Origin of the sequence: Hydrogenovibrio marinus, from assembly GCF_013340845.1 — a bacterium.
Taxonomy (GTDB): domain Bacteria; phylum Pseudomonadota; class Gammaproteobacteria; order Thiomicrospirales; family Thiomicrospiraceae; genus Hydrogenovibrio; species Hydrogenovibrio marinus.
This window is the reverse complement of sequence record NZ_AP020335.1, coordinates 115,343-230,685: the sequence shown is the minus strand read 5'-3', so window position 1 is coordinate 230,685 and position 115,343 is coordinate 115,343. Positions and strand designations below refer to the sequence as shown.

Here is a 115,343-nt window from a genome sequence, read left to right as displayed (position 1 = left end):
ACTTCCGCTGCTTTTGTCATCGCATCTGCTGCTTCAATCGCTGGAACCAAACCACGGGTTTCGATCATACCCAATGCAATACCGTATTCACTCATAACATTTCTCCTTAATAAGGTATAAGTTTTTGATCGCTCTTAGTTCTGAAAACACAACGTTTCGGGGCGTTGCATTTTCAGTGGTTCAGAGCGTTCGAATTATTTGCTTTCAATTGTTAAAACTGGTTCAACTTCTTTGTGTGGGCGAGCGATGATGTGCGCTGCTACTAAACCATCACCAACACGTTCACAAGCATCTGCTCCTGCACGTACTGCTGCGTTTACCGCACCGGTTTCGCCACGTACCATTACTGTTACGTAACCACCGCCAACGAACTCACGACTTACCAAACGTACTTCCGCTGCCTTTGTCATCGCATCAGCCGCTTCAATCGCAGGTACCAAACCACGGGTTTCGATCATGCCTAAAGCAATACCATATTCCGTACTCATAGCCTTTCTCCTTTTAAATAAAGAACTAACTTATTTCTCAATCATTAAAACTGGTTCAACTTCTTTGTGTGGGCGAGCGATGATGTGCGCCGCTACCAAACCGTCTCCAACACGTTCACAAGCATCTGCTCCTGCACGTACTGCTGCGTTTACCGCACCGGTTTCACCACGTACCATTACTGTTACGTAACCACCACCAACGAACTCACGGCTTACCAAGCGAACTTCTGCTGCTTTAGTCATTGCATCCGCTGCTTCAATTGCAGGCACCAAACCGCGGGTTTCGATCATGCCTAACGCAATACCGTAATCACTCATAACTTTCTCCTTTGAGTTGCTGACTTTTTTAAAACTTACTTCTATTCTGGCTGCCAGTCATCGATGATGCCGCCAACCGTTAAATCCGTTAATAATCGTTTGTCTCCCGCTGCATCTCTTGCCGCGGAGTTGGCGATGGTAAAAACCCAATCACCTGGCTTAACGTCTATCGGGTCCATTGCCACTAAGGTGGCGCCGGTAGATAGACTTTTTAAAACCTTAATTGGTAAATGCCCTAAGTCTTCCAAACGACTGGTCAGTACCAATGCTTGCTTAACTTGATGAATTTCCATCTTCAGGCATCTCCCACTTATCAATAATCCCGACAATCGTCAGATCACTGGGATAACCTTTAATCCCTACTGCGTCACGTGCGGCGGAACTCCCGACACATAAGACCCAGTCTCCAGGTTTGCAACCGATCGGATCGACTGCAACCTGAGGTGTGCCACCATCTTTCTCACGGACCACCAGTAGAGGTTTGTGCTCCATCATCGAGATGCGGCTGGTGGAAACCAATGTCTTATCGACTTTAAAAATTTTCACCCTTAACCTCCTTTCTAAGCGGTTCTTTGCGAGGCAGAAGAATCTGCCAGGTTGGGTAGTTTTTCAGCCGGCTTACAACCGGTAAAATCTCTTAGGGTCGGCATGGTTTGTAACAAGCCTGATACCGACAACTCCTGATAACGATTATGTAAAGCTTTCTCTATGCGTATGGCTTTTGCTTCCGCTCTATCTTTAGAGCCTGGAACACGTCCGTCATAATCACAGCGAACAATGATTGGAATCGGTAAGCCTTTTTTGACATTCAGACCTTTAAAGATCTTGATACCGACATCCACGTCATTCACACCTTCTTCAACCGTATCAAGGAAGCTGTAATAGCTCAGATTGCGAAGTTGTACTTCATCAAAGCCATTACCCACCCCAATAAACCTTTCTGCATGGCCAATATCGCTGTAACAACCGTTTTCAAAGCGATTGACGTATGCAATCTGCGAAAAGTTATTCGCAATCAACCAAGCAATCAGCGCGTTCACGCCAGGCTGTGGTGTGGTTGAACTTTGGTTGAGATTACAATCATCGATTACTTTCTCAATCGCTTGCTTTGCCTGTTCTGCCGACAAACCAGCCGTTTGCTGATATAACTTGTCGGTTTCAACAAAGCGGTTCAAACACACCTTGCCTTGTTCGTTTGGAATATGGATCTTCAAACTGTCGTCATCGGTATTCATACCAATCAACAAGGTTTGAACTGTTGACCCACAACCGAAACGGTTTTCAATTGCCTGTCTAAAATCTTTGAGTTTTGTTAATGCAGCCTCCGCTGCTTTTTGGTCATCACTCCCGTGTGCTGCACAACCCTGATGTGTTGGGTCGGCTTTCGAAAAGTGATACACCGCAATCTTTAAGTAACGCGTCGGTTCTTCAGCCGAATTTGGCTTACCTTCTCTGAACCGCGTGTGTTCTATAAACACCCAGTTTCTAACACTTTCGCTGATGTCGAACAAAGCACCCGCATGGGCCTTTCTTCTGACCGCATCGTAAGGCAGTCTGAGTACATAACTAATCAAATGCGCAAGACGTCCATCCGCACAAGGTGCAACACCTACTGCGTGAAATCCCGCTTGTTTAAAAATGCGTTCGGCTTCTTGAGTTCTCTGACCCGCAAGAGGATCATTGATATAGAAGTCTTCCGACATTCTTAAAAATTGTGCAAAGAGGGTTTTGGCATACAGCGTCTGAAACGCTTTCTGGGATTGCATATTCAATCCAGACAACCATTCTTCTTCTGTAAGCTTTACACCCAACTTTGCAAATAATTGTTGGTTAGCCCAACCAGCAAAATCCGTTTTGCCTTGCTGCGCCAAAATCTCTTTCAGAACACCTTCGATATCATCGAAACGTGCTTTGATTTCAACTTCGTAGCGACGCAACAATTCGTTTTGTGCTTCATTAACCAAAGCATGGGTGCCTGCCAATGTCATCGAAGCTTGAACTCTATCCTCAGCTACAATCTCAGTCGCACCATGAGCAGTTTGTGGTTGCGCCTGCTTTTGTAGCCATTGAGGGTTTGGAGCAATCGGCTTCCAAAACAATGACCTTTGACGATGTGTTTGTTTCAACTTGTTCATCAATACACCCAATTTCTAGTTATGCTCTTGCACCACCGGACAAGGTAACTTTTGCACCCGTTTCCGTGTTACCAGATGAACCGGTAATCGGACTCATAGGTACTTCACTCATCACGCCAGCGTTGAACTGTGCTGCACCCATCGGTGACTGTCTCACTGAACCTTTGATTGACGCGTTACGCTGCGCCGCCCAAGGGCCGTCTGTTCCTGTCACTTTTGAGCCTCTGTCCCAGCCGTCACCGGTAATTTTCGTACCTTGTTCAGCTGGAGCTTCAACCATTGGTTCTGCTGCCGCTTGTGCCATTGTCATCGGAAAATCCGACTCCCCTGGCTGAGCTGCGCTTGAAGGACCACACAACATAGCTGTCTGATCAGTTCCTTGGTAATAGGTTCCTGTTACCAATTCACATGCACCCTTCTGCGCACCGGTTAGACCTACTGGTCCTGGCTGTACACCTGAGATAGAAGGATTCATCCCTCTTGGTTGGCGTACTTTCATCTCATTTTGCTGATCTACCGAGCAAAATTGAGATTGTTCCGAACCGGTATATGGCGTTCCTGTAATCGCTTGACAGTCACCTGCTTCCGCACCAGTCATACCGTAGTATGCACCGCTGCGATCACCAGTTACTTTCTGTCCACCGCGGGTTCCAGAAGCCGTTACCTTTGTTGCCGTATCGACTGCAGGCATCTTGCATAGCGTTTCTGCCTCTTCCACACTTTGGTAACCAGTCCCAGTTACTGATTTACAGGCACCTTTATCGCCCCCAGTTACTGTTTCCAATCGACCAACTTGCGTTCCAGTCGTGGTATTGCCTTTTGCAGTTTGCGAAGACATTACCTTTTGTGGTGCTTTCGCTGGTGCTTTCGGTTTAATCGTTATCGATTGAGACTTACGACTACCGCCACCAGTGATTTTTTCACCGCTTTTCTGTGCTGGCTGAGACATTACCGAGAAGCCGGCTGCCTTAGCTTTTACAGAGGCTGTGCCACAAAACGTTTGGCCTTGATCCGCTGGTAAGTACTCTGTACCGGTTACCGCTGAACAAGTTCCAGGCTCATTGCCCGTCATTTTTTCAGCACGACCTACGCCTGTTGAACCGCTAACAATCTGCCCACGAGTGGTTTGTGTTTGCGTCACTTTTGCAGGTTTGGCTGCTGGTTGAGAACTACAGTTAGTGTTGAACTCTTCCGCACCCAAGTACTCTGTACCGCTTACCAATTGACATGCACCTGTTTCTGCACCTGTCATTTTTTTCTTGCCTTGACCCACTTGCGTACCAGAAACGGTTTGACCACTTAGGGTTTCAGACTCACCAACTTTTTGTGGCAACTCTGTGTTTCTTGGTGGACGAGTTGGTCTCGAAGCGCCTGTTGAACAGACTTTGCCTCGTGAACATTTCTCAGCACGAATTTGCTTCGCAATTTCGCGTGAAGAAGCGTCCGGATTAGCTAACTTCGCTTTGGCTCCTGACTGACTACCGCCCTTAGATTTGAACGCAGTTTGGCCAACCTTACCTTTCACTTGTGCCTGACGGTATGCCTTCGATTGAAGACGACCGCTGGATTGCACTGTAGCTTCCGGTTTTACTGCCGTACGACGCTCTTGTCGCTTGGCTGGTTGTTCCGATCTAGTCTGACGAGGTTCGACAATCGGCTCTTCAGACTGTTGCTTTGCTCTAGTCTTAGGGTGAGGCGTCGGCTTTGCTGCTTGTGTTGCGCTTTTCCCGCTCTTCTGCTGCTGCCTCTTCTGCTTCGCCGCGTCGCGTCCCGCTGCAGATGCCGGAGCAGATGCAGCTGAAGACACTTCACGACGAGGACGAGATGGCTGCGAAGGTGCAGGAGCTGCCGCAGTCACAATCGGTTCTGGCGCAGGTGCTGGTTGACGCGTCGCTACCGGAGTAGCTGATGCTTGAACACCCTTTCCTTTTACCTGTGCTTTGCGGCGCGCAATGGCTGCAGCTCGACCGCTTTGAGCATTGTTACTCATGCTAAAGCCTCCTATTTCGTCTTTATGACTCGTTTAATCACTCGTTATTCGTTCCGTGCGAATTACATTCCGCGAGGACGGTAAACTACAAAGTTATGCCCTTGGCACTGAGTGTAGTTGTCATAACCGATCAAACGAATCATGTGATTTGGGTAAGCTGCACGACATTGGTCGATTTCAGCTAGTACCGCGTTTGGATCACGTGTACCAAACATTGGAAGTTTCCACATACCCCAGTAGTGAGAAGAAGCAGCTTCAGGCGCTTCATGCTCAAGAGCAGGTGTCCAACCTTGGTTGATGATGTAAACGATTTGGTCGTAGATTTCATCAGCCGTGAACTCTGGAAGGAACGAGAACGTTTCCAGTGTGTACTTTGTACGGTAATCATCTGTTTGAATTGACATCTTAATCTCCTTGTATTTTTTAGGATCAATCTAGCTCTGAACGCTCTTATTGAACGTCCAATTTGTCAACGGTATCGAACTCGAACTTGATCTCTTTCCAAGTTTCTAGAGCTACTGCCAGTTCTTTACTCGTACGAGCAGCTTCTCTCAAGATGTCTCCACCTTCTCTTTCTAGATCACGACCTTCGTTACGTGCCTTAACACAAGCTTCCAACGCAACACGGTTAGCAGCCGCACCAGCAGCGTTACCGCCTGGGTGACCTTGTGTACCACCACCAAACTGAAGAACTGAGTCATCACCAAAGATGTTAACCAATGCTGGCATGTGCCATACGTGGATACCACCTGAAGCAACCGCCATAACACCTGGCATTGAACCCCAATCTTGGTCGAAGAAAACACCACGTGAGCGATCTTCTGGAACGAAAGATTCACGAAGTTGGTCAACGAAACCTAGCGTAGAAGCGCGGTCACCTTCCAACTTACCAACAACCGTACCTGTATGTAGGTGGTCACCACCTGACAAACGTAGACACTTAGCCAATACACGGAAGTGAATACCGTGAAGAGGGTTACGGTCGATTACGGCGTGCATTGCACGGTGAATGTGAAGCAACATACCGTTCTCACGACACCAGTTAGCCAAAGTCGTGTTAGCTGTGAAACCAGCAGTCAAGAAGTCATGCATGATGATTGGTTGACCTAGTTCCTTAGCGAACTCAGCACGTTTCATCATTTCTTCAACAGTACCTGCAGTAACGTTCAAATAGTGACCTTTACGCTCACCCGTTTCCGCTGTTGCTTTGTCTACTGCTTCTGCTACGAATTCAAAACGATCTCTCCAACGTTGGAATGGTTGAGAGTTGATGTTTTCATCATCTTTGGTCAAATCTAGACCGCCACGAAGACACTCATAAACCGCACGACCATAGTTCTTAGCTGAAAGACCTAGTTTTGGCTTGATAGTACAACCCAACATAGGACGACCGTATTTGTTCAACTTATCACGCTCAACTTGGATCCCTGATGGTGGTCCACCGCAAGTTTTGATAAACGCGATTGGGAAACGCAAATCTTCAAGACGAAGAGAGCGAACCGCTTTAAATCCGAATACGTTACCAACCAATGAAGTCAATACGTTAACCACAGAACCTTCTTCAAATAGGTCTAGTGGGTAAGCGATGAATGCATAGAATGCGTTCTTATCACCAGGTACGTCTTCGATTCTGTACGCACGACCTTTGTAGAACTCCATGTCTGTCAACAAGTCAGTCCAAACTGTCGTCCAAGTACCAGTTGATGATTCTGCCGCTACAGCCGCTGCTGCTTCTTCACGCGGTACACCTTCTTGTGGGACAACTTTGAAACACGCCAATAGATCTGTATCTAGAGGAGTGTAGTCTGGTGTCCAATAAGTCAGCTGGTAATCTTGTACACCAGCGTCAAACGTTTTACTTGCCATAAAATGCTCTCCTTGTTTTTGGAGTTGAAATAAATTCAAGTGCAATGTTATGAACAAGCCAACCTATTGACTAATTGAAAGAAACGATAGAAAAGATTGAGCGACCTCTATATATAAACGAAGTCGAATAAAGATAACCTATTGATTTGGAAAGAGAATCAATCCATAGATTCAAAAGGATAATTGAGTCAAAAATGCGTGATTTTTGGTAATTTTTTTTGCGGTTTTTAAATTTTTTTTGAAAAAAAGTCTCGACCGACGACAATTTTAGTTGCCGCTTGCATGACAATTTCACAACTAAACGGTGCAAAAATCTGCCTGAAAAACATCAAATTACACAGTTCGTAATCACATCACTTTAAGAAAATTCTTTATCAAATGGCGAATAAAAACAAATAGAAAATCTCAGTAACAGGCGTTCCATGCATTAAAAAACACTATGGATCATACTTCGTCTGATGACAAAACCAAGATTGCCCGAAGCTTTTGCTGACCGAAGCGAGCCATTTCCATAAACATTTTCCGCGTGATGGGAATCTGCTGAAAGTCCGTCTGGCTAAGGTGCGGCTGGTCATTGTGATCTGGATCATTGATATAGACAAACCCCTCATCTGCGGCAGTAACGTAAACCCAGTGCGGTGCCTTGTTACGATTCAACCGCCAAGTACTGATCAACGCCAATACCGGTAAACCTTGTCCAAGAATATCCATCAAGTCATGCGCTTCAAGCTGTTTGACGGTCAAGTCGATATCGGTTTCCGAAATCTGACGGATGAAATCGTTGTGCACCAGCTCAATGACCGCTTTTTTATGTTCATCACGCACACCATCGACAAAAGGCACGCCTTCTATGTTGGTATAAAGATGCACTTTCAAACCTCGTCGCCAAGCACTCAGCGCCAAACCATGGGGTGAGCAACCGCCATGACCCGAAGTCATGAAGATGGTGGTGGCTTCACGCCATATCTGCAACTCTTCGGCGCGAGACATTTCATAGTCAGGCTTTAAGGTTTTGAGCGCCATCATCAAAGACGACGGGCCACAAGTGAAGTCCGTCGTTTGCTCGTAATAGGGTTTCGGCGGCATGGTTTTCAACGCCTTTGCCACCAAACGTTTTTCCATACGGAATGCATCTTCACCATCTTCGTAATATTGAGGAATGCGATTCAGGTGTTTGTAACCACGCTGTTCATAGAGTTTCAACGCTGCCTGGTTGGTAACTTTGACCTCCAATCTCAGATAAACACATTGACGTTCTTCGGCCTCGTTTTCCGCACTTTCCAATAACATTTTGGCCAAGCCTTTCCCTTGCTGTTGCGGATGCACGGCAATTGAATAAAGCCTCGCCAACTGGGTACCGGTGCGATAAAGCATCAACACATACCCCAATAGTTCCCCGTCCTGCTCTAACACCAAACAACTATGTGGCCCGGGCTTGAGCAAGTTGACAAAACTACGCCGCGATAAACGATCTTCGGTAAAACAAACCTGCTCTAACCTCAGCAACGCGTCTAAGTCCTTCGGAATCGCAGCGCGGATTGTCGGTCGATTGTCAGACATTATTGCTCACTCCCCAACACGCCTTGCAACGCCATATTCACTACTTGTCTGCCACGGAACAATACCTGTTGCTGCCAACTACTTTCTCGTGGGTAAAAGAACGCCTGCATCAGCCTCACAGGCTCTGCCTTGATATTTCTCTCCACTCCTTGGGGAAGCGTGTTTTGGTAAATTTGTTCTCTTAATAGTTCACTAATCAATTTATCCACCGAATAGGTACCGAACTCCAAGGTGACAAAGCACCCTCGACCGCCAATCACTTTTTGCCAATGGTAGTCAATCAACCCGGATTTTGGTGCCGAACAGGATTCTCCCAACAATGCCGCGCAGGCATTCGCGCCATACAGACGGTTGACCCAATCGAACCCTGCCGTATTTGGAAAATGATCATTAATCACTTCACCATAACCATATGGCCCTAGCCCTGTGTGACAGTCAATAACATTAATGTTGTGCGCCGACTCAAAAACCGCATGTCGGGTGATGGTTTCCAGCACTTGCCGTGACCAGCTAGGCGCATTTCCGCCATAAAACAACCCGGTTGGGTCTTGATACTGCCCGCGTGTAATCTGCTCGATGAAGTCAGCAAACGATACCCCTTGCCACAAACCACTGAAATCAGACACTTCCAACCAACGTGCTTCGTGCAGCTGACTTTGATATTGGGCGTAGTCTTCATTCATCGGTACCGGCTGGTCAAAATCAATGAAATTTCGGTTTAAATCTATCCCTTGGTGATCACCACGGCGCACCCAAGCGAATCCCCACGGGTTCATCGCATGAATCAGCATCACCCCCAACCTGGCAGATTTTTGCAACACATCCACCAACAAAGGCAAGATGTCCGCTTGTATCGCCGAGCCGGTTACCCCTTCTACACCATGGGTTCCGGAAATCACAACCAAAATCGTTTCCGGTTGCTCGCTCTGGCTGAGCAGCACGGTTTCGCATGCCAGCTCTTCGCCTGCCGGCCCAGTCAATGGATGCACGAAACGCTCCGACTGCTTGATGAGTGATTGCGGAATATCAGCCAGTGTTTGCTGAAAGCATTCGCGAGCGTCCAAATAACTGTTTTTGAAAACCGACAACACCATCGGCGCTTGTAAATCGAGTAACGGATGAGACATGAAAACCTCAACAAAAAACCGAGAAATGGCTTAAAAAAATCGACGGGAACGAGACCTAGTAATCGAAAGAAAAAATCTTTCGTTTCAGATGCAATTATCTATTTTATTTTGAAAAAAAGCGCGTAAAATTTTGCACATCTAGCAACTCTTTTTTAGTGCGATTTTCTTCGCTACAACCAACCCTAAACAAGCCAATCCATTTACGCGTTTTTCTTCAGGAGAAGATTAGCCCATGAGTCATTTTTACGTTGTCGTCGAAAACCTTAAAGACTGGCAGCCCTACTATCCGACACCCGACGTCATTACGTTTGACGACTACTTGCAGCGCGTCAAGGAATCCTCCAAAAAGCGCATTCGTGTCATCAACCTGTGTCGTGATTACCGTTACCTGAAAACCGGGTACTATTGCTCGTTGCTGGCCGAAGCCCGCAACCACCATGTATTGCCGTCGGTAACGACCATCAACAACCTTGGCAACAAATCGCTTTCCAAACTGCTACTCGACAACACGCAGAAGGCGATGTCGTCTTTGCCAAAAGGAGAGGAAGGCGAAACCAAAACCTTCCGTTGCTGGTTTGGCAAAACCAGCGAGAAAAGCACGGTGAAATTGGCGCAACTCATCTTCGAAAAACTGCCTTCGCCTTTGCTGGAAATCACGCTGACATTCAAACACCAATGGCAAATCAAACAGATCAAACCCTTGGCTTTGAAAGCCCTGACCGATCCTGCGGAGCAGGAAGCTTTTGCACAAGCGTTCGAACAGTTCAGCTTGCAACTTTGGCGTAAGCCGAAAGCGCGTAAACAATACCGTTACGACATGGCGATTTTGACCAATCCGGACGACCCTTTACCGCCAAGCGACCCGCAAGCGCTTGCGCAGTTTGTGAAGGCCGCCAAAAGTTTGGGCATCAGCACCGAGTTTATCACCAAGAAGGACTATGTCCGCCTTGCTGAATTCGACGCCTTGTTTATCCGTGAAACCACCTCGGTCGACCACCACACTTATAAGTTCGCCAAGAAAGCAGAGGCGGAAGGACTTGTCGTAATCGACGACCCAACCTCTATTTTGCGGTGTACCAACAAGGTTTATCTGGCGGATTTATTGAACAATCACAAGGTGCCGACACCAAAAACGCTGATTCTCAGCCATGCAACCGAAAGCAACTTGAAAGAGCTGGCAACGGAAATCGGCTTTCCGATGGTATTGAAAATTCCAGACGGGTCTTTCTCCCGTGGCGTAATCAAGGTCAAGGACGAGCAGGAGCTAGACGTTGAAGCCAAACGCTTGCTGGCAGAGTCTTCATTGCTGCTTGCCCAAGAATATATGTACACCGAATACGATTGGCGCATCGGCGTATTCAACAACAAGCCGTTGTACGCCAGCCGCTACTATATGGTTCAAGGACATTGGCAGATTTACAATCATGGCGAAGGCGAAACCGAGTCGGGTAACTTCGACACCCTGCCAACCTATGAAGCGCCGAAAAAAGTGATTGATGTCGCACTGAAAGCCACCAAATTGATTGGTGATGGCTTCTACGGCGTGGACTTGAAGCAGAGCGGCGACAAAGTGGTGGTGATTGAAGTCAATGACAACCCAAGTATCGACTCAGGCGTGGAAGACCTGTTTCTCGGCGAACAGCTCTATTTGGAAATCATGAAAGAAATCCTTCGACGTTTGGAAGAGCAAGGCAAGTAACCTCGCTCAAACGCCCCCAACCTGGTAGTTTTTTGTCTAAAATCTGCCAGGTTGGGGTAAGCATTAATCTAGACCTTAACGCGATACCACAGTGCGTAAAGTGCAGGGATAAACAACAGCGTCAATAATGTCCCAACACCAATCCCGCCAATCAACACGAATGCCAATGGCCCCCAGAAGGTATTGGTGGTGAGTGGAATAAACGCCAATATCGCTGCCAAGGCGGTCAACAACACGGGGCGAGCACGTCGTAACGTGGCATCAATCAAGGCTTCTTTTGGCTCCATCCCTTGTTTCTGGTTTTCATTGATTTGCCCGACCAAAATCAGGGTATTGCGCATCAGAATCCCAGCAAGACCAATCATCCCCAAGTTGGCAACAAAGCCAAATGGTTGAGAGAAAACCAGCATGGCGGCGACTGCGCCAATCAAGCCAAGTGGTGCGGTAATCAGCACCATGAAGGTTCCCAGGAAGCTTTGCATATTGAGCATAATCAAAGTCACCATCAAGAAGACCATCACCGGCATCATTTTTTGGATAGAGGCTTGAGCCTTACCAGACTCCTCGACCGATCCACCGATTTCTATATGATAGTCCGCTGGCAGGGTCTTAATCATCGGCTGCAACTCTTTCCAAATCGCCATGGTGACATCCGGCGGTTGTGCACCTTCCACTTCGGCATTGACGTTGATAAACTGCGTACGGGTACGGCGCTTCAATACTGGGTCTTCAAAGCCGATTTTGACGGTAGCGACTTGCTCCAAAGGCAGTTTCTTGCCTTGAGCGGTTTCCACCGTGATACTCTTCAAACGAGACAGCAATGCCTGGCGCTCTTGCGTGGAATAACTCGTCAAGTCGATACGACGAGTCCCTTCAAATGCATCGGCTTGAATCTCGCCTTGCAAAGCCCCTTGTAGCTGTTGTGACAAGCTGATCGGTGTCAGCCCTAACTTCGCCATACGATCCAGGTTGTATTGCAAATCAACCACTGGCGTTTTATTGCCCCACTCCAGATTCGCGGTACGGATGTTCGGGTTCTTCGCCATGATTTGACGCACCTGCTCACCCAGTTTGCGCAACTCATCAACATTGTCCCCCATCACTCTGAAGGTGACTGGCCAAATAACCGGTGGCCCATAAAGCAATGCATGCACCCTAACACGTGCGGCACTGAAATGACCTTGCTCCACGTAGGCTTCCAGTCTGTGTCTTAGCTTTTTGCGTTCTTCGGCATTTTTCGTGACCACAATAATCTTGGCAAAAGCCGGATCCGGCAGTTCAGGATTCAATGCCATAAAGAAACGCGGTGCGCCCTGCCCGATGTAACTTGAAAGCGTTTTGACTTCCGGCTGTTGCTTAACATAGTCTTCAACCTTCAATGCCATGGCATTGGTCACTTGTTGACTGGTGCCTTCCGGCAGGTTGATGTCTATCAAAAGCTCAGGGCGGTCTGAGGTCGGGAAGAACTGTTTTTCCACCTTAGTCGCCATACCGACCACAGACAGAATGAAAAGTGCGACGGTAATCAACACCACCTTTTTGCGGTTCCCCACGCACCAGACAACCATCGACGATAAACGGCGACTGAACACATTGTGTGGCAGCGAGTTTTCGGTATGCAGTTTTTTCGGTTCTGGCAATAGCTTATAGCCGAGGTAAGGCGTGAACGTCACCGCCACCAGCCAAGACAGCAGCAAAGAAAACGCGAGTATCCAGAAAATATTCTCGGTGTATTCCCCAACATTGGATTGCGCAAACCCAATCGGCACAAACCCCATAATCGTCACCAAGGTACCGAACAACATAGGCGATGCCGTCACTGTCCAGGCAAAAGCCGCCGCTTTGATACGGGCCATGCCCTCTTCCATCTTCACCAACATCATTTCAATGGAGATAATGGCATCATCCACCAACAGTCCCAGCGCCAAAATCAAAGCACCCAAGGTGATGCGGTCAAGGTTCTTACCGGTCAATTGCATCAGGAAAAAGGTCAGTGCCAAGGTTAGTGGAATCGCCAAGGCAACCACTACACCTGCTCTCATCCCCAAGGTCAGGAAGCTCACCGCCATGACAACCAGTACGGCAATCAGGAACTTCAACTGGAAGGTATTGACCGCGAGTGAAATAGCATCGCCTTGGTTGGTCACTTTTTCCAGTTTCACACCTTTAGGTAGGTTTTGTTCCCATTGCTGTGAAAAGCTACTCAGATTATCCGACAACGCCAATCCATTTCCGCCGGGTTTCATCACCACGCCGAGCATCAATGTTTGCTTGCCTTCGTTGCGGATAATATAGGGGCTTGGCGAAACAAACCCTTTGGTGATCTTGGCTAGGTCGCCTAGGTGAATGACTTGTCCCTGTACGGCAATTGGTAGCTTTTTAAGCTGATCAACAGATTGAGCCATAGCGCCACTACGGACATAGACTCTTGGGCCTTGGGTTTCAATAAACCCGGATGCCACCACTGTTTGGTACTGCGGCAATACCGATAAAATTTGTGATTGCGTCAAGCCTAGCTTGGCGAGTTTTTTGGTATCGAACTCAATCGAAATCTGTTGTTGTTGCTCACCGAGCAGTCGTACTTTCTCGACACCCGGCACTTTCAGTAGCGCGTTGCGTGTTGATTCAGCGGTTTTCACCCAGTCGGAATAAGAAAGATTGCCTTGCGTCAGGGCATAGAGCGTGAAATAGACATCAGCGAAATCATCATTAACGAAAGGACCTTGCACTCCTTTAGGAAATTGACCATTCAGGTCAAGCATGCGCTTTCGCACCTGATAGAAAAGGTCATCGACCTTTGAAGGCGGCGTATAGTCCTTAAACATCACCAGCATATTGACCTCACCGGGTCTTGCCGTGGTTTCCACCTTGTCGAAATAATCTATCTGCTGGAGTTTACGTTCAATCAAGTCCGCGACCTGATTCTGCATCTGTTCAGGCGTCGCACCCGGCCATTTGGCAGACACCACCGCCATTTTCAGCGTAAAACTCGGGTCTTCTGCACGACCCAATTTGAAAAAGGCCAAGGTACCGATAATCAGAGAAACGATAATGAAATACAGCGTCAGCGTTTTGTGCCTAACGGCTAACTCCGATAGATTCCATTTCTGCATCATTACATTGCCTCAACCAACCCGGAGTCGGCATTTTCGACATTGTCTGCAACAATCTTAACGGCAGAACCTTCCGTCAGAAGATGAACGCCATCCGCCACGACCTGAGAACCCAAAGGCAAATCCTGCGGCTGCAATGCTTGAATCACGGCAAACTCTGCGCCCATGGAGACCACTTTGACCGCAACACCATATACCTTGTTGTCTTTGATCAACCAAACTCTCGGTTGGTTACCACTATCAATCAGCGCGCTCACCGGCACTTGCATCAAATCGTTCAACTGCTGTTTTACGTTCAACTCAACCACCGCGCCCAAAGGCAAGGTCTGAGTACAGTCTTTCAAAGTGAAATAGGCTTTGTACTGCAAAGTGTCGTTATCGTTTACAGGGGTTTTCGCTCTCAACACCGCCTTACAGGTTCCGGCTTGATCGACCCCTTCCACTTCCACAGAAGACAAGTCGGCATGCAAACGGTTCGCAGGTAGGTAAACCACCGCTTCATGCGCGCCCGTTGCCAAAGTAAACAGTGCTTGCCCGGCAGAGACCACCTGACCTGCTTCGACATTCACATTTGTCAGCACACCGTCATCCGGGGCTTTAAGCTGACTGTAATTCAGCTGACGTTGTGCCAGCTCAAGTGCCGCCTGCATCGCCAACACGGATTGTTTGGCTGCTATTTCCGTTGTCTCGGCGCGTTGCAAATCCTGCTCACTCACCAGCTTATTCGCATACATCTTGGTCAAACGCTTACGCTCGCGTTGGGCGTTATCATAGTCTGCTTTCGACTTGCTTAGGTTGGCTTGTGCCTGTTGAAAAGTCAGTTTCAAATCCGCCTTATCCAAACTGGCAAGTACTTGATCCTTAGCCACCTTTTCACCGACTTCAACCGTTTTCGACTCTACCTGTCCGCCCACACGGAAACTCAAGGGAATGGCGTAGCGACTCTCGACTTGACCGGTCAGCTGCCAACTCTGCGGAGATGCAGGCGCCACCTTAACCGCGGCAACGGCTTGAACATGCTCGGTACTACTGGCATAAACGGTGTTCGAAAATAAAAAAGAAAAGGCGACAATCGCCACGGATGCGCTGAGTGCGTGATGAACTGCGAAGTTCTTGAGTAGTCGTTTCATAGTGGCCACTTTGTTTTATGATGTTAAGTAATCACAGATACGTAGAAATTTAAGTTTTCACATTCTAGCATAGGGGATTTGAGGAGGCGCTCTCAATATAAGAAATTTCTTATCGTGACCTCTTATATTCTCTTTATTTTTAGCTGTATAATTCGTCGCCTTTTGTTGGAGTCTGAAGATACCTTGGTTCTTCCGCATTCCCTACCAGATACAATTGACTTTGACTGCCCGTCTGTCGTATGTTCTCTACATCGACGACACTCGTTTTTGAAGGATCGCCCATGAAAATTGCCATTTTATCCCGTGAACCGGAACTTTACTCCACGCAGCGCTTGGTAAAAGCCGCTGAAGAACGTGGACATGAAGTCGAGGTTATCGATGCGCTACGTTGTTATATGAACATCACGTCTAACAACCCGCACATCCACTACCAAGGTCGCGTGTTGGACGATTTCGACGCGGTGATTCCGCGTATCGGCGCTTCCATCACTTTTTATGGCACGGCGATATTGCGTCAGTTTGAAATGATGGGGGTTTATCCCTTGAACGAATCCGTTGCCATCGCGCGTTCCCGCGACAAACTTCGTAGTCTGCAATTACTTTCCAGAAAAGGCATCGGCTTGCCGGTCACAGGATTTGCACACTCGCCGGATGATGTCGACGACCTGTTGCAGGAAGTTGGCGGTGCGCCGGTAGTGATAAAACTATTGGAAGGTACGCAAGGCGTTGGCGTGGTACTGGCAGAAACCCATTCTGCGGCGCAAAGTGTTATTCAGGCATTCCATGGTTTAAAAGCGAACATTCTGGTACAGGAATTCATCTCTGAAGCCAAAGGCGCGGATATCCGCTGTTTCGTGGTGGGTGGCAAAGTGATTGCCGCCATGAAGCGCCAAGGAAAAGAAGGCGAATTCCGCTCAAATCTTCACCAAGGCGGTTCTGCGACGCTGGTTCGCATCACGCCGGAAGAAAGAGCCACTGCCATTCGCGCCGCAAAAGTCATGGGCTTGAATGTCTGCGGTGTTGACTTGCTTCGCTCCAATCATGGCCCTCTGGTAATGGAAGTCAACTCTTCTCCCGGATTGGAAGGCATAGAAACCTCTTCCGGAAAAGATGTCGCCAGTATTATCATTCAATTTATTGAAAAGAACGCCAAGCCTCACAACACACGTACCAAAGGCAAGGGTTAACCGTAACGATAGCATCGTAAGAGGTTTAACGACCGTCATGCAAAAGAACAACCCGATTACGCTGGGCGGCGTCACCGTCCAACCAGGCGAACGCAAAACCATCGACTTGGTGGTCGGCAAACTTTATACCCACAGTGAGCTGACCATGCCAGTACAAGTTCTCTGTGGACGCCAATCCGGCCCGGTGTTGTTCGTCAGTGCTGCGATTCATGGCGATGAATTGAATGGGGTGGAGATCATCCGCCGCCTGCTCAAGGTCAAATCGCTCAATCGATTGAAAGGCACTTTGATTGCCGTACCGATTGTCAATTTACACGGGTTTATCCACCATAGCCGCTACCTGCCGGACAGACGTGATTTGAATCGCAGCTTCCCCGGCTCCGAAAAAGGCTCGGTCGCCTCCCGCATGGCACATTTGTTTTTGAAGGAAGTGGTTGCACAGTCGACTCATGGCATCGACATACATACTGGCGCAATCAACCGCACCAACCTACCACAAATTCGTGCCACGCTGGATGACCCGGAAACCTTTGCTCTGGCACAGGCATTCGCTGCGCCGTTGATGATCAACAGCGATTTGCGCAAAGGGTCATTGCGTGCCGCTGCCGTGAAAAACAATATCCCTCTGCTACTTTATGAAGCGGGGGAAGCTTTGCGATTCGACGAGGTCTCGATTCGTGCTGGTGTACGCGGTATCATCAATGTAATGCGCGAACTCAACATGATCGCCAAATCCAGAAAAGTGCCCTCGACACGTAGCGCAGTGGTAGCGCGTTCCAGCTTCTGGATGCGCGCACCTCACAGCGGTATTTTCCGCTCGGTAGTAGCGGATGGCAAACGCGTCATCGCCAACCAAACGCTAATGGGCGTAATTTCAGACCCATTCGGTGAATCCGAAATCGAAATCTATGCACCGAACAACGGCATCGTTATCGGCCAAATGCGCCTACCACTGGTGAACGAAGGGGAAGCCTTGTACCATATTGCTAAGTTCGCACGTAGTGATATCGCCGCCGAAGTCGTTGATGAATTTACCGAAGAAATCTCCGACGACCAACCTTATGCTGACGATTTTCCGGTGATTTAACCCGAAAAACCTCCAGAAAGACAGGACAAGAAAAATGACACTGACAATGACACTTTCCGACCTTCCTTATACCAAAATGCTGCTGAGTGCCATCGTTCTCGTTGGCTTGGCGGTCACCAACTGGACAATCGGTAAAATCCTGTTTACGCTCGGTAAAAGCAAAAAGGTGCCTAATCTTCGCGTGGCGCATGTGCGCAAATATTTCCGCATTATCGCGGCGATCGTTGCGGTATTGTTGCTACTGACGATTTGGGGGGTAGATTATCGCGGACTATGGGTTTTTGCCTCATCCATTTTGGCGGTATTGGGCGTGGCATTGGTGGCGCAATGGTCGATTTTGTCGAACATCACCGCAGGGGTCATCCTGTTTTTCGCCTTACCGGTTCGCATTGGCGATGAAGTGGAAATCATTGATGGCGCCAACAGCCTGAAAGGCAGAATCATCGAAATCAATATCTTCCAGGTTCTGTTGAAGGACAGTGACGGCAATCTACTGACTTATCCGAATAGTTTGATTTTGCAACGTCCTATTCGCAAAATCGCTTCCGAACCCGCCAAGGAACAAGGCATTTTAAAAACGTCAATGGCGAAAATCCAAAACCGCCTGCATCAGCGTAAAGAACGCTAGCACCTCCTTTCCTACCCCAACCTGGCAGATTTTCGCCATCTGCCAAGCTGAACCACAAAAGCATCTTCTCGTTTAAAGCACTTCTTCACCGTAGTATTTACGGTAATAACGGATGACGAACATTTTGACGAAGTCATTGAATACGAACCAAACTGCAGCATAAGCCCAAACCGCCAACGCCCATTCCCAACCAATAGGTGCCATCAGGTCGAACCCATAAACGGCGAGCACCGTACCAAACACCGCACTGGCAAAACTCGCCCAGAAGAGTTGTTTGGAAGGTCTAGGTTGTTTATAGAACCAGTCGTCGAGACGGGTATTGAAAATCGTACCATGTCCGGCCACCACCAACTTCAGGAAGAACAGGGTTTGGATGAACTCCAGTGTCAGATGCATTTGCGTCATGGTGATCCAGAACAGCATGAAAGATGACAGCACCCCTGCCATCCCCATCCAGAAAGACAGTACCAACACCTCTTTCATATCCCAGCGCACCGGCTGCGTCCGTACCTTGGTATTGTCGTAGGCAATGGTCAGGATCGGAATATCGTTGAGCAACGCCAGCATGATAATCATTAAGGCGGTAATCGGATAGAACTGGAACACCACGATTGCCAACGTCATGAAGATGATGACTCGAATCGTCTCCGCAATACGGTAGATGGTATAGCTCTTCATTCGTTCGAAAGTGACACGTGCCTGCATAATCGCATCATTGATAACACCAATCCCCGGCGCGGTCAGAATGATGTCAGCCGCGGCACGCGCTGCATCGGTAGCATTGGGCACGGCAATCCCGCAGTCGGCTTTTTTCAGAGCGGGCGCATCGTTGACGCCATCTCCGGTCATCCCGACAATATGATTGGCCTTCTGCAAGGTATCGACGATTTTGTACTTGTCTTCGGGAATGACTTCGGCAAAGATGTCGACCCGTTCAATCATTTCCAGAATGCTGGATTCATGCGTGTGGAGTAATTCTTTGTCCAGCTGCGAGGTATCGAACTCCTGCTGCAAATCTGCCATGACCTGCTCGGCAAACGCTTCGGATGCCTGTTTGTCCGCCAAGGGCGTCAAACGGTGGTAAATTGCCTCGGTCAAAGTTGTCAGCAAGTTTCTCAGCGTATCTTCGGTCGCACCCGTCAACTGCTTGGCTCGAATAGATTGTTTTGGAAACCCTAGAATCGCACCGGTTTCACGAGCAATGGCAAGGTTATCACCCGTGACCATTTTGGGGTGGACGCCATGCGCACGCATACTTTGCAAGACCTCTTCCGAATCATCTCTCGGCGGATCATATAGTGGAATCAACCCAAGGAATTGCCAGCCTTCATCCTGCTTCAAGGTCTCCATTTCAGCATGAATGGCGGTTTTGGCGACTGCCAGTGTGCGATAACCCTTCATTGCCAGCTCGTCAATCGTCTGGTTGATTTTCGCTTGATCGGCATCGCCCAAACCGCACATTTCCAATAGAATCTGTGCCGCGCCCTTGGAAACTTTTTGGTAACCGTCTCCCGTGCGCACCATCGCTTCCGTACGTTTACGAACCGGGTCGAATGGAATGAAATTCACCTGCTCGAACTGCGCCAAATCGACTTGAGTGAACTCCGCCGAGAGATAGTCGAATATCGGCACTTCAATGGCATCATTGTTTTCTCTTTTCGACGCTAAGGCTGCGGTTAAAAACAACGATTCTTCGGGAATTTCTTTGTAAGTGATCGGTTGCACCACCGACATTTTGTTTTGAGTGAGGGTGCCAGTCTTATCCAAACAGAAAACATCGACCCCCGCCAACTCTTCTATGGCAACCAAGCGACTGACAATGGCTTGTTTACGCGCCAAATTCATCGCCCCAACTGCCAATGTCACCGACAACACCGCTGGCAAGGCAACCGGAATCGCCGCCACCGTGAGCACCAGCGCAAATCGCACCACTTCGAGCATATTTTCATGATTTAAAAAGGCGGAAACCAAAATGATGATAATCATCAAAACGGTAATACCGATGAGGAAGTTCCCGACTTTAATGACCATTTTCTGGAAGTGGCTGACCTCATGCATTTGTGCATTGGCAACCAAAGCAACCACATTATAGAAATTGGTATGGTTCGCTGTGTTCACCACAACGGCAAGCATTTCACCTTGTTTAACCACCGTATTGGAATAGGCGATTTCCCCTGCCTTTTTCGCGACGGGCAGAGACTCTCCGGTAAGCGTCGATTGGTCGACGGAAATGAAATCTCCGTCGATTAGCTGCACGTCGGCTGGCACCACATCACCGATTTTCAGTTTGATGATATCGCCCGGCACCAGCTCCTTGAACAATACCTGTTTGAACTGACCATCTCGGCGGGTAAGGATTTTATTCTCAAGACGCTGCTTAAGCGCACTGATGGCGTTCATCGCCCGATATTCCTGGAAGAAATCGATAATGGCGTTGACGAATAGCAAGATGGTGATGATGGTGAAATCTTCCCACTTCTGGACGATGGCGGACATCAATGCCGCAGCCTCAATCATCCAAGGAATAGGCCCCCAAAAGCGCTTCAAAAAGCGTTTATAGGCACTTTCGGTTTTTTCTTGAATGGCATTGTAGCCGTAGGTTTGCAACCGCCTTGCAGCTTCGTCTTCAGACAAGCCTGTTTTCAGCGAGGTCTCTAATTCTTGGAGGGTTTGAACAAAATCTTGTGAGTCGTAGTCATTGGTCGTTTTCATGATATGCCGCCTTTGCTGAAAACTATCATCCAGATACGCTTAGCCAACCGCGTCAGACTAATACTACCGCAAAACTTGTAAGGAAATGAAGGGGAAAAGTGAATAGAAAATGGAACTTTTGATTACCCCGGCACAATCCGGGGCAGAAAAAGCGGCAAGCCCATAAAGGCAACAGGCTCGCCATAAGGTGTTGTGATTGCTATGGGTTAAAAATCATCCCACTCGTCATCCGCTGATTTCGCAGGTTTGGAAGGCAAAACTGGAACGGAAGTTTTCGCAGGTGCTGCAAGTGTTGCAGTCTTAGCAGGTTTTACAGGTTCTGCTACTGAAGCACTGACTTGCTTAACTGTCGAACTAGAAGCTTTAATGGCTTTTCCGGTTTTGAAGTAAGACATATCTTTCGTCAATACTTCAGCCTGATCACTCATACTTTCAGCAGCAGCGGTGGTCTCTTCCACCAGTGCCGCATTTTGCTGTGTGACCTGGTCGATCTGGCTGATGGCTTGATGCACCTGACTAACACCATTCGCTTGCTCTTCAGACGCCTTGGCTATCTGCTCAACCATTTTAGTCACCGAATCGATAGACTCGTTAATCACACTCAATACTTCACCAGATTGAGAAGCCAGATCTGTACCTTGGTTAATACGATCAACACTCTCTTCAATCAACTTCTTGATGTCTTTTGCCGCTTCCGCCGATTTTTGAGCCAAAGAGCGTACTTCACCGGCAACCACAGCAAATCCACGACCATGTTCACCAGCTCTGGCTGCTTCAACCGCAGCATTTAGAGCCAAGAGGTTAGTTTGGAAGGCAATCCCATCAATTAGGGTCACGATATCTGCGATTTTATGACTGGATTCCTGAATCATTTGCATGGCACCAATGGTTTGGTGCATGACTTCCGTTCCGTGAGACGATTTCTCCTGAACATCGTGCGCCAGCTTCGCCGCTTCCTGTGCGTTTTCGGTATTCGCTTGTACCGCTGAATTCATCTCATCCATCGTGGCTGAAGTCTCTTCCAAAGCTGCCGCCTGCTCTTGTACACGCTGGCTCAGATCGGTCGCCCCTTGAGACACTTCAGACGCCGCCGTACTGACGATGCCTGCCGCCTGTACAGCCTGCCCGACAATGCCGCTCAATTTCGCTACGGATTGATTCATGGCATTGGATAGGGTTTTCAAATCTCCTCTAAAATCGCCCTGACAATTCTGCGTCAAGTCACCTTCCGACTGGGCAAGTACCACTTTAGCGATAATATCCATCGCTTGCTTCAAGCGCTTCATTGAGTCGTTGATAGCTTGCTTCATCTGCAACAACTCCCCTCTGGCTTCCACTTCCACTTGATGGTCAAATTGACCTTCATTCATCGCCGCCATCACTCGGCTGATATCTGAAATGACGGCATTCATCGCATTCATCGACTTATCGACCATTTCACGGAAGGCCGCCTCCACACGGTTATCCATGCGTACGGAGAAGTCTCCGTCATACAGCCCTTCCATCACCTTCTTCAACTCAGACATGGTGAAAGCGACACTTTCAGCACTGGCATTTACGCCTTCTTTCAGAACCGCCAAGTCGCCTTTGAAGTCCGCCTGCACTCTTTGAGCGAAATTCCCTTTCGCAATCGCCTGCACCACATGATTGGCTTCGCTGATTGCCGTCTGGGTGTTCGCTAACATGTCATTGACAGAATGTGCCATTTCACCGATTTCATCTTGACGGCTGTCATCCGCACGAATTGAGAAATCTCCCGTTTTAGTGATTTCAGCCAAGCGAGATTCAATGGAGTGTAGCCCTCTCGAAACCGAACGGGGAATAAAGATACCTATCAACAACGCGATTAACGCTATGATCAGTGACACCACAATGGAAAACTCAATAATCTCTTGGTTCAACGTGGTGATATGAGAGCCGATTTGACCTTGTTCATCACGAATAGACACCTTTACTTTCTCTGCCATTTCGGCAATGTGCTCACCCAATTTGTCCAATTTATTCTGACTCAAGTCATCTATTTCTTTTGTCAGGGCGATGAGTTGGTTTATATGATCAGCATAACTTTCAGATTCCGCCGCCAAAGACGATGCGTCTTGTAGATCAGTTTCATTGAGATAGGATTTCAGACTCGCCATATCCCCATCAAACGCTTTTAGATAGCTGAGGCTGGCGTCCACATCTTTTTGTTGTCGACTTTTCAAATACTTTGCTTCATTCAAACGCATCATCAATAAATGATGCATTGCCGACGTCGCAATAAATGTGGCTTGGTCGTGATGCATTTTTTCTACTGACAACAACAATGACTTCATTGTGTGCGTCATCTGTTCGCCTTGGCTTTCAATGGTCTCGTTTAAAGTATTTTTCTGAGTTGAATCGCCCTTAACCTTTTCAAACCCTTGCTTGTATTGATCTAAGTCGATATCAATCGCCTTAATAGATTCTAAGCGCTCAGGGTTGTGAATGCGTTGATGCGTATTGGTAAGCAGGCTGGAGGCTTTCTGAAAAGCATCCTCAAAGGCTGCTATTTTGGAAGAATTATTCTGATCTAGATAATCTTTGACCGCTAAACGCATATCCAACACATGTGCCTGAATGCGTGCTGCCAAGACTGAATGTTCTGAAATCTTACGATACTCACTGAATCCGCCCGCGGATTCATCAATTTCACTGACACTAAAAATGGAAAGGCCAACGATCAGGATCGTTAATAGGGAAAAGCTCGCGATTAGCTTCGCTTTGATGGTCTTAAGCATCTAGTTACTCCGGTTTATTTATATTGGGGCTTAGGAAGCAAAACAACTAAATTGGGTCGTTCCTAAGTAATTTTAAAAGTATTTTGTATAGGTCATTATGACGGTGATTGAAACGGAATTCCGTTTCTTTCAAATGATAATAAAAGGTATGTTTTGGCACGCCTTTAAATTTCATCAGCCTTGCTTTAGCAAAGCTCCAAAATGACTCTATACCATTAATATGTTGATGACCTTTTGCAAACTCATTCTCGCCATGATGAACGCGATAATGTTTTTCAAAACCAACATCAACTAAACCATTGTAACCACGCCAGCCATCGGTATTGATGATGCTATCAATGGATACGTGACCTCGTACAACCCTTGATAAACTGGCACTTGAGGCATCTGAAACGATTTCGGTGTAAACTTTATCGTCACGTTTTAAGATGCCAAACACAATGGTTTTACCTTTGGCACCGCGACCTCGTTTTCCACGAATGCGTTTAGGGCCAAAGTAAGATTCATCTAATTCGATCACGCCAGAGAATGGGGTTTGTTTTTCACATTCGTTGGCTAAAAGATATCGGATTTTGATGTAAATATTATTAATGCTTCTGACAGAAATTCCAGTTAAACGGGCTGTGTCAGAAGCGGTTAAATCGAGTGCGAAATAACGGAGAATTTCTCTAAATTTTCTCTCTGAAATTTTACCGCACTTTTGATAACGATTTTTATAAGGCATATCAGAAGCTTACACGACTTTTTATCGTTTTTGCTTCCTAAGCCCCTTATATTTTATATTTGCGTTCCTTGCCACCTCTCCTCTTTGAGCTTATTAACATCCTGTCAGGAGGTTAAGTATAAAGGCTCTAAAGTCAGAAGTGCTGAAAGATACCGGCTAAGGGGCATTCAAACAGATTCTACATAAGTGGTTGATTATAATTAATGAAGAGATAATGACTGAATGATTGTCGGAGCAGGGTAACTGCCCGCCATGATAGAACTCACAGCGTGGCAATGATGCGAATGAAGTTAACGTTCGATTTGAATTAAAGGGGTGTTCTCTTTGTAAACAGTCGTGCCTTTAGGCGCGTCGATTTTTTTGATGCGGCCACTCACTGGCGCATTGATAACAAAGTATCTAGCCCAAGCTTGGTAATACGCCAAATCCGCTTTGGCTTTCTCAAAGGTTTGATTGGCTAAGTCATAAGCCAGCTGAGCAGCATCACGCTCGCGTGTTGCCGTTACCGTACGGTCATATAAATCCAGCGCCTGATCCAAGTTGATTTTCTGGTCGGCCAGCTTCAATTTCGCCATTTGCAGAGACGCTTCCATAGAGCGTAATTTTGCTTGATAGCGTGTGTCGTCTATCTTCATCAGCAACTGCCCTTTTTTGACATGCTGACCTTCCTTGACATGAACCTCAATCACCTGCCCGGCGACCAAAGAACCGATTTTAACGGTCTGAGCCTGTGCCGAAAACGTAAACCCTACCCAAATAAAGGTGGACCAGGTCAAAATTTTCAATAATGGATGGTTAAACACTTTCATAGAAAGATCCTTTGTTCATTTGCCCATTTGAGCTGTCTGATTCTTAACGATATTTGTCGAGGTCTACAGGTTTGCCTGTCAGATAATCCAATTTCGCCCAATCCAACGTATATTGGAAAGTCGTCATAATGTTTTGATAACTGGCTTCCGATAAACGCACCATGGAATCACCCAAGTCGGTCTTAGCTTCATTTTCGTAAAGCCCTCGGCTATAGTCCAAATACAAATCCGCATAATTCGAAAATGCCGCATTCTGTTTGCGCTGTGCTTTGTTGAGTTGCAGCTTGAAGTAGATTTCCGCCACTTGGTCACGTAAAGACTGCTCCATGGCCTTCAACTCGGCTTGAGCTTGTTGAATTTTCGCTCTGGCTTGGCTCATTTTGGCTGACTGGCTACCACTATCATACAAAGGATAGTCCATGCTCAAATCAAAACGCCAGCGACCTTCTCTTTGATATTCATAGGTCGACAACTTCCCGCCCCATGCATCAACACGGAAACTGGGTTTATCATCAGCATCCTGACTTTCCAACTGGTAATTCGCCGCCTTCAGTTTAAGCTTCATACTTTTTAGCTGAAGGTTGTTTTCCAGTGCTTCTTTTTGGTATTCCTCAAGCGGCTTCAGATTACGCGCCAACAGACCTTTCAAGTTTGGGAAGGTCAATTTATCCGGCAGGTTTTGAGGTTGCCCAACAAGGTTTGCCAGACTGGTACGGGTTTGTCTTTGGTCAAACTCGGCTTTCATGCGTTTGACATAAGACTTTTCATAATCCGCTTCCAAACGGCTGAATTCCACATCAGAGATTTGCCCCAACTCATGGCGGTCACGTGCTTTATCCATGGTGACATAAACTGTCGCCATATCTTCGTTATCCACACGATATTGATAGTCCGCCAAAATGACATTAAAGAAGCTTTGCATTAAACGCAGCTGGAATTGGATGCTTTGATCTTGAAGCAACTCGGATTCGGCGTCAGACAAGTTAAGTTGAGAAGCCTGTGAGGCTTCTGTCTTACCAAAATCATAGAGTTGTTTACCCACATGTAATGCCAAAAGATGGTTGTCTTCGGTATGGTCGGCATACTCACGCCAGCCGATTCTACCCATCAAATCCAATTCGACACCATCATCCGCTTTTTGTTGTTGGTATTTGGCAAAGGCTTCCTGTTGCTTGGCTTTGCTCAACAATACTTGAGGGCTGACGTTGTGCGGGAGTTCCACGACACTTTCCAGTGTCAGCGGCTCCGGCAAGGTATTTTGAGGCTGTAGCGAGACAGGCTTGGCATCCGCCTGTTGAGATGACGCATCGGCAGATTGTGGCTGTGGCGCCGCTTGATCCTCTGCCATAGCACTTGGCGCCGCCATACAGACAGTCATCGCTAGACACAGTGTAGAAAGCTTTAGCTTTAGATGGTCGGCGACAATAATATTTTGATAGAAACCCATAATCATCCCCGACTTAAGGTGCAATAGGTTTCAGATGTTCTCTTTTGTAACGGGTGAATTTCGTGGTTTTGTAATCACCATCGACAATGAATTTTCCCATCAACATAAATTCTTGTTTAGTACGTGTTGGCCCGGTATAGCGCAAAATTCTCTTACCTGTCAGGTCAACGAACATCAACACAGGTGTAGCTCTAACACGGTATTTTTTCTCGGCAAGCTCTTGTGCCGTACCCGTAGTACCATCGAAATCAGTCATTTCATTTGACCCTTCGATATCAATAGAGAAGTTCAGGAAGTGTTTTTTATAGTAGGCAATGACGTCTGGTTGATTCAGGATGGTGTTTTCCATGCGGTGACAGAACGGGCAATCTTTCATTTGGAAAAACAAAAAGATACCCTGTTTACCGGAGTCTTTTGCATTATCCAACTCTTCTTGCAAGTTACCGAAAGTCTCGTCGAAAAAATCCGCGGCCTGAACGTAAGTCGGAGATAAAACCAACAATAAACCACTCAGTACAAACAGCTTACGTACGGAAACTTTTAACCACTTTGTCATATCTCCACCTTTGTCAATTATGTGTCAACGTAACGTAGTCTACGCTACGTTTTATAGGAATATGCCTAGACAGGCAAACTCCATAAAACCTTGTTCTTATGGACGAATCGGTGAATCAAATGACTCCCTTCATTCAACACCTGGATGGCAAGTTTACAACGAGACACCCCATTTTTTCAAACTCTTTTCTAACGCTTGTTAGTTATTTTCATACTCTGGGAGCCAAAAATTCTGTGCTGTGATATAGGGGCAAACTAAGCTGTTAAAAACCTTCTAGTTACTAGCTTGCTTTTGAAGGCTTGGAACAGCAGACGTCAAAAATGCGACTATCAACCCAGTCAACATACCAAATGCAACCGGGTAAACCTCGGCCATCCAATCAAAATAAGAAAACAGAACAAATGCGGCAATGCCGGACAAAATCATCAATATTGCCTGGTTCTGCGTTACGCGCTTACCGATTGAAAGCCAGATAATCAATGGTCCGAAAGCAGAGCCAAGCAGTCCCCAGGCATCCAATACCATTTTGAACACGGTTTGATTGTTGGAAATAGCAATCAAAACCGCTACCACTAGGATGGTAAAGGTCGCAAACTTGGTGAAATAAAGACTTTGCGAGGGCTTCCGAGTCAAGTCGCGTGTCAAAGCCGCCGAACAGGAAAGTACCAATGAATCGACAGTAGACATGGTTGCTGCAAACAACGCTGCCAGTATCAACCCGGCAAATATCTTCGGCATCAACTCGGTCGCTAATGTGGGCAATGCAGTTTCCGCATCGAAACCTGCGGTCACAGGAATCAACAGGCGACTTAACAACCCGACAAAAACCGTCAAACTGTAAAAGGTAACAAACCACGCATAGTAGTATGCTTGCATCTCACCGGGCGTGCGTTCCGGGTGCAGCGTCATAAACCTTATGACGATTTGCGGCTGCCCTATCACCCCCATACCGCCGAAAATCCAGCCGATGACAAACAAAATGGCTGCTGTTGATGTCATATCCGATGGAAGCCAGTTCATATAATGGGGAGCGGCATTCGCCAGTTGTTCCCACACACTTTGCTCAGATGACATCAGCGACAAAATGCCGAATATCGCCAGGGAAGCCATACCAAACAACATCACAATCGACTGGGCGACATCCGTCCATATCGATGCCCGCAATCCGCCCATCAGGCTATAAACGAAAATAATCATCGCCGCGAGATAGATGCCGGTTTCAGGTGACCAGCCGAGCAGCACTTGAGTGGCTTTCGTGCCCGCTTTTAACTGGGCAGCAGCGTAAACCACCAGAAACACCAACGTCAGAACACCAATCAATTGTCGAAGTCGGAAAACTTGAGTCATCGAAGTTTTTCCCTCAGAATCCCTTACCAACCAGTGGACAATGAGTCCGCCAAACGAATGCACTGTATCTGCCTGCGCGTGGCGCTGAATCTGTTTCACCGCCAGTTTCTGAGCAATGAAATCCCCAAAAATCCAGCCAATCATCAACCAAATGGACGACAAGCCCATGGTGTAGGTTGCGCCGATCATCCCAATGAACATGAAGCCGCTATTATTGGTAGCGATAGCCGATAGCCCTACCAAAGCGGGAGAAACGCTTTTCCCCGCTACCAAATAATCTGAAGTGGTTTTTCGGGAGAAAAAATAGCTTGAAACCCCTATCAGGAAAAACAACAGTAGAAAGCCAAGAAAAGTCGTCAATATCATTTAATGAACCTTCCGATAAGGTGTTTTCCTTGTGGAGATTTCATCAAACCACCCCTTTTCGTTTCAGCAATTCTTTGAACTCAGCATTTTCCGACAGACCTTCAAAAATAGGATCTTTAAGCACTTGGTCAACCATGCCTTCCGTGTCCTTTAGAGACAACTCCAAATTGACGATGGCGTCATGAGGTTGATTCAACAACGCATAGGCTCCCGCCAATTGATAAAAGGCATGGGAGTTATCAGGATCAATTTCTAATGCTTGCTGACAGAGGTTGATTGCCCATTGCGGTTCGTTCATCTCCAGAACCACATCGGCTTTATAGGTTAATGCTTCGGCATTGTCGCGATCTAAGCGTAGAATCTGATCATACAAATCCAGACGTCTGGTCGGCACCTGCTCCTGCGCCGCTTTCAACCATAGGCTATGAATATCTTCATAACGCGTGAGACGTTTCTGGGCGCTCTGAATACCGACGGATTTATGATTCAATTCTTCTTCAAGTTTTGCCAACCGCTGCTCATATTCGGAAATCACTTTATTCACTTTGGTGTCGGCAAAATTATGAACACGCTCTTTAACATCTTTCAAAGAGGTCCAACCCACCAGTAAGAGCACGGAACTGATTCCGGCAATCAGGTAAAAGAAATAGGTGACGGTATCGGTGGCATAGGACACAGCCCGATTGGTCGCTGTCAGCTCCCGATCGGTCACTTGCTTGGTCATATTAACCTGCAAGTGATTCATGTCGATGCGCAACTGCTTTAGGTCGTCCAAGACATAGCGTTCGATGAACGGCGTATATAAAGGCGCCTTGAGCTTATCGACGGTTTGTTCCATCTTGGCTTCTTGAGACGCCTCTGGCTTGGCGGCTGTATCCTCGGCAAACACCGGTTGAGCCATCAGCAACAAAGCTAACACTCCCCCAACCTGGCAGATTTTCTTTAGTGTTCCCATATCGCTTTTCCATGGTTATGAACTTCGATTAAACTAGCGTGTAGGCGTTTGACCGCGCGCTCGTAATCTTGCTCTTTGACGAAAAACTGCATTTCCACCTGTCTGAGGTTTTGATGCAACGCTTGAATATTGATGCCCGCTTCAAATAGCGTCTGTACAGCTTGCGCCAAAAGCCCTTTGATACGCATATCACTTCCCATCGCCGAAACCAATGAGACTTTGCTGGTGGAAATCTTGGCGGTCGGCAAACGCACCTCCAATTGTCCGGCAAGTCGTTTGGCTTTTCGCAAGGATGCTTGCAGATACAGGGTGATGGTATTGGCGTTGAAATCTTTAGTCAGCACCTGGCATCTGAGACGTTTGGTGATTTCCCAAATGGCTTGCTCATAGTCTGTCTGCTGCCCCATCATTTCGGCATCGAACACTTCTACGGCGATCAAATTCTGCCTGCCGGCGATAATCTCGACTTGCGGGAACTCGCTCACGTAGTCTTCGCGAATAATGGTGCCGTGGTGCTCGGGCTCAAAGGTGTTTTTAATCAACAGAGGGATCTGTGCTTGTCGCAACCCTTTTGCCGCTTTGGGGTGAATCGCTTCCATGCCAAGGTTCGCCAACTGGTCAGCGATGTCATAATTGGTCTTACCAATGGGAACTGCCTGTTCCTCTCCCACCAAGCGCGGGTCGGCACTACTCAAATGATATTCCTTATGAATGACCGCTTGCGTCGCCTGACACAACACCGCAATACGACTGAACGTCATTTCGCTATAGCCACGGTCAAAGGTGTTCATGAGGTTCTCTTCGCAGTGAGCATAGCCGGTTACAATCGGCAGCACTTCGTCATAATTGAGGTGGCACAATTTGTTGTGAATCACTTCATCCAGCGGCAGTTTTTCATCGTCCTGCCAGCCGGTCAAATCAATCCAAATTGCATTGATGCCTTCTGATTTCAACAACTGCGTCAGGTTCCATGCACTGTGCGCTTCGCCGATGCTCGCTAAGAGTTCACGCACCGTCAACAAATGATCTTCCAGTGAAAAATGTCCATGGTGACAAAGGTTCTGCAAATGCATCAACAAGTTTTCGGTGTGTTCAATGCGCTCGGAGATAAAGCGGTTTGCCGCCGCTTTCATGTCATCTTCATCAAACAGCTCTTCGTTGAACTGTTGCATCTTTGCCGAGAGGTCTCGCAAAGCTTCGCGCCAGGAATGCTCCGTACCATCATCACTCTCGTCATTGTATGCAAACAACCCATAGACACCCGGTTGCCCGGTTTTCTTGTGTTCCAACAAGTCGTTGGTCATGCCGCCGTAAGCGGACACCACCAGAATACGTCGATACGGGTTTTGCGGATAGAAAACAATATTGTCCCTAACCGCCTGATAGTCACTCATGGAGGTTCCGCCGATTTTCTCGACGCTCAATGTTCTATCAACAGGTTTTCCCTGCTCATTCTTATGCTGCATGGCGATAACTTATTCCTTCACCAAAGTATAAGAACCATCTTCATCATGGGTTTCGCGCCCCGTGACCGGTGGATTGAAGGCACACACCAAACGCAGTTCAGTGCCTTTGTTGGCGCTAAGGATATGGCGATCATGCTCGTTCAATGCATAGATCGTCCCTTCACGAATCGGGTGCGTGATACCGGTCGCCTTGTCGTAGATTTCCCCTTCACCCGCAATGCAATACACCGCTTCAAGATGGTTTTTATACCAAAAATGGCAAATCTCACCTTCTTTGATGATGGTGTCATGGAAAGAGAATCCCATCCCATCTTTCCCCAGCAACAAGCGGCGGCTGACCCATTGCCCACCATCTACATCCGCTTCGGTTCCGATAATATCGTCGTATAGATTTCTTACAATCATGATTTACTCCTGTCTAAATTGGTTACTAAAAGGGTTATTTCTTGGCGAGCACTTTTGTGGTCGCTGATTCCAGAATGTCGAAACCTTCGTCGATCAACTCTTTGGTGATGATCAAAGGCCCGAGGAATTTGATGACTTCACCTTCCGCGCCGGCGGTTTCCACCACCAAGCCTTCATGGAATGACGCCTCACAGACTTTTGACGCGACTTCAGGGTCTCTGAACTCCGCACCCCAGATCATGCCGTGACCGCGAATTTCACGAATCGCTTTCGGGAATTTCAACGCCAGTTGCTGCATACGCTGTTGCACCCACTCAGATTTTTGTTTGATTTCCGCTTGGAAGTCTTTGTTTGACCAATATTTGTCAATCGCTGCCTTCGCCGCGACAAACGCCAAGTTAAACCCACGGAAAGTTCCTGAGTGTTCACCCGGACTCCATTTGTCCAACTCTGGTTTCATCAAAACAATCGACATCGGATGCCCACCCCCGACAGATTTCGATAAAGTGACAATATCAGGGACGATACCAGCACGTTCGAAGCTGAAGAAATCACTTGAGCGTCCGTTACCAGCTTGAATGTCATCGACGATCAACAAGATATCGAATTTGTCACAAATCTCTCTCAGCGATTTCAGCCAAGGCGCGCCGGCAACGTTGATGCCCCCTTCCGCCTGAATGGTTTCCAAAACGATGGCGGCAGGCAGTTCCGTCCCACTGGAAGCATCTTCTAGAATTTTGTGTAGATAAGCGATGGTATCGACCTTGTCGCCCAGGTAGTTATGGAAAGGCACCTGAGTGGTGTAACCCGGCACACCATAGCTTTCGTCGTGGTAGTAACTGTTACCGGTGATACTCAGCGATCCCATCGACATACCATGGAAGCCGTTAGTGAAAGACATCACTTGTTTACGACCCTTGACCTTTCTGGCGATTTTCAATGCGGTTTCGATGGCATTGGTACCGGTTGGTCCTACGAATTGAATTTTGTAATCCAGATTTCGTGGCTTGAGGATGTTATTGACGAACGACTCAATAAAGTCGCGTTTCGCTACTGTCGCCATATCCAGTGCATGGCCGATACCGTCTTCCTGCAAATACTTGATGACCGCATCGTTGATAACCGGATTGTTGTGCCCGTAGTTCAACGCGCCCGCGCCGGCAAAGAAATCGACGTAACGTTTACCGTCATCGTCCCAGATTTCTGCCATTTTCGATTTTGAAAATAGGGTTGGGAAAGAGCGGATATAGCCTCTCACTTCCGATTCGTATTGATTAAATACACTTAATTTTTCTGTTGTCATGTTAGCTTTCCTTAGATTTTTAATAGTTTTTCTTATCGCCAGTAGGCAAACAGGTTCTGATGCTTTGGTGCTGCCAAGCGATAAAGTTCTTCAGCCTCGTGTCCAAGACTGGAAAAGTGCGCTTCGGTTAAAAAGGGTTCAACGACTACCTTCAAGCCTTCGTCATTGGCAAAGCCGTTGAACAACGCTTGGGAGGCCTTGTTGGATGGACTGATGGTGCAGAGAATTTCGGTGACATAGCTTTTGCTCTGGTTCGCCAGTAATTGACGAATCAATCGCTTCGCTAAGCCTTGGCCTCGCGCGATTTCGTCTACGGCAATCTGCCAAACAAACAATGAGCGCGGCTCTTCAGGCAAGTAATAGGCGGAAACGAAGCCCACCAGCTCACCGTCCATTTCTGCAACCACACAGGTATCGGCAAAATGCGATGCCTGCAGGAAATAGAGATAACTCGAGTTCAAATCCAACGGCGGGCATCGCTCAATCAAGCGATAGATGGCTTCACCATCCGCCAGCGTCGGTTTTCTGAACTGAATATCAGGTTTGGGTTTTGTTTTATGAGAATTAAAGGTTTCGGTATGACTCTCCATGATGAGTGACCTTTGTTGTTGAGTTGCTGATAGGATTAGCAACCAATCGCAGCAATGGAAATGAAATGAAAAACGTCTCCATTGACTTAAAGACTATGGCAATCAAGCGATAATAAACCTCACGACCTAGCATGCTTAAATCAGCATAAACCGTTGCAAATGCAGCAGAAGTAGCAAAATCTAACGAACAGGGGGATGGCTTATGGCTTGACCATACGATTGATTCCTCCGGACTTGTCCTTTGGATTAGACTCGACCCTGTGGGATGTAAATGAACATCTTGAGGATCTAAAGAAGAAAAGCGCCTAGAAAACTTCCACAGGATTTTATTTTGGAATTTCTTACCTGCAAATGTTCGTTCACCTGCAAGCAGTGCTTTCAAAAAATAGATAATTTAACCTTTTGGGTTTTTAAGTTGCAAACATCCTAACAAAAACAGCTCAATATCTCAAGTTTTAGGGAAAATTTCATATTTTTGTCATCAAAAATAGAAAAAACGATAAATAAAAAATGACTTTTATCCCATAAAATTCCCACAAATTAGGGACAAGATATTTATTGTTGTTTAATGTACTTAAAATAAAGGGACGCAAGCTCAGGGCACAAGCTTGTATGCACGATAAAACCGAATTTAATAGTTTTTAACTATCACTATGTTAAAAACATTTAATTTTACTTAAATAACTTATCCTCCTAGAATGAGTCCCGAAGCAACGAATTTTTCATCAATACCACTAAAACTTAATTTCAAAAACTTAACGAGGAGTTATTTATGCCTTTTGAAAATCGCGAAGGACAAAGAGTACCAAGTGTTGTATGGCCTACACGCCAAGGCGGAAACTGGGTTAACGTCAACAGTGACGACATCTTTAAAGGTCGTACGGTTATCGTTTTCTCTTTGCCTGGTGCATTCACCCCAACTTGTTCATCAACGCATTTGCCACGTTTCAATGAACTAGCGCCTATTTTCTTTGAAAACGGTGTCGACGAGATCGTTTGTATGTCTGTTAACGACACTTTCGTTATGAACGAGTGGGCAAAAGATCAAGAGTCTACCAACGTGACTTTGATCCCTGACGGAAACGGTGAGTTCACTGCCGGTATGGGTATGTTGGTTGACAAAGCTGACCTAGGTTTCGGTAAACGTTCATGGCGTTACTCTATGTTGGTTAAGGACGGTGTCGTGGACAAAATGTTCATTGAACCTGAAGTCCCAGGCGACCCATTTGAAGTATCTGATGCAGATACCATGTTGAACTACATCAACCCGAATGCAAAAGCATCTCAGGTTGCAACCATCTTCACCAAGCCAGGCTGTCCTTTCTGCGCCAAAGCGAAAGCAGCGCTTGAAGATGCCGGGATCACTTACGAAGAAATCACCATTGCTAATGCAGGTGTTACTTCTCGTACACTTCGTGCCGTGGCGAATGCCGATACGGTTCCACAAGTGTTCATCGAAGGGAAACACATCGGTGGTTCAGACGATCTTGAAGCTTACCTAGCCAAGTAATCGGCGAATAGCCTTCAGGCGATTGCCCGCAATCGCCGCATAAAACCTACCAGGTTGGGGTACCCCCTTTAATTAGTCAGCCCCAACCTGGCAGTTTTTCACGCTACATTTTCAGACGTTTTATTTCGAAGAAAAGCTGCTGGCGTTCGGTTACCAGCTTGTCTCCGTGATAGAATTTCATTCTTTAGATTTAACGATACAACCTACTTTGCAGGAGAACACGCATGCAAAACAAGACGCAATACGATTATGACTTGATTGCCATCGGTGCAGGCAGCGGCGGTTTGTCCGTTGTGGAACGTGCAGCGGAATACGGTAAGAAATGTGCTGTGGTCGAGGCGAAAAAACTCGGCGGTACCTGCGTCAATATCGGTTGTGTTCCGAAAAAAGTCATGTGGTTCGGCGCGCACATTGCCGAAGCCGTTCGCGATGCGAAAGACTATGGTTTCGACATCGAGAAGAAAGGCTTTGACTGGGCGGAGTTGGTGAAACGACGTGAACAATACATCAGCAATATCACCACCTGGTACGGCGGTTATATGAAAGACAAAAACGTCGATGTATTGGAAGGCTGGGGCAGCTTTGTCGACGAGCACACTGTTTCGGTTGACGGCAAGCACTACACGGCAGAAACCATTGTTATCGCACCGGGCGGTAGACCATTCATCCCAAATGAAACGGAGAACGCCGATTTAGGGATTACCTCGGATGGCTTCTTTGCCTTGACCGAACAACCTAAAAAAGTCGCGGTCATCGGTAGTGGTTATATCGCAGTGGAAATCGCTGGCGTATTACAGGCTTTGGGCACGGAAACCAGTTTGCTGAGCCGCAAGGACTTGGTATTGCGTGGCTTCGACGACATGGTTCGTGAAACCTTGACGGATGCCATGATTGAAAGCGGCATTCACAAGGAATACCACTTCCAAGTCAAGAAATTGAGCCGTGAAGCCGACGGCACCATCAGTATCGACTCTGAAGACGGACAGCGCCTAGTAGGCTATGACCAAGTTATCTGGGCGGTGGGTCGTGAGACCTTGACTGAGCCTTTGGCTTTGGAAAATGTCGGCTTAGCCGTCAATGGTAAAGGATTTATTGATGTTGATGACAAACACCAAACATCAGTGCCTAACATCTATGCCATTGGAGATGTTACCGGACAAGCGCAGTTAACACCTGTTGCGATCCGTGCCGGACGCTACTTGGCGGAACGTTTGTATAACAACCAACCTGACATCAAGATGGATTTGAGCAAAGTCCCGACCGTCGTCTTCTCTCACCCGCCAATCGGCACCATTGGGTTGGCGGAACACGATGCGCGTAGCCAATATGGCCATGACAATGTTCAGGTTTATACTTCGGTCTTCACGCCAATGCGCTATGCCTTTACCGAGCACCAGATCAAAACGGCTTTAAAGTTGGTTTGCGTCGGTGAAGAACAGCGCGTGGTTGGTATTCATATTGTCGGTGACGGTGCAGATGAAATGTTGCAAGGCTTTGCGGTAGCAGTGCAAATGAATGCGACCAAGGCTGACTTAGATGCAACCATCGCCATTCACCCAAGCTCGTCGGAAGAGCTGGTGACGATGCGCCCGATGATCTTGAAATAACCAGACAGAACAAATAATTCACCTGTTTGTTGCTATGCGTTTCATAGGATAAGTTGAATCCTATCACGCAATCCCTGTAGAATTGGGTATCTACCACTCGATTCTACAGTCCTATGCCTACTCAAAAACACAAGCAAGACACCCACCCAAGACTCACGGACAAGCAGCTTGCCAAGCTCCTTGAGTTGCCGAAAGGTGCCGACATTCGTCACTTGGAAAATCATTTTGAGGACAGCAGTCACGACATTTATGTCATCCAAGAACCAGAAGTGACGTCACCGTCTTGCGTGGTCAAGGTGCTGCGAACCAATGCACTGAAGAACAATGCGTTCTGGCAATTGATGAACGACTGTTTCAATGCCGGGTTGATTGCACAGACCGCCTGTTTCTATGCAATCTATCCTTTGATTAAGGAAATCAGTCCGCTCACCATTCCAACCCTGAAACAACAGATTATCGAACCCGCTGACCCTGACAAACCCAAACAACCTGCACTCTATATCACCCAGGTCTACTTCCTGGAAGGCAAGGTCTCTACAGAAGTCACGCATGAAATGGTGCAGGATCTCGCCAAACACACCGCTTGCATGCACTTGACCACCTCGGACCATTTCGGCTCTATTGACGAACCCATCGCGCCGAGTTTGCATGACTGGCCTAGCCATCTCAAGCGCATCCTAGCGAAATACATGGATAAGTTCCCGGAGATTCCCGAGTTTACACGCCAGCGCTTGTTGAATCAGATTGAAAACACTTTTCAAATCGACGAATTCTGCCTCATCATGCCGGATTTACGCTGGGATCAATTTCTGACCAAAAAGGATCGGCTTTTCGCGCTGACAGATTTGGACGCCATCGTCTATGGCCCAAGAGAGATGGAATGGGTGCTGTTGGAATACTTGCTGACACCGGTTCAAGCTGAAGTTTTCTTGAAGGAATATACGCAGTTTCTACCCGTGCCAGACCTGACTGAAGTGCGTGACGTCTATCGCACATTACTCTATATGATGAATGTGCTCGGCTCGACCGACTATGAAGCTTGGATGAAACAACCCAAGCTGTTCAATATCACTGGGTACTGACATCCGCCTCAGACGTAGGCGCTTGTCGGTAGAGTTGGCGCCACTCGAAAAAGCCAATAATCACCATCACGACATACGCCGCCATCAGCACCATGGTGAAATAGAAACCGGTTTGCGCATAAAGAAAGATGGCTACACCATCGACCACTATCCAATAGAGCCAGTTTTCTAACACCTTACGAGCCATCAGTATAGTCGTCAATACCGAGAACACCATCACCCCCGCATCCAGATAAGGCAGCTTGGAGAAATGGGTCGCCTGCAGATAATCGGCAAGCAGTATGCTGATCACCACTCCCGAACCAATTAAGGCCAAGTGCCAACGGAAACTCAAACGGTGAATGGCCACACTGTATTCCTCGGATTTCGGACGGCGCCACAGCCAAAAACCATACACAGCCATCGCAAGATAATAAGCGTTCAATCCCGATTGCAACGGCAACTGACCTTCCCAAAAAATCACGGTATAGATCAACGTGCTGACAAAAGCACAAGGCCATGCCCAAATGGATTCTTTAATCGCCAGATACAAATAAGCCAAGCCCAACAAAGTTGCAATAGCTTCCCAACCGGACATGGCTTGAGCCGACTGGATAACTTGATCTATGAATGACATCTTGGGTTATTCGCTACAGGCATCGATACGCGCCTTGGAGCGGTCGGTACCGATTAATTTCAGGACAAAGACCGTTTTCGGCTGTGTTGCCAATACCGCTTCGACTTCTTCGGTCATCATCGACATCAGGGTACGAAACTCCCCAAACACCTGCGTACTCATGGCGTTACGTGCAACACGGATCTCACTATGCGTTTCCAAACGATCGATAAAGTCGATAATCGGCTGGCAGTAGTCTTCCTGCAAAGGATACATAGAAATTTCAATAGATGCTTGCATGACGTTTCCTCAATTAAAAATAAACGTGCGTCGTGATACCAAAACTTCTTGGATCACCCAAACGAATATATTTTTTGTTTGTCCAAGTCGGATCATTTCCGAAGAAGAATCCTCTGGTCGCATAACGCTCATCCGTCAAGTTTTTCACCCACAGAGTCGCGTCCCAGCTTTTTGTTTCATAACCGACACGAGCATTGACGATTTGGTACGGCTTGGAACGTGCATTGTTGGAGTTACTGAAATAAAACGCATCCATTCCCGTGTATTCCAAACGCGCGACATAGCCATGGCTTCGGTATTGTCCACCCAATAGGAACTGATAATTCGGCGCATGCGGTTGCTGACGACCGTCAATGGTGAAAGCGCCGGATGAAGAACTGCCTTTCACCGTGGTGTTCAATAAGCCTAGGTTGGCAAAGGTTTTCCACTGATCGTTAACCTGCCAATCCAACTGACCTTCCAAGCCGTAGTTGGTGGCTTTGTCGAAGTTTTCGGTATAAAACACATAGTTGGAACCGATGTAGGTATAACCATCGAATTGCGGATTTTGTCTGTCCATATAGAAGACATCAAATTGAGTTTTCAAACGGTTGTTTGCCAAATTCATACGATGACCTATTTCATAATTCATCGCCGTTTCGGTTTTATAGTAGGTCAAATATTTTTTGTTGGTCGGCAGACCTGGGTTGAACCCTCCTGCCTTGTAACCTCTTGCCACCGAAACGTACGCCGACTGATGCTGTGTGAGGGTTTGCGTCAAACTGATGTTGGCGCCAACTAGATTTTCATTCGGCTTGAAGCTGTCACCATCGGTACTGTTGAATTTGGACTCGTGATGCTCCAAACGCACACCAGTCGTCAGCACAGTCTTCGATGAAAAATGTGTGTCCAACTGCCCAAATCCCGCGAACTTGTTCACTTCGTACTTAGAAGTCACATGCCAAGGGTACTGGGTTCCGTTATCGTTGAAATCACTGTCGATTTTGTTTTTCTCTTCCAAGCGCGAAGCAAAGACACCGAACAACCAATCGGTCGATTTATTGAAAATTCTCGCATTCGGTTGCGACACCCAACGTAGTTCTTGTGAGAAGCTGCTGCGGTTTTTGGCGTCTTTAAAAGTTCCAGTAAACGGCGTTGAGTAATAGCCTTTGTACGTCCAGTCCTGATCGTAGCTGTAAATCATGTCGGAGTTCGCCGCGGTTGTGGTACTCGTTAAGGTCGCCACTTGTCCAAAATACTGATACTTAATCGCGCCGGCGTGTGTTCTTTGAGTGTCTTTACCTGGCTGATCCGACAGCGTCGTGAGTGTATTGTTCAATGACCAAGCGTCATAACCATCGTTGTAATCAGCATGCAACAGAGTCAAATCCAACTGTGATTTCTCGGTTGGAAAGAATCGCAGTTTACCGCGCACATTCAATTCATCATGCTTATTAGTATCATCACGATGCAAATAAACATTGTCTCGGAAACCATTGTCATAGTGTTTTTGGATGGCGACACGATACTGCGGGCTGTCTTTTTTATCCGAAAAAGGGCCACTGGTCATCAAACCGACTTCGGTCAGGCTGCCGTTACCAATAGAGGTTTCGATCATGTTCTCTTGGTAAGGCGTAGGATCATTGGTTTGAATATTGATTAAACCGGCAATGGCGGTATCGCCGTAACGCGTGCTTTGCGGGCCGCGCAACACTTCCACTTGCTTGACATCAAACAGATTGGAGATCATGCCAATACCACTGAAATCGATACCATCAATCGCCAAGCCTACGCTTGGGTTCGGCGCACCAGTGTAATCGTCACGCTCACCCATACCGCGAATCTGGATGTGCTTGGCACGCGCATCCTGCCCGGCAAAGTTGACATTTGGCGTTTGCAACAAGACATCTTCCAACTGGTTCGCACCTCTATCCTGCAAGTTCGCCGCATCCATCACCGTGGTACTCACCGGCAGTTTGCTTTCTTCCGCACCACGTAAATCGGCTTGTACGGTAACAGGTGCCAACTTGGTTTCGGATGAATGAGCTTTATCTTCAGCCTGAGCGGTATTCGCCAGAACGGTCAAAGACAATAACGGGACTAGATGTTTGATAAACGATTTTGTGTTGCGGAATTTCACCAAAGCTTCCTTAGTTTTTATGAACAGGAAGCGGCAAAGACACGCATTCACGCGTGTTTTTGGATGTGCTGCCCGTTCCTACGCCAGTATTACCTGGATCAGGTTCAAGGGTCTCCTTTCGGATCTCAGGTACATCCCATTCATTATTCGGGAAGACCGCCCCTCGGCATTCAAATTTGTGTATTTATTGGATTGATTGAAATATCAATAAGTTGGCGCATTATAGAGCGCTTTTCCCCTAAATGCAAAGAACCTGACAAAATCTACCAAGTTGGGGGAAAGCGCAGAAGCTTAGTCTGAGTCTTTGATGCGTGTCATTTTGCCCAATGGCGATTCGACGGTGTTCTTATCAAGGAAAAGATAGGTTTGGGTCAGCCCTTTCGCCATACCGCTCTGGTAGGTGACCATGACCTTACTACCTTCGACCTTATAGCTGCATTTCTCAACAATCTTATTGGTTTCAGTTTCACCCTTGCGGAAAACCATCACCGTGTCGACAATCCCGCTAACTTGCCACTTGCCTTTCAATGGCCCCGGATCACTCTCGGTGGAAGAACAGGCGGTTAAAGAGCCCAGCATCAACAAAACAATAAACGACAATACGAATTTCATTGCAGGTGTTTTCATTCTCTTTCCCAGTTTTATGTGTTTTATAAAATCGGTTCCCGTCTATTATCGCTAAGCTGATGATAAGAAAGTTTAAGAGAGTCTGACGCCTTCAGCTTCTCGGTGAGGAATGCTTTGGCTATGTGGGCGCTGTCGCTCAGCGCATGGCCTTTTGCCAACCCAGTAGCAATGGCAGAAGACAGCACACAACCGGTGCCGTGCGTATGTGAAGTTTGTACCCTAGCCGCAAATAAAGCTTCCGGCGTGCTATCGGATTGCAGCACATAGTCGGTACAACTGTCGGTTGCGGAATGCCCACCTTTGATGACCGCCGCTTTGACATTCATGCGCCAGAGTTGCTCGCCGATTTCATCCATTTCCTCGGCGAGCCCTTGATAATCGGTATTCAATAATCGATTCAATTCCGGCAGATTGGGCGTAATAACATCGGCACGGGGAAAAAGCTCGGCTTTCAAAATATCCAAAGCATCGAGCGCTAGCAAATCCTTACCGCTGGAGCTGACCAATACCGTGTCCAACACCACGTTTTTCAAGGCATAGCGATCAATCAATCTTGCTACACAAGAAACAATCTCAGCGCTTGCCAACATGCCGATTTTGACGGCATCCACCTGCATGTCGTCCAGCAAGGCAGACACCTGATTTTCCAGCACAGCGATGGGGGGCGCAAACACATCCGACACCCCTTGTGAGTTTTGCGAAGTCAACGCTGTCGGCACACTCAGCGCATAACCGCCAAGCGCATGGATGGTTTTGGCATCGACCTGAATCCCCGCGCCGCCATAAGGGTCAGAACCGGCAATCGTCAACACAACAGGCGTTTTATTCACTGATTCTCCTTCCATGCAGTTTGAAACAATTCATTCAACTGTCGCACTTTACCAACATCAATACTGGCATCTGTTGCAGAAACCTGCACGCCGCCAATCATCGCTATGCCCTGTACACCGCTCTTAACGACCTCGGTCAAATTGGTAGCATCAATGCCGCCGATTGCAACCACAGGAATCCTCTCTCCTTGATTGGCGAGACCCGCTACCCATTCTGATAAGCGCGGCAAGCCGGTTGTTTCATAGTCCAGCTGTTTACTGCGAGTTTCAAACACCGGACCGATTGCCATATAAGAAGGTTTGACCGACAACGCAAACGTCATTTCGTTTTGGGTGTGAGTGCTGATACCCAACCGCAAACCTGACGCTCGTAATGTGCGCCAATCTGTGTCATCAAGCGCTTCACAGTCTTCCTGCCCCAAGTGTACACCATACGCTTTACAGACAATCGCTTCCCGCCAAGCATCGTTGATGAACAATCGAGCATGGTATATGCGAGCAAGGGTTACCGCTTGGCGGACTTCATCACTCAAAGCTGTGCCCACCAAATCCTTGATGCGCAGTTGCGCCGTGGTAATACCGTTTTCAAACAATGGGCGCAATTTTGCCGCTCTATCCACCAAAGGATAAATACCCAGCGGCATCACACCGCAACTTGGAAAAGCTTTTAAAGTCATCAATCAAAATCCAAAAAAACTGCCAGGTTGGGTGTTTATCACTGCCCCAACCTGGCAGATTTTAATCCCCATTCCCAACTACTTCTCAGCTTGATGCCAAAACGGTGTTCCTAGCACAGGCGTAGAAGGCGAGGCAAAATCCCGCTCAGGCATCGCACCCGCCTCATAACCCGCACGTCCAGCTTCGACCGCTGAGCGGAATGCCGATGCCATTTTCACTGGTTGTTGCGCCAAGGCAACTGCCGAGTTCAGTAACACACCGTCATAACCCAACTCCATTGCCTGTACCGCATCCGATGGTTTGCCGATGCCGGCATCGACAATCAACTGCAAGTCTGGAAAACGCTCGCGAATCGCTTTCAGGTTGTAAGGGTTCATCAGACCTTTTCCTGAGCCGATAGGTGAACCCCAAGGCATCAGAATACGACAACCCGCTTCCACCAAACGCTTGGCCAACACCAAGTCGTCAGTGGTGTAGGGAAAGACCTCAAAACCGTCTTGGATAAGTGCTTCCGCCGCTTTAACCAACTCAAAAGGATCAGGTTGTAGATTGTATTCATCCCCAATCACCTCCAGTTTTATCCAGTTGGTCTGAAAAACCTCCCGTGCCATTTGCGCGGTCGTTATCGCCTCTTTCGCTGAGTGACAGCCTGCCGTATTCGGCAAAATCGCCAAATCCAATTCGCGAATCAGTTGCCAGAAGGTTTGCCCTGCGGCATCCCCCGCTGCCTGACGACGCAAAGAGACGGTCACAATTCCCGCCCCCGACGCACGAATGGACTCTTGCATGACCTGCGGTGAAGGGTAAAGTGCCGAACCGATCAATAAACGGCTGTTCAGCGTTTTGCCGCCGATGTGCCAAGGTGTCATCTCCATCACTTACCCTCCCTGCATGGGGGCGACGACTTCAATCGTATCGCCCTGTTGTAACTGTGTGTTGTCATAATCGCTACGCGGCACGAACGTGCTGTTGATTGCCGTCGCAAAGCCGCCTTGCTGATAACCTAATTGCTGTAGAAGTCCAGATAGGCTTTCACCGTTGGTGCATGCTATGGCATCCCCGTTAAAAACCACTTCTATGCGCTGTTTTTCCATTAAAAAGATTCCCCGAAACTTTGGTTGATTGCCTGCTCCGCCATCGCTGGCGATAACAGATAACCGTGTCGATACAGACCATTCACCCTCGTCAGCCCTTTCTCAACCTCAACGCGAGGCAAGTTGTCTTTCAAAGCCGGGCGACAATTGGTGAGTTGCTTGACGATACGCGCCTCGCCAAACGCGCTGTTCACGCTATAAACTGCGGACAACAGCTCCAAACTGGAACGCACCGACATTGGACTTTTGTCTTCACTTTCAATTTCCGTCGCCCCGACAACATAACGGTTGTCAGGTCTAGGCACGATATAAATGCGATAACGCGGATGCATCAAACGCACCGGACGCGAGATGTTCACGCCCGGGGCATCTAGCCAGAAAACTTCGCCTCGCACGCCGCGCAAATCCTTCACATCCGTTTTGGCACCTAGACCACGACTGTCAAATACCCAGTCAAAGCTTTCGGTCGTCGTACTGGTTGAAATGCCGTCTTTTGTGGTAATGGTTCCATGTGAAACAGCGGACACTTCCATTTGCTGATGCCACACAACATTTGCGTGAGACAGAAGATAGTTCGCAGAAGCCGCCATAAATGCCTGTGCATTCACCTGACCTTCTGCTGGCAAAAAGAAACCTTTTTTGTGGTGACTCAAGTCCGGTTCCAGCTCGGCGATTTGCTGTTGGTTCAAGGTTTGGATATCTGCTGCCGCGGGCACCTTAGCCCGCAGTTGGCGAATAAAGGTTTCCAACTCCGCTTCATCCGCAGGATGAGCCGTGATAATGGAACCCTTACGCTGAAACGCGCTGCTTGCGGCATCCAAACCAACTTGTTCCAACAACTCAGGCCATAACGCTATTGAGCGCTGTCCTGACTCGAAAATAGCCGACTCCGCAGTCTCCAGCTCCGCAAAAGGGGCGAGCATGCCTGCGGCAGTCAAACCCGCAGCATTTTCGCCCTCTGCCGTATCCAGATCAAACAGGGTGACCTGATGCCCTCGGTTGAGCACCATCAACGCCAGCACACGCCCGACCAGTCCGGCGCCTGCAATACCAATGTTCATATTTAGGCCTTCTTAGTGATGTCTTCTACATTGACGTAAACTTCACTGCCTTGCGCTTTGAACTCTTCAGATTTGGCTTGCATGCCTTGTTGCAAAGCTTCATCTTCGGACATGCCTTGTGCTGCGGCGTACTCACGCACATCTTGAGAGATTTTCATCGAACAGAATTTCGGCCCACACATCGAGCAGAAGTGCGCGACTTTCGCCGAGTCTCTCGGCAAAGTCTCGTCATGGAAAGCGCGCGCTTTTTCAGGGTCTAAACCAAGGTTGAACTGGTCTTCCCAACGGAATTCAAAACGTGCTTGAGACAAGGCATCATCACGTGAACGTGCGCCCGGATGCCCTTTAGCAATATCCGCCGCGTGTGCCGCAAGTTTGTAGGTAATCAGACCTTCTTTCACATCATCACGATTCGGCAAGCCCAAATGTTCTTTTGGCGTGACATAACAAAGCATCGCAGTACCGAACCAACCAATCATCGCTGCACCGATTCCCGAAGTGATGTGGTCATAGCCCGGTGCGATATCAGTCGTCAGAGGCCCAAGCGTGTAGAAAGGCGCTTCATGACAGTATTCCAACTGCTTTTCCATGTTTTCTTTGATCAGGTGCATCGGCACATGACCTGGACCTTCAATAATGGTTTGAACATCGTGTTTCCAAGCGATCTGTGTTAACTCACCCAAGGTTTTCAACTCAGACAATTGTGCTTCGTCATTGGCATCCGCCACTGAACCCGGACGCAAACCATCCCCGAGAGAGAAAGACACATCATAGGCTTTCATGATTTCGCAGATGTCTTCAAAATGGGTATAAAGGAAGTTTTCTTTGTGATGCGCAATACACCACTTTGCCATAATCGACCCACCACGTGAGACGATACCGGTAACACGCTTGGCAGTCATCGGCACGTAACGCAGCAACACGCCGGCGTGGATGGTAAAGTAATCAACACCTTGCTCTGCTTGCTCAATCAAAGTATCGCGGAAGACTTCCCACGTCAGATCTTCGGCAATGCCGTTGACCTTTTCCAAGGCTTGGTAAATCGGTACGGTACCGATTGGCACTGGTGAGTTACGCAAAATCCAATCACGCGTGGTATGGATGTTTTTCCCAGTGGATAAATCCATCACCGTGTCCGCACCCCAACGAGTCGCCCAAACCATTTTCTCAACTTCTTCGGCAATGGATGAGGTGGTGGCGGAGTTACCGATATTGGCGTTTACTTTCACCAGGAAATTACGACCGATAATCATCGGTTCGCTTTCCGGATGGTTGATGTTACAAGGAATTACCGCTCGGCCTTCTGCCACTTCTTGTCGGACAAATTCAGGGGTGATATCTTCTAATAGGTTCGCACCGAAATTTTCACCGCGTAAGCGTTGCTCACGCTCAGCGTCATTCAAATAACGACGCGTCATTTCACGGTTTTGGTTTTCACGGATGGCGATAAATTCCATCTCCGGGGTGATGATACCTTGGCGCGCGTAGTGCATCTGAGTGACATTTTTGCCCGCTGTCGCTCTTAAGGGCGCGCGTACTAGGCTTGATGCCCCAGCGATCGCGGTCTCCATCTGGCTGCGGTTTTTGTAACCGTTGTCTTTTGGATCAATCACGCGCCCTTCGTAGGCTTCGACATCACCACGCCCTTCAACCCAACTTTTACGAATAGCAGGCAAGCCTTGCGCAACATCAATATCGACAGACAGATCGGTATAAGCACCGGAAGTATCATAGACACTAACGGTTTCGCCATTAGTCAGTGCGATTTCACGCATCGGTACGCGGATCTCAGGGTGAATTTCACCTGGGATATAGATTTTTGATGACGCCGGAAGTGGCGTTCGAGTCAGGATTTCATTCGATGCCGGTAATGCATCTTTAAAAGGTGTGTTTTGTGTTGTCATTGCGTTTTTCTCACTTAGTTAAAAAAGTGTTGGAAAAACCGCGTAATCAGAGTGAACAAAAACCCAATAAGCCCATCGAAATAAGGCGGAATCAAAAGGAGAATAAACAAATATGGAACACATTGATGCTTATTCATCTCTTCTTGATTGAAGGTTTTTAAGTCATCAAAGTGTGGTAGCCGTAACGGCTATTGACTTGGAGTTCTCTTCCCTACGCTGGTCTTAACCAGTTCAAGTTCAACGGGTTTAGCTTGCGCAGTCTCAGCTCTGTTCTTTTTGAAAAAAGAACTTCGCACCCCGAGAGATGTGACAACATCTTAGCATAGATATTGATGAAATTGAAAGCAGCCCAACCTGGTAGATTTTTGCTTAAACAAAGCACTCGCCGCCCGAAGGGGTAAGGCGAGAAAATCTGCCAGGTTGGGTCAGTTGGACTATAGGCTAACCTTTAGTCTTATGGACAAACACGCCGTTGAAGTCTTCCGGCGGTTCTTCAATGTAATGTTCGCAGCGCTCAATATACATCTTGTAGACATTCTGATTGGTTTTATCCGGCCAGGCTTCAACTTCTTTGAAAATTTCCAACGCCTGGTCAAACTTAGCGTCCTTATACAACGCAATGGCTTGGTGGTATTTATCAAGCTCTTCTTTCAATCGACCTTCCGCCTGACCGAAGTCTTGCACCTGCCAGACTTCGACAGGTTCAGTTTTACCTTTCACCGTTACCAAATCCAGAAAGCGGAAAATATAGGGTTGTTTCAGTAGGTCTTTGGTGAAATTGGAAATGGTCACTTTAGAGTTATAGAACTTACACAAAGACTCCAAACGCGCGCCCAGGTTGATAGGATCTCCGATAACGGTATAGTCGCTTCGCCCTGCGGAACCCATCTCTCCTACCACGGCCTCCCCCGTATTGAGGCCAATACCGATATCAATAGGCGGTACACCAGCATCATCTGCCATTTTGACAACCGCTTCAAACCGTGGATCTTGGCGCACCTTTTCATTGATTTCATCCAAACCTTTTATTTGCTCCAAACTGGCGGTCACCGCTTTGTCAGCATGGTCTTCAACATCAATCGGCGCATTCCAATACGCCATGATGGCATCACCGATAAACTTATCGACCGTGCCTTGCGCTTTGACAATAATATCGGTCATGGGTTCCATGTAATCATTCAGGAAGGTAATGAGGGTTTTTGCGTTCGGCATGGCTTCGGAAATATTGGTGAAGTTGCGCACGTCGGAGAAGAAAACGGTTACTTCTCGTGTGTCCCCTTCCATAATATTGTTGGCTTCGTTCTTGAGGATTTCTTCCATAACCGCTGGACTCACCTTGCTGGAAAGCTTGCCGCGTAACATCATTTTTTGACGGGTTTCAAAGAAGTAGGCAACTACCAATGAGAAAATAAATGCCACCCCCAAGGCAAACACCCCAAAGAGAATGTTAAAGACAATCCCTTCTTTGAAAAGCGTTTCAAAATAGAAGAAATACAAAGCAATGGCTTCCGCCAAGTAGGCGACAAATGCCCAAAAAGCAGACAAACGAACAAATATCAAATAACTGAAAGCAAACACCACAGCTATGATGAGCATGTTGGCAGAAATCACCCAGCTTGGACGCGTGAGGAAATCCCCTTTCAGAATATTGTCGATGACGTTGGCATGTGCCTCCACCCCCGGATAAACGTTGTCAAACGGCATGGAACGCAAGTCCAATAACCCGGCAGCAGACGTCCCGATTAAGACAAACTTGCCGTCCAACTCTTTAGGGTCGACTTTGTTCTCCAAGACTCGTGCGGCGCTGATGTAGTGAAAAGTATGACCGGGGCCTCGGTAGTTTACAAACAGTCGTCCACCGGGGTCTGTCGGGATAAACATTTTGCCCAACTGAATGGACTCTACCCCTAGATCCGAGTAGTTGACGAAGACTTTACTCTTTTGTGTTGCAATACGAATCATTTCCAGCGCGAGTGAAGGATAAATAACGCCATCATATTTCATGACCAAAGGCACGCTACGTACCATCCCTGACTCATCGGGAACATTATTGAAAAAGCCGCTGCTATAGGCTGCGTTTTGCAGTACCGGGATATTGAGCAACACCCCTTTTGGCTGGAGAATGTCGGTGTTTGCAGAGAACCCGCGTTCTATAAAGATTGCCGGAATATTAGGTGTATCCGCTTTGGGCGTTGGCGTACTCATCTGAAAGACATAACCGAGAATGGTCGGGGTCTGAGCCAGTGTCTTTGCCATTACCTGATCGAAATCCGGCAGATTTTTGTCTGGGAAATGGTAGCGTTTGGCAAGCTTCGCCGGCGAGGTTCTGTCTGCTTCGGAAAACACGATATCCAGACCGACAATACCCGCGCCATCATTAGCCAGTTTTTGTAGAAGCTCGGCAAATAAATCACGGCTCCAAGGCCATTGACCATATTTCTCAAGGCTGGCATCGTCCAAATCGACAATCACCACCTGACCCGTCGTGGGAATCGGACCACGGGCAAGAAAAAGGAAATCTCTTAAACGATTATCAAGCGATAGAAAAGTTTGCGGAATGTACAAATATCCGCCTATGAGCACCGTCAGCCCGATGACAAGGACACTGAGGTGACTGAAAAGTTTCCACTTTCCGAGTTTAGTCATGCGCCAACTCCCAGCTTTCTATCATCACAATGACTATGGCCCACCGCCGTGACCAACATAAGATCCGGAAATACTGGTGCTACCTCCGCCAGCGGCTGTTCCGCTCAAGTTGAAGGTACCTGCCACGCCTTGCGCATTATTACCATAAAGCTTACCGTTTAAACTGCCGGTGATACCTGAGACATTACCACTGGAAGAGAAGTTGGAAACACTAATTGCTCCAGAGCTGGAGACTGTTCCGTTGGTAAAAATGTTATCCCACTTGTTTCCAGCCAGGGTCAAATTCGTCATGGAACCACTGACCTTGTTTGTGCCAAAATTTACCTGCATCAATAGTGTTCCAGTTGCCTGATTGCTACCCGAAATGGCTACGAGATTGCCCGAATACGCAGCGCTTCCCGTAAAACCACTAATAGTAGCCGCCGGTGTTTCGGTAATGCCTGGCAGTGGATTAGTGAACGGCGTCGTCAACTGTGCAGAGTTTTTATCCGCCCAGTAACCATATTCGTTATAACTGTCTTTTCCGGCAACCACTTGGTAAGGAATGGCGATGGTGGTTTGATTCAATTGCCCATCCGTATCTGTGGGCAAATTACTGTCAGCAACCATGGAGGACACAAAGTCATCACCTACCGACTGAGTATTTGTCATCCCTTCCAGATAAACATCGTTTGGGTTATCCTTATTTTTGGTTCGAGCAGTGATATACCCTTCTCCGGCATTGAATCCTAAAGGGTTGGAGTCGTTTCCACTACCAACATCATCGGTCTGAGCTTCAATCGCATCCGCCAACTGATCTTTCTCTGATTGTGGCGGGTCTTTTTGAATCATAACCGTTTTAATGGTCAGATCTTTCACACTGACATTTCCGGTTTTAGCATCATAATCCAGCGACTTCCCGGCAGGAACATCATACACCGCACCATTCGAGTTCAATTGCATATAAGTAGCGCCGTCCAAGGTGGAAAGCTGTGTTTTATCACCCTGCACACGGACAATGTAGATGGTTCCACGAATACCGATAGTGGCCGTGGCTGTTTTGATCTTAAAACGTTGCTTGGCGATTTCACCGATTTTACCGGTCATTGATTTGAAGACGCCCTTGGATAATTTAAACTCGACCTTTGACGTTTTGGCATCTCCGTAGACATATTCAGGCACTGAAAACAGCGTGTTTTTTCCAATCGTTACAATGGTTCGGTCTTTAAAGATAATCTGAACCTTTGTTTCATTACTGGTCTTGATTTGATCTTTTTCTTCAATCGCATCGCCGAGATGGATTGGCAACTTTTGATCTCCTCTTAAGATGACCGCATCACCTTTGATAGCGGAAACGTTGGCAATAGAAGCGAATGTCGGTGTCGACAACACCAGCAAAATCATCAATAAAAAGCGAGTCAACATCGGCTTCTCCTAAAAACGTTTAATCAGATTAAGTGTCACCACATTTTTCTGATATTCATAAATCTTAATCGTAGAGTTGTTTTGCACAACAGACAACTTCAACTGTGCGGACAATGTCTGTTGAATGTCTTTGGTGAGTGTAGCAGTCAAGGTCAATTTGGTATCTGTTTGACGCTTGTTGGCACCACTTAAGCTTTTCAGCCAGAAATCATCTTGCAAATATTGTTTCTGTTGATACTCTCCCAAAATGCCAGCACTATAGCCTTTCGGGAAGAGATAGTTCATCCCCAGTCGAGCCGTCAACGCCTGGTAGTCGACATTCACCGTGTCTGAACTACGCTGTTTTTGTTCACTCTCGACGACACCTTGTCCATACCACGTCCATAATGCCCCTATTCGTTTCTGATACAACATTGCCAGTTGCATATACTGTGCATCACGATCACGGTAGACACTTGACTGGTAGTCCTTTTTCAGCAACTTGAACTGCGTCGAAACAAACTGAGTCAAATCCGGCATATAACTGATTGTCGGAGCAATACCATATGACATTAAATACGGGTTCTTACCATAGGTCATGTCATCTACATACAGTGCCGCATCGGTTGTCCACCCTTTCTTATGCCACGACAACGCGGGCATATAGCTACCAAACAAAATGTTGTAATCTGTCTGGTTCGGTAACCAACGGTTATAAAGCGTGACATCGTTTTTAAACGCAAACCCATACTTCTTTGGGTTGTCGTAACGGTGATTAACCGTCAACATCTGCTCGGAACCCCACGCGCCAATATCCGAAGGGAAATTCAATGTTCCACTCGGCAGTTGAAAGTTGTCGGACTGCGGTGAATAATTCAAATTTGAATCGTAAAACACCGACCCAAGCAACGTCGCTCTGACGGAATTATGCGGTTTATTATCTATAGCACTCATTCTAGCCAGATAAACACGAATATTATTCTTCACTGTTTCAGGTGCGTTTGAGTCCAACACCTCCATCAAATAGCGTTTTGATTGAACAAAGTCACCGAGTTCATAATACATGCGACCCAGTTCTAGCTTGGCACGTTGGTTATGAGGGTAACTGATCAGAATACGCTCATAAGACCCAATGGCCTCATGGTAATCTTTTATAAAAAAAGCGGAACGCCCCAAGTAGTAGTTGTAATTAACATTTCCATAATCAGTGGAAACCAACTGTAAAAACGCTTGGTACGATGCCTGATATTTTTTTTGTTTATACAGCTCTAAGGCTTGAGTATAACTGACCGTTGCTTGGACATCGCCTGCATAGGCTTGACCTTGAACCAAAACAACAGTGCTGGCAACAACCCCCCATATCCATTTTTTCATGAATGATTCACCAACATCTCACCATGACGGCTCGCCGCATCTGAACACACTTCCGTTTTATTGCTTCGCCGCATAAGATCCTTCTGCTTTGGTTCTATTTCTCGTCACATCAAATGTTCCACCAACACCATTAGCATTGGAGCCATAAAATTTTCCATTAATACTACCGCTATAGCTCGCCCCTGACTCACTTCCATCATAAAAGGATGTCGAGCTGAAACTACTGCTGCTAGCGTTTATTGTTCCACTATCAAAATACGGTCTCCACTGAACACCATTTAGTGTAAATGTCATATTCCCGGAAACGTCTTTTGAGTATCCTGAAATGGTCATGTTAATCGTTCCTGATGCATTGTACGAACCTGAAAAAACAGTTAAGTTCCCCGAATAAGTCAAAGAGGACTGCGAGCCAATGCCATCTAAAACAGCCTGCATATTAGGCGTCAAACTCACACCCGATAAAGGTTCAGAATAAGGCGAACTTCTTTCTTGAGTCGTCTTGTCAAGCCAATAACCATAAGATGTATAGGAATCCGATCCAGCAGCTACTTTGACTTTCTTGTCTTCTGTCTCAACATTTTGTGAAGTTGTCTGGGTCGTAGAGGTGTTGGTCTCTACTGTATTCTGAGCTTCGTCTGTCGTGCCACCGCCATCGGTTCCTGAGCCCCCATCACTTTCATTATCAGCAGTTTTAGTTTTATCATCACCGATAGTGCCTGTATTTACTGAAACTGAGGTTGACGACACATCCTGAAGAGTGACTTTTCCGGTATCAATGTTATAAACCAATTCTTTTCCGGCAGGCACATCATAGGTCTTACCACTATTGAGTTCCATATAGGTTGCACCGTTCAATGTCGCCAAACTGGTTTCCGAGCCAACGACTCGTACAATATAGGTCGTCCCCCTGATTCCAATAGTGGAAGTCGCCGTCTTGATTTTAAAACGTTGAGGAGCCAACTTACCGATCCTACCTGAAATGGATTTAAAAACACCCTTGGCAAGGTTAAATTGGGCTTTAGAGGTATCAGCATCCCCATAAACATACTGGGGAATTGAGAAATCAGTACTCTTTCCGATCGTAACGATGGTTCTGTCATTGAACACAACTTGAACCTGAGTATTTGCGCCAGTTTTAATTCGGTCTTTTTCTTCAACCATATCACCAACATTAATCACTACTTCCTGAGCACCACGAAGGAAGTGCGCTTCTCCACGAACAGCAGAAATTTTCCCGATAGAAGCTAAAGCTTGAAAGCTAAGCACTAGGGTCAAAACGAACATTGTCATTCTTAACATAACACCCTCCTAAAACCGCTTCATAACGTTGAAGGTGTAAAGACTTTTCTGATAAGCGTAAACAGATAAGTTCGAGTCATTGTGAACTCGACTGGCGCGTAGTTGAGCGGTAACGTTCTTAGCGAAATCTTTTGATAAAGTCACTTCAGCGTAATAACGCTTATCGTGCTGATTAACATCTCCTCCGCCAAAATTCTTTGTTAGGCGGTCGACATTCTCAAACAATTTATCCTGATAACCAAACGTACCGGACAATGTGAGGTTTTGAGGAAGCAAATAGGCAACACCGGCCTTCAAACCAAGTTGATGGTAGTCAACATTGACGAGTGTTGTCGGTGCAGCATCGGCAGTTTCTCTTTCAAGTACAGCCTGCCCATACCAAGAAAACAACGGGCCGACTCGTTTTTGATATAGGGTGCTGATTTGTGCAAATTTGGAATCTTTAGGTTTCGTGCTATTGGTTTGATAGTCACGCTTTAAGAACCTGAACTGGGTCGTAAAATACTCCGTCAAATTCGGCATGTAAGTCGCCTTCGGCGAAATACCGTAAGACATCATATACGGGTTTTTACCATAGTTCATGCCGTCAACGGTTACCCCGGCATCCAACGTCCATCTGTCATGCTGAAACGATAATGCCGGGGAGTAACTTCCATACAGAATATTGTATTCACTGTTGCCGGGAGAGGCTTTGTTGTAGAGAACAAAATCATTCAACCAGGCATAACTCTGTTTGTTTGGATTTTCGTAACGATGGTTAAGCACCAACATCTGCTCAGAACCCCATGCGCCGATGTCCGCAGCAGACTTCAAACTTCCAGAGGGAAGGATCATTTGATCCGACTCTGGAGAGTAATTTAAATTTGAATCATAGAAGACTGATCCCAACAGGGTTGCCTTCACCGTATTCAACGTAGGTTTTTCGCCATCCTGATCCATTCTGGCTAAGTAATACCGAATGTTATTTTTTACCGCTTGGGGAGCATCTGTCTTCAAGACGTCATTTAAATATTTGCGTGCTTCGGTATAACGATGCATTTCATAGTAGAGGCGCCCCAATTCTAGTTTGGAACGCGCATTGTTCGGATATTGAATCAAAATACGTTCATAGGCGGAAATGGCTTCGTTGTATTCTTTAACAAAAAAAGCGGCGCGCGCGAGATAGTAGTTGTAGTCGACATTGGTGTAATCGGAGTCAGCCAACGTCAAAAAGGCTTCATAAGCTTTTTCATAGTGTTTGTCTTTATATAACTGAAGTGCCGATTGAAAATCAACAGCAGCCATTGCCTTGAATGACGGCAACAAAAACGACAAAAAAAGGAAATATGAAATTTTTTTCATGAAAAACTCTTAGTACCCACCTCAAACGCACCTGTTTTGCTTATTTTTTTGTGTAGTTTAGTGCCCGCAAATTCAGATTACGTCTTAAGTGTAAGAGTATATACGAAGAAATAAGGATACAAAACCTTTACATAAAGATTTTGTATCGCTAATTACATGAAAAATTTAGATTTTTAGCGATTCACCATTCAGGTCGCAATAATTTTATCGAACAACTGACTGTATTCATTTTCTTCAATGTCCAGCCTAACACCAATATGACTTTTGTCGAATAAATCAATGCAATGCTTTACGTGAGCGTTAAACAAGAAGCTTTTAAAGCCATTTTTAAAAGGAATATCAAAATGCACTTCAACCGTTTCATTACGGTCCAACTGATACATAGCGATAAAGCCCAAACCATGTTTTGAGAAATCAGTCATAGTCGCAAAAATTGTTGAGTCATTAACCTTCATCACCACCGGTCGGTTGGAAGCGACTCTGACTGTTTGTCGCTTGTCTGAATTCTCAAGTGAAGTTGTTCTATCTGAATAAAAGTCTCTATTTTTTACCGAAATCATTGAATCCATTTTCGTCTCCACTTGAAATCTCCAACTGTGTCTTAAATGCAGCTTTATCTTAATAGTCAAGATGCATACACAACAATTCAAAAATTCCTAGCCCTGATAAATAAACATTATTTTATGGTTTAATAATACTTTAATCCACAAAAAAAGTCCTGAAATTTCAACCAATAACCCTCCCACTTTCGCTAGCTACCATCATTTACAAAACTGAAAGATTTCAAACCCGTATAATAAATCGCACAAAGATGTTACAAAAACCAAGGAATAGCCATGGCTTTAAGAACCTACAATTCTATCTCTCCTATCATTGGCAAAGAAAGCTGGGTCGATGACTCCGCTGTTGTTATCGGAAAGTGTGAACTGGGTGAAAACGTCAGCATTTGGCCAAATGCAACGCTTCGCGGTGATGTCAACGATATCAAAATCGGTGACCGCACCAATATTCAAGATGGCGCCGTTGTTCACACCACACACGAATCCCCTTTAACCAGAGGGTCAAAGTGCATTGTCGGCAAGGATGTTACTGTAGGTCATAACGCCGTATTGCACGGTTGCATTATTGAAGATGAAAGTTTGATTGGCATGGGTGCCGTGGTGCTGGATAATGCCGTGGTGCAAAAGCATGTATTGGTCGGTGCCAACAGTTTGGTTCCGCCGGGAAAAATACTGGAAAGTGGTTATCTTTATGTTGGATCACCCGTCAAGCAAGCACGCCCTTTGACGGATGAAGAAAAAGCGTTTTTCAAGTATTCGGCTGAACACTACGTCAAGTTGAAAAATGAGTTCCAGACTCAAGTTAAACCACTTTAACTAATCTGCCAGATTCTCAATATAATTAAGACAAGAGAGACCCATCAATGATTGTGTTGCAGCATGCGCTTTGGGGACAGTTGATTTTAGTACTACTTTTCAGCTTCTTGACCGGGCTGGAAATGAGAGATTACCACCAACAATATCATCCTGATGACAAACAGCATTCCTTCGGCACCATCCGCACCTATGCGTTCACCGGGCTGCTCGGATTTGTCTTTTACCTTATCGACCCAAATCTGTTTTTAGCCGGGTTCCTTGCATTAACCGCCATCTATCTTTTGCTCTACTGGCGTAAACTTGAAGCTCAACGAAGTGGGGTCTTAAGTTACCTTGTATGGGCGCTCACCTATAGCTATGCCCCCCTTGTGATGACCCAACCTCTGTGGGTGCTTGCCAGTATTTTTGTCATTAGCGTGTTACTTTTGGGTTCCAAAGCCGCTATCAACGAAGCGGTTTCCAAACTGGACACCAGCGAGATCACAACACTGGCAAAACTAATTTTGCTCAGTATTGTCATTTTGCCCCTGCTACCGCAAGACGTCATCAGCCACTGGATTCCGGTCTCACCATTCAAAATCTGGCTCGCGGTTGTCGTTGTATCCTCCATCTCTTACCTTGGATATGTATCGCAACGCTACTTTTTTCCCAACCAAGGCGTGTTACTGACCGGGATCTTTGGCGGCATCTACTCTTCAACTGCAACCACAGTTGCGCTGAGTAAAAAATCTATGCTACACCCAAGATTCAGCTACAAAATGACAGGCGCCATTTTAATTGCCACTGGATTAATGTACTTGAGATTGCTTGGAATTGCTGCCGTGTTCAATTGGCAAGTGGCACTGGCACTATGGAAGCCAATGGTAGGCTTGGCGATACTCGTGTTTTTGGCAACCATCGTTTACGACCGCCTGGAAGGTCGCCGTGCCACGCAGCAACAGATGGACACAAACGCACACAACAACCCGCTTGAGCTAAAAATCGCATTTGTATTTGCTGGACTGTTTGTGATGATGGCCATCATTACTCAAGCGGTGACACAACATTTTGGCGAGGAAGGTTTGCGCTATTTGTCTTTGGTGGTCGGGTTTACCGATATTGATCCATTCGTACTTTCATTGCTAAACGGTCATTACCATGCAACAAGTGGCATGATTGCCAGTGCTGTTCTGATTGCCGCAGGCTCCAATAACTTGCTGAAGGCGGTTTACGCTTACGCTATTGCCGAACCCAAAGTGGGCAAGCATAGCGCCACTTGGCTAGCCATTTTTGGATTAATTACAATTGCACTGGGTTGGTTTTATTAAGTTGGTTTTACTGAGCGGAATTAAATTAGCTTGTTTAAGCTTACCTACCCAACCTGGTAGATTTTATACTTTCAAAGTGACTTTAAACCGCGAAACGTCTTAAGCCGAAATACTCTCTCTGATCTGCTGGATAACCCTTGCCGTTTCAGGACGAACCCCTCGCCACAGATAAAAAGCTTCTGCCGCCTGACCGACCAACATCCCTAGACCATCCATCACCTGACAGCTCGGCTGATGTTGTTTTGCCCAATCTATAAAAACGGTCGGTTTTGGGCCATACATCATGTCATACACCAAGTTGCCGGATTTTAAGCATGCTGGGGAAATGAGTGGCACTTTATTTTCAAGACTGGCCGACGTACCGTTGATAATGATATCAAAGCCCTGCTCACAAGGAATATCTCCCCAGCCGCTGGCCGTCATCACAATACCATTGCTAAAGCGTTCTGCAAGTTCTTGCGCCTTCTCAGCAGTACGATTTGCGATATGAACAGTGGCAGGAGCCTTTTCCAATAGCGGTTGCAAAATGCCCTGCACAGCGCCACCAGCCCCCAGAATCAAAACACGCTTATCTTTGAAAGGTCTGTTGCCGTTGATTTCAATATCATTGACCAGCCCAATGCCATCGGTGTTGTCCCCTAATATCGAACCGTCTTCACCAAACTTCAAGGTATTAACGGCTTGTGCAGTTTTCGCTCTTTCAGTTAGTTCAGTCGCAAATTGGTAAGCATCCAACTTAAAAGGCACGGTGACATTCAACCCTTTGTAACCTTTTGCCATCAATTGGCGGACGGCATACTCAAAAGGTGTTTGCTCAGGGTCAATACGAATCGCTTCATACACAAGCACTTGATCTGTCTGTTCGGCAAACAAGCGATGAATCTGCGGGGATTTTGAGTGGGCAATCGGATTGCCAACTACTGCATAACAATCAACGGATGACATTTCGAAGTCTTACTCAGCAAGCCATTTTGCAGCGTCTTTGGCGTAATAGGTCAGAATGCCATCCGCGCCTGCGCGCTTACAACCAAGTAGTGTTTCCAAAACAACTGCGCGCTCATCAATCCAACCGTTGAGTGCTGCCGCTTTTAGCATAGCGAACTCACCACTCACGTGATAAACAAAGGTTGGCGCTTTAAACTCATCTTTCACTCGGCGGACAATATCCAAATAAGGTACACCTGGTTTCACCATGACCATATCGGCACCTTCGTTTAAGTCCAACGCCACTTCATGAAGGGCTTCGTTACTATTGGCGGGATCCATTTGATAAGTTTTCTTATCGGCTTTACCCAAGTTACCTGAAGACCCTACCGCATCACGGAAAGGTCCATAATAAGCCGACGCATATTTTGCCGAATACGCCATGATACGGGTATTGATATATCCATTATCTTCCAATAGTTCACGGATCTCGATAATACGACCATCCATCATGTCCGAAGGTGCGACAACATCAGCACCGGCTTCAGCATGAGACAACGCCTGTTTCATCAACACGTCGATAGTATCATCATTCAACACATACCCTTCTTCGTCAATAATCCCGTCCTGTCCATGCGTGGTATAAGGGTCAAGCGCCACATCCGTCATCACTCCCATTTCCGGCACAGCTTCTTTAATGGCGCGAATCGTTCTCTGCACCAACCCGTCTGGGTTGTAGGCTTCGGCAGCCTCCAAAGTTTTGGTGTCCGCATGAGGTACAGGGAAAAGCGCAATCATCGGAATCCCCAACTCAAATAGTTCTTGAGCTTCCGCAACCAAAAGGTCTATACTCAGCCTCTCAATGTTTGGCATCGAGGCAACTGGTTCTCTTTTGTTAACCCCCTCAATTACAAACATCGGATAGATTAAATCTCCCGCGGTCAGGACGTTTTCTCTCATCAAACGACGCGAAAATTCGTCTTTTCTCATACGTCTCATGCGGGTAATTGGAAATTGGCGTTCAATCATGGACTGTCCTTTCTAATCTCTGTGCGTGTTGAATCGGGTGCGGTAGATGATACTCCCTTCTTCTGCCAAAATAAACCCGACGGGTAATGGATTCAGCGCGAAGATAACTTAACAAAATTAAGGTCCGATATTTATGTTAGAAAATTTTGAATATACCTTCTTCGACCAGACTATTGCAGAAAAATTCGCAGCCTTTGCCCAGACACACAATCTGGATACTGATATTCGAGAAGAATCCTCTCCTTATGGAGAAGCTTCATTTGAGGTTTCTATCAAAGGCACACTGGATGACGAACAAGCGGATGTACTCGAAGAATATTACTCGGACTTGTTGTTTGGTGAGCAAGCGGCACAATTTGAAGGCAATGGAGCGGATGGAGCATTGGCAGACGCCTGCGGTGTTCAAGTTAAACTTGAAAGTGGGGAATATACAACCGTGGCCATCAAGCCGGAAATCATGAATAAAATTCTTTCAGTACTGACGATCGACGAACTACAATCTTTTTTGGCTCAGGTTGCCGAAGACATCGAAAATCCTAAGTCAGGCCCCATCTGTAGCCGACAAGACCTACCTAAATAGTCAGGCAAATCCCCTACAAATAGAAAAAAATCACTATGGCATAAAAAATTTATATCAGGATTTGCTAATTTTTAGGGGTTTAGCGCTTGAACTTAAGCACCTTTAAACTTAATATAATCGTCCAGCAATTCCGTGTCTTTTTTTGTCTGAGCAAAATGGTCGCGGCTTTACAATAAGCTATATTCAAATAGTAAACTCTTGAATCTGGGACATTTTTGTTTTAGCAGGAATGTCAATCAAGGAGCATTAAATGACAGATAAAATCGTTGAAAAGGTTGCGATCCAAACTGAGGAATCTCGCAATCAAAGCCGTCGTGCTTTCCTAAAAGGAAGTGCGGCTGTGGCGGGGGGTGTACTGTTCACCAAGTCCGCTCTAGCTGACTCGGTTGATGGAGTCAACAAGTTCGACCCTGCTAAAGCAGTCGCACCTTACAAAGGCGAAAAAGAAATTACAACCGTCCTACCTGATCAGATGGAACGTAAATCTCTTGGTTTCGGTGTTCGTAAATATCCTTACGGCATGCCTTCTCCATATGAGAAAGAAGTTCAACGTCGTACTCTTGAGTGGCTAACACCTGACTCAATGGCGTCGATCACTATGACACCAATCCAAAGCCTAAACGGTATTATCACACCAAACGGTCTTCACTTCGAACGTTACCACGGTGGTGTACCAACTATCGATCCTGCTAAGCATCGTCTAGTTATTCACGGTTTGGTTGAGCGTCCATTGATCTTCACTATGGATGACCTAAAGCGTTTCCCTTCAATTTCTCGTATTCACTTCATCGAATGTCCTGCTAACGGTGCGATGGAATGGAAGGGCGTTCAGTTGAACTCAGTTCAATGGACTCACGGGATGATGTCATGTGTTGAATACACTGGTGTTCGTCTATCTGACCTTCTAAAAGAAGCTGGTATCAAACCAGAAGGTAAGTGGATTATTCCTGAAGGTTCTGATGCATCTGGTATGTCTCGTTCTATCCCTGTTGATATGGCGATGGATGACTGCTATGTTGCTTACGCACAGAACGGTGAAGCGCTACGTCGTGAACAAGGTTACCCAATTCGTTTGGTTGTTCCTGGTTGTGAAGCTAACATGTGGGTTAAATACCTGCGTCGTATCTACGTACACGATGTTCCTCTACAACACCGTGAAGAAACTTCTAAGTACACTGAGCTTATGCCAGACGGTACTGCCCAACGTTTCTCATGGTACATGGAAGCTAACTCTGTAATCACTTACCCATCTCCAGACTTCAAAATGCAAGGTCCTGGTAAATACTACGTTCGTGGTCTAGCATGGTCCGGTCGCGGTAAAGTTGCTCACGTTGATGTTTCGTTCGACGGTGGTAAAAACTGGAAAGAAGCACACTTTACTTCACCTGTTCTTGATAAAGCTTGGACTCGTTTCGAAATCGAATGGGATTGGGATGGTTCTGAAGCATTCTTGATGAGCCGTACTACAGACGAAACCGGGTATGTACAGCCTACAATGCCACAAATGCGTGCAATTGAAGGAACGAACAACGTTTACCACCGTACTGCGATGGTAACCTGGAGAGTACATCCTTGGGATAACGGTGCAAACGGAGGCTTGATTCAAAATGTTCAGTACTAAGAAAACTCTACTAGCAGCAGGTATTGCTACATTTGCTTTCGCAGGTTCTGCGTTCGCAATGTCTGGCAACTCTGGCAGCAACTCTGGTGATGCTGCGAAAATGGACGGCAAATATGCTTCCAACTACAAAGAAATCATCGAAGCGAATGGTGGTAAGTACCTAGATTCTAAAGTTATTGCTCAGATCCTAGGTAAAGACGCTATGAACGGTCGTGAAGGTCTAATTGGTAAATTGGATCCAAACAACCCATACTCTTTCGAAGTTGATGATGCTATCGATGGTGGTGATCACGGTAACGGTCAGTGTAAAATCCCTGCGGCTTTCACTGATATCCATGATGCCGCTAAGAAGCACTACTATGATGACACGACTTTTGTTGCAAACGGTTTTGGTACGCCAATCGCTGAATCTGCAATGAAAATCTGGAACATCTCTGTAGATGGTGACGGTAACGGTCTTCCAGATCCAAAAGTCGGTATGACTGTATCAAAAGGTGGTGAAGTTTACGTTAAGTTCTGTGGTATGTGTCACGGTGAATTCGGTGAAGGTGCTAAAGGTTATCTACCTCTAGCAGTTGACGAAAGCCTTGTTGCTACTGACCCACGTGCTCCAGCACCAATGAAAACTGTTGGTAACTACTGGCCCTATGCTACGACTTTGTTTGACTACATCCGTCGTGCAATGCCTTTCTGGACACCTAACGCACCATATATCGGTGATGCAGGGTACATGGGTATGGTTGGTTACATCATGCAATCAAACTACATTCCAAAAGGTTTCGACAAAGACGGAAACCCAGTGCAGTTAGATGATGATGATTTCTATAACTCTGTAATGCTAATGAAGCAAAACAAGTTCATGAAAAACCAAGGCAACTTCTTCTGTGACCACCGTCCAGTTGTTCACAACCCACGTTGCATGAAAGACTGTCCTGACTATATGGTTGGTGATGGTAAAGGTAACATCAAGCACTTTACAGAAGCGCGTAAACTACCTGATGGTAGCTTCCAGTACAACGTTCCACAACGTTTACACGAAGCACCTCCAGGTGTTGGTCACGCTGGTATGTAATCTAAACTTTGTTTAGATGTGAGAAAGCCCGCTTTATGCGGGCTTTTTTTTATTTCTCTCGCCCAATTTTCTCTTCATCGTTACCACCTTTCCAAACTCTGTATAAACCCTGACTTTTACAGAATAAAGTCTTGAAAAATCAAGATAATCACGTAGAATACGCCGTTATTCCCAAATGAATATAACGAAATGGCTTTAATTGATCCTTTTAACCGAAAAATAGAATACTTGCGAGTCTCCGTTACGGACAAGTGTAACTACCGTTGTGGCTACTGTATGCCTGAGCAAGGAGCGCATCCTGAAGGCCGTCATACTGAATACCTTGATTTCGACGAACTCAGCAGAATCATCAAAGCATTTGTCGAACTTGGCGTTACAAAAGTGCGTATCACGGGGGGTGAACCTCTGGTTCGTAAAGGACTATCAGACTTTGTTTCAAGCATCAGCCCGCTGGATGGACTTAAAGAAATCGCACTTTCAACCAATGGACACTTTCTCGACAAGCATGCTGTCGCACTAAAAGAAGCTGGCGTGACCCGCGCGAATATTTCTATCGACTCGCTAAAACCAGAGTTATTTAACAAAATCACACGCGGCGGCGATCTGAAAAAGGTTCTTGCTGGCGTCGATGCTGCTTTGGAAGCAGGGCTAAACCCAATCAAGTTCAACATGGTAGTCATGAAAGGCACCAACGATGGTGAAATTGAACGCATGGTCGACTATGGTTTGGAGAAAGGTGTGGAAGTGCGCTTTATCGAAACCATGCCTATTGGGGAAGCTGGCATCAGTTTGATGGACCAACACTACCCTATGGATGCCATCATGAAACGCATTAAAGCCCATGTCGGGACTGATCTGATTCCATCAACAGGCAAATCACATGATGGACCATCAAAGAATTTCATTATTAAAGGCACCGACACACGTATAGGCGTTATTTCTGCGGTATCTCAGCACTTTTGTGAAAGCTGTAACCGCGTGAGACTGACTGCACGAGGCGTGTTGGCACTTTGTTTGGGTCAGGAAGACTCCGTTGACCTAAGAACCCCTATTCGCGAAGGCATCAGCGACGAAGGCCTGAAACAAATGATTGTCGATGCCATGTTGAAAAAGCCGGAACGTCACTTTTTTAACGAAAACGTACACAATATTGAATTTCGCCAAATGGTCAGCCTAGGCGGCTGATCGGGCAACTAACTAAGGAACGCAAATATGCTGGAAATTTTATACTTTGCAAACTTTAGAGAAGTCTTAGGGCGAAGCCAAGAGACTTTGCCGTCAGATAGCTTCAAAACTGTCGGCTGCGTATTGAACGCACTGGCAGAGCGCGGTGAACAATGGAAAATGGCACTAGCAGACAATACCAATCTGCAAATCGCCGTTAATCATGATGTTGCTGATCGCACGACTACATTAAAAGCTGGGGATGAAATTGCTTTCTTTCCACCGGTGACTGGAGGCTGAGACTTGTCCGAGTTTCCTTTTGTCAAAGTTCAGAAAGAAGACTTTGATTTAACCACCGAGATCAACGCCCTACGCAAAGGTCACAAAGACATTGGCGCCGTGGTTTCTTTTGTAGGCACCGTACGTGATATCAACGAAGGTGATGATATTTCTGTACTGGAGCTTGAGCACTACCCGGGCATGACCGAAAAGGCGCTAGAAGCTATTCGTTTGCAGGCCCATGAACGCTGGTCACTACAAAGCAGCATGATTATCCACCGTATCGGTGAGATGATGCCTTGTGATCAAATCGTATTGGTCGCAGTCAGCTCTCGTCACAGGGAAGCTGCATTTGAAGCTGCTCACTTCATTATGGATTACTTAAAGACCAACGCGCCTTTCTGGAAAAAAGAAACTTTTCCAAATGGCGACATGCGATGGGTTGATGCGCGTGTTTCTGACAAAGAAGCTGAAGCTCGCTGGCACCAACCTGTAAACAAAGAAGAGCCGGCATAGAAACCCTATTTCCACAAACAATCTGTCATTTCCCCGCAAACGCGGGGATTTTTTTGGAAGACCGATGATGAAAACATTTGATGAAGCTTTAGACTATCTCATTCAACAAGCCAAACCAACAAACCAAACCCTATCCATTTCTGTCGGACAGGCGTGTGGCTACATCCTTGCAGAAGACATTATCTCCGGTGTCAATGTTCCTTCTTTCGACAACAGTCAAATGGACGGCTATGCCATACGTTGCCAAGACTTGAATGCTCAAGACACCTTCAGTGTCAGCCAACGTATTCCAGCCGGCTCACTGGCTTCTGCTCTACAACCGAACAGCATTGCCCGTATCTTCACTGGTGCCCCCATGCCAGAAGGCGCGGACACCATAGTCATGCAAGAAGACACGGAAGAGCTAGAAAACGGTGAGATCAAAATCCTATTAAAATCTGCCAGGTTGGGGGATAACGTCCGAGTCATTGGTGAAGATATTGCTATCGGTCAAACCCTGTTTTCAGCAGGTCGCCGCCTGACGGCCCAAGACTTAGGGTTGATTGCCTCTATCGGCATCGCGGAAGTAAACGTTTATCGTCCATTGAGAATCGCGACTTTCACCACTGGAGACGAATTATTGGAACCTGGCGATACCCCCCAACCTGGCAAAATTTTCAATGCCAACCGATATACCCTGTCAGGCGCCATTCCTCAACTTGGCTTTGAATTGATTGACCTCAGCAAGGTAGAAGACACCTTAGAAGCCACTATTGAAGCGATGAAAGCTGCCGCATCCCAAGCGGATGTCGTAATGACCACAGGCGGCGTTTCTGTTGGTGAAGAGGATCATATCAAACCGGCAATTGAATCCCTAGGCGCTCTGGATATGTGGAAGGTCAAAATGAAGCCAGGTAAACCACTTGCCTTTGGTAATATCGGTGGAACACCGTTTATCGGCTTGCCGGGTAACCCAGTATCGGCTTTCGCCACCTTCTACCTATTTGCCAGACCTTTCCTACTAGCCATGCAGGGCATGAAAGATGTCATTCCAACGCCTCTATGGCTAACTGCTGGCTTTGAGTGGAACAAGCCACATTTTCGCCGCGATTTTGCCAGAGCGAGAATGGTTCAGGACAACACCCGTAAAGAAACTTATCTTGAACTGTTCCCGAAACAGGGATCAAATGTACTGACGTCCACCGCTTGGGCGGACGGCTTTGCGGTAATTCCTGAAGATACTACTATCGCCAAGGGAGACAAGGTCGCCTTTTTCCCTTTTAATGATCTGACATAAGCCTTAAACAAACCCAGAATAGCGAGACAATCATGACTGAACAGACTTTGACCCATATTGATGAAAAAGGCCAAGCCAGAATGGTAGACGTCAGCGAGAAAGCGCACACTGAGCGCGAAGCCCGCGCAATGGCAGTCATCCACATGCTACCGAATACTTTACAAATGATTATGGACGGCACGCACAAAAAAGGTGATGTACTTGCTACCGCACGTATCGCCGGTATTATGGCTGCAAAACGCACACCAGATCTGATTCCAATGTGTCATCCTTTGATGTTGACCTCAGTGAAAGTTGAATTAGTGCCAGACGTTGACAAGAACTGTGTCGAAATCACAGCCATCTGCAAACTGGTAGGACAAACAGGTGTAGAAATGGAAGCCTTGACGGCAGCGGCAACTGCTGCACTAACGCTTTATGATATGTGTAAAGCGGTCGATAAAGGCATGGTTATCGACCAAGTGCAGCTATTGGAAAAGAAAGGCGGTAAAAGCGGTCACTGGACGCGATAGTACTGCAACGCATCCGGTCCATCCGGATTCAGAATGATTTCCACGCCTTTGTTGACATAAACCCAACGGGTCGAGCCATCACTATTTTGAGTCACTCGATCCGGTTCACCAAAACGTAATTTAACCCCTCTTTCGGTCAACTGCTTTTTCGGAACCAACGTCAAATTTTTGATCTTGTATTCAAGTAACGCTTTAGCATCGCTACTTACAGGCGTAACCTGACGGTTCCCTAAAGAGTTCACCGTGGTTTTCACCCCTCGGGAATACATCACATCCAAAGTTTTTTCAGGCACATCCAGTGTCGCCGTTAAAGAACCGGTAATCGCCGCAATGGAAATGAATGGAAAGAAAATCTCAGCTGTTTTATTACTCTCATCTTTCTTGGAAAAAATCTGCACTTCAATATCTTTACCAAACAATTTTTCGGCATCTGCCACCGTTGATGCTTCAAGCGTCAAGCCCAGTGCTTGAAGGTGATTGTCTTTCGTGTACTGACTATTCCAAGGCAACAGTTCAGGACTCACCTCTTCCTGACTCGGGACCAACAGCAACAAAAGTGCTGTCAAACCAATCGCCGTCAGTAACACCCAAATATAAATAGGCAAAACCGGTTTGGACGTTCCACTCATGCTTTTTCTCCCGTTTTCTCATCCATTTCAACGGCATCACTTTTCATGTGTTTTTGACCGGCATGCGCGACTTCATCATCGCCTTCTCCAAGCTCTTCATTAGAGTTTTCATCTCTCGGTAGGTATTTCTCGATTTTAGGATCAATAATCCCTCTACCTGCGTCGTAAACAGAAATCCCTGTCTGCAAAAAGTTAATCAATACAGTTACAAAGACAATTAAGGCACCGAAATACAAACCAACTTTTCCGACAATAGAACTGGACGAACCATCTTCTGAAAAATCATTCATCATCAAGCCACCAGACAGCTTACCGACCAAACCAAACAATAAGATAACAGCCAAGGCTGCTCCATAAGCAATTAATAGATTTCGGCTACGACGCCAAGCCAATTTCCAATGTGCAGCAACAAACCAACTACTGGTCTTGGCTATGGTTTTTCCGTGAAAATACAAGTAAGCAATCACGATGGATGACAGAAATGGTACCAAAATAAAATAGTAGGGATTACCATGCCCCAGCTCCAATGAAACCTGAGAAACGGCAAGGTGCGTAATAATCACGTTCAGGTTAAAAATATGGTGCGGGGTCTTTGCCGCATGGCTTTCTTCTGGCGTAACAGAATAATGCATAGTCTTTCTCTTATATTTTGTTTATATAGTCTTGCAGAGCCTGCAAAACTGCTGACAATGTCTCTTCTATTTGCTGAATATCTTCGCCAACAGAGGATAAATCATTTGCCTTTACAGCATCTTCCACTTTTTTAGCCTGTAAGGACAACCCTGTCGCTCCAACATTCGCAGCACTGCCTTTAAGCGTATGCGAATGCAAACGTAACCCGGCTTGGTCCTGCTGATCGAATGCTTGCTGAATCGCCGCCAACTCACCCGGCGCCGTTTGTAAAAAGACTTCTAAAATTTCTTTTAAATCTTCACCGATAACCTCTTTCAGCATATCGAGATGACTGTTGTCTAGAATGCTCACCTTAACGTCCTATTGTTTTGAGTGTAACAGTTTCAAAAAAGCTGTGGCATTCATCGGCTTACCAAACTTGAAGCCCTGGAAGGTTTGGCAGTGTTTGCCTTGTAAGAACTCCACCTGAAAATCCTCTTCAACGCCTTCCACCACAACACTGAGTTGCAACGACTCGGCCATTGCCAAGATGGTTTTAACAATCGCCTGCCCTTCTACCGTTGCCAAGTTCAAAATAAAGGAACGGTCAACCTTGATGGTATCGATCGGGAAACTTTGCAAATAAGCCAATGACGAATAGCCGGTTCCAAAGTCATCAATCGACAAAGACACGCCCATGGCTTTCAATCCTTTCAAAATTGAAATATTCTGATCGGCATTGCTCATAGCCAAGCTTTCGGTAATCTCAAGATCAATGCAACCCGCAGGCAAAGTGGTTTCCTGAAGCACCGCCTGAATGTCTTTCATCAAATCACTGTGCGTGAATTGACGACCCGACAAATTAATACCGACATGAACACAGTCAAATCCGGCATCTTGCCATGTTTCTGCATCTTTCACTGCCGTCTTGAGCACATGACGACCAATTTCAACGATCAAACCAGTGCTCTCCGCCAGAGGAATGAATATCCCAGGCGATACATAGCCCTCTGTTGGATGCTTCCATCTTGCCAAGGCCTCAGCGCCTGTGATTTCCAAGGTCTCCGCATCAACCTGTGGCTGGTAGTAAACTTCGATTTCGCCTTTTTCCATGGCTTTCCTCAAGTCGGTTTCCAGCATCAATTGCGTTCTGGCTTCGGCATTCATATCCGACTGATAGAAAATAGCTTGGTTTCCGCCTGAGGACTTCGCTTCGGTTCGAGCGACGTTAGCATTGGCAATCAATTCGTTTGCGGACTCTGCACCTTGCTCAACAACACATACACCAACCGAGAAGGTAATAAAATGCTCGCGACCGTTGATAACAAATACTTTCGACAAGTCTTGGAAAATGCGGTTGACGGAAAAATGCAATTCAGCAACATCTTTCGCATAACGAATCAAGATAGCAAACTCGTCGCTTCCCAAACGGGCGATGTCATCTTCTTCTCTAGTGACACGTTTCAAGCGTAGAGCAACATTTCTTAACAAGGCATCCCCATTTTCTTGCCCAAGCGTATCATTGATTTTCTTGAAGCGGTCGATATCCAGAATCACCACAGCACTCATGGCGTGATAATTGTTGGACTCAAGGAAATGGGTAATGCGACGATTGAAGAACGAACGGTTCGGCAAGTCGGTCAATACGTCATGGTTTGACTGGTAATCAATCAAGGTTTCGGCCTTATGTAAGCGCGAGATATCCTGAACTGAACCCTTCAGCTTAACCAACTCACCTTCTTCATAAATGGCTTCTGCCAAACAGTCTATATGTGTTAACGACTGGTCATGATGCATGACCCGAAAACTAACTTGAATGTCTTGATAGCCCTGACTGGCGTCAGCGATGGCTTGTTGAATGAGTGGAATATCTTTAGGGGCGACATTGGCAATAAATTGATCTAATGTAACATCCGCTTGATTTGGAATACCAAAGATCTCAAAAGCAGAGGAAGATGCAATGACACGATCTTCTCGGACATGCCACTCCCAATACCCCAACTTGGCAAGTTTTTGTGCATAAAGAAGCTGCGCCTGGGCTTTTCTTAAATGGTCTTCAGTCAGAGAAGACTTCAGTGCATAACGAACACGTTGCCCCAATAGCGTCCAGTTAATCGGCTTAATTAAAAAATCAGTCGCCCCAGCATCAAAAGCTTGCTCTATAGACTCGATATCATCTTGAGAAGTCAGCATCAAAATCGGCACAGCGATGTTAGAGGCATAGCTTCGGATAGCCGTAGTCGCCGCATAACCGTCCATCACAGGCATCATCACGTCCATGATGATTAAATTTGGTTTTTGCTCCATATAAATGGAAACAGCTTCCCGTCCATTTGATGCCGTAAGGACTTTATATCCAGATTTCTCAAGAACTTTTTGGGTCGTTATCAGCGTTGTTGGATCATCATCCACGACAAGGACAACTGCTGTAGACATATCTTGATGTGCTAGTACCAACCTAGGCTCCAAATGAAGGGAAATTAAGAATACAGTTTAACGGGTTTTTCGACAAAATAAAACGCTCTCAGCCCTTGGTATCCGTAAGAAAAACTTATACCCAATTATAAGTTTTATATTAAAAAGTTTTACCCTAGGTCACGAGTTGAAAAGTGACTGGCCCATCGTTGACTAGACTCACCTTCATATCAGCACCAAAAACCCCTGTCTGACAATCTTGATAAGCGGCATTCATCAGTGCGACAAACTTCTCAAAAAGCTGTTGTGCCATCTCGGGTGGCGCACTAGTATGGAAGCTTGGACGATTGCCCTTGGAGGTATCTGCGGCCAACGTGAACTGGGGTACCAATAAAAACTGTCCATTAATTTGTTGAATATTCAAATTCATCTTATCTTCATCGTCGGAAAACACCCGGAACTTAAGGAGTTTACTGGTCATCTTTTCTAGTGATTGTGCATTATCGCCGGGTTGAAATCCGCACAACACCATCAGTCCCTGCCCGATTTCTCCTACGACACCGCCTTCAACCTTCACACTGGCTTCCGACACTCTTTGCAAAATGCAGATCACGCACTCACCCTCATCAAACCTGATTCAGCATATCGTCTGCTGCCTGCACCAAGCGTTGTGCGATTTCCAACTCCATTGCCGAGTGCCCAGACTGATGACAAATTTTCAGTGTTACCTTCGGCAGTTTGGAAGCTAGCTCATAAGCTTGATTGACTGGACAAACCATATCGTAATGACCATGAATGATTGTTGTCGGAATCTGTTCAATATACCGAGTATTGCCCAAAATTTGATTGGGTTCGATAAAGGAATGGTTTTTGAAATAATGGCACTCAATACGCGCCATCGCCAACGCGTGATAAGGGCTGCCGAAGTGTGCAACCAAGTCTTCGTCCGGCTGCAAGGTTGAAGTTCGTCCTTCCCATACGGACCAAGCTTCAGCCGCACGCATTCGAGCCACTTCGTCTTCGCTGGTCAACAAGTCATAGTAAGCGGACACCATGTCATGCCGATCTTCCTCCGCAACTGGCGCGATGAAATCCTGCCAATAGTCCGGAAAAAATCGATCCGCACCCTGTTGATAGAACCACTGGACATCCTCATCACGACACAGGAAAATTCCCCGTAAAATCATCCCTAAAACCCGCTCAGGATAAGCTTGTGCATAAAGCAAACTCAGTGTTGAACCCCAAGACCCTCCGAACAGCACCCATTGTTCGATATTCAAATGTCGTCGTATTTTTTCAATATCTTCAATCAAGTGCGCGGTCGTATTGTTAGTCAGGCATGCATGTGGACGAGATTTCCCACAGCCACGCTGATCGAACAACACAATACGATAACGATCAGAGTCAAAAAAACGTCGGTGTGTCGGACTATATCCACCGCCTGGCCCACCGTGCACAAACAGCACCGGAACGCCATCGGGATTGCCGCATTCTTCTATATGCAAGGTATGGGTTTGGTCTACCTGAAGACTATGTTGTACATAAGGTTCAATATGGGGATACAAAATCGTTTCCAGCGACATGCATAACTCCTGTGCGTACGGGTTGCCTTGTTATTGGTCTTAAATGACTTATATCTTAAGTTAATCTATAATAGAAAGATGAAATTTATTAAGCTTTTAGGTCTTATCGTCGCTTTCTCAAGCTTGTTTAGCTGTTCGCAAACCGAGCCGACTTCCAGTGACGATCAAACAGCCAACCCTATCCCGCAACTACCACCGTTGAAGTCGTTCAACAAAAAGTCCATTGCATCTGAAATTCTCGCACCTGCGCCTGACTTCACGAAAATCCCGGCGGGAGCAAAGCGCAAACAAGCTTTTTTCAACTTCATGACGCCGTTGATCTATTATGCTAACCAACAAATATTGGACGATAGAAAGCATCTGCTATCACTACTCGACAAGGCCAGCGCTCTAACAACAACGGAACAAGATTGGCTAAAAAAGCTTGCTGAGCGCTACAAGCTAACAGACTTTGACCCGAGTCAACCCAAAGATCGTTTAACACTGGAAAAACGGGTGGATATGGTGCCAATCGCCCTAGCTCTGGCCCAAGCAGCCAATGAAACAGCCTGGGGCACTTCTCGCTTTGCCAAAGCGGGAAACAATTATTTCGGGCAGTGGTGTTACCAAGAAGGCTGTGGCATTATTCCGCTTCAAAGAAATGAAGATGCCAGCCATGAAGTCAAAAAATTCAACCACCCTTTTTTCTCTATTCAGGATTACCTCAGAAACCTCAATACTCATGCCAGCTATAAGCAGCTACGCCAGATTCGTTATCAAGCGAGAAACAATGAACGTGTCCCATCTGCCATTGACATGACAGAAGGACTGATTAATTATTCCGCTCGAAAAGAAGTTTATGTCAAAGCATTGCAACACATGATTCGCTACAATAAGCTTACCAGATTTAATCAATACACGATTGCGGAAAATGCCGCTACTAATAACACTTCCAACTAGGAGTCCATATGCCATTACTTGACAGCTTTACCGTAGACCACAAAATCATGAATGCCCCTGCCGTGCGCGTTGCAAAAACGATGAAAACGCCTGGCGGAGATACCATTACCGTTTTTGACTTGAGATTCAACAAACCAAACGAATCGATGATGGGCGAAAAAGGTATTCATACCCTTGAGCATTTATTTGCCGGCTTTATCCGTGCACACTTGAATGGTGATGGCGTGGAAATCATTGATGTTTCTCCTATGGGTTGTCGCACAGGGTTTTACATGAGTTTGATTGGCACACCATCGGAAGACCGTGTTGCCAAAGCTTGGCTTGAAGCCATGAAAGATGTTCTGAACGTTGAACGTATGGAAGATATCCCAGAATTGAATGAATACCAATGCGGTACATTCCTCATGCATTCATTGGAAGAAGCCAAGGAAATCGCGCAGATGGTGATTGACCATGGTATTGGCGTCAACAAAAATGAAGACATTGCTTTGAGTGCAGAAACTCTAAAAGCACTGGGGAACGAGCTGTAATTGACGCAAAACGGAATATACTTGTATGAAAATCGCAATCATTGGTGCAATGGAGCAAGAGGTTAGCTTACTTCGCTCCAGAATCCAAAACCTAACCTCAGAATCTCATGGTGGATTTGAATATTCTCTGGGTCAAATCGACGGCAAAGAAATCATCCTTTTGAAGTCTGGTATCGGTAAAGTCAATGCTGCCATTGGTACTGCACTGCTAATCAAACTCTATGAACCCAACTACATCATCAACACCGGCTCGGCAGGTGGGTTTCATGCAGACTTGGAGGTAGGGGATATCGTCATCAGTCAGGCAGTGTGCCACCATGATGTTGATGTCACTCCTTTTGGTTATGAACTTGGACAGGTCCCTGGCTCTCCTGCTTGTTTTCTACCTGACCCCAACCTGGTAGAAATTGCGAAAAACAGCATTGAAAACCTTGGAGAAGTCGCACATATGCACGGCTTGATTGCCACGGGTGATCGTTTCATGCATCACCCTGATGATGTCGAAAAAACTCGTGCTGCATTTCCAGATATGATTGCTTGCGAGATGGAAGCGGCTGCTATTGCGCAAACTTGTCATGCATTTGAAGTGCCTTTTGTCATTATCCGCTCACTATCGGACATCGCTGGCAAAGAAAATGCCGTGACCTTTGAACAGTATTTGGATAAAGCTGCGACACATTCCGCCAAATTGATTTTGGAAATGCTCAAAGAAATCCACTAAGTTTGACATCTCCCCCCAACTAAAAATCCACTAGGTTGGGGGAGAGATACAATGGCAGATTTAAATGCTCACTGAAGCTGAGCGCCTTGTAGCTCCCGCATAAACGTTTCCAGATTACCCACCTCTTGTGCATAGCGCATAATCACCCCCAGCAAGGCTTGATCTTCCTGCTTGGAAGCAATACGCGCCGCTAACTGAAAGTCTTTATCGGTTACCCCGCCCTGAAAGGCATTCATTTCCAGCAACGCCGCAACCATGCCAACATTCTGCAATAAGCAAGCCGCCTGTAGAGGCTTGACTGGCTCGCCCTCGGCATCCCTAGCAACTTCTTGCTGAGGCGAAACAAAATGCTCCTGCACCAACACCTTGGTCATCCAATAATTCATTTCTGGGGCTTCTTGGCTTTCCAGAACATTCATAAAGATTTCATTCGGATCCAGTCGATGCTTTTGAATCAACGTCTGAACGATTTTGGCAAAAGGCTCTCTGCCTTGAATATCAAGATTTAAAAGATTCATCATCCATTTCTTCTTTAATTTATTTCACACCATTATACCGTCTGCGCGGCGGCAAATCCTGATGACCATGCCCATTGGAAGTTATATCCTCCTAACTGTCCGGTAACATCCAAGACTTCCCCTATAAAATACAAGCCCGGCTGATGTTTTACCTGACAATCTTTAGAGTGAATGCTATCAACGTTTACGCCGCCCAGCGTCACTTCTGCCTTGTCGTAGCCAGCTGTGTCCGCCGGATACAATGCCCAATGTGTTAAAAAGAGAGCATAATTCTTCAAGGTTTCATGTGAAACTTCAGCTAAACGTTCTGGCATCGGAAAGTGAGCCAACCAGGCTTGAGTGAATTTTTTCGGCCAGAACCGATTGAGCCATTTATGAAAATGTAGGTTTTGTTCTTTCAAAGCGATCATCTCGTCAAACACGTCTAGCTTAGGCAAAAGGTTGATTTCAATTCCTTGACCGGACTGCCAATAATTGGAAACCTGTAAAATGCCTGGACCACTCAATCCTTGATGGGTGAAAAGAATCGCTTCTTCAAAACTCGGGGCTTTGTTTTTATCATCTCCAGACAACACACTCACACGAACATCCAGGGCAACCCCACTTAACTGCTGACAAAAGGTTAACCACTTATTATCGAAAACCAATGGAACCAGCCCTGGACGCGTTTCATTGATGATCAAGCCGAATTGCTTTGCCAACTTATAACCCAAATCCGTAGCTTTGAGCTTGGGGAAAGACAGCGCACCCGTCGCCACCACCAAAGATTGACACTGAACCACACCACCGGACGTTAAAACCAAATATCCTTTTTGATCCGACAACGCAGAGACTTGCTGAACCTGAACACCTAGTTCAAGCTCTACCCCGGCCCAGTCACACTCTGTCCGCAAAATCTGAATCAAATCTCCAGCGCGATGCAAACAAAACAATTTGCCCAATTCACGAGCTTCATACTCCAAACCATGACGATCAACCAAATCAATAAAATCCTGAGGCTTATAGCGTGCCAACGCGCTTTTGACAAAGTGCGGGTTTGCGCAAATATAGTGATTGGGTGAAGCATTGATATTGGTAAAATTACATTTACCGCCACCGGAAATCCGCACTTTCGCAGCCGCTTTGGGCGCATGATCAAGCACCAACACAGAACGGCCACGATAGCCTGATTGTGCCGCGCACATGAGACCTGAAGCACCTGCTCCAAGGATGACGACATCAAATTGTCTAGTAGAATTTGTCACAAAATATAAACTGCCAAAGGATTAAGTTCATCGTGTAACACTTGCTTACACAATAACTTCAAACGGGTGTTTTCGAAGTTCAGCTTCTTTTTTCAGCACTTCCAGTCCTTCAACTGCAAACGCCTTAACTCCTTCAACGCCCATTTCAATACTACGATTGCCGTTCTCAGAAATGGTCGGCAAACTGAACAATCTTAAGTCTGGAAAACGCGCTTCGAAAGACTCCATAAACTCAACCCACTCTGATTCCTGCCCATCAATCAGGCGAATCGAAAGCTCAATTCTCGGCTCATGCTGCCAATCGGCATAATAGGCATTCAACACCCAACTCATCATAGGTTGAGCCATCATTGGGAAACCGGGCATAAAATAATGTTCGTTAATAGAAAACCCTGGTACACGGTTAAAGAAATTAGGGATGATTGCCGAGCCCTTTGGGTACTCGCCCATGTGAATTCGTTGAGGGTAGGCATCGGCGCCAAACTGGGCTTCAATTTCCGCAACAGCTTCCGGGTGACGCTCCAATGGCAAACCCAATGCCGCAGCGGCACTTTGTCTCGTACGGTCATCTGGCGTTGCACCAATACCACCGAAACAAAATACAACATCTCCCGTAGCAAAACTGTCTCTTAAGGTCTGCACCAAAAAGTCAGCATGGTCGCCAACAATCTTCACCCAACTAATCGACAGACCTCTCGGCTTTAACAATTCATTGGCTTGTTTAAGATGCTTATCCTGTCTTTTGCCGGATAGGATTTCATCACCAATAATGATTAATCCAATCTTTTTCGACATATCCATCACCCAGTTCTTCAAAATGCAATAAAAATGGCTTAGCACAAGTGCCATAACCACCTTTATTCTAAACATTTTTTATGATGAAAATGAGAAAAGCTAAGAAACTTCTGACTTCAATAGAGTAGTTTAAGGCTGCAACGGAAACTCAAGCACCATACCTTCCGTTAGGGCTTTAGGCTGCCAATCAGATAAGACAGCTTCTGCTTCCGACATCACTTTTTCTTTTTTGAATGGCGGCAAGTGGGTTAGATAGAGTTGTGGCTGCCCATTGAGCTTTACTAAGTCTTCACACAAGGATTGTGGGTAATAGTGTTTAGCTGCTTCACTGATTGCAACTTCACTGGCCAAATACTGATCATCAACAATCAATAAATCTACCGGGGAGTACTGATTCAATGCCTGCCAAAAGCTATCATTCCGCGCACAATCTCCAGTGAAGGCAAAACTTCCCGTTTTATCGGAAACTCTAAATCCAACTGTCGGAACGGTATGTTCTGCCGGCAAAACCTGTATATCAAGTTCGCCAAGCTTCAACTCTTCGCCGACCTCAATGGTTTTAAACCTCAGAGCAGGGTTTTCTTTTGAAGGAATAACGGAAAAATCCGGCCAAATAACACCATTAAAAATATGGTTCTTTAAGGCGTCTATTGTGTGTTGAAGGGCAAATACTTCTACCGTATGCTTCATCTCACCAATGATAGTGTTCAGTAAGAAGGGTAGATTACAAATATGATCTAAATGACTATGTGTTAACAATACGTAACGGATATTATGCATCTGCTCATGGGTTAAACGACTGGAACCCGTTCCGGCATCTATCAGAATTGACTCTCCCAGCAAAAACGACGTCGTACCACTCTCCGGAGAAATACCTCCGCTGGCCCCAAGTATTGTTAATTTCATTTTTATAATTATCCACTTTTAGTGCGTTATGGAAAACCACTACATAAAAAACTAGTGATTATCACGTATAATTTATCGTCTTTTTGCTGTAAATACAACTCCTTCCTCTCTGTCTGAGAGGACTTTTCATTTTACAAAGTCAACCAAATGTGACAAACTTATTTTCAGTTATTTCTTGTCATTAGAAATATTAATCGGTGCAACCAATAGAGCCTCAACATGGACACGTCACTTTTAGACAAGATCAGCCAATTAAACCGTATAGGGATGGCTTTATCCGCTCAAACCGACATTGCGGCGTTGTTATGCGAAATTTTAACCAGCGCACAGCAACTTACTGGCGCTGACGGCGGAACTTTCTATCGTGTGATTAACGGTTCCCAACTGTCTTTCGACGTGGTTCAAAACACCAGCTTAAACATTGTCATGGGTGGTTCCCATCCAACACCAGTACCTTTTCCCCCAATACCGCTCAAGCTAGCCGACGGCAAAGAAAACCTCTCGGCTATTGCGTCCTATGTTGCGAATAAAGGGGAAACCGTAAACATCGAAGATATTTACTTTGCTGATGAGTTCGATTTTTCCGGTGCTTTGAAGTTCGACCAAACCGTCAACTATAGAACAAAATCCATGTTGACCGTGCCTTTGAAAAATGTCGATCAAGAAGTCATCGGTGTCTTACAGCTAATCAACTCAACTGATGAAAATGGCAATCCTATCGCTTTTTCAAACGAATCGGAAAGCCTAGCTAAGTCATTAGCTTCCCAGGCTTCAGTTGCGCTGATTAACCGTCAACTCATCGAAGAACATAAACAACTATTTGAATCCTTCACCAAACTGGTTGCGGACGCGATTGATAAAAAATCCCCTTACACGGGTAAGCATTGTCAAAGAGTTCCAGTCATTACCATGATGATTGCCGAAGCGGCAAACAAGGTCAACCACGGCCCGTTCAAGAATTTCTATATGAACGATTCCGAACAGTTTGAGCTGGAAACCGCCGCATGGCTCCATGACTGCGGCAAGCTCACTACGCCAGATTACATCATGGACAAATCGACCAAGCTGGAAACCAAATATGACAGAATCGAGCTTATTAGAACCAGACTCACTCTCAAGGCTTACCAGAACCTTCTTTTGACGGTGGACCGTTCTTCTGAAACATTGAACTATCAAAAAGAGGCCTATTTGGCGATTTTTAAACAACTCGCACGCATTAATTCGATGGAATTCTTAACGGATGAAGACAAATTATTCCTTGAGAATTTATCCAAAGAGACCTATATCTCGTTGGAAGGTGAGGTCTTGCCTCTAATCACAGAAGATGAACTCGTCAATTTGACGATTCCGAAGGGCACCCTGACCGACTTTGAGCGTGAAAAAATGCAAGACCATGCCGCCATGTCGATTTCCATGCTAAGCGTTCTTCCTTTCCCAAAAGAACTGAAGAATGTCCCTGAATACGCAGGCGGTCACCATGAACGAGTGGATGGTAAAGGGTACCCGAACCAACTGACAAAAGAACAACTCTCCGTTCCTGCCCGCATGATGGGCATAGCCGATATTTTCGAAGCCTTGTCCGCTGCTGACCGTCCATATAAAAAGGCAAAAAAACTTTCAGAAAGCTTAAAAATCCTTGGCTTCCTGAAACTGGAAGGACATATTGACCCAGATTTGTTTGACCTCTTTGTAGAACAAGAGGTTTATATGGATTACGCTAAAAAATACCTGCACCCGGAACAAATCGATGAAGTCATCAAAGCAAACATTCCAGGGTATGAAGGAAAGTAAACTAAAATTTGATCCATAAAAAAGGCGCTTTAAGCGCCTTTTTGGTTTAAACCAATTTGGATAAGTTTGTTATTGGAATGCAATGTTTACACCGACGTTTACATTACTGTCCATTGTCTGAGTATGCTGATCAAACTCAACACTCAATCTTCTGTATCCAACATAAGCCACCGCACTTGGTAAAATGCGTGCTTCTAAACGCACATCTGTCTGGGATGCGCTTTTTACCTTACCAAATGAAGTAATCGGTGGCGCATAAAGCCAATCAGCGCCGAGAGCCATTGGCAGTTCTGTTGGTAACCAATAACGCCCATTAACGCCCAACATCGCACCATAACCACTGTTATTGGAAGAATGGTCATCTGCATAGAAAACTTTACCAGCAACACCTAACTCTAGGTTTTCATTATTTGCCATGCCCTTGCGGCTAATGCTACCAAAAATATCGGCAAACTTATCTCCATCACGATTGAAGAAATAGTTTACACCCAGATTAGTCAGCTCCTGCGCAGATTCTCTTAAAGAATATACGCCAACATTCGCCGTATCATTTGATAGTGACAAATCCATCCCTAAATGCCCGTCATAATCCTGAGCATGAGCTTGCAATGACAACACACCTAAAGAAGTAGCAATTAACGCTCTCTTGATTGAGATTAAATTCATTTCTCTACAGCCTTTTTCACATCCTGTATCTGGTCAACAACACCTGACATTTTGTCACCAGTCTGCTGAATGGTTTCATTTGTCTCTTGCGCTTTGTTCAATAGCCTGTCAACGGTATCGCGGCTATCAAACCAGTTAAACGCGATTGATAAAACACCAAATATGACCAGAATTATCAATAAAAATAGTTTGTTCATGATTCTATCCTCTTCCCTCTACTTAGACGCTTGAGACTTATTGACTTTATCTATGTACTGAAGCGTCGCGTTTATGATAGCTTTTGCGATGTCCGCTGTAAATGCATTCATTGCCTGTTTTCTTGCATCAGAGACAGATTTTTCCATCGCAGGGTATTCTTTACTGACACTGGCAAAGGTTGAACCTTTGTCATCAACCATTTCGGCATCCGCAACCAAAGAAATTTTTTGCTTACCTTGCTCAACACCGCCATCGTCAAACTCCAGGAAGTATTTGATAATCATGTCAGGTTTGCGTACCGAGACTGGTACGCCTTGCTCAATCAAGGCTTTTTGTAAATAAGGCTCAAATGGCTTGGAATCTGTAGTGGTCGCTTGCATATTGACCATCAACGAATCGAACTTACGCGTTATATACGTGTTCATTAAATTTGCAAGCTCATCAGAATCCAACTTCACAGGCTTCTTCAAGAAACCACTCAGTGCATCTCGAAGTCTCTGACGCTTTTCCAGAGTCGGCAGCGCAGGAAGGACAGATAACAACTGTGTCAAATCAGAACCTCTTTCACTCACATGAATAAAGTCCTTTAGTCTTTTGTCCGTTGCCAGTAGCTCATCGCCCAAGGAAGTCGCAATTTCTTTTTTACTCAACTGAGCCCAAACGCTGATTTCTTTCGAGGTCTTATTTTCATAAGTCCCTACTGCTTTTGGTTGAGCATAGTTCAGCAAGCCCGTTCGATTACGGATTTCTGTTCGGATTTTGCGCTCCAGCTCTCCATAGCTTTGCTCATCCGAAGACATTTTTTTCAAATAACGCGATTCAATATCAGCACTCACTTGCTGACGGATTTTGTTTGATGCCAAAGACAACGCTAAGGTTTTTGCCTGCTGAATGTCGCCATTGATAGGAACAGTTATCACTTTATCGTAGCTGGCATCAGAGTGTGGAGCCTTCGTCACCCAATCAGGAATCGTGTTGGTGGAAACTTTATCTTGCCCTTCTGAAGCCTTCACTGCCGGCATTTGAGAACAGCCTGCAAGATTTATTAATACAAGCAAAACGCCGGAAAACAGAAGTACATAATGGAGGAGTCTAGTCTGATGTGCGTTCATAGCAAACTTGCCTTCAAATGATTAATTGAGTCTATATTAGGTATAATTTGTTCTATATCATAACGGATAAATACGTAAAGTTGCCCGTTTTTATCCTTGTTTTTTGGAATGACTTTTCGCACTACGCCAAAACCGCATTCTAAAGCGTTCCGGGTGACAGGCATCGGCTAAAAACATCGGTAAAACCTGCGTACTTCCCTGTATATCGGCAGCAATCATTTCCGCAGCCAAAAATACCGACATCAAACCTCTTGCACCATGACCATTCGAGACAAACAGTCCCGTTTGATATTTCTGAGCAGGATAACGAAACACCGCATGGGTATGGGATTGGCTATAGTAAACTTCTTTCGCCCAAGCTGAATCCGCTATGGCGCCCACAATGGGCAAATGATCCGGTGTTGTTGGTCGAAACCCGATTTTACCTTGCGCCAAATTCAATGATTCTCGGGGAGAAATCTGCAGAGCCTCAGTCAATTGCGCAATATTTTCTTCATGAGATGCTTCTGACATATCGAAAGACCTATCCGGTGCTTCGAACGTTGCACCCGTCACACCGACAATCCACTTGCCCGTCAATTTATCTTGCTGTAAACGGCACGGACAGGTATATCCCTTGTGTGTGACCGCCATTGGCGATAGCTCAACTCCATCTTCTGCAGTGAAATGCGACACCTGCCCTTTTACCGGACGAATCGGCAACCCAAAGCTTGCATTCAAATCATCACTAATTGCGCCCGTGCAGAGTACAACCGCATCGGCATTGAATGCTTGTTTATCCGTCAAAATCTGCCAGGTTGGGGATAACGATGATGAAGATAATGCTTCATCCTGAATCAACTGCTCCACGGAATGCTGCCAATGGACGGTAATATTTTCGTGCGACAAACACTTCTTCACCACAGATTGCGGCTCTATCCAACCGCCTTTAGGAAAAAAAGCGCCTGCATAGTCGGTTTTTACCCCTAGCTTTTCACTCGCCTGTTCAGCATTGCACCACTCAACAAAATCCTCCGGCAAGGCAACCCGTTTGAAAGCATCCTGCAAACGCTGCAACTGTGTCTTGTCCACCGCCAATTGCATCAAACCTTCTAAACTCCCTTCGATTTCTCCGGAGTCAAGCCAAGGCTGGAGCCATTTCAAAGTGGTTTCAAATCCTTTTAGATAAAACTCACTACGCAGATTCCAATCCGCCGTTACCAAAGGGTGTACTGCGCCAGCTAAGTTAGCCGAAGCCTGCTCAGCATTATGCGAAGGATGTCCCCAATCGGGTTCCGGTTGTGCATCCAACACCGTAACATTCATGCCCATGCTCGCCAATTGATAGGCAACAGATGCACCGGACAATCCTGCGCCGATGACACAAACGCTTAAGTTTGAAGCCTCTTTCTGCAATGGCGACACACGGCTAAACCACGGCCACTTTGGCGAATACGATCGTTCGTGCAAAAGCTTGCCAAAGCATAACTCTCTTTTCTGACCGAACCCTGTGTCCTTCTCAACTTCAAAACCGGCTTCTTCCAACCCTCTTCTAACATGACCAGCCGCAGTAAAAGTGGCAAACGTGGTTTCAGTGTGACTCAAACGAGCCATTTGCTTGTAGAGTTCCGGCTGCCACATATCTGGGTTTCGAGAGGGGGTAAAGCCATCCAAATACCAGGCATCGACCTTTAAATTAAACTCTGGCAAACCCTTTAGCACATCGCCAAACCAAAGCGTCAATCGTACCCGTCCATCAAAGAGCCAGACATCATGCCAGCCTGGCAGACGTAAAGGATAGCTGTTGATTAGCTGTTCAGAAAGTTCCGACAATTCGGGGAAAGCCGCATGTGCCTGACGCAAATCTTCGACTGAAAGCGGATATTTTTCAAAAGAGATGAAATGGAGATTCTGCGCAGATTGCACCTGAGCCATTTTCTGCCAGCTTAATAAGGTTGTGAGAAAGTTCAGTCCAGTACCAAAGCCGGTTTCCGCTATGCAAAACACCCCCAACCTGGCAGATTTTTGTGCGGTTGAAGCTATTTCCGAAAAGCGTTCAGCAATACGGTTATGCTGGAGGAAAATATAGTCGGCTTCCGCCAAACCGCTGTCAGTGGAATAATAAAAATCATCGAACTGCGCTGAATATGGGGTTTGGTTTTCGCCCCATTCAATCTGTGCTTGAGGGTTGATTTCTTCAGCAGTCATTTGCTTTCTTCAACAACTAGAGTTTCTCTAACTTCGCAAAAGCAGTCACCAGCCACTTCAAGCCTGCATGTTTGAAGTTGACCTGGACACGGGCATGATCGCCTGCCCCTTCGGTGTCGATCACCATGCCTTCACCGAATTTCTGGTGAAACACGCGAGAACCAACCGCATAACCGGTTTCTTCAATCTTGGTAGCAAATGGTGTGGCGCCATAACGGCCAAAACTTTCACCGGAAGCACCATGATTTGAATTGGTAAGACGAACTGCCTCCAGACATTCCGGAGGAATCTCTTTAATAAAACGCGAAGGCTGTGGATAAAACTCGTTACCATGCATTCGGCGACGACTGGCATAGGTAATGACCAACTGCTGTTCCGCACGCGTGATACCCACATAGGCTAACCGACGCTCTTCTTCCATACGCAAAGCATCTTCCTGAGATTGTTGCGACGGAAACAGTCCTTCTTCTAAGCCAATCATAAATACCAGCGGAAACTCTAACCCCTTGGCCGAATGCAGCGTCATAAGCTGTACTGAAGACTCCCAATGATCCGCTTGCTGCTCACCAGCTTCAAGCGCCGCTTCGGCAAGAAACTCTGCCAGCGCAGATTCGAATGCTGGCATCTCTATTCCTTCTGCCCTCGCCAGAGCTTCCGCCTCGCTCTCTATCCAAGGTGCCGATTGCGGCGTGTCATCATTAATGTCCTCATTCGCCTGCAATACATTTCTTGGTTTGAACTGACTGACCGCGTTAATCAACTCATCAATGTTCTCCAATCGGCTTTGCCCTTGTTCGGACTTGTCCTTTTCAAAAAACAACTGCAACCCGGAACGCGAAACCACTTTAATGACAATGTCTTTCAAATCCTGCCCTTCGCAGGCTTCCGTCAAGTCATCTACCAAATTAAGGAATCCTGATACCGCCGTTTTGGCGCGTGCCGTGAAGACACTATCGCTCAACTCTGCCGCGGCTTGCCATAATGAAACCTGTTGCAACTTTGCCGTTTCTCGAATCTGATCAGCAGTCTTGTTACCAATACCTCGTGGTGGATGGTTATAAACCCGCTCAAATGCCGCATCGTCATCACGGTTTACAATCAAGCGCAGATAAGCCAATACATCTTTGATTTCCGCACGATCATAGAAGCGTAACCCACCATAAACGCGATAAGGAATTTTCGCTTGTAGCAAAGCCTGTTCAATCACACGAGATTGCGCGTTAGAGCGATACAATACTGCCACGTCGCCGCGGCTACCGCCTTGCTGTTCCCAAGTTTCGATTTGGTTGCAAAGATAGCGTGCTTCATCCAACTCATTGAACGCTTCGTAAAGCTTGATGGGCTGCCCTTCGTCACCGGCACTCCACAGATTTTTTCCCATGCGCTCTAGGTTATGGGATATAAGGTGGTTAGCCGCTTTCAGAATAATGCCAGTTGAACGATAGTTCTGTTCCAATCGCACCATTTTCACGTCAGAAAAATCGGCATCGAACTGACGAATATTCTCAATTTTTGCCCCGCGCCAACCATAAATGGACTGATCGTCATCCCCGACGATAAACAACTTGCCTCGCCCACCGGCAAGCACTCTCAACCAGGCATATTGCAAAGTATTGGTATCCTGAAATTCATCAACCAATATATGTTGATAACGCGCCTGATAATGCGCCAGCACTTCTGGATTCTTCAGCCAGAGTTCATGTGCACGCAACAGCAGCTCGGCAAAATCAACCAAACCTGCCCGTTGGCACTGTTCTTCATAGGCTTGGTAGATTTGTACCATCTTGGCAACAAAAGGGTTATGACCGGGATCAATATGGTGTGGACGGCGACCTTCTTCTTTTTCGCTATTGATAAAAGCTTGAACTTGCTTGTGCGGCCACTGAGCTTCATCCAACTCCATCGCTTTCAATAAGCGTTTGATGACGCGTTTTTGATCATCCGAATCCAAAATCTGAAAAGATTGCGGCAAGCCGACTTCACGATAGTGCGTTCTCAATAAACGGTAGGCGATACCATGAAAGGTACCCATGGTTAGGCCTTGTGCCTGTGTTCCTATCAAAGCTTCCACCCTGGAGCGCATTTCACTGGCGGCCTTATTGGTAAAGGTCACCGCGAGAATATTGTAGGGCGACAACTTCATGACTTCCGTCAACCACGCTATACGATGCACAAGGACTCGTGTTTTGCCACTACCTGCGCCGGCAAGAATCAGGGCGTGTTGATTGTCGACGGTAACGGCTTCGCGTTGCGCATCGTTAAGATCTTCGATAATGTAAGCAATATCCATTGTTTTCAGAGCGGGCTTTATTTGAGGAATTCGTATTAAAAGTCGGGGTTTTTCGCAACATTATAACAATACCAATTTCAAAGCGCGGTTAAATCCAGACAAACCCAAGCTTGAGTTTTGGGAAAAATCTTACAAAATTGTCACAATTTTTTACTTGCACTTTTTAAATAAACAATGTAATAATGGCAAAAATTTCGTATACCGCGCCTACTTTAAGGTGCATCCACAAGCTAATTTCTTGTCGGCACTGGCACCTCTTCATAGGTTTTCAACCCCTTTCAATGAATGAAACAATGAATGTTAAATGTCAGGCCGTACAAATAAATTTATAAACTTTTAGGAGTTCAAAAAGTATGAGCGATCATATTATTGCAACTAGCGACGCTAACTTTGAAAGCGAAGTTCTTCAATCAGATGTTCCAGTCCTTGTTGATTTCTGGGCTGAGTGGTGTGGTCCATGTAAAATGATTGCACCGATCCTTGACGAAGTGGCTGCTGAATATGCAGGTAAAGTCAAAATCGCTAAACTAAACATCGATGAGAACCCATCTACACCACCAAAATACGGTGTTCGTGGAATCCCAACACTTGTTTTGTTCAAAAACGGTGAAGTTGATGCGACTCAAGTTGGCGCATTGTCTAAATCACAACTGAGTGCATTTTTAGACGACAACCTATAATCCATTCGTGCGCTCTGACCTTACAGAGCGCACAATACCTCTTCACCCCAACCCCTATACAACTTATCTTCACTAAAACACTAGAACAACTATGAATTTAACTGATTTAAAAAAAATGTCCGTCTCCGCGTTATTGGATCTTGCCTCTGAAAAAGGCTTAGAAAACTTAGCGCGTTTAAAGAAACAAGATATTATCTTTGCTATTTTGAAATCTCACTCCAAAAGTGGTGAAGATATTTATGGTGAAGGGGTATTAGAAATCCTTCCCGATGGCTTCGGCTTCTTGCGCACTGCTGATGGTTCTTACCTTGCAGGACCTGATGACCTTTATGTTTCACCTAGCCAAATCCGTCGTTTCGGTTTGCGCAAAGGGGACACCATACAAGGTAAAATCCGTCCTCCAAAAGAAGGTGAGCGCTATTTTGCTTTGTTGAAAGTTGAAAAAATCAACTTCGAAGACCCTGACGTAGCGCGTAAAAAAATTGCCTTCGAAAACTTAACCCCACTTCATGCTCAAGAACGCTTGAAAATGGAAATGGGTAATGGTTCGACTGAAGACATTACTACTCGTATTATCGATATTGCAGCACCTTTCGGTAAAGGGCAACGTGGTTTGATTGTTGCACCGCCAAAGTCTGGTAAGACCGTGATTTTGCAACAGATCGCGCAATCGATTGCTGAAAACCATCCAGAATGTTACCTAATCGTTCTACTGATTGATGAACGTCCTGAAGAGGTTACTGAGATGGAAAGAACCGTTAAAGGTGAAGTAATCTCTTCAACTTTTGACGAGCCAGCAACTCGCCACGTGCAAGTTGCGGAAATGGTTATCGAAAAAGCCAAGCGATTGGTTGAACACAAAACCGACGTGGTCATTCTTTTAGACTCCATCACTCGTTTGGCCCGTGCCTACAACACGGTGACACCAGCTTCAGGAAAAATCCTATCTGGTGGTGTTGATGCGAACGCATTGCATCGTCCAAAACGTTTCTTCGGTGCGGCTCGTAATATCGAAGAAGGTGGTTCTTTAACGATTATCGCAACAGCGCTGGTCGATACAGGTTCTAAGATGGATGAAGTTATCTTTGAAGAATTCAAAGGTACCGGTAACATGGAACTGCATCTATCAAGAAACATCGCAGAGAAGCGCACCTTCCCAGCGATCAACATCGAGAAATCCGGTACGCGTAAAGAAGAGCTGTTGACCACGCCGGAAGAGTATCAAAATATTTGGGTACTTCGTCGTTTCCTACATGGCTTGAACAACGAAATCGAAGCCATCGAAACTTTGATCGATCAGATGAAAGTAACAAAAACCAACGAAGAGCTCTTTATGGCAATGAAGCGATAAGACAATTGTCCTCTGCAAGCGTGTTTTAAAAACTTTTACAGTTTGAATGAAATTCGCTTGCATTTTATGGATTTATCTCTATAATTTCGCTTTCTTTTTTTAAATATTAACGAATGGACCGTCATCATGAAAGCAGGCATTCATCCAGATTACAACGAAGTCGTTTTCCAAGACATCTCTACTGGAGAAACATTTTTGACTCGTTCTACGATTCAAAAGACTTCTGGCGAGACCATTACTCTAGACGGTAAAGAATACCCACTAGTTCGTGTTGAAGTATCTAGTGCTTCTCACCCTTTCTACACAGGTAAACAAACACTTGTGGATACTGAAGGGCGTGTTGAAAAATTCCGTCAAAAGTACGGTATGCGCAAATAAGCGATTTTCGAATCGACTTCTCAAAAAAGCCGCTTAAACGCGGCTTTTTTATTTTCTATCCCTTCTCATTCACGCTCTTTTCAAGTTTTGTTTCTTTTTTTGGTTTATGCTTTGCTTATTAAAACCTCAACCAAGTAACCCTAATCAGACGATAACGATTTGGAAACGGAATGATGCTTAAAAATTTCTTCGCCCCCATTGTAATAAGTCTCAGCAGCTTACTGCTCAGCGCCCAGGCTTTCGCAGCGGATGACTTTATTTCTGACTGCGCCCCCGCCAAAATAGATGTTTGGACAAAAGCCACCTACGCATTGAGCGGAGATTCATTAAATGTTGGTAATCGTATCTTCAAGCTGATCGGCATTAAAGCGCCACAGATCGAAAAAAAACAGAAGTTCTATACGAGAGGTCAACCTCTGGCAAAAGAGGCTCAAGACCAGCTTAACCGAATCCTAGCCAATCATGATATGGAAGTCGGTGTTGAGTATGATCAGCAAAAAATAGATGGCTTTAATCGTGGCCTAGCTCATCTTTATGTAAAAGAAAACGGCAAACCTGTGAGCGTTGAACGTCTAATGTTGGAATCAGGCTATGTATTGGCTAACTCAGAAACACCGAACTTCTTACACCAAAAGTGCTATTACGCTGCTGAAAACCGCGCAAGAGCCAAAGGGATAGCCTTATGGAAAGTGGAAAAGGACTATCCAGACCTTCACTACCCTATTGCAATATCAAGTCAAATCAACACTCAGGATGAAGGCTTTCATATCTACAAGGGCAAAATCATTCTGGTCGAAAAAAGTTCAAATCACTACATCCTGAATATGGATACCACAGGTATTCGGGTTCGCAAGGATAACTGGAAGAACTTTGATTATGACCGACTCAAATCCTTGGAGGGACAGACCATCGAAGTGCGCGGTAGCGGGTTTTTATATAAGGGCGCGATGTTTGTGGTGATCAGTTCTCCCAATACGATTAACCAGCTAAATCCGGCGAATTAATCCGCTAGTGGATTACGTAAACTTTTCACTTAGGCAAGGTCTCGCAAAATCCGTTAAAATATGCCTTTTTATTTGAAGGGACACTCAATCATGGCGGAATTGCAAAACGATCGCTTTTTACGCGCGCTTTTGAAACAACCTGTCGACCGCACCCCTGTTTGGATGATGCGTCAAGCGGGGCGTTATTTGCCAGAATACCGCGAAACTCGTAAACAAGCCGGTTCTTTTATGGATTTATGCCGTAACAAAGAGCTTGCGTGCGAGGTGACATTGCAGCCGCTGGAGCGCTATCCCTTAGATGCCGCCATCTTGTTCTCAGACATATTGACCATTCCTGACGCAATGGGCTTAGGCTTACGTTTTGAGACTGGAGAAGGTCCTGTTTTCGACAAGCCTGTCAGAACCATGACAGATGCGAAAAAGCTTTTTGTCCCAGACATGGCATCCGACCTTGGTTACGTCATGGATGCTGTCAGCACTATCCGTGCTGCACTTAATGGTCGTGTGCCGCTGATTGGTTTCTCTGGCAGCCCATGGACTTTGGCAACTTACATGGTTGAAGGCGGTTCAAGTAAAACTTATTCGAAAATCAAAGCCATGATGTATGACGAGCCCCAAACTCTGCATCACATTCTGGATGTGCTTGCTGACTCCGTCATTGCTTACTTGAATGCACAAATCGAATCTGGTGCTCAAGCAGTACAAGTGTTCGATACTTGGGGCGGTGTTTTAACGCCTAGAGACTATAAAGAGTTTTCTCTGCGTTACATGGCAAAAATCGTAGATGGCTTGAAGCGTGAAAATGAAGGCAAAAAAGTACCTGTCATTCTCTTCACCAAAGGTGGCGGACAATGGCTTGAAGCTATGGCAGAAACCGGCTGTGACGCGCTTGGCTTAGACTGGACTACCGATATTGACGATGCGCGCGCGCGCGTTGGTGACAAGGTTGCGCTACAAGGTAATATGGATCCAAGCATCCTTTATGCGTCTCCTGAGCGTATTCGCCAAGAAGTAGCCACTATTTTGGAAAAATACGGTCAGGGTTCTGGACATGTATTCAACCTTGGTCACGGAATCCATCCTGAAGTCGATCCTGCCCATGCAGGTGCCTTTATTAAGGCTGTTACCGAGATGAGTCCGCAATACCACAAATAACCGCGAGTTCTCAGCCATAAAAAAGCCCGATTAAATCGGGCTTTTTTGTTTTAAGGTAAGTAAGTAGATTACTCAACCAATTTCAGGCTTTCGGTAAACTGCATCGCTTCCAAATACATTTGCGAGATTTCACTCGGTGTCAGCCCCTCCGGCAGTTCAAAGTCCATCTTGCTGGCCTCCATCCCTTTAACGGCTTTTAAAGCTCTACCCAAAGAGCCTGTTCCCTTTATCAAAGCTTCTTTAATTTTGGCGTCGAAGTTAAGTTCAGACAGCAACTCTGCCAATGGTTGATCCATCACCGCATCCAAAGTTGAAAACAGCCCAACGGTAAAGTAACTGTCTTTATTAAAATCTCCGACTTTATCCCCGACCAACTCGCAAAATTTTGCACGGATAAGCGACATCACAAATAGCTCAGACGGCTTATCATTGATATTAGACAAAACCAACACGCTCGCCCAGCTTTGCAAACGTTTTAAACCAAATCTAAGCACCGCATCATGAATGGAAGATATCTGGTGATTGCCACCTGACATAGACGCCATCTTCAGTAACTTCTGGCTCATCGACACATCTTGGCTGATGATTTCGCTCAGCTTATTCATATCAATGTCGGGATCATAGACACTGGACAGCAGTCTCAACACAGGCACTTTGTTTGCCGGCAGACTTTTGCCTTCAATAATTTTTGGTCTTGAGAAAAAATAACCTTGGAAATAGTCAAACCCAAGCTTTTTGCAAAAGTCGAACTGCTCGCGCGTCTCCACCTTTTCCGCTAGTAATTTCACGCCCTTTTCTTTCATCTTTGGCACATGTTCAACAAGCTTCTTAGGACCTGCTTCCAAGATATCGACCTTGACGATATCTGCATATTCCTCAAAGGCTTCAGCACTCGGATGGAAGACATAATCGTCGAGCGCGATGGTGAAGCCTTCGTCCCTCAATTTGTGAATTGCAGCCAAAATTTCCGCTGTGGGTTCAATATTCTCCAACACTTCAATAACGACTTGCTTTCTAGGAAAGAAAGGTCTGTTTTCTCTTAATAAGAGTCCTTCGGTAAAGTTGATAAACGCCTTACGCTCACCGACGACATTGGACAGCCCCATATCACCAAACAAGTTCATGATCACCTGCGCAGTCGCGCTGTCTCCACCGATGACTTTAGCTCTGTTCTCTTCTGCACTGGCTCTGAACAGCAATTCATATGCATAAACCCTCATATTGGCGTCGAATATGGGTTGTCGTCCAATGTAGATGTTATTCAATTTATCCATGTACGCCTTATTCCTTACATTACCATTTCATCATAATCCCATTTCTGGTGAAATGGTATAGAAACCACGATAATTCTTGGGGGACTCAAGACGTTATTCCGCAGCGTTGAATTCTTCCGGCATATCGACATCTTCACCGGTAAACAAGAATTTTTGCATCTCTTCTTTTAGGAAGCTTTGCGCTTTAGGATCCAAGCTAGAAAGACGATATTCATTGATCAAAATCGTTTGATGTGTCAACCACTGCTTCCATGCTTCTTTAGAAATATTTTCAAAAATCTTTTTACCCAGCTCTCCTGGAAAAGGCGGAAAATCCAATCCTTCCAGCTCTTCACCCATTTTTACACAATTGACCATTCTTGACATGTTTGCTCTCCGTTTTTTCTATTAGTTTTCGAATTGGCGCGGGCAATCCCATCTCCAGCGCCTGTGATAAATTCATCCATTGGCCAGCCAATGCCCAAGCCTTAGCATCCGCCTCAACCATTCTAGGTTGAATGATGAGGTGATAATGGGTAAAGCTATGCTTGAATTCGGGCAAGGTTTCCAGAACACTTTGCTCGCCAGTTTGAGGTAAAACTGCACTTAACTGCGCTTCATTATCAAACTGAGGTAAACTCCACAAACCGCCCCAAATACCGGTTTGAGGACGCTTCTGCAAAAATATCTGCTCTCCATCCAATGCCAGCAACATCACGACTTGTCGTGTTGGCTTCTCTGTTTTTGGCTTTGAAACAGGGTAAGCGCCAACTTTGTCGGCTTTTAGAGCTTGGCACCCTGCCTTTACTGGGCATTCAGCACACAAAGGCTTACTCCGACGACAAATCGTCGCCCCCAAATCCATAATTGCCTGAGTATAGTCATCAGCGCGCTCTGTCTGCATTAACACTTCTGCTCTGTGCCACAACTTCGCTTCTGTTTGCTTTTCTCCCGGCCATTGGTCAATGGCATCATAACGACTCAGCACACGTTTGACGTTGCCATCCAAAATGGCATATTTTTGCTTAAAGGCAATAGAGAGAATTGCCGCTGCCGTTGAGCGCCCAATTCCCGGTAGAGAAACAATCTCATCAAAATGGCTTGGAAACTCACCATCATGCTCAGATATGATGATTCTTGCCGCTTTATGAAGGTTTCGTCCTCGCGCGTAATAGCCTAAACCGGCCCAATGGGACAGAACATCATCCTGTGAAGCCGCCGCTAAATCCTGCACAGTCGGAAACGCCAACATAAAGCGTTCAAAGTATGAAATCACCGTTTGCACTTGTGTTTGCTGCAACATGATTTCGGAAACCCAAACGCTATAAGGCGACTTAGGATGTTGCCAAGGCAAATCATGACGACCGAAAACATCAAACCAACCCAATAGGCAATCGGCAAAACGACTGGACTGACTCGACGATTGTACGTTGCTGGTTTGCATGAACTGACCTTCCATCAATTTTAATACCCGGCATTCCAAAGGGTTTTTATATAAGGGTTTTTGATATAATGGTGCTACTTAATTTTATACTGACTATTGTAACTGACAAAGATGAATGAAGACAGCCTAAGCCCAACCGATTCGGAAGCAACAGCAGCAAACGAGCAAGCCACCCCTCACAAACGCAGAATCAAAAGTTTTGTGTTGCGACAAGGTCGCTTATCCCAAGCCCAACAGAATGCCATTGATGCTTACTGGCCACAATTCGGACTAGAACTGACGCCAGAGCTTCTTGATTTGACGGCATTATTTGGTCGTGAGGCAGACACGATTATCGAAATCGGCTTCGGCATGGGCAACAGCCTTGCCGCCATGGCAGAAGCCAACCCGGACAAAAACTATATCGGCATAGAAGTGCATCGTCCAGGCGTTGGCGCATTGCTGAAATTGGTTGGTGAAAAAGGGTTAACCAATGTGCGCGTATTCAATGACGACGCTATTGAAGTACTTGCCCAGCGCATTCCTAAAAGCACCCTGTCAGGCGTTTATCTGTTCTTCCCAGACCCATGGCACAAGACCAAACATAAAAAACGACGCATCCTGCAGGAAACTTTTGCCAAAACCATCGCTTCGCACCTGAAGGTTGGCGGACATTTCCACATGGCAACGGATTGGGAAGATTATGCTGAGCAAATGATGCAAGTCATGTCCGAAGCGGAAGATTACCGCAACATTTCTGGTGAGGGACAATTCACACCTCGCCCAGACTATCGCCCTCTGACCAAATTTGAACAGCGCGGACACAGACTCGGGCACGGTGTTTGGGATTTAATCTTTGAAAAGATAGATCGCTAATCACCACTCAAAGTTATTTGACTACTCCCAACCTGGCAGATTTTGATTAAAATCTGCCAGGTTGGGTATTAGGTTACTTCGCAAACAGCTGCTGCAAACCGTTTAATAACTTCTGCTGATTTGCAGGTGAGTTCAATAAACGCTTCATATCCACCGACCATTGAATCTGGTTCAGCGGACCTTTTAGCACCACAGGCACTTCTATGCCTTTCAGGCTACTCAAGTTTTCAGGTGGTTTTTGATAGGTTGTGAAAAGCTTGGCACCAATTTGACCCTTCGGTAAATTTAGCTGCCCGACACAAATACTGCTGAAACGCTCACTATTCAGATTACATTTTTTGAAATCCAATGTGCCTTTCTTGATCTCACCTTCAAACGTCAGCTTGTCGAATTGCGTTTTGTCTGCCGGCTTTGAAGCTTCTCCTGCCAATAACTTATTCAAATCAAACCCAGCTACATTACCCGAAGTCACTCGCGTTTCCAAATGGCCGTTCATATTCTGTCTCAGCAGATAAGCATTCACCCCCTGCGTTTGGAAGTCAAACCAAGTATTGAAATCACCACTCAAGTCCGAATATTGCCAACCATCTGTCAAGAAAGGCTTCAGCGCAATTTGTTCCATTTTCCCGGACCACTCATAGCTCGGCGTTTTGCTATCAACATTCACCATCAATTTCGATGACAAATGGCCCTGGTACATATCCGCATCCAAAGGCGCAATATCAATACGCCCCTTATCCGCCAACAGAGTCAGATTACCTTGATCAAACTTAAGTCCCCATGACTGGAAGTTCTTAAAGGTCAACTGCCCTTCTGCATGTAGTTTTTTCAGGGTTTTCACCGGAACTCCGATAGGCAAGAAGGTTGCTTTTACAGGCAGCTGTGCTGATTGTTCCGTGGCGGTTGGCGACGCCGCTACCTCAGCAGGAGGCGCATCTGCGACTTTCTTGTCCACCACCTTGGCAAGTTTGTCTTTATAGGCACGATAGGCTTCAAGATTCAGGTCATTCACCGCCAAGTCAAAGTGCAACTCTGGCACATCATTACCTGCTTGCACACGCGTAAAGAACTTACCCTTGATTTGTGAGCCATCCAAGTTCATGTCCAGGTTATCAACCATTAATTGTTCTGGCGTTTGCTCCCAATTCAAGCTTAAAGACAACTTGGTCAAAGCATTCTTGTCGACAAAATCCGGTAGTGAGATCCCTGCATGGCGAAGCCATTTCTTAAGCTGGATATTCTTTGACGTTAGCTGCCCCTTCATATAAGGAGAATCGCCATAATTACCGGTCATATTCAGTTTTACAAAACTTTCCAATGACGACAACGTCGCATCTCGAACACTCAATTGCTTGGTCATTTGGTTCCAAGCCAGTAGCTTACCGCTGGTTTCCATTTGCACCAAAGGCACCTTCATATCCCTTGGCAAGCTCATCACCACATTACCCTGCCAATCCGAGAACTGCCAGTCACTCAAGTCTGCACTCAGTTTGAGCTTCTGGGTGAGTTTCACATGAAACTTAGCGGGTGATTGCCCACTGGCATAATCAAACTCAGTAATGAGGTTAATCAAATGATCCGGTTGCACATCAAATGCCATCACATCGAAATCTCTCAAACGATAGCTTTTATTGGCACGCTCATCAACCCAGTTGATCTTCGCATTTTGCGAAATCAAGGTTTTCAGCCGCCAGCGTTGGCTGGCCTTCGGCATGCTTGGAGCATCCACAACGTGAATTAATTTGGCATTGTCTTCAGGCATATAAGCAACATTACGATAATCCTGACGAATGGATTTCATTTCCAACCCTGCTATCTTCTGGAAGTAGTGCCAGTTGGTTTTCCCTTGTGCATTGGTGATGAGGTTGATGACTGGCCGCTCAACTTCCAACCCCTTAATCGTCAAATGACGGTGGATAAATAAATCCCACAGTGACAGTTCCATTTCCACCGCTTGGATTTGTGCTAAGTCGTCTTTTGCAGCGAAACCTTCCGGGTTCTTGATATTCAATTCGTGAATGGACAGCACAAAAGGAATCACCGAGACTTTTACATCACCCGAAATTTCGAGTTTTTGCCCCGTTCTATCGAGGAACTCCTTTTCTATTGCAGGCTTGTATTGATTGAAGTCTACAAAATGCATTGCCCCCCAAAAGCCTAAAAAGATCAGCAACGGGAGTATCAAAAATACCATAAACAGGCGCCTGAACCATTTGAAGAATGGATGCTTGTCGGCATAACGCTGATTCAAATACCCTTTTACACAGGCAATCTTATCACCCGCTTCACAAGCTTCGGCATCGCTTATCTCAGCCGCTTCCGTCTTCGCCAATTTTTTTTCGTTTTCGCTTTCTTGCGCCATGTTTGCCTCAAATCTTTTACGTTGAATTCCCTTCAGTCAAAAAGGAATTCTCATACTGCGAGTTTATTAGAACTAATCTAACAAAAAAGCCTGCAGTACATCATTTAGAAATCGTTGACCTTCTGCGGTCAGTTTCAAAGTGTCTTCGCTCGGCTCCACCCATTGCTTTTCTGTCAGCTTTTCCAGCTGTTTTGAAATCTTTTGCTTAGGCAGACCGGTTCTTAATGAAAAATATTCCAATGGAACGCCATCCTGTAATCGCATAGCATTCAACATAAATTCAAAAACCGCATCTTCGTCACTGACAGCGGTTGTTTTACCCATCTTTCCTTCTGCAATCATCTGAATATAGCCGCCAGGAGAAGCTGGCATCTGTGTGCGCCAGATTTTCCCTTGTGGGGCATCCGTAATCTTGCCATGTGCGCCGGCACCCAAACCGATGTAATCACCAAACTGCCAATAGTTCAAATTGTGGTTGCACTGATGCCTTGGTTGCGCATAGGCGGAAACTTCATAATGATGATACCCTGCATTTCTTAAAATTTTCTGACAGGCTAACTGCATTTCCCAAGCTAGGTCTTCTTCCGGTAAAACCGGTGGGTTTTTATAGAAGGGCGTATTAGGCTCAAGCGTCAGTTGGTAATGCGATAGATGCGGCGGTGCCAGTGAAATCGCCGTTTCAACATCCGCTATCGCTTCTTCAAGCGTTTGGTTGGGCAGTGCAAACATCAAGTCGAGATTGAAGTTTTCAAAGCCCGCGGCTTTAGCAGCCTCCACTGCTCGATAAGCTTCATCAGACGAATGGATCCTACCTAGCGTTTTCAGTTTTTCATCATCGAAACTCTGTATACCCATCGATAGACGGTTGACCCCAACCTGGCGGAATCCTGCAAATTTCTCAAAATCCACTGTGCCGGGATTGGCCTCCAAGGTTATTTCAATCTCTGGAGAAAACCCTAATAGCGCTCTTAGCTGTGAAAGAAAACTGTCCAGCCCGGCTTCGGAAATCAAACTGGGCGTACCGCCCCCAAAAAAGATCGATTGAATCGGACGCCCCCATATACTGGGCAACGTTTGCTCTAATTGACGGATCATTGCCGCAAGATAAGCCTGTTCCTGATTTTCTCCCAGCGTATGCGAGTTGAAATCACAATAGGGACACTTCTGAATACACCAAGGATAATGCACATACAAGCTGAGTGGCAAAGGTTGGGTAAAGTTCAAACGACACCTCTAATCTGAACAAAATTTAGAGGCTAATTTTAACGGATTTACGGTGGATTAATGCTTGAGAATCCACAAATACAGCTGATTGAGGTTTCTAGCGATCATCAGGCGCGGTTGCGCCTGATTAGAATGGTAACAATACCCGATCTCTGCAATCTTTAAATCAAGTTATGCAGTGGTGTTGATGTTATTACCAAGGTTCGGCGGCAACCCTTGCGTAGAAGGGGTTGCGGAAGGCAAAGATTCAAGCAACGCCAATGCGCCTTGCGACTGGATGTCCATCGATTTTTTCAACATCGAAATTTGTACCGCTTGCGGCGTCTGAGCTTGCTGCATGGTCACCGCCATGGAAACCGCTTGGTTAGGTGAAATATCCATAATTCTCTCCTTCTAGACCAAGGTCAAAACATTAAAAACAGACCTTAGCGGATAATACATCGGCAAGCATTATTGAAACTTTAGAAAACTTTTTGTTTTTTAAAGAAAAGACATTAGTCATTACGATAACGATTCAAGTCGAACAATCCGAATTGGATAGGATTTTCTTGCTGGGCTTCCCGATGCAAATCATCCAAGAAAGGCCAGAATTTGGTCGACGTTCTTCTGACACCGAAAGTTTCCACCCAGCGCGAAAGGCCATGTTGGTCGGAAACGGCTTTTGCCAATATCAGGAAATCTTTCAGATCTGATTCGTTCACATTAAAGAACATATTCGGGTAACTCCCTTTCAAACCGGAAAGCACAGTGACCGCATCTTCGTCTTTTACTCTATTTTGTTCATCGAAAAGCAGAGAAGTGACATTGTAGTAACCCTTATCCAACACCAGCGTAAAGTAGGCTTTGCTGCCATCCTTTTTATTGACTCGTAAGAAAGAGACATCCGGCCATGCCGAAACGCCTTCACCATGACAACTCGCCAAAATCTTCATTTTTTTCAAAATGAAGTCCTCTGGATTGGCATCCTGAACTTCCTGAAATGGTGACTGCGTTTTATCCAGTTGTCGGTTAATAGGATCTTCATTCAAGACCGGCGAGTGCCCAAACTTCTCAAACAACTGCTGGAAGAAATCTTGCATCAACAGGTGTACCTGAACCTTTGCAGCGTCTTTTTGAACGGATAGTTTATATTTGGCTAACAATTTACCCTGCGCTTCAGGCAGAACCTGGGCAATCGCTTCAATACCCAAGTTAGCATGGTAGGTAATATCTGTCTTCGTCTCTTGCAGCTTGTCTCTGAAGAACTCTTCCGGTGTATTGCGGTACCAGAAGTTGCGCATGAGTTCACGCTTGTCGTCCGGCATAAAGCTTAGGAAATTGTTTTCGCCTTCCATTCGCAAAAAATCCATATACAACCGGGTATTCAACTGATGCCCTACATTGCCATACACATCGAAACCGGACACTAATAGATACTGAATGCGCTCAAGCAAAGGATAATCCAGCACCCAAGCCGTTTTAGGTACCGAACCATAAAAGCCTTTCACTATCGTTGCCGAATCCTGATTACGCATAATCGTCAAAATGGCATTAGCATTTTGTCCGTCCCCTTTCCAAATCAAACCAAAATCATGTTTCTGACGGGACTTGGTTCTCAGCAATTCCTTTTTCTTGGCTTCCAAGTAGAGTTTCTGACGATTTTGATATTTGGTATAGGTTGCCAACATGCGGAAGGTTTCCGTGCCTTCCTCGCTGGGCAAACGCAAATTATCCGCTTGCCTGGCAAGAAAACGGGTGTCATGACTGATAACATCATGCTCCGGGTCAAAAAACATCACCCAAAAACGATCTTCAATGACATTCAGTGCGACTTGTCCACGACAAACAGGGCCTTTAATAAAGCCGCCAATAATAAATTGTGCCTGATCAAGCAGGAAACGGTAACGCCCCATTGCCGGCATCTTGGCATAAATCTTAAACGGGTTGGTCGAGTTTACTGGGTCATAACCCGGCAGGTGATGGAGTTTATAGGGCGGGACGATAAACCATGCACGATACTTACTCTCTGTTTTATCATCCACATAATAAACCAGATGGTCTTTTTGCACGATGGCCCAAGTTACCGGACGCAAACGATAATAAACACGCTTAACATGCGGATTGTCGTAAGGGCGCACTGACGGAATCAATTCAATCGGCATACCGGGCGGCGTTTTTGAACGAACCAATTGATAGAAAGTCCGATCATCTGTATCGGAAAAATGTAAATGCCCTAGAAATAAATGCTCATAGACATAGCGACCCATCAACTGATATTTCAACGGATCTTGATTCAAGAAGGCTTCGTAATGAATTGCCAGCGGCGATAACACTGGATTATTCAGCTTATCCAAGTCTCCAGGCGCCCCTAATTTTGCCCAAGCCAAAAGCTGCTCATACTCTTTCTTTGGCAGATTCGGCATGGCATAAGGCATGCCCCAATTCGGGTGTTTGCTGGAAAAGTCATCAAATTCCGACGATTTAGGGCAATAGTCTTTGCGGCCAAGTCCTAACTCATCATCATTGGGTAAACGTCCGGATGTCGGCTGAGGGTGCTTTTCTTTGAGTTTGAGAATACGGTATAGCACCGAGTCTCCAGGACGCTTGGCGGACAATACAGAGTAAAATCCTTTTTGACGCCACTCCTCGGTGGTTTGCGCATCAATAAATAGGCGTGTTGGTGTCGCATTGGTGATGCGCTCACCATCGTAGATTTTTTGCTTGCTTGCCCCACGAGCAACCCCCGTGTAGGAAGAGAGCTTTAATTGGCAGGGGGCGTCATAACACCCATGGCAGACAATACAGCGTTTTTCTAGAATGGCTCGAATCTGTCCATAGTCAATCTTATCGACCATGTTGGATGAAGCAAGAATAGGCATACTGATGGCAAATAACCCTAGCGCCAACAATCCAGTTTTGATTAATCCGTTTAGTCCCCGTCTAGCGCTGCTAGCCCCCATTCTTTTTTTCCAGCTGAAGGATGGCTTCTTTGTAAGTCAAAGCGGCTTCTGACTCCAATCCTTCCGCCTCATAGCACTTGGCTAACACATGAAAGGTTTCGATTTCAGGCTGCAAAGCCAAACTACGTTTCAAATAAGCGTGCGCCGCGCCCCAAAATTGACTCATACAGGCCAGTCGACCTAAAGTTAACAGTAAAACCGGGTTTTCTTCGCGCCCTTTCAACCAGTTTTCCGCTGTCTTGAAACGCTCAAACGCGGGACCAAATTGAATGCGCCCGTATTGATAGACCAAACGGTCGCTCCACTGCTGTTTTAAGCTTTTGGCAATGCGTTCAGCAAGCCCCTGCTCCATTCCCCAACCCATACGTTGTTCAACGAACTCTGCAAGAATGTCCGACTGCAGTTGTTGCTTGGCAGAGAGAGAAGACCACAAAGATTCCAACGCCGCTTCATTCTCAGCAGTGGCAACTTTACCGGCAATCAAGCGTGTTTCTAAACGTTGCAATTCGGGTTTGTCGACAGCAGACAGCTTTCTTAGTTGTGGCAAAATCTCACCCAATACCTGCCAATCCTCTAACTTCTCCAAAAGCTGAGCGTACTCGGCCAACACCACTTTATTTTTTGGCTGTTGGCGCACAAGCGTCTTCAAAATCGCTTGGGCTTTATGAGGCTCACTATCGCGGAGCAGTCGAGCTTCCACCAAACCGATCGTATCGTAATCTTCTGGATAATTTGCTCTGGCCTGAGAAAGATAGTCATCACGACGATCTGATGCATTCTGATTATGTGCCATCTTCGCTGCGCTGAGATAGTTCATCAAACCAGTTGGAGAGTCTTTTGCACTTTTAATCAATTGCTTCTCGGCCATTTTCCAATCGCCATATTCCAAAGCAATCATTCCCTTGGTCAGTGTTTTTCCGGCTTTACTTTGACGCTTAAGGGCTCGCCTTTCTCGCAAATGCCTAGGAAGATGAACAAAAAACGCCCAAAGCCTGATCAGAAAATAGAATACGAAGATGACGACAATCGCCAAGACAATAGCGAAAGACAGGCTGGTTTCAATGACCCAGTCATGCCAAACCATCGACAAACGACCATTATCTTGTAGTGCCAGAGAGGTCAGCACCGTTGCAATAACAAGAAAGACAACCCATTTAAGGAGTTTGCCCATGCTTAGCCTCCCACCACTTTCAACGGTTGACGCGCATGAAATTGCAAACTGGCAACAGGCTGGAACAAACTATCAAACGCAGATTTACCTTCTGAAAGCTGACTTTCCACAAAATGCACCATCGCATCACGGCTGGATTGGAGTTGGTATTGAGAATGCGACACCATTGCCCATTCCAAACGGTCCAGCAGCAATTCAAAACGTTGTTTGATCACTTCCTGCTGAGCTATTTTCTCGACTTGGGTCAATGCTTCGTCGCTGTCACGCTTACGTACCGAAAATAGAGATAACAATTTTTGTTGTAACTTCTGCCAAACCGTCTGTGGCGCATCTGTTTCATGTGAAACACCGTCAGCATTGCTGCTGGTCGTAGCCGCTAGTGACGTTTTCTCTGCAGGCTTCCACTGCTTAATCCAAGCTCTAAGCTTCGCAATCGCTTGTGATGCTGCTTCGGTAGAAGGTACGTTCAGTTGATTCTGCAGAGCTTGTTGATCCAATGCAATCTGCGTAAGTAAAGAGGACTTTTCCGTCAAATCCGACTGTTCGACCGCTTTTTGCAACACCCCCAACGCATTTAAGGTTTTGTATTGATCGCCCGTCAGCATCCAATCGGTATTGATCTGCATCGCCCAATGTTGCAGTTGGTTTGCAGACAAGGTGCTAGGCGTTCCCGCTAACTGGTTTTTTAATTGTGTATTTTCAGAGACCAAGCGTGCTTGACCGTTATTGAGTCTTGCCAACTGACGTTTCATTTCTTGCACATCCAGAGACAATTGCGTCAATTCAGCTTTTACCCCAACATTTTCTGTCGCAGCGGTGTCTGCGGCATTATTTTTTGGTACTGTTTCTGCCGGCGTATGAGTTGAAAGAGATTTGGATTGTGCTTCATTGACCTGTTGCTGCAAGGTATCTAGCTTTGATTCAAGCAAGGCAATGGACTCGATTTGCGTTTGCTGTTCTTGCGTCAGCCCTTTTTTCGCATCAACCGACTGACTTAGCTCAACTTGCTGCTGCTTAAGTGCGCTCAAGTCAGACTTCAGCTGACTTACTTGTGCTTGAAGCGTGTTGATATGTTCAATTTGCCAGTCATTTTGGTTGTTTGCCCATGAAAGATAACCCAGCAACCCGACCACGGAAATCAAAAATACCCAACCAAGTTTTTGGAAGAAACGCGTCACGCCTGAAGAGATATGGGCAAAAAAAGATGGCTTGGTCTTGAAGGGCTCATCTGCCGATTTTGAGTCATCTGAAGCTTTGAAATGTGGATTGGGACGGCGAGTCGGCTCTGCATCAATGACCCGATGATTCGCTTTTGGCGTAATAGGTTCGTTGTCCTGACTCATGTTTTTCCTGTCCCTCAATCATGCTTTATTCACTCAAGCCAGTTGATTACGCACTGTTTACACTTCATGGCAAATCAACTACAGAGTGTGATGTTATTCTAATATCTAATCAGTTTAGCTGAGACGCTTTAAAGTCTCAATAAGCTTTCCAGCCCTTTCACAATACCTTCATTACTTTGCGGATTGATGACCTGTAGCTTTCCTTGCCAGCCCTCATCATGGATGCTCTGCGCGATACGCTCGCTAAACGCCAGCAAATCCCGTTCAAACAACCATTGCTTTTCGCTTGGTGGAATCACTTCCACTAAGTTTTTCCAGGCATCCAGACTGCTGGCAAGCACTACAGGGTAATCTGCCTGCTTAAATGACTGCCAGGCTTCACTGCAAAATCCTGCCGCTACCCGACGATATCCAATCCACTCTTCCACCACCGCACCTCTTTGCTCAAGAGTATCCGCCAAATCCGGCAACCCACCTTCGCCCTTCACGATTAAACACTTGGTTTGCTGAAAGCTTTCGGCAGATAAATCAGACATCAAACTTTCGGTGTCGAACTTATGACGAGGTGTTTTGGCATCAATACCCAAGGCTTGCAAAGACTTTGCCGTTGCCTTGCCTATGGCAAAACAAGTCACAGACTTCGGCAAAGACAAAGGCTTGTCAAACGCCTGTTGCCAACTTGCCGCAAGCTGTTTGACCGCATTGGCACTAACGAAAAATATGGTTTGAAAATCTGCCAGGTTGGGGGGGACAGCATTCAACGACTCAATATGGATGCTTGGGCAAAACAGGTTCGCAAACCCATTTTGTTCAAGTAATTCCGCCAAAGCAACGGCCTGAGCTTCGGGGCGCGTATTCAGTAACGTTGCTTTTGGCATATTGCTACCTGTTTTGTTTATGCGAGTTACGCTCTAAGCGTGAGGATTATCCTGATAAACCGCCTGCAGGATCTTATCGGCACCTTGCGCCAATAACTCTTCAGCAACCTGAATACCCAAGGTCTCAGGCGAAGTAATATCTCCCGTTGCTTCCGCTGTCAGAATTTTGGAGCCATCCAGCTCGGCAACCAAACCTTTCAAGTGAATTTTGGAGCCATCCAATTCGGCGAACACCCCGATTGGAACTTGACAACCACCTTCCAAACGGTGGTTCATGGCTCTTTCCGCACGGGTACGGATTTCCGTATCAGAATGATTTAGCACTTGGATGATTTCCAAGACATCAGCATCTTTCTCAAAATACTCAATGCCCAAAGTACCTTGAGTCACCGCTGGCAAGCAAACCTCAGGAGAGAACTCATGGCGAATACGGTCATTCAACTCCAAACGTTGCAAACCGGAAGTTGCCAAAACGATTGCATCAAACTCGCCTGCATCAAGTTTACCCAAGCGCGTGCCGACATTTCCACGCAAATCTTTCACTGTTAAGTCAGGACGTTTCGCCATCAGCTGTGCCTTACGTCGAAGGCTAGAGGTGCCGAGAACAGCACCTTCTGGCAGTTCATCAAAGCTGGCGTAGTTGTTGGACACAAAAGCGTCTGTCGGCGCGTGACGTTCAAGAATTGCCCCCAACGCGAAGCCTTTCGGCAGTTCCATTGGGACATCTTTCATTGAGTGCACAGCGATATCGGCATCACCATCCATCATGCGATCTTCAAGCTCTTTGGTAAAAAGCCCTTTTCCGCCGATTTTCGCGAGAGGTACATCCAAAATCTTGTCGCCCTTGGTCGACATAGGAAGCAGTATCACTTCAAGGTGAGGATGAGCTTTTTCCAACTCGGCTTTAACGAATTCTGCTTGCCACATAGCAAGCGGGCTTTTTCGGGTTGCGATGGTGAGCGTTTTTTTCATCTATCTACCTGTCTGTTTTGAGTGCTGCCATTTTACTGAATTCACACACTTTTTTCGATAAAATAGTCTTTTCTCAATGATGTCTACAACAATAAGAAGCGGGTTTGAACCTTTTATGCGTGCATTGATTTTCAGTTTTGTTTTTATCCTGAGCTCTACTTACTGGCTGACAGGCTGCGCTAACGAGTCTGCTGCATCCGCTTCTCAAAAGCTTAAAATCATCCCTGAACTACAAAACTTGCAGACACTTGGCGAGCAAGCGAGAGAAAAGAATCTACCCATTCTATTGGCATTCGGTGCGGAATGGTGTGCGTTCTGCCATCAACTGCGTGATGAAGTTCTCAACCCAATGATGCTGAGCGGTCGCTACGACGGCAAATATATGTATATGCGCTATGTCAGCTTGGATGATCGCAATCCAATACCGGGGTTTGATGGCAGGCCTATCCGTAAAGATCAATGGGGCGAAAGCTATGGTGTCGATTTGACACCGACCGTATTGTTTATTGACGGCAATGGAAATGAAGTTGCACCTCGCCTTGTCGGTATAGCGAATATCGAACTGTATGCCGCCATGATACATAAAGCGCTTAACACCGCATACAACAAAATGGGGAATTCCCTACGCATCCCCGCGATGCCGGAAGATTTGGATTAACCTTGTTCAAAGCAGTCAACCTTGGCTGCTCGGCAAACCTTTCACCTTCCGGTATAATAACGCTATTTAGAATTTAGACCACATTTAGACTTAATAAGAAGACGTTTCATGAACCAAGACAATCAAGTCAATACTGCCAAACTTTCCAGTGCCCGCTTTACGGAGGCTACTGATGCGTTCGTTGAAGAATTTACCGCATCTATCCAATTCGACAACCGTATGTATCGACAAGATATTCAAGGCTCTATCGCGCATGCGAAGATGTTAACCGAAGCGGGCATTTTGACTCAGGATGAACTGGCGGACATTATTAACGGCTTAACGCAAATTCAACAAGAAATCGACAACGGCAAGTTCCAATGGTCTATTCAGCAAGAAGATATTCACATGAATATCGAAGCCAGATTGACGAACCTGATTGGTATCACCGGGAAAAAACTGCATACAGGCCGCTCTCGTAATGACCAGGTTGCCACTGACATCCGTCTGTACTTGCGTGATGAGATTGATGCGATTTTGCCAGAACTGAAACGCCTGCAACAAGGTATTCTTAGCTTGGCGGAAAAAGAAGCCGATACCATCATGCCTGGCTTCACCCATTTGCAAACGGCTCAACCTGTGACGTTTGGACACCATATGATGGCTTGGTTCGAGATGATTAAACGCGATGTAGAGCGCCTGCAAGACTGCCGAAAACGCGTTAATACCATGCCACTTGGCTCGGCTGCCTTGGCTGGAACCACCTACCCAATTAACCGTGAATTAACGGCTGAACTACTTGGTTTCGACCGCATTTCGGAAAATTCATTGGATGGTGTTTCGGACAGAGACTTCGCCATTGAGTTCACGGCTTTTGCATCAACCTTCTTGATGCATTTGTCGCGCTTCTCGGAGGAGTTGGTTTTATGGTCTTCGGCACAATTCCAGTTTATCGATTTACCTGACCGTTTCTGCACAGGCTCATCGATCATGCCGCAAAAGAAAAACCCTGATGTACCTGAACTTGTTCGCGGGAAAACAGGGCGCGTTTACGGTCACTTAATCAGCCTACTAACGTTGATGAAATCTCAGCCTTTAGCTTACAACAAAGACAACCAGGAAGATAAAGAACCATTGTTCGACACGGTTGACACTGTTAGAGGCAGTTTAAGAGCGTTTGCGGACATGGTGCCAGCCATTATCGTTAATCGAGACATGACCTATGCTGCCGCAAAAAATGGCTTCTCTACTGCCACAGATTTAGCAGATTACTTGGTGAAAAAGGGATTGCCCTTCCGCGATGCACACGAAGTGGTTGGCTTGGCGGTAGCGCACGGCGTGAAAAACAAATTGGATTTATCGGAAATGTCTTTGGAAACCCTACAAGGATTCCATGCAGATATCACTGAAGATGTATTCGAAGTGCTAACGCTTGAAGGCTCTGTCTCAGCACGTGACCACTTGGGTGGCACTGCCCCAAGACAAGTTAAAGCGGCCATTCAACGAGCAAAAATATTTTTGAATAAAGCTGATTAAAAGGCTTGCCTATCAAGCTTTGGGGCGCTCTGCCCAAAGCTTAAACCAACACCTCTGAACTATCTTCCACTTCATTTACTAGCACACCAAACTTAACAACTTGGTCTCTACCACCTTCTTTTGACTGATAAAGCGCTTGGTCTGCTTTATGGATAAGCTCCATTTCATCGCCAGCAGGTTGCTCAGGATAGGCTGCCAACCCGACACTGACCGTGACTTGAATAACCTGATTATTTTCTTGGAATAGCGTGTCTTTCACTTGGTGGCGAATACGCTCACAAATATTGAACGCGTTTTGGCAGGAAGCGCCATGAAGAATCATCAGAAACTCTTCTCCGCCATAACGAACCACGATATCCCCTTCGCGCACCGTATTCTTGATAATCGCGGCAATCATCTTAATGACACGATCTCCAACCAGGTGACCATAGTTATCATTGATGGATTTGAAATGGTCGATATCAATCATCGCCAGTGTCATATTGGTTTGTTCGCGAATGGCTCTTGAGAAGTCTTCTTTTAGTCGTTCCATCCCAAAGCGGCGATTGTAGACCCCAGTCAAACCGTCCACTGCAGCTAGCTTCTGGAATTTAGAGTGAATCATTGCATTGTTGATTGCCAATCCAATACTTCTACTGAACAATTGTGCCAACTGTTCCGTATGGTCATCCGCAGCATAAGCGCCCGTTGCGGCAACCAATGCGCCTAAGACCGTTCCTTTAAACTCAATCGGTTCGACGAATATCTCAGAAGGTCGGAAATGCGTCAAAACGCCGTCCAGTTCAATGTTATCGGGCAAAGAAATACGCTTAGTTTTAATCTCTTTCAGACATTTTTCAATGACATCATGATCAGGCAGACTTTCAGGGTCAAGAATACCTTGCGATGCAATCACATTCAGCGTGCCCTGCCTAATAACCAAGAATGCTCCCGCTTCAAAATTGGTGGTTTGTATCAGGAGACTCAAGGTTTCATCCGCCAATTTGGATAAATCCAGGTTTTCCGACATGATCTTGGAGAATCTACCGAAAACACGCTCAACTTCATGAGACTTGATTAGCGCATCAAGCAGCTGGTTATAAGCGCGTGCACTCACGCCTATCTCATCATTGGACGAGACTTCAATCTGACACATCCCTTCTTCGCAATTAAGGGTATGGTCATCAAAAGACTTACTCTGCAATCCGTTAGCAATATCCTGCATTTTGTTCGACAAAAGCTTCAAATGCGGGCGAATGACCATTGAAATCAACAAGAAGCTAATCAAACCGACAATTTGCCCCGCGACCTGAGAAACGATATAAAAATCGATCGTCAGCACCTCTTCTGCATGAAACCCATACCAAACTAGGAAATGGGGAAACGCCAAACCGATGAATACACCGATCAGCTGCATGAAAAGGAATTGATCAAGGAAAATACTGTTTGTCAGTCGAGGCAGTTGCATGAAATATCTCTTTTATTCAGAAACCAGTCTAGCTAGTCGTCGAATTGAATCACGGAACGGACACCCATTCCTTTGAAATTGAAGTTATTTAGAGAAGTTAAGTCAATCAGACAAGCCAAACCAACAACGTCATAACCGACTTCTTCACATAAGTGCGCCGCAGCTTCCATTGACCCACCTGTCGCAATCAAGTCATCAAGAATAACCACTTTTTGCCCCTGACCCGCCTGCATCTCCAAGCTGTCAGTTCCATACTCCAAACCGTATGATTTTTTAGCCTTTACATTTGGCAGTTTTCCTGGCTTTCTGACCTTAATGAATCCCTTATTGTGCTTGTAGGCCAATGCAGAGGCAAAGATAAAGCCCCGGGACTCAATACCAACCAAACAATCGATTTGAACTGGTCTAATGGAAACGGACACTTCAATGAGAGACAATAGATGTTGTCGAATCTAGGAGTGGTTATGAATCAGAAGCGAGTTTATAAAACTTACACCAAAGAATTTAAACAAGAAGCGGTCGCGCTTGTCACTGAACAAGGTTATAGCGTTGCTGAAGCGGCGCAAGCGCTAGGCGTTAATCCAAACTTGCTTTACAAGTGGAAAGACAAGCTTGAAGCGCAAACCAATGGTGCGGCCTTAAGCGATAATGAGCGTGAAGAACTCAAAAAGCTGCGAGCTGAAAACAAGCGGCTTCGAATGGAAAAAGACATTTTAAAAAAGGCCTCAGCCTTCTTCGCCCGAGAAATGCACTAGGATTTGAGTTTATCCATACGTTGGCGCAAGAAGGCTACTCGGTTAAATTAAGCTGTAAGGTGATGAGTTTTAGCCGCTCCGGCTATTACGATTGGATCAAGCGTCCCAAGGCTATTATTACCGAAGAACAACTGCGACTGTATCGGCGAGCTAAAGCCCTTTTTATAGCCAGTCGAAACAGTCTCGGTTCACGAGAACTGATGAAGCGATTACGTAAAGAAGGCTTTAAGGTTGGGCGCCACAAAGTCATCAAGTTAATGGAAATCTTAAACCTAAAGGTTGAACAGCGTGTTGCATTCAAAGTCACCACAAAACGGGACCCAAGCCACGCTGTGGCAGATAACCTTGTGAACATGGACTTTAACCCCACAGGCATGAATCAAGTGTGGGCCGGTGATATCACCTATTTAAAAACCGCACAGGGTTGGCTATACCTGAGCGTGGTGATGGACTTGTACTCACGCCGGATTATCGGTTGGTCAATCAGCCCGCGCATGACCACCGAACTCGTGCTTGAGTCGCTCAAGCAAGCCTACTGGCTTAGAAAGCCGCCCAAAGGGGTGATCTTCCATAGTGATCGTGGATCACAATACACCAGTGACGCATTTAGAGCGCAGCTGAAACAATTCAAAATCCGAGCCTCAATGGGCGATGTTGGCGCGTGTTGGGATAATGCCGTGGTTGAAAGGTTCTTTGGCAGTTTAAAGCATGACTGGCTGCTCAAAGTACATCAACCTAACCATGAGCATATGATTGACGATGTGAAAGCGTATATGCGTTATTACAACTTAGAAAGGCTTCATACAAGCAATGGTGACATGAGTCCTATTGAATATGAAAATTATAAACGTGATGTGTCCGAAATTGCTTGACCAGTACAATTTCTTCCCATTCATCATGAGAGAATAATGCAGAAATCGCATCAATCGTCTCACTGAAATGCGACTTCAATAAAGGTGAAATATCTTGAAACAGGATTCCTGGCTTAGGAAAATCTGGGACACCGTCTAAATACTTTGCAAGATAATGGTTGGACATGGTTTCAAACCTCTTTATGGGATAAAATATAGATAAATATATTCTATAAAATAATTCTGAAATAAACTCTGGTTTCGTAAACAGAAACTTTTATTTACAGTTCAGTAAAACTTATTTTGAACTACATCAACACGGCGTTTGGTTATGGAATTGTTGGAAAACGATTATGAACAGTCATTGCTACAGGAGTTACCGCCTAATGCCCGAGATTTGGCTTTGGAACTGCTGTCGACTTATTCTTTAGGTCAAATCCTTGCACTTAGAGAAAAGACTGAGCCTGATAAGGAATTACTGGCAACCAAACATGTTTCAGACCGCTATTGGCTAGCGCTAATCAATGCTGCTATCTTAGCCAAAAGTACCTATTTCCTGCCAAATCCAAAATTTTCTCAGGATGAGATTTTTTATCTGATCAAAGCCGCATGCAGTAGCATCAACTACCCAATCAAGCAGGCGACTTTAAAAGAACTCATGGAGTTCACTCAGGCCAAAGAAATGCATGTGTTATCGAAGTGGTTGGGAGACTTTTCAGAACTGCTTTTACAACAAAACAGAGAAAAGTCTTTTAAAGTTGGCATGTCAAAGGCTAGCCGTTAATAGCTTCTTGATACTGTTTTCTGACTCTAGGCAACCATATCTGGCCGCTAGCCCGAACCAAAAACGCGCTTGAATTAAATTCTTTGGAATACCTTGCCCTTCCGCATAAAAAGAACCTATCTTATGTTGTGCAGGACGATGCCCTCTTAATGCTGAAAACTGGAAGAGTTTAAACGCTTTCTTCAAATCAACACTGGTTCCCAGACCTTTTTCAAACATACGTCCTAAGTTATAAGCCGCATAGGGATTTCCTTTTTGATAAGCCATATGATAGTAATTCATGGCTTTAAAGTAGTCCTGCTTAATAGGCGCGCCTTTTTCGTACATAAGACCTAAATTGTTCTCTGCACGAGAATATTCTCTGAATGCACCATTTTCATAAAGGTTAAATGCAGAATCAAGGTTGCCTTCTGCTTCATATTCATTCGCCTTTTTAAATTGTGCAAACAAACAATGCTGATTGGCTAAGTCTTCTAAAGGCGTTTCAGATGATTTTCGATTATGCCCGATGACTTCATCACGAATAAACTTAGGTACAACTTGATCTACCAGCCATTGCTTTAAATCTGCCAGGTTGGGTCTCTTTTCCGGCTGTTTCTGCGTCATCCAAATAACCAGTTGTCGCCAAAAATAAGGCAAGCTGTTTTCTTTGGACATGGAATGAAATGCATGAGCATAAAGCTGTTGATAGCGATCTTGATTCGGCTTTAAGCGATAAATATGCTTTCCTGACAATGCGTAATACAGCATGCAGCCCAGTGCATAGACATCACTAGCTTCTGAAGCTTGGCCATTCATACGCTCCGGCGCCGTATAGCGTTGATCGCCCACCAGCAACTCAGATTCATAGCTGGTCAGCATTGGAATCGCATGATCCATCGAAAAAAGGTAATAATGATCTTTCCCGACTAGGATAGACTCTGGGCGAATATTGTTATGAACAAAGCCGACACCATGTAGTTTTTCTAACCCGGATAGGACATTTTCAAGAAGGTGACGAGCTTGCTTTTCCGATAGAGGCCCTGTTTTTTTAACTTTCTCCTGCAGCGTCCGCTTACCTACAAAATCGAAAAATTGCAGATAATTGAATTGAACCTTACGAATTTCGTCAAAGCGAACAAAGTCATCTTTGAACTGATTCAAATAAATCAGCAGGTCTTTTTCTCGCTTAATTGCATAATGATTGCTGATGTCATGCAGAACTCGAACCCATCGAGACACACTGTCATCTTCAATCACTTGCTTAACCTTATAGGATGAAACCAAGCTATCGTTTTGTAATAGCTTGGATTTTGTAATATCTACTTGGTTTTCAAATGGATTACTGGACATTTCATGCCTTTTAAGCGTCAATCATTACTCCATCCATAGGAAGTACGAACAGAGACTTAGTCGTGGTAGTCTACCTTATTATCATCAATCTGAATTTGAAGATTATTTGAATCGTTCAAACCTTCAAGCATGATGTTGGCAACTTCTCCGCCGGCAACATCTTTTCCGTTCGAATCAACTGTCACTTCTGTACCTTTATCTGTTTGCGTAACCGTCAAATACTGCGACAAGGTATCTTGAGTCACAACTTGATCATCTGCAATGACATCACTCAAGTCAAGAACATCGTTCTGCACGTCAAAGTTTTGAACGGTGGTTGAACCATCGCCATCAACTTTGATGGTATCAGACTGATTTGTTCCCACAAACAAATCATCTCCGGTATCAGCGTACAGGAAGTTATCACCACTCTCATTGACTTCCGTTGTCGCTGTCTCATTACCGTTACTTTCGGTAGAAGTTACTGATGCATGGACATCATTCAATTCGCTGGAAGTCAGCTCTTTTGAAGAAGAAATCTTCACATCATCTGCAATTTTTCCATCATCCTGCAACTTAACATTGTATGTGCCATCATCGTTTTTGGAAACATCTGTACCTGTGACCGTGACTGAACCATCATCAGGCAATCCAGAAATTGTAATGTCTGACAAAGATTCTGATCCATCTGTATCTGTCAGGCTAGCAGAAGCACTTAGATCATAAGTGTAATGATTTGATGTCTCCCCTTTGTAAAGAGATGAGTCGCCCATAACCTGATCACTAAACACCAAGCAGTCAAGGTTATTCACCGTCAAGTTCATGTTGTCATGACCTGTAATTTGACCACTTAAGACGCCTCCATTGTTGTGGAAGGCACTCAAATTATAATCGGACTCGCTTCCAGGAAGTATAAGTACATCTTTACCCGAACCAAAGTTAACCGCAATATTGCTGCCTGGATCTTTTTCAAAAATAAGCGTGTTATTTCCACCGCTTAAATTAATGTTTGCATTATGAGAGTTTCCTGTAATGGCAAACAACTTGTCAGAAGAGTCACTAAGATTCCAACTGGTTTCATTAACATTTTTGTAGACTAATGTACCATTAGAATGATTACAGCCATTCTGACCTTCCAGAGCATCGTGAAGGCTATGATAGTTATCATGGTTAGCGTTACGCGCATCGTCTGAGTCATAAGTGTAATTATGTGTAGTAGTCACCTCAGCATCACCAATCGACATACTTAATGTCGCATTAGACGCTGTGTCATCAACATTAACATTAATACTAACTTTTACATCAGCCGTATCACCATCGGCATCAGCAGCGGTTACGGTAAACATTTGAGTCACATCTTTGGTAAATTCATTTGATCCCGCAGAATAGGTGTAGTTACCCGTTGAGAAATCAAATGCCAGAGTCCCTTTACCATTAATCGCGACGCCTTCACTCGGGAAAGTACTAGAAGTGTAGGCTGTACCATCAACAGTGATACTTTGAATCGTAATCGCTCCGTCACCACCTGTTACATTATCAGAGACCGTACCAGTTACGGAAAGTTCAGTATTAGTAGGGACAATTGCATCGCTTAATTGCGAAGCATCTGATACTTCCGTAACCGTCGAGACATTGTTTCCGGCTGAGGCTAACACATCTAAGTATTTAGAGTTCAGTGCATCATCACCTAAAGCAACCACATGCAAATCATCTACATATTGACTAACAAAGTTATCCCAACCATGCTCATAGTCATTGTCTAAGAAGCCCCCTGCGGTTCCACTGCCATTACCACCATAATTTTCTGTAGTTGGCTCACCATCAGAAATAAAATAAGCAACCGTCTTATCTGCTGTAGGTTCAGAGTAATTACTATAAGTTTTAAGAACAGCATCTTCATAATTAGTGCTTCCACCAGCCTGAAGATCTTTAATAATGCTTATGGCTTCATCTGCTTTTAACCAAACGCTGCCATCATGCTGTTCCAATGTGGCACCGCCGTTGAAAGCGACTAATTTAACGTTAACATTGCCTTGATTATCGTAGGCATTAATCATTTTTTCGAGTGCAGACTTAGCAAGAGCCAAACGACTGTCACTGTCCATAGAACCAGAAATATCTAACGTAATTACAACATTTGTGGTTTTCTGAGAAACAGTTGCAGATTCGAAATCCATAGTCTGAGTCTCATCATGTCCTTCTGGCTGTGAATCAACTGTATAAGAATGTGCAGCAGAACTGGTAACTGTGTTGCCCGCGGCATCGCTTGACGCAACACTCGCTGTGAAGCCTTTGTCGGCATCCGCGGCCAGGTCGGAGCCGGCTACATCGACGCTCCAGTTGCCGTCACTGTTGACGGTGGTGCTGTAGTCTTTGCCGTTGATGGTCATCGTTAGCGTATCTCCGCTGCTGATGTCGCCACCGGTCGCGGTTCCTGTCACTGCGATGGTTTGTCCACTCTCCATTGTGTTAACAATATTGTCATCCGTAATACTATCAACAGTGACGGTTCCTGCCTGAGCTTGAGTGTCTTTCTCAATAGTCGTGCTATTGGTCCCAACATTACCCAATTTATCACTGGCTTCAACGCTTACAGTCAGAACACCGTCATTCAAAGATGAAACATCAGTATTAACCGTGTAATAACCATTTGAGTAAACCGTAATTTGGTTTGCAGGGATCGTTAGAGTATTGGTCCCATCAGAAATGGTTATTGAACTTACCTGACCGCCAACTTCAACATTCCCAGAAACAACAGTTGAACTTGCTTCTGATGCAGAGATTACATTGTCACTATCAGAGGTGTTTCCATCTGTAACATTAATCGATACCGTTGCGATAAAGTCTTTCATATAGACTTCAGTGCTCTCTGCACTAAAGGTATTGCCTGCTACATCTGAACCGGTAACAGTTGCTTTTAATTCAGGAATCATTCCTGAACCATCAGCTAAATCACTACCAAGAACGTCGACACTAAATGTGTATGCACCGCTTGAGTTAACAT

General features: G+C 45.9%; 104 protein-coding genes and 2 riboswitches (2 of these 106 running past the window's edge). Of the genes, 31 read left to right on the top strand and 73 right to left on the bottom strand.

Annotated elements, in window-relative coordinates:
* The 11 genes from HVMH_RS00995 to HVMH_RS00945 form a co-directional block, all read right to left on the bottom strand.
* Positions 1–95: the beginning of a BMC domain-containing protein gene (locus HVMH_RS00995; protein ID WP_029910947.1), read on the bottom strand. 208 nt of this gene lie to the left of the window's left edge; 95 of the gene's 303 nt are visible here — the first part of the coding sequence; it begins with the start codon at positions 93–95; the stop codon falls past the left edge of the window.
* A gap of 99 nt (positions 96–194) precedes the next feature.
* Complete coding sequence (locus HVMH_RS00990) at positions 195–488, bottom strand: BMC domain-containing protein (RefSeq protein ID WP_029910948.1); 294 nt, start codon at positions 486–488, stop codon at positions 195–197.
* A 30-nt stretch (positions 489–518) separates the two neighbouring features.
* Entirely contained in the window at positions 519–806 is a 288-nt protein-coding gene (locus HVMH_RS00985) for a BMC domain-containing protein (RefSeq protein WP_029910950.1), read from the bottom strand.
* Between the two features lie 41 nt (positions 807–847).
* On the bottom strand, positions 848–1,099 hold the full coding sequence (locus HVMH_RS00980) for a carboxysome peptide B (protein WP_029910951.1): 252 nt from the start codon (positions 1,097–1,099) through the stop codon (positions 848–850).
* Entirely contained in the window at positions 1,080–1,352 is a 273-nt protein-coding gene (locus HVMH_RS00975; protein WP_029910952.1) for a carboxysome peptide A, read from the bottom strand. Before HVMH_RS00975 ends, HVMH_RS00980 begins: the two co-directional genes overlap by 20 nt.
* 14 nt (positions 1,353–1,366) lie before the next feature.
* Positions 1,367–2,941 carry a carboxysome shell carbonic anhydrase gene (locus HVMH_RS00970; RefSeq protein ID WP_029910953.1) on the bottom strand — a complete coding sequence of 525 codons (1,575 nt, stop codon included), beginning with the start codon at positions 2,939–2,941 and terminating at the stop codon, positions 1,367–1,369.
* 19 nt (positions 2,942–2,960) lie between these two features.
* Positions 2,961–4,931, bottom strand: coding sequence for a carboxysome assembly protein CsoS2 (gene csoS2, locus HVMH_RS00965; RefSeq protein ID WP_029910954.1), 1,971 nt, complete (start codon positions 4,929–4,931; stop codon positions 2,961–2,963).
* A 62-nt stretch (positions 4,932–4,993) separates the two neighbouring features.
* Positions 4,994–5,335 (bottom strand): ribulose bisphosphate carboxylase small subunit, encoded by a 342-nt coding sequence (locus HVMH_RS00960; RefSeq protein WP_029910955.1) that lies wholly within the window; start codon positions 5,333–5,335, stop codon positions 4,994–4,996.
* A gap of 46 nt (positions 5,336–5,381) precedes the next feature.
* Entirely contained in the window at positions 5,382–6,797 is a 1,416-nt protein-coding gene (locus HVMH_RS00955) for a form I ribulose bisphosphate carboxylase large subunit (RefSeq protein ID WP_029910957.1), read from the bottom strand.
* A gap of 444 nt (positions 6,798–7,241) precedes the next feature.
* Positions 7,242–8,357 (bottom strand): ribosomal protein S18-alanine N-acetyltransferase, encoded by a 1,116-nt coding sequence (gene rimI, locus HVMH_RS00950; RefSeq protein WP_029910960.1) that lies wholly within the window; start codon positions 8,355–8,357, stop codon positions 7,242–7,244.
* Positions 8,357–9,484 carry a DUF2817 domain-containing protein gene (locus HVMH_RS00945; protein ID WP_035628960.1) on the bottom strand — a complete coding sequence of 376 codons (1,128 nt, stop codon included), beginning with the start codon at positions 9,482–9,484 and terminating at the stop codon, positions 8,357–8,359. Before HVMH_RS00945 ends, rimI begins: the two co-directional genes overlap by 1 nt.
* 232 nt (positions 9,485–9,716) lie before the next feature.
* Between HVMH_RS00945 and HVMH_RS00940 the strand changes: the two genes are divergently transcribed.
* Positions 9,717–11,183 (top strand): RimK family protein, encoded by a 1,467-nt coding sequence (locus HVMH_RS00940; protein ID WP_029910966.1) that lies wholly within the window; start codon positions 9,717–9,719, stop codon positions 11,181–11,183.
* A 68-nt stretch (positions 11,184–11,251) separates the two neighbouring features.
* Here HVMH_RS00940 and HVMH_RS00935 read toward each other — a convergent pair whose 3' ends face one another.
* Positions 11,252–14,299, bottom strand: a complete 3,048-nt coding sequence (locus HVMH_RS00935; protein ID WP_029910969.1) for an efflux RND transporter permease subunit — start codon at positions 14,297–14,299, stop codon at positions 11,252–11,254.
* Positions 14,299–15,426, bottom strand: coding sequence for an efflux RND transporter periplasmic adaptor subunit (locus tag HVMH_RS00930; RefSeq protein WP_029910973.1), 1,128 nt, complete (start codon positions 15,424–15,426; stop codon positions 14,299–14,301). Before HVMH_RS00930 ends, HVMH_RS00935 begins: the two co-directional genes overlap by 1 nt.
* A gap of 281 nt (positions 15,427–15,707) precedes the next feature.
* On the opposite strand from HVMH_RS00930, the gene rimK reads away from it, so the two are divergent.
* The 3 genes from rimK to HVMH_RS00915 are packed head-to-tail and all read left to right on the top strand — an operon-like array spanning position 15,708 to position 18,328.
* Complete coding sequence (gene rimK, locus HVMH_RS00925; RefSeq protein ID WP_029910976.1) at positions 15,708–16,613, top strand: 30S ribosomal protein S6--L-glutamate ligase; 906 nt, start codon at positions 15,708–15,710, stop codon at positions 16,611–16,613.
* 37 nt (positions 16,614–16,650) lie between these two features.
* Positions 16,651–17,700 (top strand): succinylglutamate desuccinylase/aspartoacylase family protein, encoded by a 1,050-nt coding sequence (locus HVMH_RS00920; RefSeq protein WP_029910981.1) that lies wholly within the window; start codon positions 16,651–16,653, stop codon positions 17,698–17,700.
* Between the two features lie 34 nt (positions 17,701–17,734).
* Positions 17,735–18,328 carry a mechanosensitive ion channel domain-containing protein gene (locus tag HVMH_RS00915; protein WP_155837673.1) on the top strand — a complete coding sequence of 198 codons (594 nt, stop codon included), beginning with the start codon at positions 17,735–17,737 and terminating at the stop codon, positions 18,326–18,328.
* A 72-nt stretch (positions 18,329–18,400) separates the two neighbouring features.
* Here the strand turns inward: HVMH_RS00915 and HVMH_RS00910 are convergent, their stop codons facing one another.
* The 12 genes from HVMH_RS00910 to ectA form a co-directional block, all read right to left on the bottom strand.
* Complete coding sequence (locus HVMH_RS00910; protein WP_029910988.1) at positions 18,401–21,040, bottom strand: plasma-membrane proton-efflux P-type ATPase; 2,640 nt, start codon at positions 21,038–21,040, stop codon at positions 18,401–18,403.
* Between the two features lie 206 nt (positions 21,041–21,246).
* The gene (locus HVMH_RS00905; protein ID WP_051623048.1) at positions 21,247–23,799 is read right to left on the bottom strand and encodes a methyl-accepting chemotaxis protein; all 2,553 of its coding nucleotides are present in this window, start codon (positions 23,797–23,799) and stop codon (positions 21,247–21,249) included.
* 46 nt (positions 23,800–23,845) lie between these two features.
* Positions 23,846–24,523: an IS1595-like element ISHyma1 family transposase gene (locus HVMH_RS00900; protein ID WP_029910993.1), complete on the bottom strand. Its 678-nt coding sequence runs from the start codon at positions 24,521–24,523 to the stop codon at positions 23,846–23,848.
* Between the two features lie 290 nt (positions 24,524–24,813).
* Positions 24,814–25,332, bottom strand: a complete 519-nt coding sequence (locus HVMH_RS00895; RefSeq protein ID WP_029910996.1) for an efflux RND transporter periplasmic adaptor subunit — start codon at positions 25,330–25,332, stop codon at positions 24,814–24,816.
* A 43-nt stretch (positions 25,333–25,375) separates the two neighbouring features.
* Positions 25,376–26,779: a TolC family protein gene (locus tag HVMH_RS00890; RefSeq protein ID WP_051623229.1), complete on the bottom strand. Its 1,404-nt coding sequence runs from the start codon at positions 26,777–26,779 to the stop codon at positions 25,376–25,378.
* 13 nt (positions 26,780–26,792) lie between these two features.
* On the bottom strand, positions 26,793–27,335 hold the full coding sequence (locus HVMH_RS00885) for a thioredoxin family protein (RefSeq protein WP_029911002.1): 543 nt from the start codon (positions 27,333–27,335) through the stop codon (positions 26,793–26,795).
* A gap of 273 nt (positions 27,336–27,608) precedes the next feature.
* Positions 27,609–29,048, bottom strand: a complete 1,440-nt coding sequence (locus HVMH_RS00880) for a sodium/proline symporter (RefSeq protein ID WP_035628962.1) — start codon at positions 29,046–29,048, stop codon at positions 27,609–27,611.
* Between the two features lie 43 nt (positions 29,049–29,091).
* Entirely contained in the window at positions 29,092–30,003 is a 912-nt protein-coding gene (locus HVMH_RS00875; RefSeq protein WP_232087780.1) for a tetratricopeptide repeat protein, read from the bottom strand.
* Positions 29,991–31,469 (bottom strand): aspartate kinase, encoded by a 1,479-nt coding sequence (locus HVMH_RS00870; protein WP_155837674.1) that lies wholly within the window; start codon positions 31,467–31,469, stop codon positions 29,991–29,993. Before HVMH_RS00870 ends, HVMH_RS00875 begins: the two co-directional genes overlap by 13 nt.
* Before the next feature lie 9 nt (positions 31,470–31,478).
* Positions 31,479–31,874: an ectoine synthase gene (locus HVMH_RS00865; RefSeq protein WP_029911013.1), complete on the bottom strand. Its 396-nt coding sequence runs from the start codon at positions 31,872–31,874 to the stop codon at positions 31,479–31,481.
* A 34-nt stretch (positions 31,875–31,908) separates the two neighbouring features.
* A complete protein-coding gene (ectB, locus tag HVMH_RS00860; protein WP_029911017.1) occupies positions 31,909–33,177 on the bottom strand; it encodes a diaminobutyrate--2-oxoglutarate transaminase in 1,269 nt (422 codons plus the stop codon).
* Positions 33,178–33,209: 32 nt separating this feature from the next.
* A complete protein-coding gene (ectA, locus tag HVMH_RS00855; RefSeq protein WP_029911020.1) occupies positions 33,210–33,767 on the bottom strand; it encodes a diaminobutyrate acetyltransferase in 558 nt (185 codons plus the stop codon).
* Between the two features lie 772 nt (positions 33,768–34,539).
* On the opposite strand from ectA, the gene HVMH_RS00850 reads away from it, so the two are divergent.
* From HVMH_RS00850 to HVMH_RS00840, 3 genes are all read left to right on the top strand, one after another.
* On the top strand, positions 34,540–35,277 hold the full coding sequence (locus HVMH_RS00850) for a glutathione peroxidase (protein ID WP_029911022.1): 738 nt from the start codon (positions 34,540–34,542) through the stop codon (positions 35,275–35,277).
* Between the two features lie 224 nt (positions 35,278–35,501).
* Positions 35,502–36,884 (top strand): glutathione-disulfide reductase, encoded by a 1,383-nt coding sequence (gene gorA / locus HVMH_RS00845; protein ID WP_029911025.1) that lies wholly within the window; start codon positions 35,502–35,504, stop codon positions 36,882–36,884.
* A gap of 113 nt (positions 36,885–36,997) precedes the next feature.
* The gene (locus HVMH_RS00840) at positions 36,998–37,966 is read left to right on the top strand and encodes a protein kinase family protein (protein ID WP_029911028.1); all 969 of its coding nucleotides are present in this window, start codon (positions 36,998–37,000) and stop codon (positions 37,964–37,966) included.
* On the opposite strand, the gene pnuC is transcribed toward HVMH_RS00840, so the two are convergent.
* The 16 genes from pnuC to HVMH_RS00760 form a co-directional block, all read right to left on the bottom strand.
* Complete coding sequence (pnuC, locus tag HVMH_RS00835; RefSeq protein WP_029911031.1) at positions 37,953–38,582, bottom strand: nicotinamide riboside transporter PnuC; 630 nt, start codon at positions 38,580–38,582, stop codon at positions 37,953–37,955. The genes HVMH_RS00840 and pnuC overlap by 14 nt on opposite strands.
* Positions 38,583–38,588: 6 nt before the next feature.
* Positions 38,589–38,861, bottom strand: coding sequence for a hypothetical protein (locus HVMH_RS00830; RefSeq protein WP_029911034.1), 273 nt, complete (start codon positions 38,859–38,861; stop codon positions 38,589–38,591).
* A gap of 13 nt (positions 38,862–38,874) precedes the next feature.
* Positions 38,875–40,980: a TonB-dependent receptor gene (locus HVMH_RS00825; protein ID WP_051623050.1), complete on the bottom strand. Its 2,106-nt coding sequence runs from the start codon at positions 40,978–40,980 to the stop codon at positions 38,875–38,877.
* A 57-nt stretch (positions 40,981–41,037) separates the two neighbouring features.
* Positions 41,038–41,154, bottom strand: a riboswitch (TPP riboswitch).
* 117 nt (positions 41,155–41,271) lie between these two features.
* On the bottom strand, positions 41,272–41,607 hold the full coding sequence (locus HVMH_RS00820) for a hypothetical protein (protein WP_051623051.1): 336 nt from the start codon (positions 41,605–41,607) through the stop codon (positions 41,272–41,274).
* 23 nt (positions 41,608–41,630) lie between these two features.
* Positions 41,631–42,437 carry a bifunctional hydroxymethylpyrimidine kinase/phosphomethylpyrimidine kinase gene (thiD, locus tag HVMH_RS00815; protein WP_051623052.1) on the bottom strand — a complete coding sequence of 269 codons (807 nt, stop codon included), beginning with the start codon at positions 42,435–42,437 and terminating at the stop codon, positions 41,631–41,633.
* Complete coding sequence (locus HVMH_RS00810) at positions 42,434–43,114, bottom strand: thiamine phosphate synthase (RefSeq protein ID WP_029911046.1); 681 nt, start codon at positions 43,112–43,114, stop codon at positions 42,434–42,436. The genes thiD and HVMH_RS00810 overlap by 4 nt, the downstream gene beginning before the upstream one ends.
* A 78-nt stretch (positions 43,115–43,192) precedes the next feature.
* Positions 43,193–43,990 carry a thiazole synthase gene (locus tag HVMH_RS00805; protein WP_029911048.1) on the bottom strand — a complete coding sequence of 266 codons (798 nt, stop codon included), beginning with the start codon at positions 43,988–43,990 and terminating at the stop codon, positions 43,193–43,195.
* 3 nt (positions 43,991–43,993) lie between these two features.
* On the bottom strand, positions 43,994–44,209 hold the full coding sequence (gene thiS, locus HVMH_RS00800) for a sulfur carrier protein ThiS (protein WP_081822730.1): 216 nt from the start codon (positions 44,207–44,209) through the stop codon (positions 43,994–43,996).
* Positions 44,209–45,270: a glycine oxidase ThiO gene (thiO, locus tag HVMH_RS00795; protein ID WP_029911054.1), complete on the bottom strand. Its 1,062-nt coding sequence runs from the start codon at positions 45,268–45,270 to the stop codon at positions 44,209–44,211. The genes thiS and thiO overlap by 1 nt, the downstream gene beginning before the upstream one ends.
* A 2-nt stretch (positions 45,271–45,272) precedes the next feature.
* Positions 45,273–47,174 (bottom strand): phosphomethylpyrimidine synthase ThiC, encoded by a 1,902-nt coding sequence (gene thiC, locus HVMH_RS00790; RefSeq protein WP_029911058.1) that lies wholly within the window; start codon positions 47,172–47,174, stop codon positions 45,273–45,275.
* A 191-nt stretch (positions 47,175–47,365) separates the two neighbouring features.
* Positions 47,366–47,484, bottom strand: a riboswitch (TPP riboswitch).
* Between the two features lie 131 nt (positions 47,485–47,615).
* On the bottom strand, positions 47,616–49,820 hold the full coding sequence (locus HVMH_RS00785) for a CHASE2 domain-containing protein (protein ID WP_029911060.1): 2,205 nt from the start codon (positions 49,818–49,820) through the stop codon (positions 47,616–47,618).
* 33 nt (positions 49,821–49,853) lie between these two features.
* A complete protein-coding gene (locus HVMH_RS00780; protein ID WP_029911063.1) occupies positions 49,854–51,224 on the bottom strand; it encodes a FecR domain-containing protein in 1,371 nt (456 codons plus the stop codon).
* Between the two features lie 9 nt (positions 51,225–51,233).
* Entirely contained in the window at positions 51,234–52,577 is a 1,344-nt protein-coding gene (locus HVMH_RS00775; RefSeq protein ID WP_029911066.1) for a tetratricopeptide repeat protein, read from the bottom strand.
* A gap of 57 nt (positions 52,578–52,634) precedes the next feature.
* Positions 52,635–53,876 carry a FecR domain-containing protein gene (locus tag HVMH_RS00770; RefSeq protein ID WP_051623053.1) on the bottom strand — a complete coding sequence of 414 codons (1,242 nt, stop codon included), beginning with the start codon at positions 53,874–53,876 and terminating at the stop codon, positions 52,635–52,637.
* 9 nt (positions 53,877–53,885) lie between these two features.
* Positions 53,886–55,217: a tetratricopeptide repeat protein gene (locus HVMH_RS00765; RefSeq protein WP_029911072.1), complete on the bottom strand. Its 1,332-nt coding sequence runs from the start codon at positions 55,215–55,217 to the stop codon at positions 53,886–53,888.
* A 188-nt stretch (positions 55,218–55,405) separates the two neighbouring features.
* Positions 55,406–55,786, bottom strand: coding sequence for a PilZ domain-containing protein (locus tag HVMH_RS00760; protein WP_232087779.1), 381 nt, complete (start codon positions 55,784–55,786; stop codon positions 55,406–55,408).
* Between the two features lie 267 nt (positions 55,787–56,053).
* On the opposite strand from HVMH_RS00760, the gene HVMH_RS00755 reads away from it, so the two are divergent.
* Together HVMH_RS00755 and HVMH_RS00750 are read left to right on the top strand one after the other, a co-directional pair.
* The gene (locus HVMH_RS00755; RefSeq protein WP_029911090.1) at positions 56,054–56,593 is read left to right on the top strand and encodes a gamma carbonic anhydrase family protein; all 540 of its coding nucleotides are present in this window, start codon (positions 56,054–56,056) and stop codon (positions 56,591–56,593) included.
* A gap of 47 nt (positions 56,594–56,640) precedes the next feature.
* Positions 56,641–57,900, top strand: coding sequence for an MgtC/SapB family protein (locus tag HVMH_RS00750; RefSeq protein WP_051623054.1), 1,260 nt, complete (start codon positions 56,641–56,643; stop codon positions 57,898–57,900).
* Positions 57,901–57,999: 99 nt separating this feature from the next.
* Here HVMH_RS00750 and aroE read toward each other — a convergent pair whose 3' ends face one another.
* Both aroE and hemB read right to left on the bottom strand, forming a co-directional pair.
* On the bottom strand, positions 58,000–58,845 hold the full coding sequence (gene aroE / locus HVMH_RS00745) for a shikimate dehydrogenase (RefSeq protein WP_029911096.1): 846 nt from the start codon (positions 58,843–58,845) through the stop codon (positions 58,000–58,002).
* A 9-nt stretch (positions 58,846–58,854) separates the two neighbouring features.
* Positions 58,855–59,853 (bottom strand): porphobilinogen synthase, encoded by a 999-nt coding sequence (gene hemB, locus HVMH_RS00740; protein WP_029911099.1) that lies wholly within the window; start codon positions 59,851–59,853, stop codon positions 58,855–58,857.
* 133 nt (positions 59,854–59,986) lie between these two features.
* Between hemB and HVMH_RS00735 the strand changes: the two genes are divergently transcribed.
* The 8 genes from HVMH_RS00735 to moaC all read left to right on the top strand — a co-directional run bounded on the left by HVMH_RS00735 (position 59,987) and on the right by moaC (position 66,873).
* Complete coding sequence (locus HVMH_RS00735; RefSeq protein ID WP_029911102.1) at positions 59,987–60,433, top strand: hypothetical protein; 447 nt, start codon at positions 59,987–59,989, stop codon at positions 60,431–60,433.
* A 250-nt stretch (positions 60,434–60,683) separates the two neighbouring features.
* Entirely contained in the window at positions 60,684–62,054 is a 1,371-nt protein-coding gene (soxC, locus tag HVMH_RS00730) for a sulfite dehydrogenase (protein ID WP_029911105.1), read from the top strand.
* Positions 62,041–63,126, top strand: a complete 1,086-nt coding sequence (locus HVMH_RS00725; protein ID WP_029911108.1) for a c-type cytochrome — start codon at positions 62,041–62,043, stop codon at positions 63,124–63,126. Before soxC ends, HVMH_RS00725 begins: the two co-directional genes overlap by 14 nt.
* 189 nt (positions 63,127–63,315) lie before the next feature.
* Entirely contained in the window at positions 63,316–64,311 is a 996-nt protein-coding gene (gene moaA / locus HVMH_RS00720; protein ID WP_029911111.1) for a GTP 3',8-cyclase MoaA, read from the top strand.
* A 27-nt stretch (positions 64,312–64,338) separates the two neighbouring features.
* A complete protein-coding gene (moaD, locus tag HVMH_RS00715; RefSeq protein ID WP_029911114.1) occupies positions 64,339–64,590 on the top strand; it encodes a molybdopterin converting factor subunit 1 in 252 nt (83 codons plus the stop codon).
* Between the two features lie 3 nt (positions 64,591–64,593).
* Positions 64,594–65,085, top strand: a complete 492-nt coding sequence (moaE, locus tag HVMH_RS00710) for a molybdopterin synthase catalytic subunit MoaE (protein ID WP_029911117.1) — start codon at positions 64,594–64,596, stop codon at positions 65,083–65,085.
* 64 nt (positions 65,086–65,149) lie between these two features.
* A complete protein-coding gene (locus HVMH_RS00705) occupies positions 65,150–66,361 on the top strand; it encodes a molybdopterin molybdotransferase MoeA (protein ID WP_035628964.1) in 1,212 nt (403 codons plus the stop codon).
* 32 nt (positions 66,362–66,393) lie between these two features.
* Positions 66,394–66,873 (top strand): cyclic pyranopterin monophosphate synthase MoaC, encoded by a 480-nt coding sequence (gene moaC, locus HVMH_RS00700; RefSeq protein WP_029911123.1) that lies wholly within the window; start codon positions 66,394–66,396, stop codon positions 66,871–66,873.
* Here the strand turns inward: moaC and HVMH_RS00695 are convergent.
* The 6 genes from HVMH_RS00695 to pip all read right to left on the bottom strand — a co-directional run bounded on the left by HVMH_RS00695 (position 66,858) and on the right by pip (position 72,112).
* Positions 66,858–67,502, bottom strand: coding sequence for a hypothetical protein (locus tag HVMH_RS00695; protein WP_029911126.1), 645 nt, complete (start codon positions 67,500–67,502; stop codon positions 66,858–66,860). The two genes, moaC and HVMH_RS00695, sit on opposite strands and share 16 nt — an antisense overlap.
* Positions 67,499–68,134, bottom strand: a complete 636-nt coding sequence (locus HVMH_RS00690; RefSeq protein ID WP_051623055.1) for a hypothetical protein — start codon at positions 68,132–68,134, stop codon at positions 67,499–67,501. Before HVMH_RS00690 ends, HVMH_RS00695 begins: the two co-directional genes overlap by 4 nt.
* 10 nt (positions 68,135–68,144) lie before the next feature.
* Positions 68,145–68,486, bottom strand: coding sequence for an Hpt domain-containing protein (locus HVMH_RS00685; RefSeq protein ID WP_155837675.1), 342 nt, complete (start codon positions 68,484–68,486; stop codon positions 68,145–68,147).
* Between the two features lie 9 nt (positions 68,487–68,495).
* The gene (locus tag HVMH_RS00680) at positions 68,496–70,550 is read right to left on the bottom strand and encodes a two-component system response regulator (protein WP_029911134.1); all 2,055 of its coding nucleotides are present in this window, start codon (positions 70,548–70,550) and stop codon (positions 68,496–68,498) included.
* A gap of 154 nt (positions 70,551–70,704) precedes the next feature.
* Positions 70,705–71,142 (bottom strand): D-aminoacyl-tRNA deacylase, encoded by a 438-nt coding sequence (gene dtd, locus HVMH_RS00675; RefSeq protein WP_029911136.1) that lies wholly within the window; start codon positions 71,140–71,142, stop codon positions 70,705–70,707.
* A 13-nt stretch (positions 71,143–71,155) separates the two neighbouring features.
* A complete protein-coding gene (pip, locus tag HVMH_RS00670) occupies positions 71,156–72,112 on the bottom strand; it encodes a prolyl aminopeptidase (RefSeq protein ID WP_029911138.1) in 957 nt (318 codons plus the stop codon).
* 78 nt (positions 72,113–72,190) lie between these two features.
* Between pip and HVMH_RS00665 the strand changes: the two genes are divergently transcribed.
* From HVMH_RS00665 to mtnN, 3 genes are read left to right on the top strand one after another with little or no spacing between them, the layout of a single operon-like run.
* A complete protein-coding gene (locus HVMH_RS00665) occupies positions 72,191–73,051 on the top strand; it encodes a glucosaminidase domain-containing protein (protein ID WP_051623056.1) in 861 nt (286 codons plus the stop codon).
* Between the two features lie 8 nt (positions 73,052–73,059).
* Positions 73,060–73,581 (top strand): S-ribosylhomocysteine lyase, encoded by a 522-nt coding sequence (gene luxS / locus HVMH_RS00660; RefSeq protein ID WP_029911145.1) that lies wholly within the window; start codon positions 73,060–73,062, stop codon positions 73,579–73,581.
* Between the two features lie 25 nt (positions 73,582–73,606).
* Positions 73,607–74,302: a 5'-methylthioadenosine/S-adenosylhomocysteine nucleosidase gene (mtnN, locus tag HVMH_RS00655; RefSeq protein ID WP_029911148.1), complete on the top strand. Its 696-nt coding sequence runs from the start codon at positions 73,607–73,609 to the stop codon at positions 74,300–74,302.
* 68 nt (positions 74,303–74,370) lie between these two features.
* Here the strand turns inward: mtnN and HVMH_RS00650 are convergent, their stop codons facing one another.
* The 4 genes from HVMH_RS00650 to HVMH_RS00635 all read right to left on the bottom strand — a co-directional run bounded on the left by HVMH_RS00650 (position 74,371) and on the right by HVMH_RS00635 (position 77,765).
* Positions 74,371–74,823 carry a hypothetical protein gene (locus tag HVMH_RS00650; RefSeq protein WP_232087778.1) on the bottom strand — a complete coding sequence of 151 codons (453 nt, stop codon included), beginning with the start codon at positions 74,821–74,823 and terminating at the stop codon, positions 74,371–74,373.
* Between the two features lie 29 nt (positions 74,824–74,852).
* Positions 74,853–76,064: a BaiN/RdsA family NAD(P)/FAD-dependent oxidoreductase gene (locus HVMH_RS00645; protein ID WP_029911154.1), complete on the bottom strand. Its 1,212-nt coding sequence runs from the start codon at positions 76,062–76,064 to the stop codon at positions 74,853–74,855.
* A gap of 45 nt (positions 76,065–76,109) precedes the next feature.
* The gene (locus tag HVMH_RS00640; protein WP_029911156.1) at positions 76,110–76,859 is read right to left on the bottom strand and encodes a competence/damage-inducible protein A; all 750 of its coding nucleotides are present in this window, start codon (positions 76,857–76,859) and stop codon (positions 76,110–76,112) included.
* Positions 76,860–76,988: 129 nt separating this feature from the next.
* A complete protein-coding gene (locus tag HVMH_RS00635) occupies positions 76,989–77,765 on the bottom strand; it encodes a 3',5'-cyclic-nucleotide phosphodiesterase (RefSeq protein WP_029911158.1) in 777 nt (258 codons plus the stop codon).
* A 219-nt stretch (positions 77,766–77,984) separates the two neighbouring features.
* Between HVMH_RS00635 and HVMH_RS00630 the strand changes: the two genes are divergently transcribed.
* Positions 77,985–79,556: an HD family phosphohydrolase gene (locus HVMH_RS00630; RefSeq protein ID WP_029911160.1), complete on the top strand. Its 1,572-nt coding sequence runs from the start codon at positions 77,985–77,987 to the stop codon at positions 79,554–79,556.
* Between the two features lie 69 nt (positions 79,557–79,625).
* Here the strand turns inward: HVMH_RS00630 and HVMH_RS00625 are convergent, their stop codons facing one another.
* The 5 genes from HVMH_RS00625 to uvrD form a co-directional block, all read right to left on the bottom strand.
* On the bottom strand, positions 79,626–80,222 hold the full coding sequence (locus HVMH_RS00625) for a YfaZ family outer membrane protein (RefSeq protein WP_029911163.1): 597 nt from the start codon (positions 80,220–80,222) through the stop codon (positions 79,626–79,628).
* On the bottom strand, positions 80,219–80,419 hold the full coding sequence (locus HVMH_RS00620; protein WP_029911166.1) for a hypothetical protein: 201 nt from the start codon (positions 80,417–80,419) through the stop codon (positions 80,219–80,221). The genes HVMH_RS00625 and HVMH_RS00620 overlap by 4 nt, the downstream gene beginning before the upstream one ends.
* Before the next feature lie 18 nt (positions 80,420–80,437).
* A complete protein-coding gene (locus HVMH_RS00615; RefSeq protein ID WP_029911169.1) occupies positions 80,438–81,442 on the bottom strand; it encodes a hypothetical protein in 1,005 nt (334 codons plus the stop codon).
* A 180-nt stretch (positions 81,443–81,622) separates the two neighbouring features.
* The gene (mnmC, locus tag HVMH_RS00610) at positions 81,623–83,719 is read right to left on the bottom strand and encodes a bifunctional tRNA (5-methylaminomethyl-2-thiouridine)(34)-methyltransferase MnmD/FAD-dependent 5-carboxymethylaminomethyl-2-thiouridine(34) oxidoreductase MnmC (protein ID WP_029911172.1); all 2,097 of its coding nucleotides are present in this window, start codon (positions 83,717–83,719) and stop codon (positions 81,623–81,625) included.
* A 16-nt stretch (positions 83,720–83,735) separates the two neighbouring features.
* Complete coding sequence (gene uvrD / locus HVMH_RS00605) at positions 83,736–86,009, bottom strand: DNA helicase II (protein ID WP_029911175.1); 2,274 nt, start codon at positions 86,007–86,009, stop codon at positions 83,736–83,738.
* A gap of 353 nt (positions 86,010–86,362) precedes the next feature.
* Here uvrD and trxA point away from each other — a divergent pair, with 353 nt between their 5' ends.
* From trxA to hemE, 5 genes are all read left to right on the top strand, one after another.
* Positions 86,363–86,689 (top strand): thioredoxin TrxA, encoded by a 327-nt coding sequence (trxA, locus tag HVMH_RS00600; protein WP_029911179.1) that lies wholly within the window; start codon positions 86,363–86,365, stop codon positions 86,687–86,689.
* 91 nt (positions 86,690–86,780) lie between these two features.
* Positions 86,781–88,040: a transcription termination factor Rho gene (gene rho / locus HVMH_RS00595; protein ID WP_029911182.1), complete on the top strand. Its 1,260-nt coding sequence runs from the start codon at positions 86,781–86,783 to the stop codon at positions 88,038–88,040.
* A 126-nt stretch (positions 88,041–88,166) separates the two neighbouring features.
* Entirely contained in the window at positions 88,167–88,418 is a 252-nt protein-coding gene (locus HVMH_RS00590; RefSeq protein WP_029911185.1) for a type B 50S ribosomal protein L31, read from the top strand.
* A 170-nt stretch (positions 88,419–88,588) separates the two neighbouring features.
* On the top strand, positions 88,589–89,422 hold the full coding sequence (locus HVMH_RS00585) for a thermonuclease family protein (protein ID WP_232087777.1): 834 nt from the start codon (positions 88,589–88,591) through the stop codon (positions 89,420–89,422).
* A 90-nt stretch (positions 89,423–89,512) separates the two neighbouring features.
* Positions 89,513–90,577, top strand: a complete 1,065-nt coding sequence (gene hemE / locus HVMH_RS00580; RefSeq protein WP_029911191.1) for a uroporphyrinogen decarboxylase — start codon at positions 89,513–89,515, stop codon at positions 90,575–90,577.
* Positions 90,578–90,645: 68 nt separating this feature from the next.
* Here the strand turns inward: hemE and HVMH_RS00575 are convergent, their stop codons facing one another.
* The 3 genes from HVMH_RS00575 to mutY all read right to left on the bottom strand — a co-directional run bounded on the left by HVMH_RS00575 (position 90,646) and on the right by mutY (position 93,274).
* Positions 90,646–91,851 (bottom strand): EAL and HDOD domain-containing protein, encoded by a 1,206-nt coding sequence (locus HVMH_RS00575; RefSeq protein ID WP_029911194.1) that lies wholly within the window; start codon positions 91,849–91,851, stop codon positions 90,646–90,648.
* Between the two features lie 93 nt (positions 91,852–91,944).
* The gene (locus HVMH_RS00570; RefSeq protein WP_029911197.1) at positions 91,945–92,217 is read right to left on the bottom strand and encodes an oxidative damage protection protein; all 273 of its coding nucleotides are present in this window, start codon (positions 92,215–92,217) and stop codon (positions 91,945–91,947) included.
* The gene (gene mutY / locus HVMH_RS00565; protein WP_051623234.1) at positions 92,183–93,274 is read right to left on the bottom strand and encodes an A/G-specific adenine glycosylase; all 1,092 of its coding nucleotides are present in this window, start codon (positions 93,272–93,274) and stop codon (positions 92,183–92,185) included. The genes HVMH_RS00570 and mutY overlap by 35 nt, the downstream gene beginning before the upstream one ends.
* 111 nt (positions 93,275–93,385) lie before the next feature.
* Between mutY and trmB the strand changes: the two genes are divergently transcribed.
* A complete protein-coding gene (trmB, locus tag HVMH_RS00560) occupies positions 93,386–94,129 on the top strand; it encodes a tRNA (guanosine(46)-N7)-methyltransferase TrmB (protein ID WP_029911203.1) in 744 nt (247 codons plus the stop codon).
* A gap of 73 nt (positions 94,130–94,202) precedes the next feature.
* Here the strand turns inward: trmB and HVMH_RS00555 are convergent, their stop codons facing one another.
* The 8 genes from HVMH_RS00555 to hemC form a co-directional block, all read right to left on the bottom strand.
* A complete protein-coding gene (locus HVMH_RS00555; RefSeq protein WP_029911206.1) occupies positions 94,203–96,491 on the bottom strand; it encodes an AsmA family protein in 2,289 nt (762 codons plus the stop codon).
* Positions 96,492–96,563: 72 nt separating this feature from the next.
* Positions 96,564–97,715, bottom strand: coding sequence for a radical SAM family heme chaperone HemW (gene hemW / locus HVMH_RS00550; RefSeq protein ID WP_029911210.1), 1,152 nt, complete (start codon positions 97,713–97,715; stop codon positions 96,564–96,566).
* Positions 97,716–97,886: 171 nt separating this feature from the next.
* On the bottom strand, positions 97,887–98,096 hold the full coding sequence (locus HVMH_RS00545; RefSeq protein ID WP_029911214.1) for a YjfB family protein: 210 nt from the start codon (positions 98,094–98,096) through the stop codon (positions 97,887–97,889).
* Between the two features lie 113 nt (positions 98,097–98,209).
* On the bottom strand, positions 98,210–100,654 hold the full coding sequence (locus HVMH_RS00540; protein ID WP_051623058.1) for a fatty acid cis/trans isomerase: 2,445 nt from the start codon (positions 100,652–100,654) through the stop codon (positions 98,210–98,212).
* Positions 100,644–101,825 carry a heme biosynthesis HemY N-terminal domain-containing protein gene (locus tag HVMH_RS00535; RefSeq protein ID WP_029911234.1) on the bottom strand — a complete coding sequence of 394 codons (1,182 nt, stop codon included), beginning with the start codon at positions 101,823–101,825 and terminating at the stop codon, positions 100,644–100,646. Before HVMH_RS00535 ends, HVMH_RS00540 begins: the two co-directional genes overlap by 11 nt.
* 2 nt (positions 101,826–101,827) lie before the next feature.
* Entirely contained in the window at positions 101,828–103,168 is a 1,341-nt protein-coding gene (locus tag HVMH_RS00530; RefSeq protein ID WP_035628968.1) for a hypothetical protein, read from the bottom strand.
* Positions 103,169–103,296: 128 nt separating this feature from the next.
* Complete coding sequence (locus HVMH_RS00525; RefSeq protein ID WP_029911236.1) at positions 103,297–104,046, bottom strand: uroporphyrinogen-III synthase; 750 nt, start codon at positions 104,044–104,046, stop codon at positions 103,297–103,299.
* Between the two features lie 33 nt (positions 104,047–104,079).
* Complete coding sequence (hemC, locus tag HVMH_RS00520) at positions 104,080–105,018, bottom strand: hydroxymethylbilane synthase (RefSeq protein WP_029911239.1); 939 nt, start codon at positions 105,016–105,018, stop codon at positions 104,080–104,082.
* A gap of 115 nt (positions 105,019–105,133) precedes the next feature.
* Between hemC and HVMH_RS00515 the strand changes: the two genes are divergently transcribed.
* Entirely contained in the window at positions 105,134–105,676 is a 543-nt protein-coding gene (locus tag HVMH_RS00515; protein WP_029911243.1) for a thioredoxin family protein, read from the top strand.
* A 108-nt stretch (positions 105,677–105,784) separates the two neighbouring features.
* Entirely contained in the window at positions 105,785–107,191 is a 1,407-nt protein-coding gene (gene argH, locus HVMH_RS00510) for an argininosuccinate lyase (protein WP_029911247.1), read from the top strand.
* Between the two features lie 40 nt (positions 107,192–107,231).
* Here the strand turns inward: argH and HVMH_RS00505 are convergent, their stop codons facing one another.
* Complete coding sequence (locus HVMH_RS00505) at positions 107,232–108,638, bottom strand: diguanylate cyclase (protein WP_029911250.1); 1,407 nt, start codon at positions 108,636–108,638, stop codon at positions 107,232–107,234.
* Positions 108,639–108,670: 32 nt separating this feature from the next.
* Positions 108,671–109,075, bottom strand: a complete 405-nt coding sequence (locus tag HVMH_RS00500; RefSeq protein ID WP_232087776.1) for an adenine phosphoribosyltransferase — start codon at positions 109,073–109,075, stop codon at positions 108,671–108,673.
* 27 nt (positions 109,076–109,102) lie between these two features.
* Here HVMH_RS00500 and HVMH_RS00495 point away from each other — a divergent pair.
* Positions 109,103–110,265, top strand: a protein-coding gene (locus HVMH_RS00495; RefSeq protein ID WP_155988733.1) for an IS3 family transposase whose coding sequence is annotated in 2 segments (ribosomal slippage) — positions 109,103–109,367 and positions 109,367–110,265 — 1,164 coding nt in all. Because the reading frame shifts where the segments join, the coding sequence is not laid out codon by codon here.
* 310 nt (positions 110,266–110,575) lie between these two features.
* Entirely contained in the window at positions 110,576–111,028 is a 453-nt protein-coding gene (locus HVMH_RS00490) for a hypothetical protein (RefSeq protein ID WP_029911256.1), read from the top strand.
* On the opposite strand, the gene HVMH_RS00485 is transcribed toward HVMH_RS00490, so the two are convergent.
* Together HVMH_RS00485 and HVMH_RS00480 are read right to left on the bottom strand one after the other, a co-directional pair.
* On the bottom strand, positions 111,011–112,381 hold the full coding sequence (locus HVMH_RS00485; RefSeq protein ID WP_155837676.1) for a Sel1-like repeat-containing protein kinase family protein: 1,371 nt from the start codon (positions 112,379–112,381) through the stop codon (positions 111,011–111,013). The two genes, HVMH_RS00490 and HVMH_RS00485, sit on opposite strands and share 18 nt — an antisense overlap.
* Before the next feature lie 35 nt (positions 112,382–112,416).
* On the bottom strand, positions 112,417–115,343 hold the final stretch of the coding sequence (locus HVMH_RS00480) for an Ig-like domain-containing protein (RefSeq protein WP_029911263.1). 8,254 nt of this gene lie beyond the right edge of the window; 2,927 of the gene's 11,181 nt are visible here — the last part of the coding sequence; its start codon lies beyond the right edge, outside the window — the gene reads right to left on this strand; it ends in the stop codon at positions 112,417–112,419.

What these genes read in the sequence shown, in the direction of transcription:
- HVMH_RS00990 (WP_029910948.1), bottom strand. Translation starts at nt 488, where the DNA reads ATGAGTACGGAATATGGTATTGCTTTAGGCATGATCGAAACCCGTGGT.
- HVMH_RS00985 (WP_029910950.1), bottom strand. Translation starts at nt 806, where the DNA reads ATGAGTGATTACGGTATTGCGTTAGGCATGATCGAAACCCGCGGTTTG.
- HVMH_RS00980 (WP_029910951.1), bottom strand. Translation starts at nt 1,099, where the DNA reads ATGGAAATTCATCAAGTTAAGCAAGCATTGGTACTGACCAGTCGTTTG.
- HVMH_RS00970 (WP_029910953.1), bottom strand. Translation starts at nt 2,941, where the DNA reads ATGAACAAGTTGAAACAAACACATCGTCAAAGGTCATTGTTTTGGAAG.
- csoS2 (WP_029910954.1), bottom strand. Translation starts at nt 4,931, where the DNA reads ATGAGTAACAATGCTCAAAGCGGTCGAGCTGCAGCCATTGCGCGCCGC.
- HVMH_RS00960 (WP_029910955.1), bottom strand. Translation starts at nt 5,335, where the DNA reads ATGTCAATTCAAACAGATGATTACCGTACAAAGTACACACTGGAAACG.
- HVMH_RS00955 (WP_029910957.1), bottom strand. Translation starts at nt 6,797, where the DNA reads ATGGCAAGTAAAACGTTTGACGCTGGTGTACAAGATTACCAGCTGACT.
- rimI (WP_029910960.1), bottom strand. Translation starts at nt 8,357, where the DNA reads ATGTCTGACAATCGACCGACAATCCGCGCTGCGATTCCGAAGGACTTA.
- HVMH_RS00945 (WP_035628960.1), bottom strand. Translation starts at nt 9,484, where the DNA reads ATGTCTCATCCGTTACTCGATTTACAAGCGCCGATGGTGTTGTCGGTT.
- HVMH_RS00940 (WP_029910966.1), top strand. Translation starts at nt 9,717, where the DNA reads ATGAGTCATTTTTACGTTGTCGTCGAAAACCTTAAAGACTGGCAGCCC.
- HVMH_RS00935 (WP_029910969.1), bottom strand. Translation starts at nt 14,299, where the DNA reads ATGATGCAGAAATGGAATCTATCGGAGTTAGCCGTTAGGCACAAAACG.
- HVMH_RS00930 (WP_029910973.1), bottom strand. Translation starts at nt 15,426, where the DNA reads ATGAAACGACTACTCAAGAACTTCGCAGTTCATCACGCACTCAGCGCA.
- rimK (WP_029910976.1), top strand. Translation starts at nt 15,708, where the DNA reads ATGAAAATTGCCATTTTATCCCGTGAACCGGAACTTTACTCCACGCAG.
- HVMH_RS00920 (WP_029910981.1), top strand. Translation starts at nt 16,651, where the DNA reads ATGCAAAAGAACAACCCGATTACGCTGGGCGGCGTCACCGTCCAACCA.
- HVMH_RS00915 (WP_155837673.1), top strand. Translation starts at nt 17,735, where the DNA reads ATGACACTGACAATGACACTTTCCGACCTTCCTTATACCAAAATGCTG.
- HVMH_RS00910 (WP_029910988.1), bottom strand. Translation starts at nt 21,040, where the DNA reads ATGAAAACGACCAATGACTACGACTCACAAGATTTTGTTCAAACCCTC.
- HVMH_RS00905 (WP_051623048.1), bottom strand. Translation starts at nt 23,799, where the DNA reads ATGCTTAAGACCATCAAAGCGAAGCTAATCGCGAGCTTTTCCCTATTA.
- HVMH_RS00900 (WP_029910993.1), bottom strand. Translation starts at nt 24,523, where the DNA reads ATGCCTTATAAAAATCGTTATCAAAAGTGCGGTAAAATTTCAGAGAGA.
- HVMH_RS00895 (WP_029910996.1), bottom strand. Translation starts at nt 25,332, where the DNA reads ATGAAAGTGTTTAACCATCCATTATTGAAAATTTTGACCTGGTCCACC.
- HVMH_RS00890 (WP_051623229.1), bottom strand. Translation starts at nt 26,779, where the DNA reads ATGGGTTTCTATCAAAATATTATTGTCGCCGACCATCTAAAGCTAAAG.
- HVMH_RS00885 (WP_029911002.1), bottom strand. Translation starts at nt 27,335, where the DNA reads ATGACAAAGTGGTTAAAAGTTTCCGTACGTAAGCTGTTTGTACTGAGT.
- HVMH_RS00880 (WP_035628962.1), bottom strand. Translation starts at nt 29,048, where the DNA reads ATGATATTGACGACTTTTCTTGGCTTTCTACTGTTGTTTTTCCTGATA.
- HVMH_RS00875 (WP_232087780.1), bottom strand. Translation starts at nt 30,003, where the DNA reads ATGGGAACACTAAAGAAAATCTGCCAGGTTGGGGGAGTGTTAGCTTTG.
- HVMH_RS00870 (WP_155837674.1), bottom strand. Translation starts at nt 31,469, where the DNA reads ATGCAGCATAAGAATGAGCAGGGAAAACCTGTTGATAGAACATTGAGC.
- HVMH_RS00865 (WP_029911013.1), bottom strand. Translation starts at nt 31,874, where the DNA reads ATGATTGTAAGAAATCTATACGACGATATTATCGGAACCGAAGCGGAT.
- ectB (WP_029911017.1), bottom strand. Translation starts at nt 33,177, where the DNA reads ATGACAACAGAAAAATTAAGTGTATTTAATCAATACGAATCGGAAGTG.
- ectA (WP_029911020.1), bottom strand. Translation starts at nt 33,767, where the DNA reads ATGGAGAGTCATACCGAAACCTTTAATTCTCATAAAACAAAACCCAAA.
- HVMH_RS00850 (WP_029911022.1), top strand. Translation starts at nt 34,540, where the DNA reads ATGCCTTTTGAAAATCGCGAAGGACAAAGAGTACCAAGTGTTGTATGG.
- gorA (WP_029911025.1), top strand. Translation starts at nt 35,502, where the DNA reads ATGCAAAACAAGACGCAATACGATTATGACTTGATTGCCATCGGTGCA.
- HVMH_RS00840 (WP_029911028.1), top strand. Translation starts at nt 36,998, where the DNA reads ATGCCTACTCAAAAACACAAGCAAGACACCCACCCAAGACTCACGGAC.
- pnuC (WP_029911031.1), bottom strand. Translation starts at nt 38,582, where the DNA reads ATGTCATTCATAGATCAAGTTATCCAGTCGGCTCAAGCCATGTCCGGT.
- HVMH_RS00830 (WP_029911034.1), bottom strand. Translation starts at nt 38,861, where the DNA reads ATGCAAGCATCTATTGAAATTTCTATGTATCCTTTGCAGGAAGACTAC.
- HVMH_RS00820 (WP_051623051.1), bottom strand. Translation starts at nt 41,607, where the DNA reads ATGAAAACACCTGCAATGAAATTCGTATTGTCGTTTATTGTTTTGTTG.
- HVMH_RS00810 (WP_029911046.1), bottom strand. Translation starts at nt 43,114, where the DNA reads ATGACTTTAAAAGCTTTTCCAAGTTGCGGTGTGATGCCGCTGGGTATT.
- HVMH_RS00805 (WP_029911048.1), bottom strand. Translation starts at nt 43,990, where the DNA reads ATGGAGATGACACCTTGGCACATCGGCGGCAAAACGCTGAACAGCCGT.
- thiS (WP_081822730.1), bottom strand. Translation starts at nt 44,209, where the DNA reads ATGGAAAAACAGCGCATAGAAGTGGTTTTTAACGGGGATGCCATAGCA.
- thiO (WP_029911054.1), bottom strand. Translation starts at nt 45,270, where the DNA reads ATGAACATTGGTATTGCAGGCGCCGGACTGGTCGGGCGTGTGCTGGCG.
- thiC (WP_029911058.1), bottom strand. Translation starts at nt 47,174, where the DNA reads ATGACAACACAAAACACACCTTTTAAAGATGCATTACCGGCATCGAAT.
- HVMH_RS00785 (WP_029911060.1), bottom strand. Translation starts at nt 49,820, where the DNA reads ATGACTAAACTCGGAAAGTGGAAACTTTTCAGTCACCTCAGTGTCCTT.
- HVMH_RS00780 (WP_029911063.1), bottom strand. Translation starts at nt 51,224, where the DNA reads ATGTTGACTCGCTTTTTATTGATGATTTTGCTGGTGTTGTCGACACCG.
- HVMH_RS00775 (WP_029911066.1), bottom strand. Translation starts at nt 52,577, where the DNA reads ATGAAAAAATGGATATGGGGGGTTGTTGCCAGCACTGTTGTTTTGGTT.
- HVMH_RS00770 (WP_051623053.1), bottom strand. Translation starts at nt 53,876, where the DNA reads ATGTTAAGAATGACAATGTTCGTTTTGACCCTAGTGCTTAGCTTTCAA.
- HVMH_RS00765 (WP_029911072.1), bottom strand. Translation starts at nt 55,217, where the DNA reads ATGAAAAAAATTTCATATTTCCTTTTTTTGTCGTTTTTGTTGCCGTCA.
- HVMH_RS00760 (WP_232087779.1), bottom strand. Translation starts at nt 55,786, where the DNA reads ATGGATTCAATGATTTCGGTAAAAAATAGAGACTTTTATTCAGATAGA.
- HVMH_RS00755 (WP_029911090.1), top strand. Translation starts at nt 56,054, where the DNA reads ATGGCTTTAAGAACCTACAATTCTATCTCTCCTATCATTGGCAAAGAA.
- HVMH_RS00750 (WP_051623054.1), top strand. Translation starts at nt 56,641, where the DNA reads ATGATTGTGTTGCAGCATGCGCTTTGGGGACAGTTGATTTTAGTACTA.
- aroE (WP_029911096.1), bottom strand. Translation starts at nt 58,845, where the DNA reads ATGTCATCCGTTGATTGTTATGCAGTAGTTGGCAATCCGATTGCCCAC.
- hemB (WP_029911099.1), bottom strand. Translation starts at nt 59,853, where the DNA reads ATGATTGAACGCCAATTTCCAATTACCCGCATGAGACGTATGAGAAAA.
- HVMH_RS00735 (WP_029911102.1), top strand. Translation starts at nt 59,987, where the DNA reads ATGTTAGAAAATTTTGAATATACCTTCTTCGACCAGACTATTGCAGAA.
- soxC (WP_029911105.1), top strand. Translation starts at nt 60,684, where the DNA reads ATGACAGATAAAATCGTTGAAAAGGTTGCGATCCAAACTGAGGAATCT.
- HVMH_RS00725 (WP_029911108.1), top strand. Translation starts at nt 62,041, where the DNA reads ATGTTCAGTACTAAGAAAACTCTACTAGCAGCAGGTATTGCTACATTT.
- moaA (WP_029911111.1), top strand. Translation starts at nt 63,316, where the DNA reads ATGGCTTTAATTGATCCTTTTAACCGAAAAATAGAATACTTGCGAGTC.
- moaD (WP_029911114.1), top strand. Translation starts at nt 64,339, where the DNA reads ATGCTGGAAATTTTATACTTTGCAAACTTTAGAGAAGTCTTAGGGCGA.
- HVMH_RS00705 (WP_035628964.1), top strand. Translation starts at nt 65,150, where the DNA reads ATGATGAAAACATTTGATGAAGCTTTAGACTATCTCATTCAACAAGCC.
- moaC (WP_029911123.1), top strand. Translation starts at nt 66,394, where the DNA reads ATGACTGAACAGACTTTGACCCATATTGATGAAAAAGGCCAAGCCAGA.
- HVMH_RS00695 (WP_029911126.1), bottom strand. Translation starts at nt 67,502, where the DNA reads ATGAGTGGAACGTCCAAACCGGTTTTGCCTATTTATATTTGGGTGTTA.
- HVMH_RS00690 (WP_051623055.1), bottom strand. Translation starts at nt 68,134, where the DNA reads ATGCATTATTCTGTTACGCCAGAAGAAAGCCATGCGGCAAAGACCCCG.
- HVMH_RS00680 (WP_029911134.1), bottom strand. Translation starts at nt 70,550, where the DNA reads ATGTCTACAGCAGTTGTCCTTGTCGTGGATGATGATCCAACAACGCTG.
- pip (WP_029911138.1), bottom strand. Translation starts at nt 72,112, where the DNA reads ATGTCGCTGGAAACGATTTTGTATCCCCATATTGAACCTTATGTACAA.
- HVMH_RS00665 (WP_051623056.1), top strand. Translation starts at nt 72,191, where the DNA reads ATGAAATTTATTAAGCTTTTAGGTCTTATCGTCGCTTTCTCAAGCTTG.
- luxS (WP_029911145.1), top strand. Translation starts at nt 73,060, where the DNA reads ATGCCATTACTTGACAGCTTTACCGTAGACCACAAAATCATGAATGCC.
- mtnN (WP_029911148.1), top strand. Translation starts at nt 73,607, where the DNA reads ATGAAAATCGCAATCATTGGTGCAATGGAGCAAGAGGTTAGCTTACTT.
- HVMH_RS00650 (WP_232087778.1), bottom strand. Translation starts at nt 74,823, where the DNA reads ATGATGAATCTTTTAAATCTTGATATTCAAGGCAGAGAGCCTTTTGCC.
- HVMH_RS00640 (WP_029911156.1), bottom strand. Translation starts at nt 76,859, where the DNA reads ATGTCGAAAAAGATTGGATTAATCATTATTGGTGATGAAATCCTATCC.
- HVMH_RS00635 (WP_029911158.1), bottom strand. Translation starts at nt 77,765, where the DNA reads ATGAAATTAACAATACTTGGGGCCAGCGGAGGTATTTCTCCGGAGAGT.
- HVMH_RS00630 (WP_029911160.1), top strand. Translation starts at nt 77,985, where the DNA reads ATGGACACGTCACTTTTAGACAAGATCAGCCAATTAAACCGTATAGGG.
- HVMH_RS00625 (WP_029911163.1), bottom strand. Translation starts at nt 80,222, where the DNA reads ATGAATTTAATCTCAATCAAGAGAGCGTTAATTGCTACTTCTTTAGGT.
- HVMH_RS00620 (WP_029911166.1), bottom strand. Translation starts at nt 80,419, where the DNA reads ATGAACAAACTATTTTTATTGATAATTCTGGTCATATTTGGTGTTTTA.
- HVMH_RS00615 (WP_029911169.1), bottom strand. Translation starts at nt 81,442, where the DNA reads ATGCCGGCAGTGAAGGCTTCAGAAGGGCAAGATAAAGTTTCCACCAAC.
- mnmC (WP_029911172.1), bottom strand. Translation starts at nt 83,719, where the DNA reads ATGACTGCTGAAGAAATCAACCCTCAAGCACAGATTGAATGGGGCGAA.
- uvrD (WP_029911175.1), bottom strand. Translation starts at nt 86,009, where the DNA reads ATGGATATTGCTTACATTATCGAAGATCTTAACGATGCGCAACGCGAA.
- trxA (WP_029911179.1), top strand. Translation starts at nt 86,363, where the DNA reads ATGAGCGATCATATTATTGCAACTAGCGACGCTAACTTTGAAAGCGAA.
- rho (WP_029911182.1), top strand. Translation starts at nt 86,781, where the DNA reads ATGAATTTAACTGATTTAAAAAAAATGTCCGTCTCCGCGTTATTGGAT.
- HVMH_RS00590 (WP_029911185.1), top strand. Translation starts at nt 88,167, where the DNA reads ATGAAAGCAGGCATTCATCCAGATTACAACGAAGTCGTTTTCCAAGAC.
- HVMH_RS00585 (WP_232087777.1), top strand. Translation starts at nt 88,589, where the DNA reads ATGATGCTTAAAAATTTCTTCGCCCCCATTGTAATAAGTCTCAGCAGC.
- hemE (WP_029911191.1), top strand. Translation starts at nt 89,513, where the DNA reads ATGGCGGAATTGCAAAACGATCGCTTTTTACGCGCGCTTTTGAAACAA.
- HVMH_RS00575 (WP_029911194.1), bottom strand. Translation starts at nt 91,851, where the DNA reads ATGGATAAATTGAATAACATCTACATTGGACGACAACCCATATTCGAC.
- HVMH_RS00570 (WP_029911197.1), bottom strand. Translation starts at nt 92,217, where the DNA reads ATGTCAAGAATGGTCAATTGTGTAAAAATGGGTGAAGAGCTGGAAGGA.
- mutY (WP_051623234.1), bottom strand. Translation starts at nt 93,274, where the DNA reads ATGCAAACCAGCAACGTACAATCGTCGAGTCAGTCCAGTCGTTTTGCC.
- trmB (WP_029911203.1), top strand. Translation starts at nt 93,386, where the DNA reads ATGAATGAAGACAGCCTAAGCCCAACCGATTCGGAAGCAACAGCAGCA.
- HVMH_RS00555 (WP_029911206.1), bottom strand. Translation starts at nt 96,491, where the DNA reads ATGGCGCAAGAAAGCGAAAACGAAAAAAAATTGGCGAAGACGGAAGCG.
- HVMH_RS00545 (WP_029911214.1), bottom strand. Translation starts at nt 98,096, where the DNA reads ATGGATATTTCACCTAACCAAGCGGTTTCCATGGCGGTGACCATGCAG.
- HVMH_RS00540 (WP_051623058.1), bottom strand. Translation starts at nt 100,654, where the DNA reads ATGGGGGCTAGCAGCGCTAGACGGGGACTAAACGGATTAATCAAAACT.
- HVMH_RS00535 (WP_029911234.1), bottom strand. Translation starts at nt 101,825, where the DNA reads ATGGGCAAACTCCTTAAATGGGTTGTCTTTCTTGTTATTGCAACGGTG.
- HVMH_RS00530 (WP_035628968.1), bottom strand. Translation starts at nt 103,168, where the DNA reads ATGAGTCAGGACAACGAACCTATTACGCCAAAAGCGAATCATCGGGTC.
- HVMH_RS00525 (WP_029911236.1), bottom strand. Translation starts at nt 104,046, where the DNA reads ATGCCAAAAGCAACGTTACTGAATACGCGCCCCGAAGCTCAGGCCGTT.
- hemC (WP_029911239.1), bottom strand. Translation starts at nt 105,018, where the DNA reads ATGAAAAAAACGCTCACCATCGCAACCCGAAAAAGCCCGCTTGCTATG.
- HVMH_RS00515 (WP_029911243.1), top strand. Translation starts at nt 105,134, where the DNA reads ATGCGTGCATTGATTTTCAGTTTTGTTTTTATCCTGAGCTCTACTTAC.
- argH (WP_029911247.1), top strand. Translation starts at nt 105,785, where the DNA reads ATGAACCAAGACAATCAAGTCAATACTGCCAAACTTTCCAGTGCCCGC.
- HVMH_RS00505 (WP_029911250.1), bottom strand. Translation starts at nt 108,638, where the DNA reads ATGCAACTGCCTCGACTGACAAACAGTATTTTCCTTGATCAATTCCTT.
- HVMH_RS00490 (WP_029911256.1), top strand. Translation starts at nt 110,576, where the DNA reads ATGGAATTGTTGGAAAACGATTATGAACAGTCATTGCTACAGGAGTTA.